Origin of the sequence: Flavivirga aquimarina, assembly GCF_030540835.1 — a bacterium.
Lineage (GTDB): Bacteria > Bacteroidota > Bacteroidia > Flavobacteriales > Flavobacteriaceae > Flavivirga > Flavivirga aquimarina.
In genome coordinates this window covers 1-88989 of record NZ_JAUOEK010000139.1, presented here as the reverse complement: position 1 = coordinate 88989, position 88989 = coordinate 1, and the positions used below count along the sequence as shown (strand labels likewise).

Annotated in this window: 80 protein-coding genes, 5 tRNA genes and 1 other RNA gene; 27 read left to right on the top strand and 59 right to left on the bottom strand. The window is 31.1% G+C overall.

Annotation, left to right across the window (positions count from 1 at the left end):
• Window positions 1–2214 (bottom strand): Ig-like domain-containing protein (locus tag Q4Q35_RS14255; RefSeq protein ID WP_303278659.1); only part of this gene is annotated, 2214 nt, incomplete at its 3' end.
• A 1241-nt stretch (window positions 2215–3455) separates the two neighbouring features.
• Between Q4Q35_RS14255 and Q4Q35_RS14250 the strand changes: the two genes are divergently transcribed.
• The gene (locus Q4Q35_RS14250) at window positions 3456–5045 is read left to right on the top strand and encodes a peptide chain release factor 3 (RefSeq protein WP_303278658.1); all 1590 of its coding nucleotides are present in this window, start codon (window positions 3456–3458) and stop codon (window positions 5043–5045) included.
• 142 nt (window positions 5046–5187) lie between these two features.
• Window positions 5188–5421 (top strand): (4Fe-4S)-binding protein, encoded by a 234-nt coding sequence (locus Q4Q35_RS14245; protein ID WP_303278657.1) that lies wholly within the window; start codon window positions 5188–5190, stop codon window positions 5419–5421.
• Window positions 5422–5576: 155 nt separating this feature from the next.
• On the opposite strand, the gene Q4Q35_RS14240 is transcribed toward Q4Q35_RS14245, so the two are convergent.
• The 28 genes from Q4Q35_RS14240 to Q4Q35_RS14105 all read right to left on the bottom strand — a co-directional run bounded on the left by Q4Q35_RS14240 (window position 5577) and on the right by Q4Q35_RS14105 (window position 34290).
• The gene (locus tag Q4Q35_RS14240) at window positions 5577–5894 is read right to left on the bottom strand and encodes a DUF3467 domain-containing protein (protein ID WP_303278656.1); all 318 of its coding nucleotides are present in this window, start codon (window positions 5892–5894) and stop codon (window positions 5577–5579) included.
• A 178-nt stretch (window positions 5895–6072) separates the two neighbouring features.
• On the bottom strand, window positions 6073–10374 hold the full coding sequence (gene rpoC, locus Q4Q35_RS14235; RefSeq protein ID WP_303278655.1) for a DNA-directed RNA polymerase subunit beta': 4302 nt from the start codon (window positions 10372–10374) through the stop codon (window positions 6073–6075).
• Between the two features lie 74 nt (window positions 10375–10448).
• The gene (rpoB, locus tag Q4Q35_RS14230; RefSeq protein ID WP_303278654.1) at window positions 10449–14261 is read right to left on the bottom strand and encodes a DNA-directed RNA polymerase subunit beta; all 3813 of its coding nucleotides are present in this window, start codon (window positions 14259–14261) and stop codon (window positions 10449–10451) included.
• Between the two features lie 124 nt (window positions 14262–14385).
• Window positions 14386–14763, bottom strand: coding sequence for a 50S ribosomal protein L7/L12 (rplL, locus tag Q4Q35_RS14225; protein ID WP_303278653.1), 378 nt, complete (start codon window positions 14761–14763; stop codon window positions 14386–14388).
• A gap of 61 nt (window positions 14764–14824) precedes the next feature.
• Window positions 14825–15346 (bottom strand): 50S ribosomal protein L10, encoded by a 522-nt coding sequence (gene rplJ / locus Q4Q35_RS14220; RefSeq protein ID WP_303278652.1) that lies wholly within the window; start codon window positions 15344–15346, stop codon window positions 14825–14827.
• A 19-nt stretch (window positions 15347–15365) separates the two neighbouring features.
• Window positions 15366–16055: a 50S ribosomal protein L1 gene (rplA, locus tag Q4Q35_RS14215; RefSeq protein WP_303278651.1), complete on the bottom strand. Its 690-nt coding sequence runs from the start codon at window positions 16053–16055 to the stop codon at window positions 15366–15368.
• Window positions 16056–16074: 19 nt separating this feature from the next.
• Window positions 16075–16512: a 50S ribosomal protein L11 gene (rplK, locus tag Q4Q35_RS14210; protein ID WP_135877075.1), complete on the bottom strand. Its 438-nt coding sequence runs from the start codon at window positions 16510–16512 to the stop codon at window positions 16075–16077.
• Window positions 16513–16586: 74 nt separating this feature from the next.
• Window positions 16587–17141 carry a transcription termination/antitermination protein NusG gene (nusG, locus tag Q4Q35_RS14205; RefSeq protein WP_102754918.1) on the bottom strand — a complete coding sequence of 185 codons (555 nt, stop codon included), beginning with the start codon at window positions 17139–17141 and terminating at the stop codon, window positions 16587–16589.
• 17 nt (window positions 17142–17158) lie between these two features.
• Window positions 17159–17353: a preprotein translocase subunit SecE gene (gene secE / locus Q4Q35_RS14200; protein ID WP_303278650.1), complete on the bottom strand. Its 195-nt coding sequence runs from the start codon at window positions 17351–17353 to the stop codon at window positions 17159–17161.
• A 215-nt stretch (window positions 17354–17568) separates the two neighbouring features.
• Window positions 17569–17641 (bottom strand) — tRNA-Trp (locus Q4Q35_RS14195).
• Between the two features lie 111 nt (window positions 17642–17752).
• Complete coding sequence (gene tuf, locus Q4Q35_RS14190) at window positions 17753–18940, bottom strand: elongation factor Tu (protein WP_303278649.1); 1188 nt, start codon at window positions 18938–18940, stop codon at window positions 17753–17755.
• Between the two features lie 74 nt (window positions 18941–19014).
• Window positions 19015–19086, bottom strand: a tRNA-Thr gene (locus Q4Q35_RS14185).
• 89 nt (window positions 19087–19175) lie between these two features.
• Window positions 19176–19248 (bottom strand) — tRNA-Gly (locus Q4Q35_RS14180).
• Between the two features lie 172 nt (window positions 19249–19420).
• Window positions 19421–19502: transfer RNA gene (locus Q4Q35_RS14175), tRNA-Tyr, on the bottom strand.
• A gap of 207 nt (window positions 19503–19709) precedes the next feature.
• Window positions 19710–19783, bottom strand: a tRNA-Thr gene (locus Q4Q35_RS14170).
• 100 nt (window positions 19784–19883) lie between these two features.
• Complete coding sequence (gene hpf / locus Q4Q35_RS14165) at window positions 19884–20186, bottom strand: ribosome hibernation-promoting factor, HPF/YfiA family (protein WP_303278648.1); 303 nt, start codon at window positions 20184–20186, stop codon at window positions 19884–19886.
• A 35-nt stretch (window positions 20187–20221) separates the two neighbouring features.
• On the bottom strand, window positions 20222–21112 hold the full coding sequence (locus Q4Q35_RS14160) for a tyrosine-type recombinase/integrase (RefSeq protein WP_303278647.1): 891 nt from the start codon (window positions 21110–21112) through the stop codon (window positions 20222–20224).
• Between the two features lie 116 nt (window positions 21113–21228).
• Entirely contained in the window at window positions 21229–21423 is a 195-nt protein-coding gene (gene rpsU, locus Q4Q35_RS14155) for a 30S ribosomal protein S21 (RefSeq protein ID WP_303278646.1), read from the bottom strand.
• A gap of 216 nt (window positions 21424–21639) precedes the next feature.
• Window positions 21640–22809, bottom strand: coding sequence for an acyl-CoA dehydrogenase family protein (locus tag Q4Q35_RS14150; protein ID WP_303278645.1), 1170 nt, complete (start codon window positions 22807–22809; stop codon window positions 21640–21642).
• A 121-nt stretch (window positions 22810–22930) separates the two neighbouring features.
• Window positions 22931–23815 (bottom strand): ComEA family DNA-binding protein, encoded by an 885-nt coding sequence (locus Q4Q35_RS14145; RefSeq protein ID WP_303278644.1) that lies wholly within the window; start codon window positions 23813–23815, stop codon window positions 22931–22933.
• Between the two features lie 19 nt (window positions 23816–23834).
• Window positions 23835–25427: an alanine/glycine:cation symporter family protein gene (locus Q4Q35_RS14140; RefSeq protein WP_303278643.1), complete on the bottom strand. Its 1593-nt coding sequence runs from the start codon at window positions 25425–25427 to the stop codon at window positions 23835–23837.
• Between the two features lie 108 nt (window positions 25428–25535).
• Window positions 25536–26555 (bottom strand): potassium channel family protein, encoded by a 1020-nt coding sequence (locus tag Q4Q35_RS14135; RefSeq protein ID WP_303278642.1) that lies wholly within the window; start codon window positions 26553–26555, stop codon window positions 25536–25538.
• Between the two features lie 95 nt (window positions 26556–26650).
• Window positions 26651–26878 (bottom strand): PspC domain-containing protein, encoded by a 228-nt coding sequence (locus Q4Q35_RS14130; RefSeq protein ID WP_303278641.1) that lies wholly within the window; start codon window positions 26876–26878, stop codon window positions 26651–26653.
• A gap of 137 nt (window positions 26879–27015) precedes the next feature.
• A complete protein-coding gene (locus tag Q4Q35_RS14125) occupies window positions 27016–28287 on the bottom strand; it encodes a DUF2851 family protein (RefSeq protein ID WP_303278640.1) in 1272 nt (423 codons plus the stop codon).
• A gap of 105 nt (window positions 28288–28392) precedes the next feature.
• Entirely contained in the window at window positions 28393–30072 is a 1680-nt protein-coding gene (locus Q4Q35_RS14120; RefSeq protein ID WP_303278639.1) for a PAS domain-containing sensor histidine kinase, read from the bottom strand.
• Window positions 30073–30125: 53 nt separating this feature from the next.
• Window positions 30126–31253 carry an FIST signal transduction protein gene (locus Q4Q35_RS14115; RefSeq protein ID WP_303278638.1) on the bottom strand — a complete coding sequence of 376 codons (1128 nt, stop codon included), beginning with the start codon at window positions 31251–31253 and terminating at the stop codon, window positions 30126–30128.
• 244 nt (window positions 31254–31497) lie between these two features.
• Window positions 31498–32856: a pyridoxal-phosphate dependent enzyme gene (locus tag Q4Q35_RS14110; RefSeq protein ID WP_303278637.1), complete on the bottom strand. Its 1359-nt coding sequence runs from the start codon at window positions 32854–32856 to the stop codon at window positions 31498–31500.
• A gap of 198 nt (window positions 32857–33054) precedes the next feature.
• Complete coding sequence (locus Q4Q35_RS14105) at window positions 33055–34290, bottom strand: ABC transporter permease (RefSeq protein ID WP_303278636.1); 1236 nt, start codon at window positions 34288–34290, stop codon at window positions 33055–33057.
• An 8-nt stretch (window positions 34291–34298) separates the two neighbouring features.
• Between Q4Q35_RS14105 and Q4Q35_RS14100 the strand changes: the two genes are divergently transcribed.
• A complete protein-coding gene (locus Q4Q35_RS14100; RefSeq protein ID WP_303278635.1) occupies window positions 34299–35588 on the top strand; it encodes an exo-beta-N-acetylmuramidase NamZ family protein in 1290 nt (429 codons plus the stop codon).
• A 97-nt stretch (window positions 35589–35685) separates the two neighbouring features.
• Here Q4Q35_RS14100 and Q4Q35_RS14095 read toward each other — a convergent pair whose 3' ends face one another.
• Together Q4Q35_RS14095 and Q4Q35_RS14090 are read right to left on the bottom strand one after the other, a co-directional pair.
• Window positions 35686–36522 carry a sterol desaturase family protein gene (locus tag Q4Q35_RS14095; protein WP_303278634.1) on the bottom strand — a complete coding sequence of 279 codons (837 nt, stop codon included), beginning with the start codon at window positions 36520–36522 and terminating at the stop codon, window positions 35686–35688.
• A 24-nt stretch (window positions 36523–36546) separates the two neighbouring features.
• Window positions 36547–37038: a YkgJ family cysteine cluster protein gene (locus Q4Q35_RS14090; RefSeq protein WP_303278633.1), complete on the bottom strand. Its 492-nt coding sequence runs from the start codon at window positions 37036–37038 to the stop codon at window positions 36547–36549.
• 113 nt (window positions 37039–37151) lie between these two features.
• Here Q4Q35_RS14090 and Q4Q35_RS14085 point away from each other — a divergent pair, with 113 nt between their 5' ends.
• Window positions 37152–37847 carry a class I SAM-dependent methyltransferase gene (locus tag Q4Q35_RS14085; RefSeq protein ID WP_303278632.1) on the top strand — a complete coding sequence of 232 codons (696 nt, stop codon included), beginning with the start codon at window positions 37152–37154 and terminating at the stop codon, window positions 37845–37847.
• 147 nt (window positions 37848–37994) lie between these two features.
• Here Q4Q35_RS14085 and Q4Q35_RS14080 read toward each other — a convergent pair whose 3' ends face one another.
• From Q4Q35_RS14080 to Q4Q35_RS14065, 4 genes are all read right to left on the bottom strand, one after another.
• Entirely contained in the window at window positions 37995–38576 is a 582-nt protein-coding gene (locus Q4Q35_RS14080) for a DUF1287 domain-containing protein (RefSeq protein ID WP_303278631.1), read from the bottom strand.
• Window positions 38577–38680: 104 nt separating this feature from the next.
• Window positions 38681–39304 (bottom strand): hypothetical protein, encoded by a 624-nt coding sequence (locus Q4Q35_RS14075; RefSeq protein ID WP_303278630.1) that lies wholly within the window; start codon window positions 39302–39304, stop codon window positions 38681–38683.
• A gap of 99 nt (window positions 39305–39403) precedes the next feature.
• A complete protein-coding gene (locus tag Q4Q35_RS14070) occupies window positions 39404–41140 on the bottom strand; it encodes a porin family protein (RefSeq protein WP_303278629.1) in 1737 nt (578 codons plus the stop codon).
• A gap of 39 nt (window positions 41141–41179) precedes the next feature.
• Window positions 41180–44221, bottom strand: a complete 3042-nt coding sequence (locus Q4Q35_RS14065; protein WP_303278628.1) for a tetratricopeptide repeat protein — start codon at window positions 44219–44221, stop codon at window positions 41180–41182.
• A gap of 259 nt (window positions 44222–44480) precedes the next feature.
• Here Q4Q35_RS14065 and Q4Q35_RS14060 point away from each other — a divergent pair, with 259 nt between their 5' ends.
• The 4 genes from Q4Q35_RS14060 to Q4Q35_RS14045 are packed head-to-tail and all read left to right on the top strand — an operon-like array spanning window position 44481 to window position 47689.
• The gene (locus tag Q4Q35_RS14060; RefSeq protein ID WP_303278627.1) at window positions 44481–45164 is read left to right on the top strand and encodes a cell division ATP-binding protein FtsE; all 684 of its coding nucleotides are present in this window, start codon (window positions 44481–44483) and stop codon (window positions 45162–45164) included.
• Window positions 45139–45903, top strand: a complete 765-nt coding sequence (locus tag Q4Q35_RS14055; protein WP_303278626.1) for a class I SAM-dependent methyltransferase — start codon at window positions 45139–45141, stop codon at window positions 45901–45903. Before Q4Q35_RS14060 ends, Q4Q35_RS14055 begins: the two co-directional genes overlap by 26 nt.
• On the top strand, window positions 45903–46760 hold the full coding sequence (locus tag Q4Q35_RS14050) for a glycosyltransferase family protein (RefSeq protein WP_303278625.1): 858 nt from the start codon (window positions 45903–45905) through the stop codon (window positions 46758–46760). Before Q4Q35_RS14055 ends, Q4Q35_RS14050 begins: the two co-directional genes overlap by 1 nt.
• Window positions 46757–47689, top strand: coding sequence for a glycosyltransferase family 2 protein (locus Q4Q35_RS14045; RefSeq protein WP_303278624.1), 933 nt, complete (start codon window positions 46757–46759; stop codon window positions 47687–47689). The genes Q4Q35_RS14050 and Q4Q35_RS14045 overlap by 4 nt, the downstream gene beginning before the upstream one ends.
• Window positions 47690–47713: 24 nt before the next feature.
• On the opposite strand, the gene Q4Q35_RS14040 is transcribed toward Q4Q35_RS14045, so the two are convergent.
• The 8 genes from Q4Q35_RS14040 to typA all read right to left on the bottom strand — a co-directional run bounded on the left by Q4Q35_RS14040 (window position 47714) and on the right by typA (window position 57560).
• A complete protein-coding gene (locus tag Q4Q35_RS14040; RefSeq protein ID WP_303278623.1) occupies window positions 47714–48829 on the bottom strand; it encodes a glycosyltransferase family 2 protein in 1116 nt (371 codons plus the stop codon).
• Entirely contained in the window at window positions 48819–49694 is an 876-nt protein-coding gene (locus Q4Q35_RS14035; protein WP_303278622.1) for a hypothetical protein, read from the bottom strand. The genes Q4Q35_RS14040 and Q4Q35_RS14035 overlap by 11 nt, the downstream gene beginning before the upstream one ends.
• Before the next feature lie 567 nt (window positions 49695–50261).
• Window positions 50262–51863 (bottom strand): sulfatase-like hydrolase/transferase, encoded by a 1602-nt coding sequence (locus Q4Q35_RS14030; protein WP_303278621.1) that lies wholly within the window; start codon window positions 51861–51863, stop codon window positions 50262–50264.
• Window positions 51850–52689 (bottom strand): glycosyltransferase family A protein, encoded by an 840-nt coding sequence (locus tag Q4Q35_RS14025; protein ID WP_303278620.1) that lies wholly within the window; start codon window positions 52687–52689, stop codon window positions 51850–51852. Before Q4Q35_RS14025 ends, Q4Q35_RS14030 begins: the two co-directional genes overlap by 14 nt.
• A gap of 14 nt (window positions 52690–52703) precedes the next feature.
• Window positions 52704–53966 carry an O-antigen translocase gene (locus tag Q4Q35_RS14020; RefSeq protein ID WP_303278662.1) on the bottom strand — a complete coding sequence of 421 codons (1263 nt, stop codon included), beginning with the start codon at window positions 53964–53966 and terminating at the stop codon, window positions 52704–52706.
• 62 nt (window positions 53967–54028) lie between these two features.
• The gene (locus tag Q4Q35_RS14015; protein WP_303278619.1) at window positions 54029–55339 is read right to left on the bottom strand and encodes an O-antigen translocase; all 1311 of its coding nucleotides are present in this window, start codon (window positions 55337–55339) and stop codon (window positions 54029–54031) included.
• A gap of 186 nt (window positions 55340–55525) precedes the next feature.
• Window positions 55526–55759, bottom strand: a complete 234-nt coding sequence (locus Q4Q35_RS14010) for a uroporphyrinogen decarboxylase (RefSeq protein ID WP_303278618.1) — start codon at window positions 55757–55759, stop codon at window positions 55526–55528.
• 1 nt (window position 55760) lies between these two features.
• A complete protein-coding gene (gene typA, locus Q4Q35_RS14005) occupies window positions 55761–57560 on the bottom strand; it encodes a translational GTPase TypA (RefSeq protein WP_303278617.1) in 1800 nt (599 codons plus the stop codon).
• 274 nt (window positions 57561–57834) lie between these two features.
• On the opposite strand from typA, the gene kdsA reads away from it, so the two are divergent.
• Window positions 57835–58653 (top strand): 3-deoxy-8-phosphooctulonate synthase, encoded by an 819-nt coding sequence (kdsA, locus tag Q4Q35_RS14000; protein WP_303278616.1) that lies wholly within the window; start codon window positions 57835–57837, stop codon window positions 58651–58653.
• A gap of 18 nt (window positions 58654–58671) precedes the next feature.
• Here kdsA and Q4Q35_RS13995 read toward each other — a convergent pair whose 3' ends face one another.
• On the bottom strand, window positions 58672–59055 hold the full coding sequence (locus tag Q4Q35_RS13995) for a DUF1801 domain-containing protein (protein ID WP_303278615.1): 384 nt from the start codon (window positions 59053–59055) through the stop codon (window positions 58672–58674).
• 74 nt (window positions 59056–59129) lie between these two features.
• Here Q4Q35_RS13995 and Q4Q35_RS13990 point away from each other — a divergent pair, with 74 nt between their 5' ends.
• The 10 genes from Q4Q35_RS13990 to Q4Q35_RS13945 all read left to right on the top strand — a co-directional run bounded on the left by Q4Q35_RS13990 (window position 59130) and on the right by Q4Q35_RS13945 (window position 66451).
• Window positions 59130–61040 (top strand): TlpA disulfide reductase family protein, encoded by a 1911-nt coding sequence (locus tag Q4Q35_RS13990; RefSeq protein ID WP_303278614.1) that lies wholly within the window; start codon window positions 59130–59132, stop codon window positions 61038–61040.
• 132 nt (window positions 61041–61172) lie between these two features.
• The gene (locus Q4Q35_RS13985; RefSeq protein WP_303278613.1) at window positions 61173–61784 is read left to right on the top strand and encodes a hypothetical protein; all 612 of its coding nucleotides are present in this window, start codon (window positions 61173–61175) and stop codon (window positions 61782–61784) included.
• Window positions 61785–61881: 97 nt separating this feature from the next.
• A complete protein-coding gene (locus Q4Q35_RS13980; RefSeq protein WP_303278612.1) occupies window positions 61882–62175 on the top strand; it encodes a winged helix-turn-helix domain-containing protein in 294 nt (97 codons plus the stop codon).
• Window positions 62176–62219: 44 nt separating this feature from the next.
• Window positions 62220–62708: a Coq4 family protein gene (locus Q4Q35_RS13975; RefSeq protein ID WP_303278611.1), complete on the top strand. Its 489-nt coding sequence runs from the start codon at window positions 62220–62222 to the stop codon at window positions 62706–62708.
• The gene (locus tag Q4Q35_RS13970) at window positions 62709–62996 is read left to right on the top strand and encodes a hypothetical protein (protein ID WP_303278610.1); all 288 of its coding nucleotides are present in this window, start codon (window positions 62709–62711) and stop codon (window positions 62994–62996) included.
• 1 nt (window position 62997) lies between these two features.
• Window positions 62998–64383: a DUF4153 domain-containing protein gene (locus Q4Q35_RS13965; RefSeq protein WP_303278609.1), complete on the top strand. Its 1386-nt coding sequence runs from the start codon at window positions 62998–63000 to the stop codon at window positions 64381–64383.
• A complete protein-coding gene (locus Q4Q35_RS13960) occupies window positions 64383–64772 on the top strand; it encodes a hypothetical protein (RefSeq protein WP_303278608.1) in 390 nt (129 codons plus the stop codon). The genes Q4Q35_RS13965 and Q4Q35_RS13960 overlap by 1 nt, the downstream gene beginning before the upstream one ends.
• A gap of 1 nt (window position 64773) precedes the next feature.
• The gene (locus Q4Q35_RS13955; protein WP_303278607.1) at window positions 64774–65403 is read left to right on the top strand and encodes a SanA/YdcF family protein; all 630 of its coding nucleotides are present in this window, start codon (window positions 64774–64776) and stop codon (window positions 65401–65403) included.
• A gap of 26 nt (window positions 65404–65429) precedes the next feature.
• A complete protein-coding gene (locus Q4Q35_RS13950) occupies window positions 65430–65798 on the top strand; it encodes a ribosomal maturation YjgA family protein (RefSeq protein WP_303278606.1) in 369 nt (122 codons plus the stop codon).
• Window positions 65795–66451 carry a DUF1361 domain-containing protein gene (locus Q4Q35_RS13945; protein ID WP_303278605.1) on the top strand — a complete coding sequence of 219 codons (657 nt, stop codon included), beginning with the start codon at window positions 65795–65797 and terminating at the stop codon, window positions 66449–66451. Before Q4Q35_RS13950 ends, Q4Q35_RS13945 begins: the two co-directional genes overlap by 4 nt.
• Before the next feature lie 16 nt (window positions 66452–66467).
• On the opposite strand, the gene Q4Q35_RS13940 is transcribed toward Q4Q35_RS13945, so the two are convergent.
• Both Q4Q35_RS13940 and Q4Q35_RS13935 read right to left on the bottom strand, forming a co-directional pair.
• On the bottom strand, window positions 66468–67247 hold the full coding sequence (locus Q4Q35_RS13940) for an SDR family NAD(P)-dependent oxidoreductase (RefSeq protein ID WP_303278604.1): 780 nt from the start codon (window positions 67245–67247) through the stop codon (window positions 66468–66470).
• 18 nt (window positions 67248–67265) lie between these two features.
• Entirely contained in the window at window positions 67266–68471 is a 1206-nt protein-coding gene (locus tag Q4Q35_RS13935; RefSeq protein WP_303278661.1) for an NAD(P)-dependent oxidoreductase, read from the bottom strand.
• 339 nt (window positions 68472–68810) lie between these two features.
• On the opposite strand from Q4Q35_RS13935, the gene ssrA reads away from it, so the two are divergent.
• Together ssrA and Q4Q35_RS13925 are read left to right on the top strand one after the other, a co-directional pair.
• Window positions 68811–69220, top strand: a transfer-messenger RNA (tmRNA) gene (ssrA, locus tag Q4Q35_RS13930).
• A gap of 362 nt (window positions 69221–69582) precedes the next feature.
• Complete coding sequence (locus tag Q4Q35_RS13925) at window positions 69583–70728, top strand: site-specific integrase (RefSeq protein ID WP_367892748.1); 1146 nt, start codon at window positions 69583–69585, stop codon at window positions 70726–70728.
• A gap of 653 nt (window positions 70729–71381) precedes the next feature.
• On the opposite strand, the gene Q4Q35_RS13920 is transcribed toward Q4Q35_RS13925, so the two are convergent.
• The 4 genes from Q4Q35_RS13920 to Q4Q35_RS13905 form a co-directional block, all read right to left on the bottom strand.
• Window positions 71382–71711: a BfmA/BtgA family mobilization protein gene (locus Q4Q35_RS13920; RefSeq protein ID WP_303278603.1), complete on the bottom strand. Its 330-nt coding sequence runs from the start codon at window positions 71709–71711 to the stop codon at window positions 71382–71384.
• Window positions 71712–72017: 306 nt separating this feature from the next.
• Complete coding sequence (locus Q4Q35_RS13915; RefSeq protein WP_303278602.1) at window positions 72018–72704, bottom strand: hypothetical protein; 687 nt, start codon at window positions 72702–72704, stop codon at window positions 72018–72020.
• A gap of 16 nt (window positions 72705–72720) precedes the next feature.
• Entirely contained in the window at window positions 72721–73272 is a 552-nt protein-coding gene (locus tag Q4Q35_RS13910; protein ID WP_303278601.1) for a hypothetical protein, read from the bottom strand.
• A gap of 553 nt (window positions 73273–73825) precedes the next feature.
• Window positions 73826–74110: a helix-turn-helix domain-containing protein gene (locus Q4Q35_RS13905; protein WP_303278600.1), complete on the bottom strand. Its 285-nt coding sequence runs from the start codon at window positions 74108–74110 to the stop codon at window positions 73826–73828.
• 395 nt (window positions 74111–74505) lie between these two features.
• Between Q4Q35_RS13905 and Q4Q35_RS13900 the strand changes: the two genes are divergently transcribed.
• From Q4Q35_RS13900 to Q4Q35_RS13890, 3 genes are all read left to right on the top strand, one after another.
• Window positions 74506–74838, top strand: a complete 333-nt coding sequence (locus Q4Q35_RS13900; RefSeq protein WP_303278598.1) for a hypothetical protein — start codon at window positions 74506–74508, stop codon at window positions 74836–74838.
• Window positions 74839–74859: 21 nt separating this feature from the next.
• The gene (locus Q4Q35_RS13895) at window positions 74860–75093 is read left to right on the top strand and encodes a sigma factor (RefSeq protein ID WP_303278597.1); all 234 of its coding nucleotides are present in this window, start codon (window positions 74860–74862) and stop codon (window positions 75091–75093) included.
• 289 nt (window positions 75094–75382) lie between these two features.
• Entirely contained in the window at window positions 75383–75751 is a 369-nt protein-coding gene (locus Q4Q35_RS13890) for a hypothetical protein (protein ID WP_303278596.1), read from the top strand.
• A gap of 15 nt (window positions 75752–75766) precedes the next feature.
• Here the strand turns inward: Q4Q35_RS13890 and Q4Q35_RS13885 are convergent, their stop codons facing one another.
• Both Q4Q35_RS13885 and Q4Q35_RS13880 read right to left on the bottom strand, forming a co-directional pair.
• The gene (locus Q4Q35_RS13885) at window positions 75767–76891 is read right to left on the bottom strand and encodes a hypothetical protein (protein ID WP_303278595.1); all 1125 of its coding nucleotides are present in this window, start codon (window positions 76889–76891) and stop codon (window positions 75767–75769) included.
• A gap of 980 nt (window positions 76892–77871) precedes the next feature.
• Window positions 77872–78318: a JAB domain-containing protein gene (locus Q4Q35_RS13880; RefSeq protein ID WP_303278594.1), complete on the bottom strand. Its 447-nt coding sequence runs from the start codon at window positions 78316–78318 to the stop codon at window positions 77872–77874.
• A 195-nt stretch (window positions 78319–78513) separates the two neighbouring features.
• Here Q4Q35_RS13880 and Q4Q35_RS13875 point away from each other — a divergent pair, with 195 nt between their 5' ends.
• Window positions 78514–78786 (top strand): helix-turn-helix domain-containing protein, encoded by a 273-nt coding sequence (locus Q4Q35_RS13875; RefSeq protein WP_303278592.1) that lies wholly within the window; start codon window positions 78514–78516, stop codon window positions 78784–78786.
• 2 nt (window positions 78787–78788) lie between these two features.
• A complete protein-coding gene (locus tag Q4Q35_RS13870; protein WP_303278590.1) occupies window positions 78789–79853 on the top strand; it encodes a Fic family protein in 1065 nt (354 codons plus the stop codon).
• A 104-nt stretch (window positions 79854–79957) separates the two neighbouring features.
• Here Q4Q35_RS13870 and Q4Q35_RS13865 read toward each other — a convergent pair whose 3' ends face one another.
• From Q4Q35_RS13865 to Q4Q35_RS13845, 5 genes are all read right to left on the bottom strand, one after another.
• Complete coding sequence (locus Q4Q35_RS13865; RefSeq protein WP_303278589.1) at window positions 79958–80188, bottom strand: hypothetical protein; 231 nt, start codon at window positions 80186–80188, stop codon at window positions 79958–79960.
• Between the two features lie 322 nt (window positions 80189–80510).
• The gene (locus Q4Q35_RS13860) at window positions 80511–82073 is read right to left on the bottom strand and encodes a PepSY-associated TM helix domain-containing protein (RefSeq protein WP_303278588.1); all 1563 of its coding nucleotides are present in this window, start codon (window positions 82071–82073) and stop codon (window positions 80511–80513) included.
• 2 nt (window positions 82074–82075) lie between these two features.
• A complete protein-coding gene (locus Q4Q35_RS13855; protein ID WP_303278586.1) occupies window positions 82076–82375 on the bottom strand; it encodes a hypothetical protein in 300 nt (99 codons plus the stop codon).
• A gap of 342 nt (window positions 82376–82717) precedes the next feature.
• On the bottom strand, window positions 82718–83446 hold the full coding sequence (locus Q4Q35_RS13850; protein WP_303278585.1) for a DUF4198 domain-containing protein: 729 nt from the start codon (window positions 83444–83446) through the stop codon (window positions 82718–82720).
• Window positions 83447–83536: 90 nt separating this feature from the next.
• Complete coding sequence (locus Q4Q35_RS13845; protein ID WP_303278584.1) at window positions 83537–85930, bottom strand: TonB-dependent receptor; 2394 nt, start codon at window positions 85928–85930, stop codon at window positions 83537–83539.
• 78 nt (window positions 85931–86008) lie between these two features.
• Between Q4Q35_RS13845 and Q4Q35_RS13840 the strand changes: the two genes are divergently transcribed.
• On the top strand, window positions 86009–86998 hold the full coding sequence (locus Q4Q35_RS13840) for a helix-turn-helix domain-containing protein (protein ID WP_303278583.1): 990 nt from the start codon (window positions 86009–86011) through the stop codon (window positions 86996–86998).
• Between the two features lie 73 nt (window positions 86999–87071).
• Here Q4Q35_RS13840 and Q4Q35_RS13835 read toward each other — a convergent pair whose 3' ends face one another.
• Window positions 87072–88076, bottom strand: coding sequence for a sugar kinase (locus Q4Q35_RS13835; protein WP_303278582.1), 1005 nt, complete (start codon window positions 88074–88076; stop codon window positions 87072–87074).
• Window positions 88077–88259: 183 nt separating this feature from the next.
• The coding region (locus Q4Q35_RS13830; RefSeq protein ID WP_303275926.1) for a TRAP transporter large permease at window positions 88260–88989 on the bottom strand (730 nt) is incomplete at its 5' end.

Here is an 88989-nt window from a genome sequence, read left to right as displayed (position 1 = left end):
CCCTGCAGTACCTTCGGTCAAATCTATTGTCGATCCCATGCATACGGCATTAGGACCTGTAATCGCTGCCGCTATAGGCAAAGCATTTACGGTAACTTCAAAGGTTGCCGAGGATAATGAGGTACAGCCACTACTATCGGTTACGGTATAAGTAATATCCGTGGTTCCAGCACTTACCGGGGTCACGACACCACTACCATCGATAGTCGCTACGCCTGTATCGGATGAACTCCATACTATGGTCCCCGCAGTACCTTCGGTCAAATCTATTGTCGATCCCATGCATACGGCATTAGGACCTGTAATCGCTGCCGCTATAGGTAAAGCATTTACGGTAACTTCAAAGGTTGCCGAGGACAATGAGGTACAGCCACTACTATCGGTTACGGTATAAGTAATATCCGTGGTTCCAGCACTTACCGGGGTCACGACACCACTACCATCGATAGTCGCTACGCCTGTATTGGATGAACTCCATACTATGGTCCCCGCAGTACCTTCGGTCAAATCTATTGTCGATCCCATGCATACGGCATTAGGACCTGTAATCGCTGCCGCTATAGGCAAAGCATTTACGGTAACAACTATCTCAGAACGTGCACTCTCACAACTATTACCATCGGTCTGGCTTACATAGTATGATGTACTACCTGCAGTGGCTGTACTTGGAGTCGGTGCTGTGGCACTACCTGTTCCGCCTGTAGAAACAGTATACCATAATAGATTCGTTCCGGTAGCGGTTAATGTAGATGCTGTATCCCCAACACAATACTCTACTGGAGTACTTACGGTTGGAACGGATGGTAAGGGATTTACAGTAAAAGTCACATCACTGGTTGATACTGAACAAGGAGCCGAAGCTGGAATTGTATATCTCACTGTTACCGATGTGCTTACTGTTATATCTGCAGGTGTATAAGTAGTTCCTAAAATACTTCCGCCACCACTAAAAACACTCCAAGTACCTCCTGAAGAAGTTGTTGTTAAAGTTTTTGTATCACTTTCACAAATAGTACTTGAATCGGTTGTATTATTAGCAACAGGACAAACAGTAATTCCTAAAGTAGCTGTATTAGAACTTTCCGCTGATGTATCTAAAACTCTAAAATTTACATCTGCATTACCTGAATAATTTGTTGCAGGTGTAAAAGTTACATTACCTGTATTATCAACTGAATAAGTTCCTACACCAGAAATCACTAAATCTGTTCCAACATAACCTAGATTTGAAGCATTACTAGGATCTATTAAAGTTACAGTAGTTGAATCTAAATTCCCATCTGGATCTGAAGAACCAGTTAATACATTATAAGGTCCATTTGCTCCTGAGTTTTCTAACACTGTATGTCCTAAATTATCAATAACAACAGGCGGATCGTTTGTAGGATCAGGATCGGTAGTTCCAGTAACAAAAGTAACTTCTCCTAAAAAACTAATTGAATTAAGCCTACTACTTCCAGTTGTTGAACGACCATTTCTAAATCTAACAGTACTTACATTAGAATAAGTAATAGATACTATATATTCTGTTCTTCCTACATGAACACCAGATGCAAAATCAGAACCACTTTGAAAACGAGTAAAAGGCCCATTTGCAGAAACTACTAATTCTGTTGGACATCCTATTAAATTAGTAGTTACTCCTGAACCCTGTGGACACGTACCAGTAGGTGGACTGGTGCCTGCTTCAAGAAAAAAACTGTCTCCAACTAATGCTTCAAAAAATTCATTCCCATCAACATCAATTGCCTGTAATGTATATGAATCTACCTCTATTGGGGTTCCATTAGTAACAGCATTAGCTGTTCCATCTTCAACAAACACAATTTCCCATTCAGCATATCCACCATCAGCGGTAGTAGTAGTGGTTGGTTCAAATCTATTATCAACACCAAGAACAGTATCTACACTATTTACTGTTATATTATTTAACTCTATAATAGTAATAACAGCATCTGCATTTGAAGTAGTGCCATTTACATTTACTACTACATCTGTATAAAGGTACCTAGACCCTTGCTGATTTAAAGTTCCCGATAAAAGAGTTGGCCCTTGAGCTCCACCAAACGTTGGTTGTGCTATAGCAGAAAATGAAAATAAAACACTCGCAAATACTAACAAATACGAATATTTCAATTGTTCTTTTTTTAGTACAAAACTTTTAAAAAATAAAATGGGTTTACTTTTTAATAAAAAATTGTTAGAAGTTTTCATTTTTGAGAGTTATGATTAATATAATAGAGTTAATAGCAATTCACAGATAGAGCCAAGAAAATCCAGTCAGTTTTTTATTGTTCGATAAAAAATAAACACTGATGAAATAAAAGTGTTAATGAGAAAATTGATTTATAAAAAATTTGATAATCTAAAAAATCGTTTTTTCTGTCATCTAAAGGTTTAATAAAAAAAGTCATGGCGTTGAGAGTTTGAGAGTTTGAAAATTTGAGAGCTTGGCTTGTTATAAAAATTTAATTAGTCATGTATTGATTTATCATCATCGATGAAATGCATTTTTAATCGATGAAGTGCAAATAATAAATTTTTTATACACTTTTGCAAACAAAATCAAAACTTTTTTTAACATTTGTTAACTATGTAATATATACCCTTCACTAAAAAGAAATTAAAACTGTCAGAATAGCCATTTTAGGTGTAAAATTGTCTGAATTGCTTCCGAATGCAAAAGTTGACTCATGAGGTTAATTACATGCTGAATCTTATTAGATATTGAATACTAAACAAACACATAACTAACTAATTTACAAACATTGATGTGACAAATAAATGAAGTGAAAATTTTTATTTTGCTTAAATAAAATTTAATTTATTGGTTGATTTAATTTATAAAAAAGGAGACTCAAGAACATTAAAATAGAATTCTATTACCTAAGCCTTATTTGCATAAAAATCAATTCAAACAAGTAATTAACATAATTAATAAATGAATTATTTTATGGTCGTAAAATAACTGATTACTGAAATCAACTTATTTTCTGATTAAATCAGATCAAAATTTCTCATAAAAGCAGACATACAAAACCTACATTCAGCTAATCTGTTAATATTTTTTATCGAATTTTAATAACACTTTGTCTATGTTTCTATATTTCAAGAACAAATTAAATAAACTATACTACTATAGAACAGATAATTAAAAATAAAAATATCACGCATGTCTTTTTATCGATTTTTAAACTAAATATCTAAATCCCAATTATATTTATCTGAAGGTTTTACATCATTTATTTTCTGATAAAACCTAACATTATCTAGTATGTATTTTATGAACCTATATTTCCTACCCTTTTTATTTAAAATAATATAAGGGGAATGATCCTAGCCATTTCATAGTTACTTTTAAAAACCATTATATATAGGCTTTCTACAACCAATTTCTACAAAAACCAACTTTATAAATATTATATTTGCAACCATTTCATTTGTATAGAATATTTATGAGTTTTTTAGAAGAAATACAACGTAGACGTACCTTTGGTATTATTTCACACCCTGATGCTGGTAAAACTACTTTAACAGAGAAGCTATTACTTTTTGGTGGTGCCATTCAAGAGGCAGGTGCAGTAAAAAGTAACAAAATAAAAAAAGGTGCAACAAGCGATTTTATGGAAATTGAACGCCAACGTGGTATTTCTGTCGCTACTTCTGTTTTAGCTTTTGAATATAATGGTATAAAGATTAATATTCTTGATACTCCAGGTCATAAAGATTTTGCTGAAGATACTTTTAGAACGCTTACTGCTGTAGATAGTGTTATTGTCGTAATTGATGTAGCAAAAGGTGTAGAAGAACAAACCGAAAAGTTAGTTGAAGTATGCCGAATGCGAAACATTCCTATGATCGTTTTCATTAATAAGATGGATAGAGAAGGGAAAGATGCTTTTGATCTTTTAGACGAAATTGAGCAAAAACTGGGATTGAAAGTGGTTCCTTTAAGTTTCCCTATTGGTATGGGGTATGATTTTAAAGGTATTTACAATATTTGGGAGAAGAATATTAATTTGTTTAGTGGTGATAGCAGAAAGGATATAGAAGAAACTATCGAAATTAAAGATTTGGCCTCTCCGGAATTAGATACACTTATTGGCGACAGTGCTGCACAAACATTAAGAGATGAAATTGAGCTTGTTGAAGGTATATATCCAGAATTTAAAAAAGATAATTACCTTAATGGAGACCTACAACCTGTATTTTTTGGATCGGCTTTAAATAATTTTGGTGTTAGAGAGCTATTAGATTGTTTTGTTGATATTGCTCCAAAACCTAGACCTAAACAAAGTGAAGAACGGTTAGTAGAACCAGATGAAGATAAATTCTCTGGGTTTGTTTTTAAAATACATGCTAATATGGATCCTAATCATAGAGATCGTTTAGCTTTTATTAAAATTGTATCTGGCACTTTTAAAAGAAATACACCTTATTTACATGTAAGAAACAAAAAGAAGTTAAAATTTTCTAGTCCCAATGCTTTTTTTGCTGAGAAAAAAGAAATTGTAGACACCTCGTACCCTGGTGATATTGTCGGTTTACATGATACAGGTAATTTTAAAATTGGTGACACACTTACTGAAGGTGAAACCATAAATTATAAAGGAGTTCCTAGTTTTTCTCCCGAGCATTTTAGATATATTAATAATGCAGACCCTTTAAAATCTAAACAGCTTTATAAAGGTATAGACCAATTAATGGATGAAGGTGTGGCCCAGTTATTTACACTAGAGCTTAATGGTAGAAAAGTTATTGGAACTGTTGGAGCTTTACAATACGAAGTTATTCAATATAGATTGGAGCACGAATATGGAGCAAAATGTTCTTATGAAAACTTAAATGTGCATAAAGCTTGTTGGGTAGATCCAAAAGATTCTAAAAGTGATGAATACAAAGAGTTTGTTAGAGTAAAACAACGCTTTCTGGCAAAAGACAAGCAAAATCAATTAGTTTTTTTAGCAGATTCTCCTTTTTCATTACAAATGACACAGCAAAAATATCCTAGTATAAAATTTCATTTCACATCAGAATTTGATTAAACTTACTATGTATTTCATCGATTAGTGATTTAAAATATTGTTTTTTATCGATGTTTTTGTACATTTGAACGATTTTATTAAATAATCCTATTTGTAGTTATCTACATTTAGATAAGAAAACTAACCCCAAAATAACCTACTTATGGAAATTAATGCCAAAGAATTCCGTAATAGAGATATTACTGTTACTTACGATCCTTGTAAGTGTGTTTTATCTGGAACTTGTGCCAAAGAACTATCTGATGTATTTAGTAATTCTGTCATCCCTTGGGTAAATCTTGATAATACGGAAACAAAACGAGTTATTGAACAAATAAAAAGATGCCCTTCTGGTGCTTTGGAATATTATAGAAATAATAACAAACAAGCGTCTTAAAAAGAGAAGTTGTCAAAACTAAATGTTGGTCTCAGCGCAGTCGAGATGTTTTAAGTCAACATATTAAAAAGTTCTCTAGCTTGTCTTGGGACTCTTGAGCGGAGTCCTCGTACGGATATTCTATATTCTACTAAGTCCTTTCCAGACCTCTTTCTTTATGCTTGACCTGTTGGTCCAAAATTTAAAGGTATTGGTGGTTGCTCATAATCTTTAATTTCCCCATGAGCATTTTCAAACCTGGAAATATTTTCTCCTAAAGCTTTTAGTAAGCGTTTAGCGTGCTGTGGTGTTAATATTATTCTAGATTTCACTTTGCTCTTTGGAATCCCTGGCATAATATTGACAAAATCCACAACAAATTCTGAAACTGAATGGTTAATAATAGCAAGATTAGAATATGTTCCTTCTGCTACTTTTTCATCTAATTCGATGTTAATCTGGCCTTGTTTTGGGTTCTCTTTTTCGTTCGCCATTGGAAATTTTATTTATATAAATTTACTTTATAAAAAAACCTTCAAGCATAAATTACAAGAAGGTTTTAGTTTTATTATTCTCAGTAGCTATAAGCTAATTGAGATGCCAAATCAAGTTTGGCATAAATTCGACTTAAGGGCTTTATTTCGTGTTTAACTTATAAAGCCCGAGTCTCATTTAATTATAATTTAATTCTTGTTTTACTTGCATCATTTCATCAAACTCTTCTTTAGAGCCCACAATGATATCTGTATAACTTCTCATACCTGTACCTGCCGGAATTCTATGTCCAACAATTACATTTTCTTTCAATCCTTCTAAACTATCTACTTTACCAGCTACTGCTGCTTCATTAAGTACTTTAGTTGTTTCCTGGAACGATGCTGCAGAAATAAATGATTTTGTTTGAAGCGATGCTCTCGTTATACCTTGCAGTATTGGAGTCGCTGTTGCCGGTTTGGCATCTCTTGCTTCTACTAGTTTCTTATCTTCTCTGCGTAAAATTGAATTTTCATCTCTTAATTCACGAGGCGTAATAATTTGTCCCGCTTTAAGATTTGCTGAATCTCCTGCATCTTCAATCACTTTCATTCCGAAAATATCATCATTTTCTTTAATGAAATCGGCTTTATGTGCTAATTGGTCTTCTAAGAAGATCGTATCTCCAGAATCAATAATACGTACTTTACGCATCATTTGTCTCACAACAACTTCAAAGTGCTTATCGTTAATCTTCACACCTTGTAAACGGTATACTTCTTGTACTTCGTTTACCAAATATTGTTGAACTGCTGATGGGCCTTTAATATTTAAGATATCGTTTGGTGTTATAGAACCATCTGAAAGTGGCATACCTGCTTTTACATAATCATTTTCTTGAACAAGAATTTGATTAGACAATTTAACTAGGTACTTTTTAATTTCTCCTAATTTAGATTCTACTATAATCTCACGATTACCTCTTTTTATTTTACCAAAAGATACAACACCATCAATTTCACTTACTACAGCTGGGTTTGAAGGATTACGTGCTTCAAATAATTCTGTTACACGTGGTAAACCTCCTGTAATATCCCCTGCCTTAGCAGACTTACGTGGTATCTTAACCAACACTTTTCCAACTTCAATTTTATCTCCATCATCAATCATTAAGTGTGCTCCAACTGGTAAGTTATAAGAACGTATTGTTTCTCCTTTAGCATCTTCAATATGAAGCGTTGGAATAAGTTTCTTATTTCTAGATTCTGAAATCACTTTTTCCTGGAAACCTGTTTGTTCATCAATCTCTACTTGGTACGTAATACCTTGTTCTATATTTTCATATTTTACTTTACCAGCAAACTCTGAAATAATAACACCATTATATGGATCCCAAGAACAAACTGTATCTCCTTTACTCAGTTGATCGCCATTTTTAACATATATGTTCGAACCGTAAGGAATATTATTTGTACTTAAAACAATTCCTGTTTTCTTATCGATAAGTTTAAGTTCTGATGTTCTAGAAATAACAATATCTACAACATTTCCTTCTCCATCTTGACCTTTAACAGTTTTTAAATCTTCTATTTCTGCGACTCCATCAAACTTAACAGCTAATTTATTATCTTCAGAAATGTTACCTGCAATACCACCTACGTGGAACGTACGTAATGTTAACTGTGTTCCTGGTTCTCCAATAGATTGTGCTGCAACTACTCCAACAGCTTCACCTCGTTGTACCATTTTTCCGGTAGCTAAGTTACGTCCGTAACATTTAGCACAAATACCTTGTAATGCTTCACAAGTAAGTGCTGAACGTACTTCTAAACTTTCTATTGGTGATGCTTGAATTGCTTTTGCTATATCGTCTTCGATTAGTTGACCCGCTGATACTAATAGTTCATCAGTTAATGGGTTATGTACATCGTTTAGAGATACACGCCCAACGATTCTTTCTTCTAAAGTTTCTACAACTTCGTCGTTTTTCTTTAACGGTTCTACTTCTACACCTCTTAGCGTACCACAATCTACTGTATTAATAATAACATCTTGTGATACATCTACTAGACGACGTGTTAGGTAACCTGCATCTGCTGTTTTAAGAGCGGTATCTGCAAGACCTTTACGAGCACCGTGCGTAGAGATAAAGTATTCTAAAATTGAAAGTCCTTCTTTAAAGTTAGAAAGAATTGGATTTTCAATAATCTCTCCACCTCCTGCATTAGATTTTTTAGGTTTTGCCATTAATCCACGCATCCCTGTAAGCTGACGAATCTGTTCTTTAGATCCACGAGCTCCAGAATCAAGCATCATAAACACCGAGTTAAACCCTTGCTGGTCTTCTCGAATACGTTTCATTGATAACTCCGTTAATTCTGCATTTGTAGATGTCCAAATATCAATAACCTGGTTATAACGCTCATTGTTAGTAATAAGCCCCATGTTATAGTTACCCATAATACCGTCTACTAAACCATTGGCTTTATCAATCATTCCTTGTTTTTCCGGTGGAATAATTATATCCCCTAAACTAAATGATAAACCTCCCTGGAATGCAAATTTGAAACCTAAAGTTCTAATACCATCAAGGAAATCTGCCGTTTCTGGAACTGAAGTTTTCTTTAAAATTATTCCAATAATATCTCTTAATGACTTTTTAGTAAGTACTTCATTAATGTAACCGGCTGCTTGTGGTACATGCTGGTTAAATAAAACACGACCAACAGTAGTTTCAACAATCATTGGCGCTAATTTACCATCTTCATTAATATCAATGGTTCTTACTTTAATACCAGCATTTAAATCTACTCGTTTTTCATTAAAAGCAATTTCTACTTCTTCTGGTCCGTAAAACGTTAAACCTTCTCCTTTAATTGGAACTTCTGGAGTTGACTTACGCTCTTTAGTCATATAATAAAGACCTAAAACCATATCCTGAGATGGTACCGTTACCGGTGACCCATTTGCAGGGTTTAATATATTGTGAGATGCCAACATTAGTAATTGACATTCTAAAATAGCTTCTGGCCCTAAAGGTAAATGAACCGCCATCTGGTCACCATCGAAATCGGCGTTAAATGCCGTACAAACTAATGGGTGTAATTGAATAGCTTTTCCTTCAATTAATTTAGGTTGAAACGCTTGAATACCTAGTCTGTGAAGTGTAGGAGCACGATTTAAAAGTACTGGATGTCCTTTTAAAACATTTTCTAATATATCCCAAACTACAGGTTCTCTTTTGTCTATAATTTTCTTTGCAGATTTTACCGTTTTTACAATACCTCTTTCAATTAATTTTCTAATTACAAAAGGTTTGTATAACTCGGCAGCCATGTCTTTTGGTATACCACACTCAAATAACTTTAATTCTGGCCCAACAACAATTACAGAACGTGCAGAATAATCAACACGCTTTCCAAGTAAGTTTTGACGGAAACGTCCTTGCTTACCTTTTAATGAATCTGATAACGATTTTAACGGTCTGTTAGAATCTGTTTTTACGGCTGATGATTTACGTGTATTATCAAATAATGAATCTACCGACTCTTGAAGCATACGTTTTTCATTACGTAAAATTACTTCTGGTGCTTTAATTTCAACCAATCTTTTAAGACGATTGTTTCTGATAATTACACGACGGTATAAATCATTTAAATCTGACGTTGCAAAACGACCTCCATCTAATGGTACTAATGGACGTAATTCTGGTGGAATAATAGGAATTACTTTCATAATCATCCATTCTGGACGATTCTCTCTATTATTATTAGATTCACGTAACGACTCAACAACTTGTAAACGCTTTAAAGCCTCTGTTTTACGTTGTTTAGATGTTTCTGTATTTGCTTTATGTCGTAATTCGTACGATAAAGTCTCTAGGTCTATTCTAGATAATAACTCAATTAAACATTCAGCTCCCATTTTCGCTAAAAACTTATTAGGGTCTGTATCGTCTAAATATTGGTTATCTTGTGGTAACTCTTCAAGAATATTTAAGTATTCTTCTTCTGTTAAGAAGTCCATTTTCTGTAATGGTTCTCCTTCTTCATTTTTGGCATTACCAGGTTGAATTACTACATAACGTTCGTAGTAAATAATCATATCTAATTTCTTAGATGGTAAACCTAATAAGTAACCTATTTTATTTGGTAACGAACGGAAATACCAGATATGAGCTACAGGAACAACTAAATTAATATGTCCTACTCTATCTCTACGTACTTTCTTTTCTGTTACTTCTACACCACAACGGTCACAAACAATTCCTTTGTAGCGAATTCTTTTATATTTTCCACAGGCACATTCGTAATCCTTTACAGGACCAAAAATACGCTCGCAAAACAAACCATCTCTTTCTGGTTTGTGAGTTCGATAATTGATAGTTTCTGGTTTTAAAACCTCGCCTCTTGACTCTGCCAAAATAGATTCCGGGGATGCTAAACCAATTGAGATTTTATTAAATCTCTTTACTGTATTCTTATCTTGTTTTCTTGCCATTTCTTTTATAGTATTCAGTGTTCAGTGTTCAGTGCGCAGTGCCTACTGCTGACTAATTACTGTAAACTATTTTATTATTCCTCTAATCTAATATCTAATCCTAACCCTTTCAATTCGTGCATAAGTACGTTGAAAGATTCAGGTAGTCCGGGATCTGGCATTGGTTCTCCTTTAACTATACTTTCGTATGTTTTTGCTCTACCAATTACATCATCAGATTTTACTGTTAAGATTTCACGTAATGTACTTGATGCTCCATAAGCCTCAAGTGCCCAAACTTCCATCTCTCCAAAACGCTGACCACCAAACTGTGCTTTACCACCTAATGGTTGTTGTGTAATTAATGAGTATGGTCCTATTGAACGTGCGTGCATCTTATCATCAACCATGTGTCCTAGTTTCAACATGTAAATCACACCAACTGTTGCTGGTTGATCGAAACGTTGCCCTGTTCCACCATCATATAAATAAGTATGTCCATATCTTGGAATTCCAGCTTCATCAGTAAATCCGTTAATTTGATCTATTGTTGCTCCATCAAAAATTGGTGTTGCGTATTTACGATCTAATTTTTGACCTGCCCAACCTAATACTGTTTCATAAATCTGACCAATATTCATACGAGAAGGTACACCAAGCGGATTTAATACAATATCTACTGGCGTTCCATCTTCTAAGAATGGCATATCTTCTTGACGAACAATTCTTGCAACAATACCTTTGTTACCATGACGTCCTGCCATTTTATCACCTACTTTTAGTTTACGCTTTTTAGCAATATAAACCTTAGCTAGTTTGATGATTCCTGCTGGTAATTCATCACCTACAGAAATGGTAAACTTCTCACGTCTTAAAGAACCTTGTAAATCGTTTTCTTTAATTTTATAGTTGTGAATTAAATCTGCTACAAGTTGATTTGTATGGTCATCTGTTGTCCATTTACCTGACACTAAATGCGCATAATCATCTACTGCATTTAACATTTTAAGTGTGAATTTTTTACCTTTTGGCAATACTTCTTCACCTAAATCGTTAAAGATACCTTGAGCTGTTTTACCATTTACAATTGCGAAAAGTTTTTCGATTAAAACATCTTTTAAATCATCAAACTTTCTATCATATTGAGCTTCTAAAGCTAAGATATCATCTTTGTCCTGTGCTCTCTTACGCTTATCTTTTACGGCTCTTGCAAATAATTTCTTTTCAATTACTACACCGTTTAACGATGGTGAAGCTTTTAGTGATGCATCTTTTACATCGCCTGCTTTATCACCAAAAATAGCACGTAATAGTTTCTCTTCTGGAGTTGGATCGGATTCTCCTTTTGGTGTAATCTTACCTATAAGAATATCACCAGGTTTTACTTCTGCTCCAACGCGAATCATTCCATTTTCATCTAAGTCTTTGGTAGCTTCTTCTGAAACATTAGGAATATCATTAGTTAATTCTTCGTTACCTAATTTTGTATCTCTAACTTCTAAAGAGTACTCATCGATATGAATAGATGTAAATATATCTTCTCGAACTACTTTTTCAGAAATTACAATCGCATCCTCAAAGTTATACCCTTTCCAAGGCATAAAGGCTACTTTCATATTTCTACCAAGCGCTAATTCTCCTTTTTGTGTAGCATAACCTTCACATAAAACCTGACCTTTTGCAACTTTATCACCTTTTACCACAATTGGTTTTAGGTTGATAGAGGTTCCTTGGTTGGTTTTTCTGAATTTTACTAATTGGTATGTTTTAATATCACTATCAAAACTTACTGCTGCTTCATCTTCGGTACGCTCGTATTTAATTCTTATTTCGTTTGCATCTACATAAAGTACTTCTCCATCACCTTCTGCATTAACTAAAACACGAGAATCTGAAGCCACCTGACGTTCTAAACCTGTTCCTACAATAGGAGCTTGTGGTAATAATAATGGTACTGCTTGACGCATCATGTTAGATCCCATCAAGGCTCTATTCGCATCATCATGCTCTAAGAAAGGAATTAAAGAAGCTGATATTGATGATATTTGATTAGGTGCAACATCTGTATAGTGAAGCGAACTTGGTTCTATTACAGGGAAATCACCTTCCATACGGGCAATTACTTTATCGTGTAATATTTTACCGTTTTCATCTACATCAACAGTAGCTTGCGCTATTAGTTTTTCTTCTTCTTCTTCTGCACTTAAATATGTTGGCGTATTTTTAATATCTACAACACCATCTGTCACTTTTCTATAAGGTGTTTCGATGAATCCCATAGAATTCACTTTCGCATAAACAGATAATGAAGATATTAAACCAATATTCGGTCCTTCTGGTGTTTCAATAGGACATAAACGACCGTAATGTGTATAGTGAACATCACGAACTTCGAAACCTGCTCTTTCTCTTGATAAACCTCCAGGTCCAAGAGCCGATAAACGACGTTTATGCGTAATTTCAGCTAATGGATTTGTTTGGTCCATAAACTGAGATAACTGGTTTGTACCAAAGAATGAATTAATTACAGACGACAGCGTCTTAGCATTAATCAAATCTATTGGTGTAAATACTTCGTTATCACGAACATTCATTCGCTCACGAATGGTACGCGCCATACGTGCTAAACCAACTCCAAATTGTTGAGATAATTGCTCACCAACTGTACGTACACGACGGTTAGATAAGTGGTCAATATCATCAATTTCTGCTTTTGAGTTGATAAGCTCGATTAAATATTTTATAATGGTAATGATATCTTCTTTGGTAAGCACTTGCTTATCCATTCCAATATCAAGACCTAATTTTTTGTTCATTCTGTAACGACCTACTTCTCCTAAAGAATAACGTTGGTCTGAGAAGAATAATTTATCTATAATACCACGTGCTGTTTCTTCATCTGGCGGTTCAGCATTACGTAATTGTCTATAGATATGTTCAACAGCCTCTTTTTCTGAGTTTGTTGGATCTTTTTGAAGTGTATTGTGAATAATGGCGTAATCACCTTGTTCTGCACTTTCTTTATGTAAAAGAATCGTTTTAACTTCTGCTTCAATAATTTCTTCTACATTTTCTTTATCTAAAATAGTATCACGATCAAGTACTATTTCGTTACGTTCTATTGATACTACCTCTCCTGTATCCTCATCAACAAAATCTTCGTGCCATGTGTTTAACACACGTGCTGCTAACTTTCTTCCTAAATACTTCTTTAATCCAGATTTAGATACTTTTACTTCTTCTGCAAGATCAAAAATCTCTAAGATGTCTTTATCACGTTCAAAACCAATAGCTCTAAACAATGTTGTAACAGGTAACTTTTTCTTTCTGTCGATGTATGCATACATGACCTGATTGATATCTGTTGCAAACTCAATCCAAGAACCTTTAAAAGGAATAACCCTTGCTGAATATAATTTTGTTCCATTTGCATGGAAAGATTGACCAAAGAATACGCCTGGTGAACGGTGTAATTGAGATACTACTACACGCTCTGCACCGTTGATACAAAATGTACCACTTGGCGTCATGTAAGGTATTGTTCCTAAATACACATCTTGAACAATGGTCTCGAAATCCTCATGTTCAGGGTCTGTACAGTATAACTTTAACCTCGCTTTTAGCGGAACGCTGTAAGTAAGTCCTCTTTCAATACACTCATCAATAGCATATCTTGGCGGATCTACGAAGTAATCTAAAAATTCTAAAACAAATTGATTACGAGAATCTGTAATTGGAAAGTTTTCCATGAAGGTATTATAAAGACCTTCATCTCCTCTTTCTTCAGATTTTGTTTCTAATTGGAAAAAATCCTGAAAGGATTTAATCTGAATATCCAAGAAATCAGGGTATCCTGTTCTATTTACAATAGACGAGAAATTTAATCTTTCAGTTTGTGTTGATAACATCAATGGACGAATTATGATTAAAAAATATAGTGTTAGCGTATCTAATTATTATATACGCAAAATGGTTTAGGTCTTGAAGAATAACCCTTCAGACCTAAACCTTTGTGTTTTTGAGTTGGTAAGCTTACTTAAGCTCAACCTCAGCTCCTGCTTCTTCTAAAGATGCTTTTAATGCTTCAGCTTCGTCTTTAGTAACTGCTTCTTTGATAGCACTTGGTGCTTCATCAACTAAACCTTTAGCTTCTTTTAATCCTAAACCAGTTAATTCTTTAACTAATTTTACAACTGCTAATTTAGAACCACCAGCCGCTTTTAAGATAACATCAAATTCAGTTTGAGCTTCACCAGCATCATCTCCTCCACCAGCAGGACCAGCAGCAACTGCAACTGCAGCAGCAGCAGGTTCGATACCATACTCATCTTTTAATATAGTAGCTAACTCATTTACCTCTTTTACAGTTAAGTTAACTAATTGTTCTGCGAAATCTTTTAAATCTGCCATTTTTCTATCGTTTTAATAATTTTTTAATAATATAATTGTAATAAGTGCGTACTGCTTAATACTATCCTTCTTTTTCGGATAGTGTTTTAATAATTCCAGCAATGGTTCCTCCACTTGATTTAAGTGCAGAAATAACATTTTTAGCTGGAGATTGTAATAATGTAACTATTTCTCCAATCAATTCTTCTTTAGACTTGATATCTACTAACATGTCTAATTGATCGTCACCAATGTAAACAGCCTCTTCGATAAAAGCTCCTTTTAATAAAGGCTTTTCCGATTTTTTTCTAAAGGCTTTAATTACTTTAGCTGGAGCATTACCTGCTTCAGAATACATTACTGAAGTATTACCTTTTAAAACTGTAGGAAGTTCTCCAAATTCTTTTTCTGAAGCTTCCATTGCTTTTTCAAGTAATGTATTTTTTACTACTGCTAACTTAACGCCTGCTTTAAAACAAGCACGACGCAAATCTGAAGTACTACCTGCATTTAATCCTGAAATATCTGCTAAATATATGTTAGCATTATCGGCTAATTGTCCAGTTAATTCTTCGATTACTTGTGATTTTTCTTGTCTTGTCATAATAAAAGTATTTAACTAATTAACCAATTTTAGGATCAACAGCAACACTTGGACTCATGGTAGAAGACATGAAAATGCTCTTTACATAAGTACCTTTTGCAGTTGTTGGTTTTAATTTCATTAATGTCTGTAATAATTCATTTGCATTACCTGCAATTTTATCAGCACTAAATGATGCTTTACCTATAGCAGCGTGTACAATACCAGTTTTATCAACTTTAAAATCGATTTTACCAGCTTTTACTTCTGTTACAGCTTTAGCAACATCCATAGTTACTGTACCTGTTTTTGGGTTAGGCATTAAACCACGAGGACCTAATACACGTCCTAAAGGACCTAATTTCCCCATAACACTTGGCATAGTAATAATTACGTCTACATCTGTCCAACCACTCTTGATTTTATCAAGGTATTCATCTAAACCAACGTAATCTGCACCTGCTTCTTTAGCTTCTGCTTCTTTATCTGGTGTTACCAATGCTAATACTTTCACATCTTTACCAGTACCATGTGGAAGTGATACAACACCTCTCACCATTTGGTTTGCTTTTCTAGGATCTACTCCTAAACGCACTGCTAAATCTATTGATGCATCAAACTTTGTATTGGTAATTTCCTTTATTAATGCTGACGCTTCTTCAACAGAATAAATTCTTCCTTTTTCTATTTTAGCTGCAGCTTCTTTTTGCTTTTTTGTTAATCTTGCCATTTTTAATGTCTTTTAAAGATTAATTAGGAAATTTTCCTGTTACGGTTATTCCCATAGATCTTGCTGTACCAGCAACCATTTTCATAGCAGATTCTGTAGTAAATGCATTTAAATCTACCATTTTGTCTTCTGCAATAGTTTTAATCTGGTCCCAAGAAACTTTAGCTACTTTTTTTCGGTTTGGTTCTCCTGAACCTTTTTTCACCTTGGCCGCTTCTAATAATTGTACTGCAGCTGGAGGAGTTTTAATTACAAAGTCAAATGACTTGTCTTTGTAAACAGATATAACAACTGGTAATACTTTACCAGGCTTATCCTGTGTTCTAGCATTAAATTGCTTACAGAACTCCATAATGTTAACTCCAGCAGCACCTAAAGCGGGTCCAACCGGTGGCGACGGATTCGCAGCACCTCCCCGAACTTGTAACTTAACTACTTTACCTAATTCTTTTGCCATTTTTAATAATTTAGTTTGATACGCTTCTTATAGTTGGAAGCAAAAGAACGTATCTCTATATAGTGTAACAATTATTATACTTTTTCTACTTGCATATAACTTAGTTCTAATGGTGTTTTTCTTCCAAAAATCTTTACCATTACTTCCAGTTTACGCTTTTCTTCATTTATCTTTTCAATAGTACCATCAAATCCATTAAATGGTCCATCGATAACTTTAACAGTTTCTCCTTTAGTAAAAGGTATAGCTACATTAGCCGTTTCCTCTACAGATAATTCGTCAACTTTACCTAACATTCTGTTTACTTCAGATTGTCTAAGTGGTACTGGATCTCCTCCTTTTGTTTCTCCTAGAAATCCTATTACGTTGGTAACCGACCTTATAATATGAGGTACTTCTCCTGTCAGATTAGCTTGAACCATGATATATCCTGGAAAAAACACTTTCTCCTTATGGATTTTCTTTCCATTTCTAATTTGAATCACTCGTTCTGTAGGAACCAATACTTGATCGACATAATCTTGAAGACCTAATCGAGCTATTTCATTCTCGATATAAGTTTTAATCTTATTTTCCTGACCACTTACAGCTCTAACAACGTACCATTTTTTTTCGCTTACTTCTGACATAAAATCAACATTAATCATTAATTAATTAACTCAAAGTAATAACTAACAACTTTACTGAATACTGTATCTACTCCCCAAATTGCTAAGGAAAATAAAATTGAAAATACAGCAACTAAAACCGTTAAACTTTGTGCTTCAGACCATGTTGGCCAACTCACATTATTTTTAAGTTCTTCAAATGATTCTTTTACGTAATTTACAATTCCAGCCATCTATTGTTTTTTTTTAACACTTCACATCGTTCAGTGTAAATCTATTTAGAAATCTCCCCCTTTTACATTATCTTAACTACAGATTCGAACTCACTTTCCTTCATCTGCACGCTCGACATAAACTTCTCGCTCGCAATCCTTTGCTTCGCACGGGTTGAGAGACTTACTTCGACTACGCTCAGCATAAACTTTCTCGCTCACAATCCTTCGCTTCGCACGGGTTGAGAGACTCGAACTCCCGACACCTGGTTTTGGAGACCAGTGCTCTACCAACTGAGCTAAACCCGTATGATTTGCTCTACCTCCCGATAACTATCGGGATGAGCTAAACCCGTAAATATAAGTCAAGGTATTCCGTTTTTTCGGAATACCTTTAACTCAATATTTATTTAACTGTTATTAGTCTAAAATTTCAGTTACCTGACCAGCTCCTACAGTTCTACCACCTTCACGAATTGCAAAACGTAAACCTACATTCATCGCAATTGGTTGAATTAATTCAACAGTAATAGTTAAGTTATCTCCAGGCATAACCATTTCAACTCCATCAGGAAGTGCAATGTTTCCAGTTACATCAGTTGTACGTACATAAAACTGAGGACGGTAGTTATTATGGAATGGAGTATGACGTCCACCTTCTTCTTTCTTAAGGATATAAACCTCAGCTTTGAAGTTTTTATGTGGTGTTACTGAACCTGGTTTAGTAATTACCATACCTCTTGAGATTTGAGCTTTCTCAATACCTCTTAATAAGATACCTGCGTTATCTCCAGCTTCTCCTCTATCAAGGATTTGACGGAACATTTCAATACCAGTAATTGTAGATGTTAATTTCTCAGCACCCATACCGATAATTTCTACAGGATCTCCTGTATTAGCAACACCTGTTTCAATACGTCCAGTTGCTACAGTACCACGACCAGTAATTGAGAATACATCTTCAATTGGCATTAAGAAAGGCTTGTCCATATCACGTACAGGCTCTTCAATCCAGCTATCACATGCTTCCATTAATTCCATTACAGTATCAACCCATTTTTGCTCTCCATTTAAAGCACCTAAGGCAGAACCTGAAACTACAGGACCATTATCTCCATCATATTCGTAGAAGTTTAATAAATCTCTAACTTCCATATCTACTAACTCTAAAAGCTCTTCATCATCAACCATATCTACTTTGTTTAAGAAAACAACGATACGTGGAATACCTACTTGACGACCTAATAAGATATGCTCACGAGTTTGTGGCATAGGACCATCTGTAGCAGCTACAACTAAAATTGCGCCATCCATTTGAGCAGCACCAGTTACCATGTTCTTTACATAATCCGCGTGACCTGGACAGTCAACGTGAGCATAGTGACGGTTCTTTGTTTGATACTCTACGTGAGATGTATTAATTGTAATACCTCTTTCTTTTTCTTCAGGAGCATTATCAATTTGATCGAAGTCTCTTGCTTCTGATAAACCTGCATCAGCTAATACTTTAGTAATAGCAGCAGTTAACGTTGTTTTACCGTGATCTACGTGTCCAATTGTACCAATATTTAAGTGTGGTTTTGAACGATCGAAAGTTGCCTTTGCCATGTTTTTTAAATAATTTAATCTTAGTTATATAATAATATTAGTGTATTCTATTTTTACTTACTCTAATATCTTAGAGCCAATGACGAGATTTGAACTCGTGACCTCTTCCTTACCAAGGAAACGCTCTACCCCTGAGCTACACCGGCGTAAAGTTTTTATTCCCTATTCTTTATAATACATCTAAAAACAAGATGTCTTTAAAAAGAAGAGATTCCTGCCTCCGCAGGAATTTTAGAGCGAGAGACCGGGTTCGAACCGGCGACATTCAGCTTGGAAGGCTGACGCTCTACCAACTGAGCTACTCTCGCAATTCTTCAAAAAGTTTCAAATATTAAATTTCAAATTCCAATTATTAAGGAACCTGCAATTTAAAGACTTGAAAATCTTCAAAAGGTATTTTCAATATTTCAATTCAAACTAAAACCCTTTTATTATTTGGAATTTCAAGTTTGAGATTCCTGTTTTCACAGAAATTCTTTGTGGGGAGAGCAGGATTCGAACCTGCGAAGACGTAGTCAGCAGATTTACAGTCTGCCCTCGTTGGCCGCTTGAGTATCTCCCCAATTAAACTTATTTCACTTTTTTAAAAGAACTTCCTTCAAACAGATATTAATTTTCTATCTGAAGATCCCTGCCTTCACAGGAATTTCAAGAGCCGATGGAGGGACTCCCTTCGACTACGCTCAGGATAAACTTCTCGCCCCGATTAACCGTTGTTTTAAAAACAAAACTCAAGTTAATTACCTGATACTCTTTTCAAAATTTCAAGAGCCGATGGAGGGACTCGAACCCACGACCTGCTGATTACAAATCAGCTGCTCTAGCCAGCTGAGCTACATCGGCTTTTTTATACTTTTTGCGCATAAAAAAAGCCCGCTATTTCTAACGGACTGCAAATGTATAGATTTATTTTTTTAATCAAAACATTTTTTAAGAATTTTTGTTATAAATGTGATCTTAATTTTTCTTTTCTCTTTTTAAGTTGTCTTTCTAACGATGATACAGCTACATCTGCTCCTTCTTCAAAGCTTTTACATTGTTTTTTTACCACAAAACTATCTCCAGGAACACTTACTCTCGCTTCAAATATTTTATTTTCCTTTTCACTTGTATTTTCTAGTTTTAAATAAACATCTGATTTAATAACTTTATCATAAAATACATCTAATTTATCCATCCGTTTTTGAATAAAATCAATTAACTTTTGGTCAGCATTAAAGTTTACTGATTGCGTGTTTACTTTCATTCTTTTGGTTTTTGGTTAATAATCTTTATACTATACTATTTTTTACTTCTAGGGTGTGCTTCTACATGCACTTTTTTTAATTCAGCTATACTATTATGTGTATAAACTTGAGTAGCAGCTAAACTTGAGTGTCCTAAAAGTTCTTTAACAGCATTCAAATCGGCACCTTGGTTTAGTAAATGTGTTGCAAAAGAGTGTCGTAAAATATGCGGACTCTTTTTTACTTTTGTTGATGCTTTACTAAAATACTCTTTTATTATTCTGTAAACAAGTGTTTCATAAATTTTAAGTCCTTTTTTCGTTAAAAAAAGACTATTAACATCTGTAATACTGTCTAATTTATTTCTTGAAACCAAATACTTACTTATTGTTTTTACTACTGAATCTAATAACGGAATAATACGTTCTTTATTTCTCTTCCCTAAAACCTTTAACGTTTTATTATGGATATCTATACTTCCTAAATTTAACTCTACTAATTCTATCCTTCTAATTCCTGTTGAATAGAAAAGTTCTATAATTAATTTATTACGAATGCTTTCGAAATCATCATCAAAATTTAAATCGTCTAAAACTGCTGTTATTTCTATTTCTGAAAATGGTACTTGAATTTTTTTACTCGTTTTTAAGGCTTTATGTTTGGATAGTGGGTTCTGACTTATATCTTCTATTTTTAAAAGAAATCTATAATAGGTATTTAACGCAGATATTTTTCTATTGATACTTCTATTTGATAATCCCTTTTCCACCATAGAAACTATCCAACTTCTAATTTGCGAATAATTCACATGCTTTATAATCTCTGTGTCATATTCTTTTTTTATAAACTCTGAAAATGCTTCTAAATCTTTTTGGTATGCATTGACTGTTAGTGCTGAGTAGTTTTTTTCAAGCAGTAAATAGTCTATAAATGGTTTTAACGGCATCTTTAATGTTTACTTGTATCAAGTTACAAAGTACGAAGTTTTATTGTTATTTGAATTGAGCACAAAAAAAATCCCACTTTTAAGTGGGATTTTAATTTATTTTGATTTTGAAGCTATTAAATATCTTCTGCATCTCTTAGTCCTTGTATGTACTGAGCTTTTTGAATCTGTGCTCTACGTACTACTGAAGGTTTATTAAACTGCTTACGTGTTTGTAACTGACGTTTAGTTCCAGTTTTATCAAACTTTCTCTTAAAACGCTTTAACGCTCTATCTATATTTTCTCCTTCTTTTATTGGTATTATTAACATAGTGTCTTAACCTCCTCTCTTTTAAATTTTCTGTCCCGATATTTAACGGGATGCAAATATAAATACTATTTTGGAATTACGAATTACGAATTATGATTTTTTTTAAATTTTAAAAAACTTAAACTAATTAGCCACATACAGGCTTATATTCCTTTTTATCTATTATTATTTTTGCGATAATCTTTTGTGATTTTCGAAAAAATATTAATAGACTAATTAGCCACACACAGGCTTATATTCCTTTTTATCTATTATTATTTTTGCGATAATCTCACGAAGGATTTCTGAAGTGCCACCTCCAATTGGCCCTAATCTACTATCTCTTAAAAGTCTTGCCATTGGGTACTCTTCCATATAGCCATAGCCCCCTAAAAACTGAAGACACTGATAAATAACATCATCTGCCATTTTTGTTGACTTTAATTTAGACATGGACGCTTCTTTAACTACATACTCGCCTTTGTTTAATTTATAGGCAACCGAATAATTGTATTCTTTACATATTTCCATTTCGGTGTACAGATCGGCAATGTTATGTCTTAATGCTTGAAATGTATCTATTGATTTACCAAAAGCTTGGCGCTCTGACATGTATTGCAATGCATACTCTAATGCATATTCCGCACGTGCATGGGCATTAACTCCCATAACTAAACGCTCTAAAGAGAAATGCTGCAATATATATGCAAATCCTTTATTTTCCTCTCCCATTAAATTAGTTGCAGGTATTTTTACATTATCGAATGCTATTTCCCCTGTATCTGATGCTCTCCAACCTAACTTATCTAATTTAGTTGCAGAAACTCCTTTTGTCTCTCTGTCTATTACAAATATGCTAATACCTTTATTACCTAATTCTGGGTTTGTTTTTGCAGCGATAACTAAATAATCACTGTAAACCCCATTTGTAATAAATGTTTTGGATCCGTTAATAATATAATGATCGCCATCTTTCACTGCTGTTGTTCGCATGCCTGCCACATCACTGCCCCCAAAAGGTTCTGTAATACATAGACATCCTATTTTATCTCCAGAAATACTTGGCACTAAATATTTTTGCTTAATGGCTTCATCTCCTTCTGCTGTTAAATGCGTCATTGCTAAATAAGCATGTGCCCAAATTGCTGCTGCAAATCCACCTGAATTTATTTTTTGAAGTTCTTCTAAAAGTATTACTGTATAGAATAAATCTAGATTCATTCCTCCATAAGCCTCCGGGTAATTAATACCAAAAAAGCCCATCTCACCAAACTTTTTCCAAATAAATCTATCTATAGTTCCTGTTTTTTCCCATTTTTCTATGTTAGGAACTACTTCTTTTTTTAAAAAATCTTGAAGGCTTTTTCTAAAAAGATTATGTTCTTCGGTGAAGTACATATTATTCATCTATTTAAGTTTATTAATATTTGTTGGTTAGACATGCCAGCTGGTGTTTTCTGTAATTAACTTTTTCTTTTCTAAAGTCAGTTTCTAAGCTAATACTCATTTTATAAACACTGCTGTTTTTTTAATCGAGGGACAAATATAATTTAATTATATCGATTTTATTTACTGGAAAGTCTTTAACTTTAATTAATTCATCCAGAGATTTATATCCATCTCTCAAATTACGTTGTTCTATTATATTATATGCTAAATCATAATCAATATGTTGAACGGTTACTAAGTTATCTACAGTCGCATTATTGATATTTATCTTCTGAATTTGTCTTGGTGTCTTTACTATGAAATGGTTTGTAATTTTTTCTATTATTTCTGGTGTTAAACCATATACATCTTGAAGTTGTATATCATCAATAAAACCTCCTATAAATTTATTTCTAAATTTCACAATACGTTCAGAAAACACTGTTCCTACACCATTTACACTTTGTAATTGTTTTGGTGTTGCTTTATTTAGGTCTTGTTTTTCTACATAGGTTTTCGACGTTTTGCCATAACTAAAAGCCGATACTTGTTTTACTTTTGGCTTATTTACCCATTCCGGAAATTTAAAATATGGAGATATTTGATTTAAAAATGAATCCGATACTTTAGTTACTTCTTGAAATTGCTTTGTTGAATTAATCCAATTGTTTTCTTTTCTAAAAGCAAGTAATCTATCAATTTCCTTATTAGACATTCCTAAAGATGCTCCTTTAAAATCTGTTATATAATTGGGGTTAAAAGGATGTATTTTAGGTTTTCTTTGTTCTAATTGCACCAACCTAAGTGAATCTATCTCTTTATTAAACTTAGCAAGTTCTTCTTTATTGACTGCAATATCTTCAGAAGAAACCCCGATAGTTATTGGGACAACAAAAAAGTAAAGGCATTGCAAGCCTATAATGAGTATTAATAATAAAAGAATCCCATTTCGCTGTTCTTTAGAAAACGTGAAATGGGATTTCATTTTTATGATAAAAAAATTATTATTTCTTAGATTTTATAGCACTCAAATATTTATTTAGTTCATCTCTAACTTTTGGAGCTAGAATAACTAAACCGACCATATTTGGAACCATCATGGCAAATATCATAGCATCAGAAAATCCTATTACCGAACCTAAACTTGCAGCTGATCCAACTACTACAAACACACAAAATAATAATTTATATGTGTACTCTGTTTTTTTAGTTCTTCCAAATAAATATGCCCATCCTTGAAAACCGTAATACGACCAAGAAATCATAGTACTAAATGCAAATAAAACAACTGCTATAGTTAGTACATATGGGAACCATGAAATTGCTGATTCGAAAGCTCCTGAGGTTAACAAAATAGCTTGCGCATCATTTAAAGAGGCATTTTCTGCGGTTACGTTTCCTGTAATAATTAATACTAACGCTGTCATGGTACAAACTACCACTGTATCAATAAATGGTTCTAACAAAGCAACCATCCCTTCACTTGCTGGATATTTAGTTTTTACGGCTGAATGTGCAATTGACGCTGATCCAACTCCCGCTTCATTTGAAAATGCTGCTCTTCTAAACCCTTGAACTAATACTCCCATAGCTCCACCTGCAACACCCTCTGGACTAAATGCTCCATTAAATATTTGAACAAATGCATCACCAATCATATTAAAATTAGCAAATATTACAAATAGCGAAGCTGCCACATAAATTACCACCATAAAAGGAACTATTTTATCTGTAACTTTTGCTATTTTTTTAATACCGCCTATTATCACTATACCTACTAGAACGGCCATTACAAGTCCAAACAACCAACCTCTTCCATGTAAAAATGATTCATTTCCACCTGTTATATTTTCTACTAATTGAAACGCTTGATTAGCTTGGAACATATTTCCTCCTCCAAATGAACCGCCAATTACAAATATGGCAAACAATACTGCTAACACTTTACCTAGTACTGTAAATCCTTTAGATTTTAACCCTTTAGTCAAGTAATACATTGGACCTCCATAAACAACCCCTTCTTCAGAGATGTCTCTGTACTTAACCCCTAGTGTACATTCTACGAATTTTGACGCCATTCCTAATAGACCTGCAACAATCATCCAAAACGTAGCTCCTGCCCCTCCAATAGAAACAGCAATGGCCACACCTGCAATATTACCTAGGCCTACCGTGGCAGATAGCGCTGCTGTTAATGCTTGAAAGTGCGATACCTCTCCTTCGTGCCCTTCAATCGCTATAGTTTCAATAGCATCTCCACCTGGTGTAGAATCGCCAGCTGCTATTAGAGACTCATGGTGGTCAATATCATCGTATTTTCCTCTTACAATATTAACCGAGGTAAAAAAACCTCTAAAGTTTATTAGCTTAAAATAAAATGTGAAATATGTTGCTCCTATAATTAAAGGAAATAACACCCAAAACACCTTAATATCGTTACCAAAATCTATTTGATAAAAAATAAAACTCACAAACCACCCTGTTGCATCTCCAAACTTTTCATCGATTATTTGATCAACACCTTTTTCGGTGGCCTCTTGTGCAAATGTTAAAAATGGTAATATTAAAGTAACTATTGAAAGAAGAAATTTCTTCATAAGGAAATCGTATTAAATTAATTTTATTGAAAAATTCGTATTAAAAGCTAGCAAGATGCTAAAAAAAAATGATTTTTTAAAACAATGCTTGTTAAAATCAAAAATTCCCTAATTTATATTGTATGTCGAATTGAGTGCTTCAATCTGTTCTGGCCTACCTAAAACAATAATCTTAGAATTTGATGCTAATTCCAGTTCTGCCTCAGGATTTACCAAATATTCGCCTTTCTCATCTTTATAACCAATAACGGTACATCCTGTTTTTTTACGAAGGTCTAAATCTTTAATAGTTTTTACTTCTTTTGTAGTATATAATTTTTCTATAGCGATTTCTTCTATATTAATATTTGATTTTCCAACTATAGAAAGGTTATCCACAAACTCCATTAAGCCAGGAATAACGACTAAAGATGCCATGTGATCTCCTCCAATTTTATCAGGTAGAATAACATTATTGGCTCCAGCCAACTTTAATTTATTATATGATGTTTCTAAAGATGCTCGGCTTATAATATTTATAGATTTATTTAACTGTCTGGTTGAAAGTACAACGAATAAATTATCGGCATCATTAGGCAATGCCGATATTAAACAGGAAGCCCTATCTATTCCTGCTTGAAGAAGTGTTTCATCTTCGTTGGCATTACCAATAATATAAGGAGTCCCATCAATTTGCATACGTTCTTCTACCTCTTTATCCTTTTCAATAACTACAAAATGCTTGTTGTAAGCTAAAAGTTTTCTGGCTGCTTGCCTCCCATTTCTGCCATAACCACAAATTACAATATGACCTTTGTAACTTTCTATCTTTTTTTGCATCTTTTTATGTTTTAATTCTTCAATGTCATTTTTACTCAAAATATACTCTGTAATTATTGAGAGGGCGTAACCTACAATAACCACACTTGCCAAGATTAAAAATATAGTGAAAATTTTCGATTGGTTATCAAGCGGGACCACTTCTCCAAAACCAACAGTTGTCATGGTAATAACGGTCATATAAAGCGCATCTACCCAAGAATACCCTGATAACATCTTATATCCTGTAACACCTATTAGCAAAATAACTACTAATAAAAATATAGCCGTATATATTTTGGTTCTAAAAAATTTTATAAGTGGGTTCACTGGTAGTTTTTATTTTTTTGGTGGGCAGATGTAATTCATTCAATAATATTAGAAAATTGGTTTAGTTGCTCTAATTTTTATATTTATTTTATAAATTATAAATCGAAAACAGATGAGCGTTTAGTATAGACTAAATCTTTTATTCGCATCCAAAAAGCTAAGAACAGATACAGCGCAAAACCAAACCCAACGGTTACAAACGTTACATACATAAATGATGTTCTTACCACCTTGGCCCTAATACCTAACCTATCTGCTATACGCTGACAAACATAATAACCATGCTTTTGAAAAAACAGTAATGGTTTATAAATATTATTCATGCTGCAATTTAAATATAAAATTTAATAAAATTATATATTTTAGATTCTCACTGAAGTTTATCTCTAGCAAAGCCGAAAGGTGGAATAATAAATTCGTTGAAAACTAAAAGAAATACTCAAATTGGTACGAGTTATTATTATTTAATTATTAAAGCATTACCAACGGCACATTGTAAACATTTGTTTTTATCGCAATAAGCTGTTTTAAGCTGGATGAGAGCTTGTGAGTCTAATGATGATTTTGTAGTCTTTTTTAAGTTATTAAATGCATCGATGATGCTATTCTTTTCTGAGGTAATTGAAGTAGCTATTTTTATAATATCTGAATCTGCCTCTATTGCTCTTTGTTTTGCATAACAGAATTTGAGAGGTAGTATTGTATTAATTATCAATAGGTCTATAAACGATTTTGTAAGTGTTTTTTTAATTGATTTTGATTCTTTTTGAAACGTATAATGTGTCTCCCAAAACTTTGATGTTGATACTTTAAATAGCTTATACAAATCATCTAAATGATTTACTTCTATAATCTTTGAAAATAGGTTTTGATGTTTAAAGTATAAACTTGCCAATTGCGACAATCTAATGGTTGGAAAGTTTATAGGACGTAATCTAAAAAAGTGACATGGTAATACTTGGCTATTTTGTAATTTAAACTTTTGTTTTAAAAATTGGTACTCTTTAGTCAAATTTAAATAATATGCACCTTCTATATCCTGTTTCAACAATCCAGACTGACCAAATAGTAATGCTTCTAAAGCTTGTTGATTTGACTGCAATTTTCTAACTACCGAAAAATCTATAGATTGAGCCAAACTAAAAAATGAATCTCCGTTTACTTTAAGCCCGAAACTTTTAGATAACATTCTAAATAACACAGCTTCCCAATCATTTTTAGATTCTTTTAAAAGCGATTCTATTGTTTTAGTTTTTCGTTCTAGACGTTCTAAGTACAAATGTTCTAACCAATTACTCAAAACAAAATCATTAACACTTGCAAAATCATGCTCACAATTAATCCATTTGTTTTGCTCGGCAAACAACTTTTCGTAATTAACTAAAACACTTTTATCAATTAAGTCTTTTAACTCTAAAGTAGGTATTACTTTATTATTTTTTCTAAAAATATCTGTGTCATGTTCCCAAACCACATGCAAAATAACATTATCGTATGCGCTGTCTTGTTCGTGATTATGTAAAAACCAATCGGACGATTTCACATGAATCTCTACGTTACCTGCCCAAAGTAACTCATCAATTATAAGTTGTGAATTGAGAAAATCTGGACCTGAATTAAAGTTATGTTCCCCTACAGTATTAATTTTTACGGTTTCACCTGTTACTGATTTGAGGTGATTTATTTGAAATTTTTTATATTTCCAGATATAGTGTAAAAAATTTTCTTGCATATAACTAAAATCAATATTTGTAAGCAAGATACAAATATAAGAGTAAGATTAAACTTACTTTTTATGTTTTTTTAGTTACTTGGAAATATATTTATGTGGAAATAATCACATAGCTTTTTTATTATAAGCTTTGCTATAAGATTTTAGTAATTTATACAACTTTTCAGGATTAAAAGGTTTCCCCATAAATCCATTCATTTTATATTGTTCTGTTTTCTTTTTAATATCGGTTTGGGCAAAAGCTGTTAAAGCAATTATTGGCACATTAGCTTTGTTTTTATCTTTTGATTTTCTAATAATTTTTGCCGCTTCATATCCATTTATCTTAGGCATTTGCAAATCCATAAGTATTAAATCATAATCCTTTTTATCAAAGAGGTTTAATACTTCTTCTCCATTTTCTGCAATAGTATATGTGATTCCCCATTTAGCAAAAAAGCGTTTGAGTATTAGCACATTCATTTTATTATCTTCTGCAACTAGTACATCTATATTAATAGGCTCATAATCTGGTTGCATCTTGATCATATCAGGTTCATAAACACTTAGCCTGTTACTTATCTTATAAGTAATTTCAAATGAAAATGTAGACCCTTTACCTAATTTACTTTCAACTATTAAATCACTATCTTGAAGGTGTAATAGTTTTTTACTTATAGATAAACCAAGACCTGTACCTCCATATTTTATGGAAGTCTCAGAACTTGCTTGCATAAAGCTTTCAAAAATAGATTTCTGTCTATCTTTTGATATTCCTATCCCTGTATCTATGACTTTAAAAACGAGGGTTACTTTATTTTCTTTTACTCCTAAATTTTTAACATTAAGATTGATACATCCTTTTTCGGTAAACTTCAAAGAATTGCTTAATAAATTTTTAATTATTTGAGTTAGCTTTAATTTATCTCCAATTATATTATCTGGTACATCATTTTCTTTAATTACGTTAAAGATCAACCCTTTCTTCTCTGTTCTTAAACTAAAATGAGACCTTATATTTTCTAAAAAATAATTTAGACTAAAATCCTTTTCTACTAGTTTTAATTTTCCAGATTTTATTTTATCAAAATCTAATAAATCATTTATTAATCCTAATAGGTGTTCTCCCGAATATTTTAATGCTTTTAGATTTTCTAACTGATCGGGCAAGTGATCTTCCATTAATAAAATATTTGTTAATCCAGTAACAGCATTTAATGGTGTCCTAATTTCATGAGACATGGTAGACAAAAATTCATCTTTAGATTTACTTGCTTTCTGTAATTGTATTTCTGTTTCTTTGAGGTTTGTTACATCTGTTATGGTTCCTATATATCCAATTAGTTCTCCATTACGATCTTTAATGAGTTTTGATTTTACTTCAAACCACATTAATTCGTCATTTTTCTTATTCTTAAATATAAACTTAATATGTTCTTTCTTTCTAGAAAACAATTTATCAAATCGTTCAGACCCATCAATATTCTCTCCGTGTAAAAAGTGTCTAAAACTTTTTCCTATGGCACTACTTATAGGAATTCCCGAATATTCCGCCCATGCATTATTTAAAAAAGTAAAATTACCCTCTAAATCTGTTTCAAAAAGAACACCTCCTATATTGTCTACAATATTTTCTAATTTTTTGTTAGTATGGTCTCTTTCTTTTATTAATTCTTGATTAGCTACAAATAGTTCTTTAGAACTTTCTTCAAGAATATTTTCGATATGTTTTACATCATTATCAAAACTTTTATAAGCATCGTTAACCATATTAAAAAACCGGACATACTCTAGGTTCTCAGACATGTCTAATCCTGTTTTTTTAAGCTGACGCTTTAAGAGTCTATGATAATCTTTGTTTAACATTCTGAAAGTGTCGTAATAGTCATCGTTTGATTATGTAATTCGCAAGGCGAAAATTCTCCAAAAGGAGCAATTTCTCCGTATGAATAAAACCCAGTAATACTAGGTTTTTCTCCTATTACTTCTCTAACAGCTTCTACTTCTTCTTCAACCAATTGTTTAAGTACTAGGCGACGCCCTACACAACTAATAAGAATAGCTAATTCTGTATTTTTTTCCTGTTCTTTATTGGCTCCTATTGCAGAATCTGCTGCACCATCTATTAATCTATCAATATTAGCCTTCATTAAACGAACATAGGCCCCTTTTGGAATATTACCTGCAAATGTTAAACTTTGGTTTTCTTCATCTACGGCTAAAATGGTTCTAACAACCGGGGTTGAATCTTTGTCTAATCGCATGCTTAAAGGAAATAATAATCCTGAACTTGGAAGATTATCTGCTTGCTTTCCTAAAAAGGATTTATATAACTCTAACGCTGGTAATCCATCTAATTCATAAAGCACATTTTTCTCCGATTTTGTTACCAATCGTTCTATACCAAAACTATCCCATCCTCCTTTTGAACTAAATCCTACTTTTAAATGCTCTCCATAAAAACCTAAAGCTATAATAGTTTTATCTACTATTTTATCACCATTAATAACAAATGTTTTATTAAAGTCTGAACCATCGGCAGCCAATCCTCCTGTTATACTTACATTAGGGACTATCGATTTTAAGCCAGAAACTAAATCTGCTCCATTAACATTAAGCCCATCACTTAAAACTAATACATGTCGCAAATCTTCATTATACAGGGTTTTGGCTAAATATTGCCCAGATTTATAGCTACATTCCATATCAATAATTTCGATTGACGCTTTTTTACAAACAACTTTGTCTAGTTGTATTGCTGTTAAAGATATCGTCCCATCTTTTACAGTAATATCTGATATTTCACCTGCTGTTGAACACCCCATTATGATAGCTTCCGGATACTTATTATTTATAAAATCCAGCACTTCTTTTTTTTGACTAAAACTTGGGGAAACAAAAAGTAGAAATATATTGGCTTCAATATTTAAAATCGAAATATTTTCTAGCCATTTATCTTGTTGTAGAGATATTTGTTGAACATTCATAACGGATATTTTACAGTTAGCACTTAATGTATTTTGTCGTTAAATTTATACATTTCATCGAAAATATAATAAAATCCTGTATAAACAAAATTTTTTTTAAAGTTTTTACTTACAGAGGTTTAAAGAAAAAACACGAACTCAAAGTTCTATTATAAAATAGAATCACACACAACATTAAAAAGTCGCATAAAAAAACCCTGAATAAGTTTATTCAAGGTTTTATAAATTATGTTTCTATTATTGGTTACAATACACTAATAATATCATACTTGGTAATAATTTGATATTCATCATTGCTTAGTTTTACCAATACAGCATTATTATCTCTATCAAATAATTTAGAAATAGCTTCAATAGGTGTATTTTTACTAACTATTGGAAACGGCTTATGCATAACTTCTTTAATTGGTAAATTAGAAATGTCTTTATTTTCAATATATTTTCGTAACAAATCCGCCTCATCGACTGCACCAACAAATCCTGACGAATCTTCAACGGGTATTTGGGAAATTTTATATGCCTTCATACGCTCAATAGCATGAGAGACTAATTCTTCTGTCTTTACTGTTATTAAAGGTTTGTCTAAATGATTATTAATAACGTCTTGCGCACTGGTTAGTTTATCTTCAATAAATCCACGATCGCGCATCCATTCATCATTAAACATTTTTCCAACATAGCGGCTTCCATGATCATGAAATAAAACCACCACGACATCGTCTTTCTTAAATTGATCTTTTAATTGCAGAAGTCCTTTTATGGCTGCACCTGCTGAGTTACCAAGAAACATACCTTCTAATTTTGCTAATTTTTGGGTATAAATTGCAGCATCTTTATCGGTCACTTTGGTAAACCCATCTATAACGTCAAAATTGACATTTTTCGGTATGATATCTTCTCCTATACCTTCTGTAATATAAGGGTAAATCTCATTTTCGTCAAATATTCCGGTTTCATGATATTTTTTAAAAACTGAACCATAGGTATCTATGCCCCAAACTTTAATATTCGGGTTTTGCTCTTTTAAATATTTACCAACTCCAGATATGGTGCCTCCTGTTCCAACTCCCACCAAGAAATGAGTTACTTTACCGTCGGTTTGTTTCCATATTTCAGGCCCTGTGCTTTCGTAATGTGCTGCTGTATTACTTAAGTTATCGTACTGATTTACATACCAGGAGTTCGGCGTTTCTTCTGCTAACCTTTTTGAGGTTGAATAATATGATTTTGGATCTTCGGGGTCAACATTGGTTGGACATACTACAACTTTACTACCTACTGCTCGTAAGATGTCCATTTTTTCCTTACTCTGTTTATCGCTTATAACACAAATCGTTTTGTAACCTTTTACTACAGCCGCTAAAGCCAATCCCATTCCTGTATTACCAGATGTACCTTCTATAATAGTTCCTCCCGGTTTTAACCGCCCATCTGCCTCTGCATCTTCAATCATTTTAACAGCCATTCTATCTTTTACAGAATTGCCGGGATTAAATGTTTCGTATTTTGCTAAAACTAAGCATGGTAATTCCTCTACCAGTTTATTTAATTTCACCAATGGTGTATTACCTATAGTGCCCAATATATTCTCAGCATATTCCATAATATGAGTTTTATATTACAAATTTAAATTAAAAAGTTAATTATTAGCGCATTAGTAATACGACTCTTTGAACTTACTCAAGACAGGTTTATCCTTTTGGTGATGCTTAAACATGTTCTGTATAAGAAAGATATGTTCTTAAACTGTGCTTAATGTCCTTTAGGCACGTACAAAAAGGGATCTCAAAATATTAAATAATTATTCAAACCTAATGGCTTTTACAGGAGATATTTTTGTAATGATATACGATGGTATTAAAAGCATAAGTAAACAAAGTAAAAGTGTACCAATGTTTAGTGAAATAATATAGCCTAAATTAACGTAAATAGGAACTTCAGTAACATAGTACACACTTGGATCTAATGGGAATAATTTAAAATATTTTTGGGCGAAGATGAGTCCTAACCCAATAATATTCCCCCATAATAACCCGAGTAAAATCAAATAAGATGCATTATATAAAAACAATTTACGGATGCTCCAATTATTACTTCCTATTGCTTTTAATATCCCTATCATTTGAGTACGCTCTAATATTAAAACAAGTAATGCAGTTATCATGTTAATACCTGCTACAAGTATCATGATACCTATAATACCATAAATATTTTTATCAAAAATTTGAATCCAATCAAAAATAGAAGCATACTTATTTGTAATTGTTTCTGCATTAAGTACAGAGGGTATATTTTGATATATTTCGATGCCTTTTCTTTCTATTTCATTGTAATTATCAATAAACACTTCAAAATTCCCAATTTGATTGTCCTTCCACCTATTTATTCTTTGTAAATGGCGAATGTCACCGACGATGTAATTCGCATCAAAATCCTGAAACCCTGAATTATAAATCCCAACAATATGATACGTAATAATATTTGGTAATTTTTCCGGATCATCTTTTGGAAACACCATTTGAAATGTTTCGTTAAGTTTTAACTTTAGCCTATTAGCCAAAAATTGAGATATTAAAACCTCTTCATTTCTTTTACCTGTATAGTCTGGAAGTTTTCCTTCTAATAAAAATTCTTTAAAATAGTTCCAATTGTAATCGGCTCCTACACCTTTTAAATAAACGCCTTCAAAATCAGTTTTAGTTCTAATAACTCCAAACTTTGCTGCTACCGCTTGAACATGACTAATACCTTCAACATTTTTAAACTCCGGATAAAATTCTTGGTCTTTAGATATCGGAACAATATTTTCCTGAGAACTATTACTATCATAATTGGTGATAGTAATATGCCCATTGAAGGCCACTACTTTATCACGAATTTTATGTTGTAGGCCTATACCTGTGGCTATAGCTATCATCATCACTACAATGCCAATAGCAATTGCTGCAATACCTATTTTTATTATTGGTGCCGATATACTACTTTTATACGCTTTACTACCAATAATTCGTTTAGCTATAAAAAACTCGTAATTCAAATTATTCTATGAGATTTAATGTTTTCAAAAATACAGTTTTATTATTTGTTTTTGTAATGATTTCTTGTGCTTCTAAAGCAAAAAGTAAATTAATTACTAAAAATAAAACACATTTTTCCATAAAAAATGATAGTATAATTACGGTTGGAGCTAACCAAATTGATGCTTATTTACCTTTATTAAAAGGCAAACACGTTGGTATTGTTGCGAATCAAACATCTGTAATTTTTACAAAAAAAGATTCTATTTTTTTAGTAGATCCGGAAACTAATGAAACTCAATTTGAAAAGGAATTTTATCGTAATACACATTTAGTAGATTCATTATTGTCTCTAAAAGTTGATATAAAGAAAGTATTTTCTCCCGAACATGGTTTTAGAGGTCGTATTGATGCTGGTGAATTTGTTAAAGATGGTATCGATACTAAAACCAACTTACCGCTTATATCGCTTTACGGGAAAAACAAAAAGCCTACCAAAGAACAACTTGAAGGTTTAGACATCGTTATTTTTGATATTCAGGATGTAGGTGTTCGTTTTTACACTTATATTTCTACCTTACATTATATTATGGAAGCTTGTGCTGAACAAAATATTCCTGTTTTAATATTAGATAGACCAAATCCTAACGGGCATTATATCGATGGCCCTACTCTAGAAATTGAGAATAAAAGTTTCTTAGGTATGCACCCCATACCTTTGGTTCATGGAATGACAATTGGTGAGTATGCACAAATGATTAATGGTGAAAAATGGTTAGATAAAGGTTCTAAATGCGAGATTATTATTATTCCTTTAAAAAACTACACGCACAACTCTTTTTATAGCTTGCCTATTAGACCTTCACCAAACTTACCTAACGATCAATCCATAAAATTATACCCTAGCCTCGGTCTTTTTGAAGGTACTAATATTAATGCCGGCCGTGGTACTGAATTTCAATTTCAAAGATATGGGGCTCCTTTTTTAGATAAAACAATCTTTAAATTTACTTATACACCTATAGCTAATTTTGGTGCTAAATACCCTAAGCATAAAAATGTTACGTGCTATGGTAAAGATTTAAAGGATGAAGAACTTAATGGTATTATGACACTAAAATGGGTGATTGAAGCCTATCAAAATTCGACGGATAAATCTCTATTTTTCAATACAGATAATTTCACAAAACATGCTGGAACAAATAAGCTACAACAACAGATTGTCGCTGGTATGTCTGAAACCGAAATTAAAGACACTTGGCAAAAGGATTTGGAACTATATAAAAAAACACGGAGTAAATACCTTATTTATAATTAATACCAACTAAATTTTAATTTGATCGGATAACTACTGTTTAAAATGTTCAGACCAGCTAGGCTTTAAAACATGACAAGTCTTGTTTTATATTTCTCCTTTATTCTCTAATAGAAGTCGTCGGTTTTCTATATTTCTGAAACGGTTGTTTTAATAAGTCTTTAATGTTGCTATTTTCTTTTTCATCCGGAAACACATCAACGCCGTATACAATTTTATCTGTATCTAATTCCATGTACGTTCCAAAAAGTCTATCCCATACAGAAAAAATATTTCCGTAATTAGAGTCTGTATATGGCATTTTATAATGGTGATGTACTTTGTGCATATCTGGTGACACAATAATATAACTTAACAGATTATCTACTTTTTTAGGCAATTTTATATTAGCGTGATTAAATTGTGTTGCTATAACCGATAGTGATTGGTACAATAAAACTAGTGCAATAGGAGTCCCAATAATAAATATACCTATTAAGGTAAATATATAACGGATAACACTCTCTAAAGGATGATGCCTATTGGCTGTAGTTGTATCTACATGATGATCTGAATGGTGTACTAAATGCACCATCCATAGAGGTTTTACTTTGTGCTCAATTAAATGAGGCAAATAGGCTCCAATACAATCTATTAAAAAAACACCTAAAATACTATACAACCATAATGGCATTTCCGGAAGCCAATTAAGAATTCCAAAATTATTAGCAGCAACCCAATCGGATGATTTTAAAAATAAAAATGCTAATGGCAGGTTTACTAGTATGGTTGTTATTGTAAAAAATATGTTTGGTATTGCATGCCTCCATTTTTTGTAGTTAACTCCAAATAATGGTACTATACCTTCAATAATCCAAAAAAAAGTTAAACCTCCCACAATAATGATACCTCTATGTAGTGGTGGAATGGTTTCAAAATAATTTAAAATGGTTTCCAAATAAAATATTTTTACTAAATATACTTATTTTATTCTTTTTTTCATATTCTCAACAATGTCAAAAGCTGCGGGACACATAGCCACATTTTTTAATGTTAGATTTGATATTTGCTGAAACTTCTTCCTGTCTGTATGTGGAAATTCTCTACAGGCTTTTGGTCTTACCTCATAAATGGCACAATAATTATCGGCTCCCAAAAAAACACAGGGCACACTTTGCAATACGTAATCATTATCTTCATCTATGCGTAAATACTTATTTATAAATTGTTGTGGTTTTTGCTTAAAATGCTTCGAAATTCGCTCAATATCTTTATCTGTAAATAACGGGCCTGTTGTTTTACAACAGTTAGCACATTCTAAGCAATCTGTACGTTCAAATGTCTCATCATGCAATTCCTGCATAATATAATCCAAGTTTTTTGGTGGCTTCTTTTTTAATTTCGCGAAGAACTTTTTGTTTTCGTTATGCTTATCTTTGGCGAGCTTAGGAAGGTTTTTAATGATGTCTTGCATGGTATAAAAATAGTACTTTTCATCCTTACGAAGGAAACAGGAATAAAACAACCTCAATAGTAATAATAAATTAAAAAGATTGCCATGACTAAAAAGTCTCGCAAAGACAGCTTATGAAAGACCTTTTCGGAAATGCTTTATTAGATTATCAAAATGGTAATTACACAGAAGACCTTGTTACTTCTACAAGTATTTCTAGTGAAGATATTCTACCTCTTCCTTATTTATTTCGTGATTTTAAAGACATGCCCAACTTAGAGCAAAAAGCCTTAAAACTAGCCAAAGGTTCTGTTTTAGATGTGGGATGTGGTTCTGGAAGCCATAGTTTATATTTACAGGAAAAAGGGTTAAAGGTAAAAGCTATTGATATCTCTAAAGGAGCTATTGATGTTGCTAGACAACGTGGCATTATAGATGCCGAAGAAAAGAATCTTTTAGATGAAACCGAATCCTTCGATACTATTTTATTACTCATGAATGGCACAGGGATATTTCAAGAATTGTCACAAGTTTCAGAATACTTATCACATTTAAAAAGCCTTTTAAAACCTAAGGGGCACATTTTAATTGATTCTTCTGACATAAAATATATGTATGAAGATGAAGATGGTGGCCTCTGGATAGATACTAATTCCAACTATTATGGTGAACTTGATTACTTTATATCTTATAAAGGCGAAAAAGAAATACCTATGAAATGGCTTTATTTAGATTTTAAAACCTTAAAACTAGCTTGCGAAACTGTTGGTTTAAATTGTGAACTTGTTTTAGAGGGGGAACATTTTGATTATTTGGCGCGGTTGAGTTGAAAAGTCATTCCTGCGTACTCATTGAGCAGTTTGTAATGAGTTCCTTGTACTGAGCATAGCTTAGTAAACCGTAGTAAGTCAAATAAAGACTGGAACCTACTTAAAATTATTCCGTTTAATTCATGAAATTCCTGCATTCACAGGAATTTAGCTTTCAAGCCTATAATGCCCAATAATTTTAAAATCGAAAAGGCAATCTTCTAAAACTTGCCCAGAACCTATATTATGAACAATTAAATACCGTTTTCCATCATTCGATTTTTTATTTACCACAATTCCAATATGAGTAATAGCACCTCTTAAATTCCAACAAACAATATCACCTGGTTTATAATCATCAGGATTTTGAGTCACTTCCTTTTCTGCTCCTTGTCGTTTAAAATATGTCATTAAATTTGGTACACGTCTGTGGTCGATATTTTTATCGGTATTTTTCAGTCCCCATATTTTCGGATATAAATCAAAATGTGCTTTCATATCTTCGTGAACTTCTTTTTGCAAATCAATTCCTATCTTCCTGTAAGCTCTAATAACAACATCTGTGCAGACACCTTTATCACTAGGCACATCTCCATTAGGGTAAGCTATTGAAAAATAACTTGGATCGTAAGTCACTTTTTGTTTTGTTAATTCTAAAGCACAATCTGAAAGTGTTGCTTCTTGAACTGCACTTTGAGCAATCCCTAAATTGAAACACAAAATTAAGATTACAAAAAGTACTTTTTTCATAAATTTGTTATTTACTTTGCCAGATTAAGAAAACATCATGAGTTTCCCAGCTTCTTGGAAATGCGGTAAAAAGAGTCAATTATTTTAGAAATATAGCATTTTGATTATTTGGCACAATTATCATTATAATACTTAACTAAACTTTCCAAATCTTTACGTCTATACTTTTTATCTTCTATTCTTGACACTAAAACAGCACAATCGTTAAAATATTCTGATGCCCGTTTCTTAAATGACTTTAATTCAACATAATTAAAAAGAATTGCTTCCTCATTATTTCTTACCAATAATGATTCTTTATAAATACTTCCTCTATTATTAGAACTATTAGAAACAGTTCTTTTAACTAATTTAACTGATCCATCTATAATGAGTTCGGCAAAACCCAATTTATCCTTCTTTCTATTCTTACTTTTAATTATAGGTATATATACTACTGTTTTTTTTTCTCTTCTACCTTTGGTTTTATAATTCAAATCAAAAATAATTTTTTCAATTTCTTCAGGAACAAATTTTGTACTTTTCATTTGTTTCCCTTTAATGTACCTTAAATATTCTTTTGAACCGAAAGGAAATGTAAGTCCAACATCGATCATAGTCAATCTAGCTTTACCACTTAAGACTGTTCCATCTTTAAAAAAAATTTCAGCTGCACACCAGTCTTTATATTGTGAATGCGCTAAAATTGATATAAACACCAAAATAGTTGTAAAAATATTTTTCTTCATTACATGAGTTTAAATATATAAGACTGTTATCATTATAGAAACACACAGGCTCTGAACCAAGTTCGAGTTACCATCATGAGATTCCCACCTTCGCGGGAATTAGAAGTCAAACTTATAAGTCGCTCCGGCTAAAAACTGAATACCTTGTACTGGAAAACTTTGCCAACGTTGATATGCCTTATTATTAATATTATTAGCTTTTGCAAATACCGATAGTTGATCATTAATATGATATCCTAAATGCGCATTGGCATCAAAATAACTATCTAAAACAATAGTCGTGGCTAAAGGGTCTGGCAATAACGAACCCTCTAATTCTAATTGATCTTTACGCTCTCCTATATAAAATAGATTAGCTCCAGCAAACCAATATTCGTTTATTTGATAATCTAAAAATAAAGAACCTTTAATATCTGGTAAATTCCAGGCTTCTTCCTCGATATCTGCTGAATAACTAAAATACTCTGCTTTTAAACCTAATTTAAAGTTCCTATTTACATCTACATTTATTTCTCCTGCGACTCCAAAAGTATCAACGTCATCATACACAATTCCAAACGAGTTTCCATAGTCATAATTATTCTCTGGTGCCAAGTTTCTTATAATATTTGTTTTATATAATGCTTTATCTCTATCGGCTATATAGAATCCGCTAATATTATAACTCATATTACTGGATAATTTTCCTTTTAACCCAATATAGGCATTGTATAATTGGTCTGTTGGTATGATGAATAGGGTTGGAGAGACAAAAGGGTTTTCGGTCGCAAAATCATGATATGAATTTTGAATTAAGTCTCCTTCAATACCTCCATAAGCAATTAATATGTCGTTCACCAATCTGTAGGTTGCGGTTATATTAGGGTATATATAGAATTTATTTTTCTTTGCTTCAGAATCTCTTAAATAATAGGAAGAAATACCTAAGTTAACAGTTAAGTCGTCCTGTTTCATTTCGTAAGTTGGTGAAATTCCAACTTGAATATTCTTATAATTAAATTCTGTATTTGTTGTATAACTTCTATCAAACGTTCCGCCTAAATAATCAAACTTAATATCTGTAGAAATCTCTATATCGTTAATTGGCACATCTATTTTAGCTTTCACGATAAACCTGTTTTCTCCTGAGCCTTGGTTGTCTCCAAAACGTCTAAAAAAGAAACTTCCGGAATTAATATATGTATCTTCGAAAGTAATATCGCCTCCAAAATGGGCATTAAAAAATGAGTGTTTCACATCAATACCATCAGTAACTGCTGCTGTGACTTGAGACTCTGGCACACCATACCAATTATAGGTTTGATGTTTAAACCCTCCTTCTACATTCCATGCTAAGTACCTCAATCGACTTGAATAATTTATATTGACCTTAGAATTAGAAAAATCATCATCAAAAGACAAGTTTTCAATACCGCCTTGCGATGAGTGATGGCTTATATAACCTCCTACACTTTCTGTTCTGCTAATAGCGTGATTTAAATAAACTTCTCCTAAAATGGTGGTATAAGTTCCAACACCTAAAGTTGCATAATTGTCGAATAATTTTGTTGGCTTTCTTTTTTCTACAACCGCTGCTTTTCCTTTTGCTGGTGTAAATGTTGATGCTACTGGAAATGAAAAAATGTTATATTTAATTTCCTTTTTAGTTTCGGTAGTTTCATCTTCTAAAGTAGGAATCTCTTTTACCTTAAAAGCATCGGATATTGTTGGGGTATATGGTTTTACTACATCTATAACCCCTGTATTAATCGTATCATTTTTTCTGTCCTGTGAAAAAGAAACTGTAGTACTTATTGTGACTACTGTAACTAATATATTCTTTATGTGCTTTCGCATATATTTTGATTTACGTTTTTTGATTTACGATTGACGATTTTAATTTTCGTCCGGTTGAATGGATGAATTCGTTTTTGCCTCTTCGGTTTTAATTTTCCTTAACTCGTCTTTTGCCTCTGAAACTACATCGTTAAATTCGGCAAAGTTTTCAATAACACTTTCTAAAATATAAGTGGCTTGAAACGCATCGTTTAAAGCATAAAAATTCTTTGCCATAAGCACTAGTCCCTTAGCACTATAATATTTATAGCCTGAAAAGTCTTTGGCTAATTTTTGAACCGATTTATTAGATGCTTCATGCTTACCTTCTTTATTCTTGAAATAAGCATTGTAATATAATGCTTCGGCTGCGGTTTCTCCCGTGGCTACTTTTTCTACTTTTCCATAGGCGGTTTTAGCTTTTTCTTCATCGCCTGTTTTTATAGCTGAACGTGCTATAATTATATGTGCATCACTTTTTATTTTATTATCGATTTTTGAGCTACCTAATACCTTTTCGGCATAAGTAACTGCTTCATTATAATGTTCTAATTGATAATTTGCCTTCATCAAATTAGATTGTGCAAATATGACATTCTGAGGAAAATTGGCTTCTTCTTCCAGTCTTAATAATAAAGGCATTGCTTTATTCCAACTTTTGGCTTCTAAATGGTGTTGAGACAAACGCGAAAGCGCTTCTTCTGTATATTCGTTTCTCGATGCTTCGACTATATATTTATAATGAGGTGCCGCATTGGTCGTTAGATCTTTTTTGTAATATAACTGTGCTATATAAAAATGGGCTTGTAGGGCATGCAATCCGTTAGAGAATTCATTTAAGTACTTATTAAATTGCTTTATAGCCTTATCTGTATTACCATCTAAATACTGTTTTTCTGCGGCTTCGTATGTTGCGTTATCTAAATCTGTATCTGTAACCTCAACATAATCCAAAGTTCGAACCCAATTTGCATAATCATCAACACGTCCTAAATCTATATAAATCAACTTGGCTGTTGCTACAGACTGAACCGCTTCTGGAGTACCAGGATAATCGGCTGCTACTTTTTTAAATTTTGTTAAGGCGCGTTCATTTTCGCTGCCATTATAATAAACCAACCCTTGACGTAACAATGCTTTTGGCACAAAAGAACTCATTTTATATTCTGAACTTAAGCGGTTGTAAATCGTCATGGCTTTATCAGTTTCATTGGCTTTAACATATGAATTACCTAGCTCGTACATGGCATCATCCCTCAATTTTGATTTCGGGTATTCTGAAATAAACTGTTCCAGTTCTTTTATTTTTTTTGAAGTTTGCCCACTATAACCTGCACTGATTGCTTTTTGAAAAAACGGATAATCAGACTCTATTTCATTTAACTTAATGGCATTATTATAAGCATTGATGGCGCTTTTGTATTGACTGGAAACAAAGTATCCATCGCCTAATCGTAAATACGCGTCGTTCAATCTTACTTTATCTTCTTTCTTATTGGAAATGAATTGATTGAAATACTTAGTCGATTGATCGTGATTTTTTAGCTTGAAATATGTATAAGCTAAGTTATAATCTATGTTTTCACTTTCTGGTGTTGATAATGATGTTGTTTCTTGCTGAAATTGTTTGAAACCAACTAAAGCATCGTCATAATTTGTTAAATTATAATCTGCTTCTGCTTTCCAAAATGTGGCACGAGCTGTATATTTAGGATCTCTTGGTTCTTTTAAAGATTCATCAAAAAGTGATTCTGCTTCTAAATAATTATTCTCATTATAAAGCTCTAAACCTCTATAGAATGCTACTTTTTGATATGCCACTTTATTTTCGAAACTCTTTTTTCCTTCTAATAATTTAAGGGCTTCTTTATAGTTTTTTGAGGTAATATAAGAATCTATTAATAGAGTCTCTATTTCTTCTTTATAACTTGTATCTGGGTATTTCTCTAAATAACCTGCTAAAACTTGTGGAGCCGATTGGTAGGGGTTTCCAATTTCATAACTGATTTTTGCATAGTTTAACCAGGCATCTTCCTGAATTTTTAAATCAAAATTCATTTGAGACGCATATCTAAATGCGTTTAATGCTTCTTGCTTTTTATTCAGATTAATATAACTTTCTCCTAAATGATAATAGGCATTTTGTGCAATTGAGTTATTTCCATCAACTATTTTATTAAATTCCGAAATGGCACTTTCATAATCACCTTGTTTATAATGGGCATATCCTAATTGGTAATAATCGGTATTATTCCATTTCCCACTTCTATCTCTTTTCCCTTTTTTTCCTTTATAGGCTTTTAAATACGGAATCGCTTCGGCATATTTTTCTAGGTTAAAATAACTCTCTCCTATTATTTTTGATAATTCTGACACTTCATCTTCATCGCTTCCATCTAACCTCTCTTCTGCTAACTTTATAGCTTTCTCAAAATTTCCTAATTTGAAGTTTAAATCTGCTTGATAATAGGACAACTTTTCTTTGTATCGTTCTTGATCGCTTACTTGGTCGAAATATTCATTTGCTTGATCGTAATCATCTCCTTCATAAGCCATAAAACCTATGTAATATTTAGCTTGTGAACCAAACTCCTGAGAGTTTTCTACTCGTCCTAAATATTTTTTAGCTTCTTTATATTGTTTGGTAGAAAATGCTGAATAGCCATTATTGAAATTATACTTTTCTTTCTCTTTTCTATCTAATGCATTTTCATCAACTTTATCATACCACTTTCTTGCATGGGGATATTTAGAATTCTCAAAGTAATAATCTGCTACGTCCACAAAAGCAGTATTTCGTTTTGTACTAGTTGGATAATCTTTTACAAAATCCTCCACCAACTGGTCAGCATTTTGTTGATTTAAACGCACTGCACAATTAGCTATATAGTATGTACAATCCGACTGTAAAATATCTTCTTTTGCTGTTTTCTTTACATTGCCAAACAAAGACTGAGCTGCAAGGTACTGTTGATTATTATAAAGGGATAAGGCTTTTTGATAATCAACTAAATTACTGGTATAAGTGGCAGATTGTTGTGCCACAATGTGCAAACTAAAACTAATAGCCATCAAGAGGGATACAATATTCTTTCTAGTCATTAACGATTCGTTTTTAATTTAAGATCAAAGATAATTGAATATGAAACTTATAACGTAATAATCGTGCCATAATTATAAACCGAGTTATTAAATGTTAAAAATCCCTCTCTGTCCTTCGGACATCTCTCCCAAAGGGAGAGGAATAAAAACAATTTCGCTATAAAGTATTTAGATTTAATTTTTGAGATTTGGATTTTGGGATTTGGGATTTGAGATTTTTAACAATACATTTACAACACTTAAAAAATGCTTTAATTATATGTCAAAACCTATTTTACAGTTAAAAAACGCTTCTATTTTTCAAGGTGACAGTCTTGTACTTTCGAATGTTAATGTTGAAATTAATAAAGGAGATTTTGTTTACTTAATTGGAAAAACGGGTACTGGTAAAAGTAGTTTTATGAAAACCCTTTACGGTGATTTACCCTTAACTGAAGGTGAAGGTAATATTGTAGATTATGATTTAAAACACCTTAAAGAAAAAGACATTCCTTTTTTAAGACGTAAATTGGGTGTTGTTTTTCAAGATTTCAAATTGCTTACAGATAGAACTATTAATGACAACTTATTGTTTGTCTTAAAAGCTACTGGTTGGAAAGACAAAACAGAAATGGATACGCGTGTTGAAGAGGTTTTAGCTAAAGTTGATATGAAAACGAAAGGCTTTAAGTTTCCACACGAGCTATCGGGTGGTGAACAACAACGTGTTGCCATAGCCAGAGCTTTACTTAATAATCCAGAGCTTATTCTTGCTGATGAACCTACGGGAAATTTAGACCCGCAAACCAGTGTGGAAGTTATGGAAGTACTTCAGGACATTAATAAAAATGGTAATACTATTTTAATGGCTACTCATGATTATGCTTTGTTACTTAAGTACCCTAGTAAGACACTTAAGTGTGATGAGAATGCGGTTTATGAAGTGGTGCAAAGAAAAGGTTAACATGTATTATTTCATAAAAAAGAACATCAAAGCTGTAATCCCTGAAAAATTTCTATTTAAAAACGAATTGTTTTTTCGACGATTCCATGGTTTTTTCTATATAGGAAACAAACATCAATGTTCTATTTGCAATAAAAAATTAAGAGCGTTTATTACATTAGAAAACAAAGACTTAATGTGCCCTATTTGTGGTAGTTTGTCCAGAACCAGAAGACTTTGGAGTTTACTCAATTCAAATAAATCTATCAAAAATAATATTTTACACTTTTCGCCTCCAAGAAGTATTTATAGACAATTAAAAAAAATACAAGAGATTAATTATTATAGCACAGATTTCACAGATGCTTTTTTAGCCGATTATAAATTTGATATAACCAATATAAACCAAAGTGACGAAAAATTTGACCTTATTATATGCTATCATATTCTAGAACACATTATAGAGGACATAAAAGCCATGAGTGAACTCTATAGGGTTTTAAAACCCAATGGTGTTATATATATACAAACCCCTTTCAAAGAAGGAGGTATTTATGAAGATTATAGCATTACATCTCCTGAAGAAAGAGAACAGCACTTTGGTCAAGATGACCATGTTAGAATATACTCTCTCGATGGATTAAAAAACAGATTAGATAATTGTGATTTTAATGTTTCAACAATCACTTTTGGCAACCAAGATGATGATTTTTATTTAGGTTATTTATCTCCCGAAACCATTTTAATTGCTACTAAGTAATGCTTTCGATATTAATTCCAGCATATAACATAAATACTACTCTTTTAGTTAAAGAACTATACAACCAAATAATAGAGTGTAATATAGAATTTGAAATATTGGTGTATGACGATGGCTCTAAATCTTCTATTAACATTACTAACAGAGAAATAAATCTTTTAAAAAATTGTACTTTTAAAGAGTTACCAAACAATATAGGAAGAAGTGCTATCAGGAATTTATTGGCAAATGATTCAAAATTTGAAAATTTATTATTCATTGATGCTGGTACATTCCCTAAAAAAAAGAGCTTTATAAGAGATTATATTTCATTAAAAAATAAAAATGTAGTCCATGGAGGCATGACAGCTATGGATGAGACACCAAAACCTCCTTTTAAACTAAGATGGGTTTACACAAAAAAACGAGAAAGTAAAAAAGGGTTACACTCTTGTAATTTTTTTGTTAAAAAAAATATATTAAAAAAAAATCCATTCGATGAGACTCTAAAAAAATATGGTTATGAAGATGTTTTGTTTTTTAATTCATTAAAAAAAAAGAATATTCCTGTTTATAGTATAGAAAACCCTGTAATTCATAATACAGACGATGATGCTAATACATTTATTAGGAAAAATGAAGATGCTATTGAAAATTTGGTTCGTTTAATCAATGACAATAAATTAGAAAAAGATAAAGTTGGAATATCAAAATATTACTATCAGTTGAAGAAAATTAAGTTAGATCGGTTGCTTATAAATGTTTTTAAAATTTTAAAGCCGTTTTTAACACGAAACTTTAATTCATCATATCCTTCTTTATTGCTATACGATTTTTATCGTTTGGGGTATTTTTGTTTATTAAAAACTAAAAAATGACACCATTTTTCTCTGTAGTCATACCATTATATAATAAAGAAGGCTTTATTGAAGAAACTTTAAAAAGTGTATTAACTCAATCTTTTAAATATTTTGAAATCATTATAGTAAATGATGGTTCTACAGATAGAAGCGAAGATATAGTAAACAGTTTTAAAGATTTTAGAATAAAAATATTTACTATTAAAAATCATGGTGCATCTCATGCTAGAAATTACGGTATTAAAAAAGCCAGTGGGAACTATATAGCTCTCTTAGATGCCGATGATTTTTGGTATGAAAATCATTTACTAACCATATTCCATTTAATAAATGAGTTTCCTGATATGGGAATGTATTGTAGTGGTTACAATATATTATTAGGTGGTAAACATTATAAAAAATCAAAACTAAAATATATACCATATGGTTATAAAGGATTAGTAAAGAATTATTTTGAATCAAATTTATACGATTCAATAGTAAATTCTTCTGCTGTAGTTATCCCTAAATATATATTTGATAATATTAGTTTTTTTGATGTAGATCTGAGATCTGGACAAGACACTTATTTATGGACCCAAATAGCATTAAAAAATAGTGTAGCTATCAATAATATAGTTACTTCTATCTATGTAAAAAATGATAACAGCCTTTCAACAAGTAAAGCAACTGAAGATCGATTATTATTATTAGACAAATTTATAGAGCAAGAAAAAACAAATAAGTCTTTAAAAAAATTTATGGATATGAACAGATATGCTGTTGCTCTAAATTTTAAAATGACAAATAATATTCTTAGCAAATCAATATATAAAAATATTGATCCGAACAACTTAAGCCTAAAACAAAAAACCATCTTCTTAATGCCCAAGAATTTGTTGAGATATTTATATAGTCTAAAAACGAAATTAGACAGGAAAGGGATCTTCTTTTATTTATATCGATAGTTTTTATATCAAAATTGAAAGAAATCAATCATTTTCTTTTAATCCCAAAATACTAAAAAAGAAACTAAATAAGATTAATTGAGTTCCTAGAGCTACTACCATAGTTGCTGGTACTATTGTCTTTATGGTTAAAACTATATGAGTCTCTTCCTTAAACCCTAAATAATATAAAACAAATCCTAATAGGATAAATAGCAATCCTGTAATCAATCCCCTTTCTAAGGTGAAATACAAGAATAAATTATTATAACTTTTCTTTCTGGGTATTAATCCATGATTGGTAGCATAAATTTTGGTAAGCGCATAAAAAACCACAAACTGAAAACTTATTAAAAACAAGCCTGCAAAAAGGGGCACCCACTTTAAAGTTTTTGTTTCATTGCCAACCATAGTTGCAAGTGTTCCGCAAATGCCTATTAGCATAAAAAATATCCCCGGAATTAAAAATAACCACTTTGGACTGTACAACAGAAGAAACCTTAAATGTCTCCACCCATCTGGAAATGTTCTTAAATGAGCTTTTCTACTTCTTCCAGCTGGGAATACAGTTGTTGGCACCTCAATTATTCTTAAATTTAACATGGAAGCTTTTACAACTATCTCTGAGGCAAATTCCATACCCGTAGTCGATAAATCCATATTATCATAAGCTTCTCTTCTAAACCCTCTCAAACCACAATGAAAATCACCTATATTAGTTTTAAAAAACAAATTTCCAATAAATGTTAATACAGGGTTTCCAACATATCGATGCAAAAGAGGCATTGCCTTTTTATTAGTCTCTCCTTTAAAACGGTTTCCCATAACTAAATCATAGCCTTCTCTTAATTTTTCAATAAAAGGATTAAGATTGAGAATGTCGTGGCTATCATCTGTATCTGCTGTAATTATATATATTCCACAAGCCCCCTCAATGGCTCCTCTTGTAGCATTTCCATAGCCTTTTTTTTTAATATTAATTACTTTAGCACCTAAACTTTTAGCTATTTCCTGAGATCCATCAGTACTTCCATTATCTCCTATAACTACTTCGCCATTTATATTATTGTTCTTCATAAAAGTCATTGCTTTCTGAATACACTTGGCAATCGTTTCTGCTTCGTTTAAGCAAGGCATAACAATAGATAGTTCAAAACTCATGAGTTGTATTTTTCTTTAAAACTTCATTAAATAGCAATATTATCACAGCGAAAATAACCCAATCAAAATAGAATATATAGCGTTTAATTGAATGCACAACCAAGGCAATAAGCATATTATTGGCAAGCATAAACAAAATTGCCAAAACTATAAATTTATAAGTATTGTTATTTCTTTTTCTTAGATAGAACAAACCATATGCAAATAGCATTAAGAACATAAGTAATTGTTTGAATGAGCTAAAAGAGTTTTTTAGGTTTTTAAAAACCAAAATACTCCAGATTTTAAAATTTTGTTTTATTAATGGAAAAACCATTTTTGAGCACAACTTATTCAAACTAATATTTTGCTCGTAATAATTGAGTTCTTTTAGTTCAAAAAACTCTAATCCGAGTTTATAAATTCTTTTATTACAAATTTTAGTGAAATTTTGCTGATAAAATTGATAATCGTCAGTTTCAAAACTCAAATTTTGGTCACGCGTTAATTCTGCTTCATATAAACTATCATAAATCAATTTAAAATATGTTTTCTCATCTTCTTCATCAAAAAGATTTATATCATCTTCATTGGCTATATAAAACGGAGAACTTATTAAATGTACATAGTTCATAGCATTGTTTACATAATACCCAAACACGACCTTATTGTATACTTTTTCGGTTAAACTAGTTATAAATGGTAACGCTATTAGTATAATTAAAAATTTATAATTTTTTGCAATGGTTTTATTTTTAAAAATTAAATAGGCTACGGTTAAAATCAATACCGGAATAATAGCTGTAAACTGACCTCTTGTTAAAATAAGCAGAAAAAGAATGGCACAAATTTTATAAATATAGCTTAATTCCTCTTCTACAAACATTTTTAAGGCATAGCTAAAAATGATTAAAAAAAGCGAATATGATATAGCTTCTGTTAAAATTGAATTGCATAAAAAATGCAAATAAACGCAAGGCGCCAATAATATTAGCTGAACAAACAATAGCCCGACCGCATGAATTTTAAAAACCTTGTTTAGGCTTTTAAGAAAAAACCTCGTGGCCAAAACGATTATTCCAAATTGACTTAAAATTAATGGCAATTCAAAATTATCGCCAAAAATAGTTGTTAGTACATAGAGAAATGTGCAATAAACCGGCGAATGATTGAAAGCCATATCTAAAAAAGTATAGCTATCCGGGTAATAAATGATATCTTTATTGATAACAAAGATACCAACGATCACATATATAAGTATGTAACTGGTTTTATAAAAGTTGGAGGTGATTCTGTTAAATAGCGTCAATTATTCGAATTAAGTTGGACAGATATATTACTCTATAATGTTTTCAATATAAACCAAATTTATAAAATGTATTAGTATAATCTATTATATATTTAAACTAAAAATTTAGTACGAGCCTACTTTCAAAAAATTGCAATCAAATTATTAAAAAAAAGTGTCATAATCAATCGTATCTTTTACAACTCTTTTTCTTTCTTTAAAATCTTTATTAAAAATACTACGGGTAAAATCAACTTCGTTGGCACTAATGTTTAATAAATCTGCCATCCCATGAAATAAATCATCAATCATATATTTCCTATCTTCAACAAATGGCAGTTCGTTTTCTTGCTTATATTTTTGAGATTGCCAAAGTACAAACGGAATGTCGAACATCTTTTTTGAATAAATATCTTCATTGTGCCCTGCCATATTTAAATCATCGAATACCTCTTCGCCATGATCGGAAAAATACAAGACAAAACTTTTAGTATTCAAATCATCAACCTGTCTAATAAGCTCTGATACGATAAAGTCGTTATATAAAATGGCATTATGGTAATGATTGATTTTTACAAAATTTTCTTCGGATTTAAACTTTGTTATCGGCTCGTCTTTAAATTTATTAAAAGCCTCTGGGTATCTATTTTCGTAATGATGATGTGTTCCCATTAAGTGAACAAAAACGACTTTTTTCTTAATATTATTACTTGCAACTTTTTTAAATTCTTTTAAGAGTTCCCCATCTAAAACTTTACTCTTACCAGCTATGGTAGTCGTTAAAAATCTATGGTTTTTAGCCGATAAACTAATTTTGGTTATCATACTTTCGTAAGGCCCTATTGGTCTTTGATTAGACAGCCAATACGTTTCAAAACCAGCCCTATTGACCAATTGTATTATTGAACCTTTTGAAACGCTTTCTGGGTTTTCGTAATTACCAATAGTTAATATTTTTGTTAAGGCTCCAACAGAGTATGCATGTGGACTAATAACATCTTTATATACTAATAAATCTTTGTTTATCTTTTTAAGTTCGGGTGTGGTTTCCCTATAGTAATCGTATAATCCTAAATGCGATCTGGAAGTAGATTCTCCAATTATAATGACATAAAGCTCTTCATCATCGTTTAATGGTCTGTAAATATTTTTAAAATTACCATTTTTATTCTCCTTATAATTACCGAATTTCTTTGATTCTTTATTATACTCTATACCCGATTTGACCATTAGATAAGGGGCATTGAATATAATTAAAGTGGAAAATTTCAAAAAGAGCAGAATTGCAATTACCAAAGCCGAAACTTTAAGTTTATTTTTTTTTGTTCTTAATAATTTGGTCGCTTCTAAGTTCCTTTTTTTGATTAAAGCAACAAATAATGCCGATATAATTAATATGGTGAAGACTATTATTGGTATATCAACATAAAAGTCTAAAAATTCCTTTGTTTCTTCCATATTGGAATCAAAAATTACAAATATGGAAGACGAACTAAAATACGTTTTAAACAAGTAATAATATGATGTTTCAAAATAGATGCAAACCATAAAAAACAAGTATGATACAATAAAATAAATCTTGCTTATTATATGGTTCGATAAAAAATATAAAGGAGCAATTAATAGTATGCCAAACAAAAGGTTCTCTAATAAATTATAAACAACGCTTATAGTAACTTCATTAAAGATACATTCAAAAGAAAAAGACAGTCCCATTGGGATTAAAAACAAATACCCCAACTTTTTTATTTCGCTAACATGCTTCATTTAATTTTTTATATTCTTTAATAGCATTTAATCCAACCATGATTTTTCTACCGACATGTTTAAACTTAATATAGTCTTTTCTTAAAAGAAAGAAAACCAGCTTAAACAAAAGTAGATAACCCAAATTTTTATATTTATGGAAATATAGAGCTGTTTGTGCTTTTATAAAATTATCACTACCAAGATTACTGGTAGATCTTTGAAATGAATGCTTAACTATAAATTTATTTTTAAAATATATGATTAAATTTTTATTTATAGCATCACTTAAAAACAGGTATTCTTCACCTGATAGAAAATTACTTCCTAAACCGAAAAAAGTATTAAAATAAATATTGTTTTTCAATATATCTTTCCTTTTAAAAGCCATTTCTATTGATGAAATTTCTTTCATATCTTTCTCTTTGTGAATTATTTTTGAAGTATTTGGGTATGATTTATATTCTTTTCCACAAAAAGTTTCAATTTTAAACTTTATAATTGATACTTTGGGTAACGTCGCAAATGTTTTCTTTATAATTTCCTGAAAACCTTCTTTATACACAACATCATCATCTGCAATTAAACATATATCTCCAACAGCATTCTTTACAGCCAAGTTTCTACTTTTAGAGAGCCCAATTTCATAAGAGTTTATGACTCTGATGTTATCAAAATCTGAAGTAAGTTCTTTACCTTTTTCTGTTTGATTTACTATTAAAACATTTACGTCCTTTAACATATTATTATAGGGAAACATCTCTTTAACAAAAGCTAATGAAACTTTATTCATTGTGGAAATTAAAACTTCAAGTTTTAAGTCATTTTCTTTTGTTAGCGCTTCCATTCAATCTATATTTTCTATAACAATTTATTTTGCCCAATAAAACTATGTCTTAAAATATAAAGCACAACTAAAAAGTATAAAACATATCTGACAAAATGAGCAATTACAATACCCTCAGTCCCATAGTAGTCTACAAAATAAACTGAAAAGCCATAAAATAATAACACTGATAGTATTTCTGTGAAAACAAAATTAATTATCTGTTTTTTTGCTAAAAACTGATAAGATATTACAATAGCACTAAACTTTATTAAATCGCCCATTAATTGCCATTTAAACAATCCTGACATGCTTAAAAATTCTTCGGTATAAAGCACGTTGATTATTAAATCCCTAAATAGAAAAACAAGGAACATTCCTATTACTATTAAAGGCAATAACATTTTGTAAATTTTTTTCACTTCTCTTCTAAAACCAAAAGTATCATTAATCTTTGCATATTTTGGTAATATATATAAAGGGAAAATTGCTGCTGAAAATTGCATATATGTTTTAGAAACAGAAGTCATAGCTGTCCAATATCCTGCATCTAAAACACTTACTTTATCTTCTATAAGGCGCCTTATAGCTACTTCACTTATATTTATAAATAGTATAACTATAACTGTCATAAAACTATAGGACATCAGTTTATTTTTAAAATACAAGTTATAAGACAACTTTGTTAAATTAATATGCTTTTTATACTTTTTAGAAAGCATTAATAAATATCCAAAAAACTGTATTAGAGGAACCAGACTAATGGCTAATAAACTACCGTTAGTTCCCTTTTTAAAAGTAAAACTTACAATAATTATAGTGCTTACAACTATAGTAAACAAATTCACCTTAGAAAATAACTTATATGCTGAAACTCCATTAAGTAGAGAATTCAAAATAGCATTTATCCCCATAAAAGGAATTATAAATGATAAAATTTTAAAAATGTATACATAATCATTATCAATTCCAAAAACGAGACCATTAAGAACATCTGATAGAAAAAACAATATAATAAAAGAAAATATTGAAGCAAAAGCTGCAAAAACGAATGCCGTAGAAAATAAATGACTTAACTGTTTTTTATCATCTTTATACTCAGATATATACTTAATCAACCCATTTGAAGTTCCTAAAACAGAAAATTGTTCAAAAAAACTAACAATATTCTTCAAATTTCCAACTTGTGCAATCCCATCTGCTCCTATTAGTATAGCTAAAGCTTTTTGAGATATCAGAGAAAACCCCATTCTCACTAAAACTAGCATAGTATTAGCTGAAGTAACTTTTAATAACAAATTGTTTTTTATAAAGCTAGGTATATTCAATAATTAGATAAAGTAAATTAATTAAAAGTAACTTATTTATCAATCTTTTCCGTATTCTCAACCCCAAAAAGCGAACTTCCAAATATCAACAAAATAATACCATAATACATTAGATAACTCACAAAATGAGCAACAACCGCTCCTTTAACACCATCAAATAAGTCAATAAAATAAATACTGGTCGTATACAATATTACGATTAAAAAAGCCTCTGTTAAAATATAGTGCCAAAACATTTTTTTTGCTAAAAACTGGTAGGCAATAACAATAGATAAAATCTTGATAAAATCACCTAACAGTTGCCATAAAAACAAATCTTCAACAGGTTCAAACTCACTGGAAAAAACTACAGATACTATAAGTGGTTTCAGTAAATATATAATAAACAAGCCAGTAGCTAAAATAGGTATAATAGTTTTATAAAAACTAACGACCTCTTTTTTAAATTCCTTAGCATCGTCAATCTCGGAAAATCGTGGTAATATATATAATGCTATTAACGAACTAACCAACATTAAATAATATTTGGATATTCTTGTCATCGCTTCCCAAAAACCAGCGTCTTTATAACCAATATTATCTATAATATACGATCTAATAGCTATAGCTATAAACGGCAAAAAGACAGCAGAAAAAAGCGCCATTAATGAGTATGAACTCATTTTTTTTAGAAAACTATAATCCACTCTATCGACTCTTATAAGCGATGATAAATTACGTCTATTAATAATACCTACCAATGTGATTAAAAATATGAGTGCTTCTGCTATTACTACTGACACTAAAGCGCCATCGAGCTTTTTTTGATAAATTAAAAGCAAGGCTATGGAAACACTTAATATTTGACCAATTATATTAATAATAATTAATATCTTATACTTAGAAAAACCATTCATTATAGAAAATGAAAACATGTTTAAAGCATAAAAAGGGAGTACAATAGCAAATACTTGAATGACATAAGTATAGTCATTATAAACAGGAAAAATGAGATCGTTTATTAATCCTGCATTAAAATAACACAAAAACGACATTAAAATAGTAGACACAAAAGCAACATAAAATATAGTTGATATCGTTTTACTTAGTTCTACAACATTGTCTTTAAAATCTGAAATATATTTTACTGCGCCATTATAAAAACCAAGTATAGCAATAGTTTGAAAAGAACTCACAAAATTCTGTAAATTCCCAATTAACGCTAAACCTACTGGTCCAATAAAAATAGCTATAGCTTTTGAAGTTAATATCCCTGCTATTATTCTTGTTAATACAGAAGCCGTTTGTAACGAGGTAACTTTAACTAAAACTTTACTGTTTATATAATGAATTAATTTTTTCAATTAAGTATGTGTTTTTACTAAAAATAAAATTACTTTAAATTGAATGTATGAACTGTAAACGCTAAAAAAAACATATTATTTTTTATACATTTATAAAGGGATCAAATATACAAAATCATTTAACTTTTCTGTCTTTTTAACATAAAATTGTAAGAAATCATCTGTTCTTATAATACAAAATTAGGTCTATGATTTTTTTTGTGATAAATAATACAAATTAATGCAAAATATAGCAGTATTTGTTATTATAATAGGCATTGAAATTGGATTTAACATAATGCCATAAAACACAAATAGTAAACATCCTAAGGAGTTTACTATTCGTAGTTTATTAACCGATTTCATTAAGAATGACATTAAAACAGTTGCCATAGCGGCATATCCAACCCATTCTACTGCCGAAATCCCAAAGAATTCCATATTATATTGTTTTATTTCGCTTACGCTCTACTTCTGTTAAATAAATTTTACGTAATCTTAAATAATTTGGTGTTACCTCAACATATTCATCTTTTTGAATATACTCTAAAGCTTCTTCCAAAGAAAATTTAATAGCAGGTACAATTTTAGCTTTATCATCAGCACCTGAAGAACGTACATTACTAAGTTTTTTCGTTTTAGTTACATTTACCGTCATATCATCACCACGAGAATTTTCGCCTATAACCTGTCCTTCATAGATATCCTCTCCTGGATCAATAAAAAACTTACCTCTATCTTGTAATTTATCAATAGAATAAGGAATGGCTTGTCCATTTTCCATAGACACCAAAGAACCATTTTGTCTTTCTGGAATACCTCCTTTTAACGGCTGATACTCTTTAAAACGGTGGGCCATAATAGCTTCTCCAGCTGTGGCTGTTAATAATTGATTACGTAAACCTATAATACCTCTGGATGGCACAATAAATTCACAAACCATACGATCGCCTTTTGCTTCCATAGAAAGCATTTCTCCTTTTCTTAATGTAACCATCTCGATAGCTTTACCAGAAACTTCTTCTGGTAAGTCAATAGTCATTTCTTCAACAGGTTCACATTTCACACCATCAACCTCTTTAATAATAACCTGTGGTTGTCCAATTTGTAACTCATAACCTTCACGACGCATGGTTTCTATTAAAACCGATAAGTGTAATACCCCACGACCAAATACCATGAACTTATCTGCACTATCTGTTTCTTCAACACGCAATGCTAAATTCTTTTCAAGTTCTTTATTTAAACGTTCTTTTATATGACGAGATGTAACATACTTTCCGTCTTTACCAAAGAAAGGCGAATCGTTAATAGTAAATAACATACTCATCGTTGGTTCGTCAATAGCAATGGTTTTTAAACCTTCAGGAGTTTCCCAATCCGCTACCGTATCACCAATTTCGAAACCTTCTAAACCAACAATAGCACAAATATCTCCTGTTTGTACGCCTTCTACTTTTTTACGTCCTAGTCCTTCAAAAACGTGAAGCTCCTTTATCTTAGACTTAACAAGACTTCCATCACGCTTAACTAAAGATATATTTTGACCAGCTTTTAATTCACCACGTGTTAAACGACCAATAGCTATTCTTCCTGTAAAAGAAGAAAAATCTAAAGATGTAATTAACATTTGAGTCGTACCTTCTTCAATTTTAGGCTCTGGAATATGATTTATAACCATATCTAATAATGGTTCTATATTTTCAGTTTCATTTTGCCAATCATCACTCATCCAATTATTCTTTGCAGAACCATAAACTGTTGGGAAATCTAATTGCCACTCTTCTGCTCCCAATTCAAACATTAAATCGAAAACTTTTTCATGTACCTCATCTGGTGTACAATTTTCTTTATCTACTTTATTTATAACTACACAAGGTTTTAAACCTAAGTCGATTGCTTTTTGTAACACAAAACGGGTCTGTGGCATAGGGCCCTCAAAAGCATCAACCAATAGCAAAACGCCATCAGCCATATTTAATACACGTTCTACCTCACCTCCAAAATCTGCGTGACCGGGTGTATCTATAATATTAATCTTAGTGTCTTTATAAATTACAGAAACATTTTTAGACGTAATTGTAATACCTCTTTCACGCTCCAAATCATTGTTATCAAGGATTAAATCACCCGTGTTTTCGTTTTCTCGAAATAACTGACAGTGATACATAATCTTATCAACCAAAGTCGTTTTACCATGATCTACGTGTGCAATAATTGCAATGTTTTTAATATTAGCCATAATAGTGCCTTATTTTAAGCGTGCAAAGGTAACTATAAATAACGTATAAACTATGTAATTATATTTTTTTGGATATTACCTTTTCGTAAAATATAAATAAAGCATGTATTATCTACTACATCTTTCTTGCTTTTTCAATTTAAATAATAAAAAGTACTTTATCTATAACCAATACAAACATTCAAAAATATTTTTGTTTCAATTTAAAAGACCTTCTTATTAATTCAGCATTAATAGTATCTTTGCGTCATAATTTTTTTTGAGACTAAAGTTTATGATGCTTCAAGATATTCCAAAAATAAAACATACAAATTCAAATAATTTTTTCCTGCTTTGTGGCCCATGTGCTATCGAAGGTGAAGATATGGCGCTTCGTATTGCCGAAAAAGTGGTCTCAATTACTAATAAACTGGAAATCCCCTATATTTTTAAAGGTAGCTTTAAAAAAGCGAACCGTAGTAGAATTGACAGTTTTACTGGTATTGGTAATGAAAAAGCTTTGAAGATCTTAAAAAAAGTTTCAGATACTTTTGATGTTCCTACGGTTACCGATATTCACGAAACTTCCGATGCTACGTTAGCTTCGCAATATGTTGATGTTCTACAAATCCCTGCGTTCTTGGTTCGTCAAACCGATTTAGTGGTTGCTGCAGCAAAAACTGGTAAGGTTGTCAACTTAAAAAAAGGACAATTTATGAGTCCGGAAGCCATGAAACATGCTGTACAAAAAGTTAAAGATGCTGGTAGTGATAAAGCCTGGATAACAGATAGAGGCACCATGTTTGGATATCAAGATATGATTGTTGATTTTAGAGGTATTCCAACCATGCGTCAATATGCTCCAACTGTTTTAGATGTTACACATTCTTTACAGCAGCCTAATCAAAGTGTTGGTGTGACAGGGGGCAGACCAGATATGATTGAAACCATAGCCAGAGCCGGTATTGTTAATAATGTAGATGGTTTGTTTATTGAAACGCATTTCGATCCAGCAAATGCTAAAAGTGATGGAGCCAATATGTTACACTTAGATAATTTAGAAAAATTACTTGCCAACTTAGTCGCTATTAGAAAAACGGTTAACGGATTATAAAATTCTGGATTCAAAAAATTATTTATCAATAAACCAAGCTTTTTTACTTTTACTTAATAAGTTTGCGGCTTCATATAAGAGTGCCACAAAATTTTCGTGATCTAAATCTTCAATCCTTTTTAACTTAATAGAGCGCACTTGCTTTCGTTTATTATCGTTCTTTAAAACTGGAAATTGCTTTTCTAATAAAATACCTTGAACAAAAGCTACATCTACATAGTCTTTACCTTTTAAAATATTTAAATAAACCATAGGCTTTTTACCAATATTATAAAATGGAATTCTATAACTATACTTCTCTTCTACTTCCGGAAGTGTATTGAGTATAACACTTCTAATATAAAGCATAATAGATTGATAGGGTTCTTTTTGATTTATAAAATATTCGTCTACGGGTTTCATACATTTTTTTATAAATTTAACATAAGGAACAATTTTTGATGTATATATTTGAAAATCAATCAAAAAACTTTATTATGAAATCAACACATTTACATTTTTTTATTATTTCAATTTTACTTTTATCTTTTTCTTGTATGGAAAATAATGCTGATAAAGGAATACATCTAGGCGCATTACATCTATCAAAAGAAACCCCAAAACAAGGTGATAGTCTTGTCATCAAGTACTCAAAAAATGACAGTATTCTGCTTATCGACGAACCTTTAGAAGGTGTTTTTTACTATGCTGTCCAGAACAAGTTTTATCCAACAGATATTAATTTTGTTAATACCAAAAACATCTATGAAAGCAGTATCATAGTTCCTGACTCTGCAACTGCTATAGCCTTCACATTTAGCACCAAAGATAAAACAGATAACAACAATAAAAAAGGATATATTTTTCCTATATATAACAATAAGGACGAAATTATTTTAGGCAGTCATTTAAGCCAAGGATTTTACTATTTAAACAAAGGCAAGCAACATGGTTTAGAAAAAGACATAAGTGAGGCATTAGCTTTAATCGAAAAAGATATGGCTCATTTTCCCAAATTAAACACATCTTATTTATTAGCAGTTAATAGGAATGATAAAGAAAAAGCTAAAGAAATTATAAAAAAACAAACTATTGATTATGAAAAGAAAGAGGGTTTAAACCAAGAGGATTATACAACTCTATCCTTGCTTTACGATCTTGCAGAAAAAAGAAATAAAGCAGATTCAATTAACAACATCGCTGTAAAAAAATTCCCTGATGGAAACGCTGCAAAAAGCAAAATGTTACGGGATTTCTTTAAAGAAAAAGATCCGTTGAAGAAAAAAGAAATCTACAAAAATTATGTAGCTACATATAAAAAGCCTGATGATTATATGTTACGAACATTAGCTAATGTTGAAAAAGGAAATAATAACACCGATGGCTTTTTTAAATATACCAATCAAATATCCAATAAAAGATCAAAAGCTAGTCTATACAATAATGTTGCCTGGAATTTAGCTCTTAAGGGAAAAGATCTAGACTTTGCAGAAAAGCTTTCAAAAAATGCATTGGATATTGTACAAAATTCAAAAAACAATCTAACATCTAAATCCGACTACTTAACTGTAAAGCAATATTTAAAAAATCTTAAAAGTAATTATACCATGTATGCAGATACTTATGCCCTAATCCTCTTTAAACAAGGGCATATTAAAGATGCAATAAAATATCAAGAAGAAATAACACGAGAACTTGTTGATGGTAATGGAGATCCACAAAATATGAACTCTAGACTTCTTGAATTTCTAATAGCAGATAAACAATATAATAAAGCAGAAAAAGAAGCGCTTAGATTTTTGAATAAGGGATGTGGAGATAATAAAGTTAAAGAATATTATAGACAAGCTTATATTGAAAACAAAGGGTCTGAAGAAGGATTAAATGCTATTGTTTCTAAATTAGAAAAAAAACATGAAAAATTAATCTTTGAAAAATTTAAAAAGAAAATATTAAATGAAGAAGCATCTCAATTTACATTAAATGATTTAGACGGCAATACAGTAAGTTTAAGTAGTTTAAAAGGACAAGTAATAATTTTAGACTTTTGGGCAACATGGTGCGGACCATGTAAAGCTTCATTTCCGTCAATGCAAACCGCAGTGAACAAATACAAAAATACTAATGTAAAGTTTTTGTTTGTTGACACATGGGAAAAAGGCGATGAAGGTGTTAGAAGAAAAAATGCTCAAGATTTTATTAAAAAGAACAATTATAATTTTCAAGTATTACTTGACAACCCGATCAAAGAAGGCAGTAATAAATTTTTTCTAGCAGATGCGTATAAAGTAAGTGGCATTCCTACAAAAATAATCATAGGTAGCGACGGCAAAATTAAATTTAAATCCGTAGGGGGAAAAGGTTCGATTACGGAGTTAGATATAATGATTAAACTTGCCCAATCATAAATTGTTAATCTTATAAAATTAAAACAAAGGCTAAATTCTAAAACAGAAATCTGATGAATTTAGCCTTTTACCTTTCCGATTAATTGGAATTTATAAAAATTATATTAACTTTGTATTTCAAAGTACTTTTATATGGAATCAAAAGATTATTTAAAAGACATAAGCGAGATTAAAGATTTAATGAATAAATCCTCACGTTTTATATCGCTTAGTGGTTTATCAGGTATTTTAGCAGGGGTTTATTCACTCATTGGAGCGGCTGTTGCTTATTGGTTGGTAATAGAATATAGTTACGGTACTTTATTACTTGATGGAAAAATATTTAGATTAGTGATGCTAGATTTGTTCTTAGTTGCTTTTTTAAGTGCTATTACAGGAATCATTTTAACAACAAGAAAAGCAAAAAAAAGTGGTGCTAATATTTGGGACACCTCTTCACGCCGTTTAGTCATAAATTTTTTAATTCCATTAGTTGTTGGAGGTATTTATATATTAATTATACTAAATCAACAAAAATATGGTCAGACTGGAGCGCTCATGCTTTTGTTTTATGGGTTAGCCTTGGTAAATGCTTCTAAGTATAGTATAGGAGATATTCGTTATTTAGGTTTTATACAAATTATTTTAGGCTTAATTTGCGCATGGTTTCCAGGATATGGATTTTGGCTTTGGGTTTTAGGCTTTGGAATCATGCATATTATTTATGGAACTTGGATGCATTTTAAGTATGATGTTAAAAAGTAAACAGTGTGCAGTCGCAGTTTTTAGCGACTTACTAAAGTAAAAAAAGATTCCCGCCTTACTGAAAACAAGTTCAGCACAGGTCGCGGGAATGATAATTATGAGTATAATAACCAACATAAATAAAGTATTTGATCATAGAATTAGATTAGGCATTATGTCTATTTTAATGGTAAACGAATATGCCGATTTTAATATGTTAAAAGAGTTATTGGGTGCTACAGATGGTAACTTAGCAAGCCATACAAAAGCGCTTGAAAAAGCTGAATATATTAAGGTTGAAAAACAATTTATTGGCAGAAAGCCTAATACGCGCTATAGCACAACCAAATTAGGAGCAGCCGAATTTAAAAAACACATTGACGCACTCGAAAAATTAATTAGTAAAAAATAAATATTTTTTTAATTATTTACTTTGAAATACAAAGTACTTTTACAATGAATACAAGAAAAAAACTTATAGAATGGTTATTTGAAAAGTCTAAAAAGATTTACACAAATCTTTTCAAGAACCACAAAGCTTGGGGGATTAATAGAAAGCAATTACTATCCTACCCCGAAAACTCTTTCGGTAAACACCTTGGGCTTTTTCTAGATAAAAACAATTTTGAATTAATTTCAAAAGTTGAAAGACATGACGCCTATCATACTTTAACAGGTTACGGAACCAAAGTTGAAGACGAAATCGCCTTACAATATTTATGTTTCGGGAATGGAAAAAGGAGCCCTTATCTCTATGGAGCTATCATACTAGGTACCATTATTTTACCAGACTATTACAAATATTACTATAAATCATACTGTATTGGTAGAAATGCCAACTCATTTCATCATTTCGATTATAAAGAATTACTAATGATTTCCATACATGATTTTAGACAGGTTATATTCTCAAAATCACAAATTAACGCATTAATAAAAACTTAAATGAACACATTTAAAACATCAAGAACAATAGCATTGATATCATTTAGCATAGGAACTATTTTATTCCTATTACAAGCAATAAATAAAGGTTTAAGCACCGTAACCGTAATCGGTTTTAATTATGTTAAGGTAGCCATTATAGTTAATTCCTTAGTCTTTATTATTCTATTATTTACACTGTTCTTAAGTAAACAAAAATTAGAAACTATAAAATCTATAGGTATTATACTTCTAAATATTCCTATTGCATTTCTATACTACCAAATAGTCATCCATAATTTAATATAAAATGAAAAACATACCCTTATTAATCGGAGCCTTTTTATTCAGCATATTTTTTTACCAACAAGACATTGGTTTAAACCTGAGTTTATTTAGTTTACTTACAATTATTATACTCGCAATTTATAATAAAGATTTATTTAAGAAAAAAAGTACGATCATATTTAGTATTGTATTTATTATAACTGCTATCACCATATTTTTTTTCAGATCCATCTTAACAATAGTCGCTTACGTCGTAGCCTTTTTAACATTAATTGGGAATGTATCTAAACAAGGTTCATCTGTTTATGTAAATTGGTTAAATGGGCTTTATACATCAATAGCAGCGTTCTTTCATCGAAACTTTAATACTACTGAAAAAGATGAGAAAGTAACTCCAAAACAAAAAACCGATTATCTGCATTTAATAAAAATAATAGGTATTCCATTAATTACCGTTATAATTTTTATCGCGCTGTATAAAAACGGAAACCCTATGTTTAGTGAATTAATTTCTAAAATTGATTTTGGATTTATTAATATTCAATGGTTATTATTTTCTGTTCTTGGTTATTATTTATTGAGTAATATTTCCAAACCTGTAATAGTTGATCCAGCAACCACTTACGATTTAAATAATGGAAACTCTTTAAGTAGAGAAAGAGATTTTATTGTTGAAAAAATAAAAAAAGAAAATCAATTAGGTTTCATTTTAATTGCACTTCTAAATGTACTCATTGTTATTTTTCTAATTACTGATATTACATACTTAATTTCTACCAACGATTTAAGAGCTTCTGCCATTTCAAATCAAGTTCACAATGGCATAAATACCTTAATAGCTTCTATTCTTATTGCTATAATAATTATACTATATTTTTTTAGAGGAGATTTAAATTTTTATAAAGGCAATAAAAACCTTAAAACAGTGACGTATGTTTGGATAGTACTTAACCTACTATTAATAATTAATATTGTAATAAAAGATTGCCAATATATCTATTATTTTGGCTTTACATATAAACGAATAGGCGTTTTAATTTACTTATTACTTACTATAATAGGTTTGCTCACTACTTTAATTAAAGTAAAACAGATAAAAAACTTTTGGTATTTATTTAGAGTAAATACATTAACGGCCTTTACGATTTTAATTATATCAAGCACTATTAATTGGGACAATTACATTACTCACTATAACCTGAATTATGCCCAATCTATGGATTTTAATTATCTATTAGATCTATCTGACAATAATACATTTCTTCTTAAAAATTATGCTGATAAAAATAACCTAACAGCCGAAAGAAAATCTTTAATTGAAAAAAAATATAAAGCTTATTTAATTGAATTAGAAAGCAAGAAATGGCAAGAAATTCAATATGATAATTTTAAATTAAATAAAGACTGATGAATATTTCTTCTGTTATTTTCAAATCAACTGTTCTGGCAACTTGTATATTTTGGATTGTTATTATGTCTCAAGGTTTTCAAAACTATATGATACCCTTGGTTTTTCTATCTATGATACCAATTTCTATTTGTTGTGCCATTACTATATTTTTAACCATTGTTCCTTTCTTTTGGGTTAGAAGAGGTGAGTTGGTTGATGAATTTGACGGTAGAAATAGAATCATTTTCAAAAAATACTTTCCGTTTTATGCTATAGTCAGTTTTAGCTTGTGTTTATACGGAATAGTTGAATCAATATTTGCTATTAGCTTTTTTGTTTCAGCATTCTTTACAACCATGCAATCGTGGGTTTGGTTGGCAAAAGACAATGAAAAACAAAATAATTAATATGAAACATTTAAAAAGAATTGCTCGATTAGTGCTCTTACTAATAATTTATATAATAATCATAAATGTCTGGGTCGTACACCAAGCTAAAAGCTTCACATATAAAGACATATCAACGATTCCCAAAAACAAAGTCGGACTAGTTTTGGGAGCCAGTAAGTTTGTGTCAAATGGAAATATAAACCTTTATTATAAATATAGATTAGAAGCCGCCTATCAACTTTACAAATCAGGTAAAATAGAATTCATTTTAATTAGTGGAGATAATGGAAGAAAAGACTATGATGAACCTACAGATTTCAAAAAAGACTTGGTAAAAAAAGGAATTCCAGAAAATAAAATATTCCTTGATTATGCAGGGTTTAGAACATTAGATTCGATAATAAGAGCAAAAGAAATATTCGGGCAAAACTCTATAACTATTGTTTCTCAAAAATTTCATAATGAACGTGCCATATATCTGGCTAAAAACCTTAAAATCAATGCCATTGGATATAATGCTAAGGATGTAAAAGGACGGTATGGTATAAAAACTAAATTAAGAGAGTATATAGCAAGAACTAAAGCATCAATCGATATCCTTTTTAACGTACAACCTAAATTTTTAGGCAAAAAAATAGATATAAAATGACATTGCAATTCAACAAAAAATATTTAATGATTTCATTAGTCATATTTGTAATTGAAATCTTAATAGCCATCTACTTAAAAGATGGTTTTATACGCTACACTTTTGGTGATTATCTAGTTGTGATATTACTTTATTGTTTTATTAAAAGTTTCATCAAAGCGATTCCAATTATAATCGCAATTCCAGTTTTAATATTCTCTTATATAATAGAATTATTACAGTTAATAAACATATTAGAAATACTAAGCCTAAATAATAACCATTTATTAAAACTTATTCTTGGTAGTACATTTCATGTTTCAGACTTGATAGCTTATACTCTAGGAATTATTACGGTTTTAATTATTGAATATAGTACAGTCAAATTCAATCTTAAAAAAACAAATAACCTATGAACACTATAAAAACACTCCTATTTACTCGATTTAAAATTTTTTCTCTAATAAGTATCACAATCTCTTTAAGTATTGTATTACTCATGATTAGAATGAAATTAACACATTCCTTTTTCTACTTGTTTTTAGTTTGGAATTTGTTTTTGGCAGCCATTCCTTATGCCATTACAACCTATTTAGTAAGCTCCCCAAAACTTAATAAAATATGGTTTGTAGTATGGTTTAGCGTATGGCTGCTTTTTTTACCTAATGCGCCTTATATTATTACAGACTTACTTCATTTAAAAATTAGTCCAGACCACTTATTATGGCTAGATGTACTTGTGGTTAGCTCTTTTGCATTTAACGGATTGCTAATGTTCTCATTATCTCTATTAGATATAGAGACACTATTAAGTCAATATATGAATAGAAAAAAAACAAATTTTGTTATAATCTTTGTTCTTTTTCTTAGTGGATTTGGAGTTTATTTAGGGAGATTTTTACGCTATAATTCTTGGGAAATTCTTCAAAAGCCTTCGGGTTTATTTAACGATATATTTAATATCATTTTGCACCCAAATCAACATTTAGAAGCTTGGTTGTTCACTTTTTTATTCGGGATTTTTTTAAGTAGTGGGTATTGGGTGTTTAAAGTATTATATAAATCTTGAAACCCGTTAAAACGGATTATTCTCCACGGTTCTTTTCCTGAATATTCCTTACTATTCTTGTTGCCATATTTCTTGGAACAAAACGCGGTATTGTGGATAAAAACTTATTAAAAGCACCTGGAATTGCAACTGTTTTTCCTTTTTTCATAGCATTATAGCCATACAATGCAACAGCCACTGGGCAAGCCATATTAAAACTAATTTTATTTTCAGAACAATCACTAGAAACTGTTTCCTGAAATAGCGTTTTGGTAGGACCCGGACAAAGAGCCGTAACGGTTACCCCTGTTCCTTTTAGCTCGTTAGCTATAGCTTCAGAAAAAGATAAAATATAAGATTTCGATGCATAATACATCGACATTAATGGGCCTGGTTGAAATGCTGCTAAAGACGAAATATTTAAAATTCTACCAGATTTTCTGGAAATCATTTCTGGCAAAACCAATTTTGTTAAATGTGTTGTAGTTAAAACATGAAGATGAAGCATATCAGACTCACGCTTCCAATCTGTATTTGCAAAGGTGCCAAATAATCCAAAACCTGCATTATTTACTAATACATCTATAGGTAATTTAACTTCATCATAAATCTCTTGGGCAATATTAGGCTTACTTAAATCTTTGGTTAATAATTTAACCTCATTTTTAAACTCTTTAAAAAGCTGTTTTACCTCTTTTAACTTTGGGGCGTCTTTATCAACTAAAATAAGGTCAAATCCATCTTTGATAAGCAAAAAAGCTAATTCATATCCTAGTCCCGAAGCAGCACCTGTAACTAACGCGGTTTTAGTCATCATATCATTTTGTAATTAAAATCACTCCTTACCGTTCACATAATTTTGCAAATAAGAAAACCGTTCTGTTAATTTTCCGTTTTGCGTTATTCTGGCACGTTCTAAAACACCATCAGCGTCATTATTAAAAAACGCTGGAATAACGTGTTGGAGAAATTGTTCTCCAAAACCTTCGCTAGCATCCTTAGGAAGCTCACAAGGTAAATTATCTACTGCCATAACTGTAATAGCATCTTTTGCATTATAAGCAACCTCACTTTCAGATTCTGGGTCATAACCATAAAATGGCTCTGCAATGGTAGATGCTCTTAATGTAGAAGCCACAGGGCCATCTACATCACAACTAATATCTGCTACTAAATTTATATTAAAGTTTGGTGATTTAGTATCTTCTCTTGTAAATAAATAAGGAGCTCCGGTACCATAAAAATGGCCTGCTATAAAAAAATCGGTTTCTTTAGCATAAGGCATGAAATTACTTTCGTACCCTGTTGCATCTTTATAAAACTCTTCTGCATTACCTACTTTGCCATCTTTACGCTTGTTATATTCCATAACATCTACTAAACAATAAACCGGTTCGGTGAATTTAGTTGTTAAATACAAAGCGTCGCTAACTTGCTTTATTTTTAAATGATCGAGAATTTCTTTTGCTCCTCGTGCTACTTTCCCTGTACCAGAAAGTAATATTTTAATATTAGGTAACTGTATTTTATCTAACGCCGCTTTTACGGCTTTTAAATCTGCAAGACTTTCTACTTTTGGTAAATTAAATAAGGCTTCTCTTAATCCTAAAGCTCTAATACCGTTATAAGCTCCTACCAACCCTGCATAATAACCAAACCCTATGAGGCGAAACCCGTTACTACCTATTATGGTTTCGTGATCATATAATTCTATGTTTTTTTCTAAAACGGCTTTTAAAAGTTTTCTATTATAAGATTGCTTTTTTATAGTATGTGAAAAGAAAAAGTATTTTTTATTTGGTATTAAATTTTCAATCGGCACTTCTTTTACACCAATCATTACATCGCAATCACTTACATCATTTACAACTTCAATCCCTGATGCTTTATATTCCTTATCAGAAAACACCCGAATATCGCTAGATTCTACTTTAAATTTTGCTCCTAAAAATTTATTTTGTGCTTCAACTAGTTTTAGTGGAGAAAATACCACTCGTCTGTCCGGCGGATTTTTTCGTTCTTTTATAATAGAAAATTTAATATCCATTCGTTTAATCACTTATATCTTTTACTACTACTTTTTCAAACTGAGGGCAGAATACTGGAATAATTTTTGCGCTAAAATAAGAGGATTTGTATGGTTATACAAACTTTTTGGTACCTTTGCTTCCCGCTTAAGGTTTTAAACATTAATTGAGTTCCTTTAAAGGGATTTTTATCAAAATGTTTAGATTCGTTAATTTGATATTGAAACATATTAAATGATGCATAAAACTTAACTCTTCATCTTGAATGTAACAAAGAGATGAAGGTTAATGCACACTTCTCTACACAATTCCGATAAAAAATTGGGATTACTAGAAGTGATTAAATTAATTATGGGGTCGACTGGTTTTGACAGCGAGATTAATTGAACGGTAAGCACGTCGTGTAATGACATTGAAACACGTTAAAGGCTAGGTCAAACTTTAAACGGCGAAAATAATTACGCTTTAGCTGCTTAATCCGAATTATAGTAGGATTAGCCTAGGTACACAAGGTGTACAAGCTTTATGTCTCCGGAAAGCCTTTGTTAACGGCGTTCTTCCGATATTTATCGGAATTAGAGGCATCGTAAATGTTAACATAGATTGGGTAGTGCTTTGATGCCCTTTCGAAACTAAAAAAGATAAGTTATAAGTAGGTTGTCTTTAACCAGCTTATAATCGAAAATCCAAGAAAAGAATAAACGTGTAGAAAGCTCTTTGGTTACTTGTTTGGACGAGAGTTCGATTCTCTCCGACTCCACTTATTGAGTATCAAAACTCATCAAAAAACCCTGTAAATTTATGATTTACAGGGTTTTAAATTTTATTCAATTTCAAATAATATCATATAAAATCATCCTAATCGAGACCAATTCGGTGACCCCTTTTAGATTTTTAGAATAGGTCTCGCCAAGTGTTATATTTTACTGTTTTTCAATCATTTACAAAATTAAAACATTAGGTTTTTAGGTATTAATTCGCTACTTTTAAGTGCTTTAGCGAGACCTAAAATTTATACTTTTATGGAAACAGACTTTTCTATTCATTTTCATCTTGTCAATTCTAAGATTAACAATAAAGGATTAGCACCTATTTATTTACGGCTAACGAGTTAACAATAAACGTATTGAATATAGTATTAGCAGAAGAGTTGAGCCAAAATTTTGGAGTAAAAAGTCACAAAAAGTTATGGGTACAAATCGTGAAGCTGCTGAAACAAACAATCACATAAATAACCTGAAACATAAGCTTCATAAAATTCACCAAAGGTTAGTTGATGAAGATCAAATCGTATCTTCAAAATCAATAATGAACCTATTAAAAGGAGGTGGTAAAAAGGTTAGATTTATTCTTCAAATTTTTAAAGAACATAATGAAAAAACCGATTTATTAGCAGGAAAAGATATTTCTGTTAGTACTGCTAAACGTTATTGGACATGTTATGACCATGTGAAACAATTTATTGAAGAAGAATATAACCTCGAAGATTATAAACTTAAAGACATTGATTACCGATTTATAACCAAATTTGAGTTCTTTTTAAAAACGACTAGAAAGTGCAATCATAATTCGGCATTAAAATATATTAATAACTTCAAAAAGATAATTCGCATTGCTTTAGCAAATCAATGGATGGATAGAGATCCGTTTTACAATTACAAAGTGCAATTTGAAGCTGTAGAACGCGAATATCTAACTTCTGACGAAATAGACACACTATACACGAAAGAATTGCATTTTGATAGGCTGAAAGTGGTTAGAGATATGTTTGTGTTTTATTGCTACACAGGTCTCGCCTATTCTGATGTTGAGAAACTATCAAAATCAGATATTACCATTGGCATTGACGGTAAACAATGGATAAATATCAAACGAACCAAAACGAATACACGAAGTAGTATTCCATTGTTACCCATAGCGAAGGAGATTTTAAATCGTTATGCCTATCATCCGCATGTTATAAAAAGTGAAAGATTGATTCCTGTGTTCAGTAATCAGAAATCGAATGCTTATTTAAAGGAAATAGCAATGCTTTGTGGCATAACAAAACCATTGACCACGCATTTGGCGCGTCATACTTTTGCAACTACCATTACTTTAACTAATGGTGTCCCTATCGAAACCGTCAGTAAAATGCTTGGTCATAAATCGTTGAGAACAACGCAACATTACGCAAAAATAGTAGATCGTAAAGTGAGTGACGATATGAAAACACTTGAGGAAAAATTAAAAAACCAAGTTCCAAACAAAGAGATAAATACTAAAAATTGATGATCTTTGATTCATTTTAGAATCAAGTGTCCCAAATTTGAGACAAGTAATAGACAAGTTGTGGTACAAGCAGTGGACAAGCTCTGGACAAGTAGTGAACCCTTTTTAAAAACTACTTTAAACAAAATAAAATGTTATAAAACTAAACGTTTAAATTTTTTTTTTATTGTTCTCTTTTTTTGTTTTTATCAACATTAACATCTTCATTTTACAATCATTTTACGCCAAACTTTTATAGTGTTTTCAAGGCTTTAGGCTCGGTTTGCGCCAAACTTTTAATTTGTCCATATTTTAACAATACCTGAAAACCCCTTTGTTTTCAGTCCTTTGCGAAGCAAATGAAAAACGTAGAGCCGCTTCAGCGCGCTACCCTCTTGCTCTACAAATTCCGTCAAGCTTTGGCTTGACAAAATTCTCCAACAACTGACAAAAATCAGATACACTTTTACTAGATAACAAGCTATTGCTTTTATACCTTTTTAGGTATAATTTATTGTTTTAATTCAATATTATACCCTTGTAGGTATAAAACATTTCAATCAGATGTAGGATTTAGCAAGCGTAGCGCTGCAAGCCCCAACATCTACCAAACAAACCTATGAAGTGTCTTTGGGGTAATTTTAACCATAAATGTTAATCTTACCTTTTCAACCTCACTTACCTAGATGTATCGCAACGTATCTAGGCTTTTTGGGTTCTTGCTTAACAAAAAGACTTTCGAGCATTTGTCTTGTTGGTATTAGATCACGATTCTCAATCTCTCGTAGAATGCTTTCAACAGCATCCATTCTTTTATTGATTAATATGGTTAAACTATTCACACTATTGTCAAAAGGAACGAATGGATTGATTTGGTTCTTTTCAAAAAAGTCTAACATGACTTCCATCGTCTCGGTATAATTTTCATTATTACTCAAGGCAAAATTCTTAAATCTTTCGACGGTTTCATTGTGAAAATTGATTCTTGAAAAATTTTTACTCATGGCTCTGATTTTTAATAATTAGGATAATACATTCTACTGTTTACAAGGGATAAGGAAGCTTTTATCATTTTTTAGTGCAATTTTGATTTTTCGAGCAATACCAAAATTCGATATAATTAACTGAATATCAGTATTTTAAATAAATTAATGGATGATTATAACATCGCGCAGCGTGTTATCCTCTTGCTATTCCCCCTTAGTTCTGTTTACACACTTTTTATATTAGAATTTACAAGCCGTTTTTTTAACAGATTTAATTACAATTTTTATATGGGAATACTTTCTATTTTGATATAGAGCTCTTTTTTAGTCGCTAACTATATTCACAATTTTTTCGGTTATAATTGGTAGTCTATCCTCTAAAATAAGTGGATGAATATGACAAGAAATTATCTCAGTAAATGTGGCACTCGTATAAACTTTATTTAATTCTTCTTTTAAAAACTGCTGAATACCTTCTGTTTCTTTTTGTATCTCTTCAACTATCGTTGTTCTGTTATCCAAGACATAAACGATATCTTCAAAATCATGACTAGTCCTATAATCAGTTCCTCTATTTTTAAAAGCCTCAAATTTTGTTGCCAAAAAACAAGGAGCAGAAAGAATACTAATAGTCGTTCCTTCAATTTCCTTAGTCCACAAGTTTTTAAACCACTCTTGATACCATCTGTTAGCGGAACCAATAGGGCCATCTTCCGAGGGCATAATATCTACCGAAATACCTTTATAAAGATAACTACAAATAGCATGTCCTTCAGGATCTGGACAAAACCCAAGATTTGCTAGTCTTTCTTGCATCTGCGCCCAAGCCGAATAATTAATAAGATTAATAGCTAAATCCACATCTCCTGTAGGTCGTATTTCATCTGCGGATGGATCATCTGTATATAGACTTACAACAGCACCTCCTACAAAAATCATTTTTTCTTTTAACTCCTTTAATCCTTTAGCAACTTCTACAACCGTAGCTATATTTATAATTTTATTTTTCATTTAGTAATTTTTATAACTACCATAGCCAACTTCCATCAAATTTTGTGTCTTCATTTAAAATCCTACCTTTTAGTTCTTTAATGGCAATTTCTTTTTCTCTTGCTCTCCCAACTCTTATTGCATCTACTAGCGCTAGTAATTCATATAGTTGTTCATCATTTTTTACTGCATCTATAACCGACGGATATAAAGGAGTAATAGCTTGGCCTCTTGTTTTGCCTTTCCCAGAAGGCCATACGTAATGCATTTCACTTGAAATGATATTGCTTAATGGCTTTGCCGAATGCGCTGTTGCTACGCCTCTAACAATAGCTCCTGGTTGTTCTGGAAACACATATTTAATACCATATTGTAAAAATTCTAATAAGCCTATTTTAAATACTTTTTTACCAGTAGAATCTAATAAGGCAGCGAATTTGCATCTCACTAAAGATTTACTAATTTCTGATTGACTAATATGTAAGTCTTCAGCCATTTGTTGCTGTAACCAAGGTGTATTATTATAGCTTATTATTTTTAACAATACTACAATATCATGAGGGCTCATTATTTGTTGTTTCACTTTCATTTTAAAAATATTCCATATTCGAATATGCAATAATAACAATTTTAAACAGTAATGTCAACTACTTAAACAAATATATTCCATATTCGAATACTGAATATGAATAATTCATTTATAAAAATAAATAAATTCACACCTTTATAATTACCGAAAAACAAAAACATTTACTTATTATATCTTGAGCGTTTTCCTTTTCTATTTTCTTATTAGTAGAATTTATCTAAATAAAAAATGACAACTAAGAAATAACATATAGTTTTTCCATATCATTTACTTCCCATAGAACTATCACTGTTACCTTTTTTTCTTGCTGTCTGGGTTCAATATTTAGAATTAGTAAGACTTATAAAAAGAGCGAGTGAGTTTACCCTGAGCGTAGACGAAGGGAGCCTGATTATGCAGTCGTATAACTTCTAAATGTTGTTATTTTGCTGTCAAAAAAGGATACTATTGAAGGCTTAAACAAGTATAGTCAAAGGTATTTGTAATAAAGCGTTTTTTTTGATGTCTTTTAAGTTTTAGGAAATAGTAGTGTGTAAAAAACACAAATTATTTTTTATAAATACTTATCTTCAACTTTTTTAAAAAATTCTGAAAGTTTAATATTTTGAGCTTCGCAGATTTTATTTAATGTTTCAATCTGCATAGCATATTTCTTATCACTTATAATTCGTCTAACCGTCTTTTCGTCAATGTTATGATCTAAAGCAAATGCGTTTTTAGACTTAGATTTACTAATCCATTCTTCTGATATATACTTACATATTAACCTATTCACTCTTTCCATTAAAGCAAAATAAGGTGTTAAAACTTGAATTAATTCGGATAACTGTCCGAACAAAGGAATATTTTGTTATATTTGTTACTGATATCATATATTTGCAATACTTCTGATAAAAAACTGGAAGCAATTGCTTTGAGTCTCGCATTATAAAACTAGTAATTTTAAAAACCACGAGATAATAAGTAGATTCGCTCACGACCTAGGCGTGAGCTCTCTTATCGTGGTTGGGTATACTAGTGCCTATAATGTGATAAGTTGAGTTCCACGCCTTTTTTGTTTCCACACATAAAAGGTTTAATGGGGTATTTATCTCATTTTAAAGAAACTTCAACTTTGTAGAACTTATATAAAATAGGCATCCTTTAACCTAACATAAGAATGCTCTATTTTATTTCCTGCTGCCTTTTGGTGCGCAGTTACAAGCATACACGTAAAATCTTAAAATTTAATTCATGGAAAACGCAAAAACTCCAACTGTTCCATATACCTTGACTCGTCTATATTTTGCCACTGAACCTATCTTAAGCGAGTTGCTTGACAGATCTAACCTAACTAATGAAGTTAAAGTACATTGCAAATTAGGCTTAAGGGTTATTGGTATTATATACACTGGTCTATCTTGTAATTCGGATACGTGTCTTTTATTTAATAAAAAATTTGACGGGTTCTTTTCCTTTTTTCCTAAGGACTATTTTAACAATAGGGAATTGATTCCTATTGATATGATTTTTAACAATCTAGCGTTGTCCGCTAAAGTAAATGAGATTGTAAATGCAGGTTGGTAGCCCCAAAAATTATTCATAATTATGAGCGAGAATAAAAATGACTTCACCCTTAAAAGTTATAAGAGCTTTTTTGAATACTTATATCCGCAACTATGTGTGTTTGCAAACAAGTATCTCAATGATTGGGAAATCTCTAAAGATGTGGTTCAGGAGGTTTTTGTTAAGGTTTGGGAAGATCGGATTGTTTTTTTAAATGAAAAGTATATAACGAACTATTTTTATAAAGCTGTAAAAATGAATGTCTCGATAACCTAAAAACCAAACATCTATATAAAACCTGAGGTCTGTAAAATTGAATTTTTATCTGAAACTATAATCAATACCCTACACCTCCAGAGCTATAAAAAACGCCATCAAAACAATACTGAATTAAGTTACTCAGACTTTTGGCTAACTTAAACTCTTAACGTATATTTAACCGTTTACCTAAAAAGCATTTAATTATTTAAGTATAAGTCCCTTACTTAATGTTATAATTTCTAATACAAGAGAAGACTAATGAAAACTAAATATTTAGATAAGACATAACTAAAAACACATACTTATGGATAGCAAAAAAAATGATTATAAAATCAATGATCTAATAAATAAAAGTGAAGATGAACTTTATGAATTAATAGGTAAAGAATTAGACGATTCGTTTATTTCTGAAGGAGCAGAACAACTAATCCTAAGAGGTAAGGTCTGGTTAAAAAAAAATGAAAAGAATCTAGCTAAGATTATTTGTACAAAATCCATCTATCTTTTTACTAAGAACGAAAATATGGAAATCCCTATTTTAGCACTTTATTTAAAAGAAATTATAGAAGCATCGACAGACATTAAAATTGCCGTCCCCACCTCCATTGTCTCTCTTATAGTTGTAAAGCAAGGGTTGAATAAATTATGCAAAACAACTTGGAGTGATTTATAAATTACCATTTAATAACTAACTTTTAATGATACCTATGGAATCTTCTTTTATTGAAAATTCATAGAGAGGGTAAGTATCTGAACTCATTAAATTAATATCTCGTAAAAATTTACGGCGTGTATTATAACTAGGATGTGATGAATTAAATTCATCTTCTTCAAGGTAGATACTTTTATTGATTCGTATCTCTTGTAAACCAATCATAAATGCTTGTGCAGCTAAATATGGAGCAGAATGGATAAGGTTCTTTGGTAAATTTAACCTCTCTATACAATTAAAAAAGGATTTTTTAAAATTATAATTTTCCTCTATCAATAACGAAGCAGAAGCTAAACCAAATGAATCACAAATTAACTCTTCTTTCCATTTTTCTTTGTTATCAAAATTAATTGATGGATAAAGAAAAAGATCTACTAATTTGTAAATTTTATTTAACTTATCCACTTGAAGGCTTTCCATGGTTAAAGAATGACATACTTCATGACCAATGAGAAATCCCCATATTAACTCCCTAAATAGAAATGCAAAATATTCCTGTTCAAGATTACATATCTCCGGGACGATAAGGGTAGGAAGACGAGGAGGTAAAGTTATTTTTTTTAACTCTTTTTCATAAAGTTCCAATTCTGATTGTAGTTCCCCAATACTAATCCTATGTAAATATTGATACCAGTTTTGTAATTTATATAAAATATCAGAAAAACGTGAAACAGAAATACAATTCATGATGACAGCAGAAAAAACATAGGCAATAACATTGACTATATATATAGTTCCATAATTGATAGATATATCAAACTTAGCATCTAAGTTTTCTTTTTTGACATTTGGCTTAAACAAAAAATGCTTACTACTTAGATAGGGATATGTTGGACGAAAAATATGTATTTCACCAAAAAAACGATAATCTTTAACTAATGACATCTCTTCCATAAAATTCCATATAATATCAAAACTATTAGTTAAGGAATCTTTCGATTTATCTACAAAAATTTCATGAGACTTTCTAATATCGTTTAAAACTTTATGAGGGACATTATCATATTTATGATCGTAAGCAATTTTTGAATAATAATAAATCTGATGTAAATGTTTTACTATTGATGAAGGGTACTTTGAAATGTCTTTGGAGTATTGCAATATATCATGGAATTATAAGTTAATTTATTTATTAAGAATCGTTTCTGTTCTAAATATAAATAAAATAGTATTATTAAGTACTATATCAATAACTTTGTTACAAATGATCTTATGAAAATGTTGTATCTATATCCTACCAAAACAAAAAAAGGCATCTTAAAGCTAAGAGATTTTTTACTAATTATTAAGAGAAAGTATAGGTTCTAGAAATTCAAATTGAAAATCATTTCTTTAATTCGCCTATTACTGTATTGTCCTGAAAGTTTACTCCGTTAATGCTGTTATAAATCAGTTTCAGCGTGGAGTTTATTATAACATTTAAAGTCCATACTTAAAGCTTCGTATGGTCTAAACTCAAAATCTATCTACTTTATTAACTATAAAATCAAACTTTTATATTTCACCTCCAGACGAATGAAACCAATTTTAATTTCTTACAAATTTTCGCCCCCCTAAACACTTACAAAGTTGAAATTATGGATAGTTTATTGTAATCTATACCTCCAATTAAACAAACTTTTGAATATTGGATTAAACTTACAACTGAACTCTATCTTTATTTTAGTTCCAGTGCCAAATTGAGAATCAGAATCGTTACTATAAAATCATTTTCGTTCTGTACCTCTTCACCGAAGTAAAAGAACAAAAAAACGTACACATAGAAACCTCAAGCACGTCAAAATCAAACACTTCATATTGGTATTCATTGACCTATTATAAGTCAATTTGATATTCAAATACAAACCCAAATGTTAAAGTTTGTTAAATCGAGACCAATTCGGTGACCCCTAAAAACAGCCTCTTTCAGAAGGCTTATAAACACTATAAAGTTGAAATTCTCGTCGTTGTCTCCGACTCCACAAAAAAACCCAGTAAGTATTGTAATTACTGGGTTTGTTTTTTTCAGGTGTAAATACAGGTGTAAGTAAAGACTGTTTTAAGCTCTTTTTATTAATTCCTTTATGTTATGAATTTATGGTTTAAAAAATATTGTTATCAGCAAATGAATAATAATCCGTTTCTGTTAGGATTATGTGATCTAATACTTTGCAGTCAAAAATATTCAATGTTTTCTTTATTTTATCAGTAATATTCCTATCAGCTCGACTTGGTTTGAGCGTACCCGAAGGGTGGTTGTGTACTAATATAACTGCTGTTGCAAGTGAGTTTATAGCATACTTGGCAATTATTCTAGTATCTGCCAATGTTCCTGTTATACCACCCTGGCTTATTTTTACATAACCAATAGTATTATTTGCATTATTTAATAGTATCATGAAAAACGATTCGTAAATAGTTAAATCATCATGGTAGAATTGTCTTGCATATTCTGATGCCGAACTACTTGAAGATACTTTTGCCTTGTTGAAATTTGTTTTAATCTTTTTCAGCTTAATTTCAGGTATGGTAGTTTTATAAGTTTTCATAAGCTCTTTTAAATACTTTGGTCTTGAAGTTGATTTTATTTTTTACAGCACAATTATTTATCAATACTATAATTATTAAAACACAAATATAAGCAACACTATAATTAAACACAAATAAAACTATAATAATTTTAAAATATATTTAGTATTACTATAATTCCTTTATATTTGTAGGAACTGAAATGATTAGGAATTATGAATATTTTAAAATTAAAACAGCTTTTAAAAGAAAAAGGGATATCAGGAAAAGAACTTGCAGAAAAAGTTGAGGTAACTCCTGCCAGTATATCAAATATTGTCCAAGGCAATAGTTTTCCTAAACCTGAACTATTAAAACAAATTGCTGAAGTTTTAGATGTAGATATTAGAGAGTTGTTTATTCCAACTAAAGAAACAGAAACAGAAACCATTTATGTTAATCGAGACGGTAGTTTTGTTCCTATAGGCGAATTAAAAAAGAGTAATTAAGTATGGAATTTAAACTACCATTACTCCCCCCTAATACAGAATTAGAAACACCAAAAATTTTAAAACAATTAGCAAAGGCGCATCGTTATCTAGCTGAGTTAAAAGGAACTGCAAAAACAATTCCCAATGAGAGTATTTTAATTGATACACTTACACTACAAGAAGCGAAAGACAGTAGCGAAATTGAAAATATAGTTACTACTCACGATGATTTGTATAAGGAAAACATCTTTATCGAAAGTAAAAGTACTGCTGCTAAAGAGGTTTATAATTATGCTCGTGGTTTAAAGTTAGGGTTTCAAATAGTGCGTAAAGAACGACTGCTTTTGAATAAACACATCCTAACGATTCAAAAAGAATTATTAGAAAGTAATGCAGGTTTTAGAACTCAAGCTGGAACTAAATTAGTTAACTCTCAAGGTAAAGTAGTTTATACACCACCTCAACACCCTGACGAAATACTTGATTTAATGTCGAACCTTGAAAAGTTTATTAATGATAATGATTTTTCCAATTTAGATAGTTTAATCAAAATGGCTGTGATACATTATCAATTTGAAAGCATACACCCTTTTTATGACGGTAATGGTAGAACAGGTAGAATAATTAATATTCTTTATTTAGTGCAACAAGGTTTGTTAGATATTCCTATTCTCTATTTAAGTAGATTCATTACTCAAAACAAATCCGATTATTATAAAGTATTACAAGAAGTAAGAACTAATAATGATTGGGAAAGTTTAGTTTTGTATTTATTAAAAGGTGTTGAGGTTACTGCGGAACAAACCATTACTTTAATTACTGAGATAAAAGCCTTAATGCAAAAACATAAAGTTGCAATCCGTACAGAATTACCCAAGATTTACAGTCAAGATTTAATTAATAATCTGTTTAAAAACCCTTATACTAAAATTGAGTATTTGGAAAATGATTTAAAGGTTACAAGACAAACAGCTTCAAATTATTTAAACAAAATATCAAATTTAGGTTTGTTAGAAAAAGTTAAGGTTGGTAAGGTAAATTACTATATCAATTCTGAATTGATTAATGTGCTAATAAATGTATAAGTTAAGATTTGTAGAAAATCTTAACATGAAAATTGAAACGTGTTAACATTTTTCTGTTTTTTTAACATGTTATAATGCTCATGTTAAAAAAATAGCTACTTACATTAATATTCATCAATAGAAATATTCCAAAATAGACAAAATGCAATTAATGATTCTGTAAATCTTTGAACTTTCATTTTAGATAAGTTTGAATATTCAATTGTGACTTCATAGTAATAGTCGTACTTATTCTCTCCAAAGACAATTTTTTCTATTTCATAATCCTTACAATAAAATGAATCTAATATTTTGATAAGAGATTCTTTTTTCATTTCTGTTTCAGCAATAGCCATATTGCCAAGCCCTAACGAACATCTATAACTGTATTTTCCAATTAAATATAATTATACACAAATACATCAAATTATACGGAATTACATATAATATTGTTTAAAACGTCATTTTTATATGCAATTACATATAAAAAACAAACAAACTCATCAAATGGCTTTTAGAAAAGGATTAATTTACAAAGTTGAATTGCAATTAGCTGGACTAAGTATTAAACAAAAAATTGACTTAACTAAATGAAACTTTATTAAAGGTTAAACTATAAAAAAATTTCGAATTATTACATGTTGGTTAAAACAACTCAAAAAAGTAATAAGGCTTAGCTTATTTTGCAAGTTGTATTTGTTCCTTTTTATTTAATTTAAAGAATATCCATAAGGTTATTGAGGCTAAAATCAACCAAAAAACATCAATAAATAATATTTGAAATTGGTTATTACTAAACGATTTCCAAATCCAGTTTTTAGAAACTAAACCATTTATTACAGGTATTAATAAACCTAAAATACTGCCCGAAAGCAACGTGTATTTGTTTATAAAATTGAGGTCTTTTTTTATGATAAAAAATATAGAAAGTAAAAGCCAACCGATAAAGTAAAAACTATAAATGAATGTCTTACTCATAATAGGTTGCATGACTTTAACAGCAATAAAAGATAGCGCAGTAATAGGATACATACTTAAGCAAATAGCTAGATAAATTCGAACGACACCTTCGTTAAAACGTCTTTTCTTTTCGGGCATATTTTTTTTATCGCGAGCAGTTAGCCAAATCATAACCCCTGAGATAATTACAAAACAAGATATAAGCCCTAAAATAAAACTAATAATCTTTAAAGCATAGCCGCCATAATCACCATAATGTAACCTATAAAGTACATTTTTTACGCCATCTAAATATGATGTATTTTTAATAGGATCTTTTTTAGATATTAACGTTCCAGAATCAACATTATAAATAACTTTACCAATACCTGTAAACTTATCTTTATAATTTAAATGTCCGCTTAACAAAACATGCATGTTAGCATTTCCGTAATTAAAAACTTGCATTTCGGTTACATTAAAATCATGCCATAAAGCTTTCGTTTTCTTAACATAAGTATTAGCATCAAAGTTAGAATTTAGAGTATTTTGGGATAATTCATAATGTGGATGACTATATTCTAAATCTTCATAAAATTTAGCTTGATCACCATCATATAAAACCATAACGCTTGGTGCTACGATAAGCAATTTAATCATGAAAAAGGCACCTGTAACTGCGTACACAAACTGAAATGGCAAGCCTATCATTCCTAAAGCAGTATGAGCATCTGTCCATAATGTTTTTAGTTTTTTTAAAGGCCTGAATAAGAAAAAATTGGATACAATTTTTTTCCAATGTACCAAGACTCCTGTTATAATGGCAAAAAGAAAAAACAACGCTATAAACCCAGATAGATAATAACCAACAGGGTAAGGTATTTGTGTTAAAAAATGCAATCGATATAAAAACTCACCTAAAGAATAAGATGCTGTGTAAGAAGCCTGTGTATAATTCTTTGTATTTAAATAAAAGAATTTAGAAGCTTTTTCAGCATCGGTGGCTAGGGTATCTTTTGAAGCTTCAATAGAAATACTAACACGTTGTTCAATATAACTTTTTCTAATTTTAAAATCTCTTCCATATAAGTTATATTGTGCGTCTAGCGAATCAATTGTTTTATCGAAATCTAATTGAATATCATCGGTAATTTCAATAGATTCATTACGCTCCCAATTAACAATTTCATCTCTAAAAAAAGAAAATGAACCTGCGAAAAATATAACATAAAGCACCACACTAATTACGATGCCGCTTACAGTATGTGTATGAAAAAGAATATTGTACGTTCTATTTTTCATTATTAAAATGGTATGGGGTGATGGATTTTACTAAAATAAATGATGATTAAAAAAAGTAAACTTAGAATAAGATAAATACCCCAAATTTTCCAACCATTCTTTGCTAAAAAAGCAATAATCATTAAGATCACCCAAAGTATAAAACTTGTAAAGCTTGAAGTTATTATTAAATTAACATGGTTTACCCAATAGGATAAAGCCATATGGCTTGTTATGGTTATAAAATACCCTCCCAAAAAACCCGCAGATATTTTGGCAAATCGCTGCCAATTAGACGATAAATATTTGGGATTTGCAGGCATAAAAGGTTAATTATTTAAAGATAAAAAATTCTGTACAAAGCAATATGACAAACAGGATAAAAATAGATTTTAGACTTAAAAACTTTATAGGTGTTAGTAAAACAATTAAACTTCCAAAGGTCATTAAAACAATAAAAAACACCAAAACACCTGAACCCAAACCAAAAGAAAATGACAATAAGACACAAGCTATTACTAGCAATATAAAAGCTAATAATTTGGCGATTTTTTTATTCTCTTTTACCCAATTTTCAAAACCGAAAATTATATTTTTAATAGCTTTTTCAGAGGTATTATAAAATACATTGAAAGCTATAAAAAGCAATAATAACGCTACCGAAATCATCTGTTGGATTTCAAAATAGAATACGTAGCGCAATGCCAAATAAACTGATAGTCCTTACCTTTATATTGACCTGGAACTTCCTCTTTGGTTGTGGTTTCTATAATGTATTTTGTATTCCAAGGTCGCTTGAATGATACTAATCCGTTTTCGTCTGTCTCTAATGTTTTAGACCATAAATCTTCAACGTAAACTTTTAGCTCATTTTTTACAAGTGGTTTATTTTTGTATAATACTTGAAGGCGTACCTCTTTTTTGTTTTCCGAAACATCTTTAATTGTTATTCCTTCAGGGTTTAAAGCTTTTGTGTCTTCATTAACACCACCAACAATTACTTTTGCAACAGAATTATAATGGGTTTTAAAAATACCAAAGTCGTATTTGGTATAATCAATAACATCTATTTTATTGTTGTCCAAAATTACCGTATAGGTTCCATTTGCCATTGGCTTAAAGGTTCCGCGATAATAATTTTCTTTAGAAGTAACTTCAATCTGTGTTTTATTTCCCTTATTATCAACAACCCAAAGAATAAAATCTTTTACTTTCGGAAATGCCTCACCGTTTACTTTTTCAAAGACACCATAGGTGTATTCTCCAAAAAAAACTTTAACTTCTTGTTCTTCTCCTATTTTTCCTGAAAGGTTTGTTTCAATCCATAAATAATGAGCAAAAGATTGTGTTATTGCAAACAAAACTAACGCTATTGTAATAATTGATTTTTTCATGTCTTTTGTATTTAAAAATTAAGAAAACAGCCCCCCGTATTTATTTAGAAGGCTGAACTAACTAAACTCAAAATAATTAATTAAGGTTTTTTAAAAATTATAACTTAAGGTTATTCTACCATTAATTCCAGGTTCCGATTGCCAGTATAAATAGCTTCCGTAATTAGCACCAGAATACAGGTACTCGTCTAAAATATTATTAATATTTGCTTGTATTTTAAATTTATTATTATGCCATGATAAAGCACCGTCTAGTCTAAAATAATCTGGTAAATCGGTTTGATTATCTGCTCCCCAAGCCCAACTAGAACGTTCTATTTGATATTGATATCCTAATGAAGCCCCAAAGCCCTTTAATACAGATTCTTGAGCAAAATTATAATTAAACCAACCATTTGTAACATGTTTAGCATGACCTGCAAGTCTGTTACCTGTTTCTTCGTCTATTACTTTTGTGTTAGCATAGTTTAAAACCACATTAAGCTCTGGTGTTACTTGTCCTTGTATATCAAACTCAATACCTTCAGAAACTACAGGGTCTTCTAATTGGATTGATGCATCAGGGAATAGCGGTTCACTATCTGGGTCATCTGGGTCTGAAAGAGTTGGATCTGCTGCCAAAAGGCCTTTTTTTACAATTCTATAAGCACTCAGAGTTACTTTAACTTTATCTTCAAGAAAAGTTGCTTTTGCACCTCCTTCAATATCAGTAGCTTCTTCAGGATCGAACGATTCATCATCAAAGCTAAACCCAAATGTAGGAGAGAATGATTGGTCATATAAAGCATAAGCTGTTATAGTAGGTGTTATATCTACACTTAAACCCGCTCTTGGTGTAAATTTAGTATCATTTTCTGTTTTACCTATAGCGGATAGATTAGTATATCTACCTGCAAGTGTTAATCTCACCTTATTATCTACAAAACCAATTTCATCTTGTAGATACACAGATCTGTTTGTGAAACCATCATAAGGTTCAAACCCACTTCTAGCTTTTAAACTTTGTGAACGATCAAATACAGGGTCACTAGTTTCTCCATATACAGGATTATATATATTGAATGGAGAACCGATAAAATCAATAGGGGAAAAACCAGTAAAAAAGTCTGGATAGTATTCACGATCTGTAAAATCAAACCCACCTAAAATATTATGTGATATGCTTCCAGTATTAAATTTACCATAAAGATAGGTCTGGAAAAATTTACCAAGAGATAAAGCATCCCATATATTTACATATCTGTAAATGTCACCATTATCATTAACCGAAGATAAAGCCCCATTTCCATCAGGATCATATACCCATGTCGAATTTCCTACTTGATCATATCTGTAATAAGCAAACTGAGTTTCAAATCCCCAGTTATCAGAAAAGTCATGTTTAAAGTTAGTAAACCAAGAGAACTCATCTATATCTGTTGCTGGATAATTGGTATCTGTATTTTTAAAATCTCTATCTAAATGTCCAAAACCACCTTCAACAGGAGCAAATACGTAAGCTGAACCAATGTAAGATTCTGCTCTATGTATATTTAACTCTGTGGTTAAAGATGTTTTTTCTGAAAAATTATAAGTTAATGCAGGAGCAAAACCAAAACGCTCAGCATCTTCACCACCTCTATGTGTATCTGAGGTTTGGTACATGGCATTAAAACGGTATAGTAATTTACCATCTTTAGTTACTTTTCCGCCCAAATCTAAAGCAGCACGATAAAAATCGAAACTACCAGCTGTAAGGGATATACTAGCAACACTATTTGCTGTAGGCTTTTTAGTTACAACATTATAGAACCCTCCTGGTTCTCCAGCAGATAGCATGAAACCAGCTGGTCCTTTTACAAACTCAATTCTGTCTACAAAGGCCATATCGTCTGATAATGGTCCCCAAATATCGGACATGTTAAACCCATTTCTAAATGTAGGTAACCTAAACCCTCTCATATTAATACGAGCAAAATTCCCCCAGTGTTCTAACATGGTAACACCACTTACATTACGTATTACACCATCCATAATACTAGTAGCTTGCTGATCTAGTAATAAATCCTTACTAATTACCTGAATATTTTGAGGTTGTTTTAAAAGTTCTGTTTTTAAGCGTAAAGATTGAGATGGCTCTCTAGCAACATATTTGTTTTTATGACCTTCTAACATTACTTCATCTAATTCTTCTTGGTCTTCACTAAGTACTACATCTGGAATATTTGTAGTTTTATCACTTTCAATATTTATTGAAATAGCCTGACTTCCATAACCTATAAAGGTGATTTTTAAAGTATAAACCCCTGGTTTTATGTTTTCAATAGTATAATCTCCAGAACTATTTGTCATAGTCCCCTTATTTGTTTTTTCAATGGTAATGTTAGCATTAACAATTCCTTTGCCCTTTTTATTTATAACCTTCCCTTTTATGTTTCCATTCTGTCCATTTATAAATGTTACTGAGAAAATTATAGTAAATAATAATATTAAATTTTTAATCATTATTTTTGTTATTTATATTTAGTCTAAATAAATTTAATGCAAAAATAAAATGCTTTTTTTGAAATCGAATGACGTGATTTGAAAAAAAAAAGACGTGAAGCTACAAGTATGGAAGAAGTGGATTTATCAGTACTAAAAACAGACTTAAAGAGTATTATAGCAAAAGAAGTTTATAACTCTCATGACAAAGCACTTAGGTGTTTAGAGTATAGCCTCCTACCCAAATATGGGAAAGGTAATATTACAGAATTTCATTTTAATAATATTGTAATATCTATAAGTAATTACATATTAAATGAAGATTTGATGGTTTTTTTTAAGGATGAAAAAAACAAATTGCAGTTATCTTTTTTGTTAGGCGGAGAAAAAGTGATGAGCATTAAAGGTAATCTTGATAAAATACCTTACGAAACCCAAGAATCTTATATGGCGTTCATTGAAACTTATAATGGAAACAGTAAAATTTTTGGTAAAAAACCTTATAAAGAAATTAAGATTACGGTTTCAAAATTATTTTTATCACAGCATGGTATTATTGATAGTGTTGATTTCAAAAATTTAACAGATAGAAATTTGATTATACCTATAACTGACGATTTATTTTCAGTTTTACTTGAATTAGAAAGAAAACATCTAAAAGGTATTTCGTATAAAATATTTTTAGAAGCTAAGGTTTTAGAAATTCTAGCTATTCAAATTGAAAATTATAAGCATTTAAATGCTCAGAAATTTTATTTCACAAATAAAAATACCATTAAAAAATTATATGATTTAAAGCAATTCATATCGTGTAATTTAGATAAGAACTATTCCAACAATCAACTATCAGTTGAAGTAGGGTTGAATGAAAATGAACTGAAAAATGAATTTAAAAGAGTATTTGATTGTACTGTGAATCAATATTTTAAATCAGAAAAAATGAAAAAAGCTAAACATTTATTGCAAAACACAGAATCGCCTATATATTTAATAGCTGAAGCAGTTGGTTATAAAAACGCCACACATTTTAGTGCTGCGTTTAAGAGGTTTTATGGTGAAGCTCCTAAGGATTGTAGAGCTAAAGTGTAATATGGTTTAAATTACTGAGCCTTATTACATTTTAGTTGTTTCTTCTCTTATTTTATCTTGACTAATAAAATGACTACCTATTAAGTCGCCCTGATGTATTGCCTTCTAGAACTTCTGTAACCTCTCCTACTGTAGCTAAATTAACATCACCTTCATAGGTGTGCTTTATCGCACAAGCTGCACTTGCAAAACGCATCGCTTTATAATCGTCATAGCGTTGTAAACCATAAATTAACCCTGCAGCAAAAGCATCACCTGTTCCTATACGATCTACAATATGGGTAATATCTAAATCTTCTGTTTCTTTAAATTCTTCCCCATTCCACATTCTAGCTCGTATTTTATGCCATGAAGAATTTAACGAGGTTCTTATTTTATCAAATACTTTTTCTATTGATGGAAATTTTTCCATTAACAGTTTGGAAGCTTCAATAAAATCTTCGTTAGAATATGAGTAATTTGTATCAAGCACTTCATTCATCTCGTTGATGCCTCCAATAAAAATCGAAGAAAGATGTAGTAATTCTATTAAAGCTTCCTTAGGGTTTTTACCGTATTTCCAAAGACCTTTTCTATAGGTAGGGTCGGCAGAAACCGATATCCCTTTTTGTCTGGCTAAGGTTAAACCTTCCTTTAAAATATCGAAAGCTCCTTGAGATAATGCTGGCGTAATGCCTGTCCAGTGCAACCAATCACCATCGATTAAGGCTTCTTCCCAATTAACCATTTCTGGTTTAATTTCAGAAAATGAAGAATGCGATCGATTGTAAGAAATCGTACTGGACCTCATAACTGCACCAACTTCTAAAAAATAAACGCCCAAAGGTCTATTTGATCGTACGATAGAAGAAGTATCTACACCAAATTTATTTATATAAGAAATGGCTGTCTCTCCAATAACATCATTAGAAACGGCACTAATATGCTTAACCTTTCCTCCAAAATTTGCAATAGAAATACCAACGTTCAATTCGGTACCTCCAAAAAAGAACTCTATAACATTAGATTGAATGAATTTTTTATTTCCTCGTGGTGAAATGCGCATTAAAACTTCACCAAATGTTACTACCTGCCCCATTAGAACTTGTATTAATTTGTTAATTTAATGCAATATACTAATGTCTAAAAAGATATGAGCTATAAAATCGATAAATTGGTTAACCAATTTATCGATTAATTTATAAGTACCACAAAACAAACCACTTAATATTTATATGCATGTCACAAATTTACCCTAGATAAAACAGTTTTTTCAGACTTTTTACAATCCAAACAGTTTAGGTAAAAACATAGATATTTGTGGGATGTAAAGTACTAGTAACAGTACTATGATCATTATTGCCAAAAACGGCAATAAAGGTTTTATTACTTGTGATACGGATATCTTTGCCACTCCACTTCCTACAAAGAGGATCGTTCCCACTGGTGGGGTACACAATCCTATACAGAGGTTTAGTACCATGACTATCCCAAAGTGTACTGGCTCCATACCCAAGGCCACCACTACGGGTAGGAAGATCGGGGTGAATATCAGTACGGCTGGGGTAATATCCATAAAGGTGCCTATAACCAGTAACACGATATTGATCACTAAAAAGATCACAAATTTATTGCTGAACTGTTCTAACAGAAAACTGCTCATCAGTTCTGGGATGCTCTCAAAGGAGAACAGCCACGACATGGCCATTGAGGTACATATTAAAAACATCACCACGGCTGTCGTCTTGGCACTGGTCAACAGTACATCTGGAAAGTCCTTCGTGCTGATGTCTCCGTATATCAGGGCCAGTATCGCTGCGTACAGTACGGCTATCACTGAGGCTTCGGTCGCTGTAAAGATGCCGGCTACGATACCGCCTACTACGATCACTAATAACAGTAAACTGAAAAAGGCTTTTCTAAAGTGTGTCCAGATCTCTTTTAGGGTCGATCGTTTTTCTTTTGAGAACTTTCTCTTTATGGCCACATAGGCGATGTACCCCATAAGGGCC

Coding starts and splice junctions, on each gene's coding strand:
- Q4Q35_RS14250 (WP_303278658.1), top strand. CDS start 3,456: ATGAGTTTTTTAGAAGAAATACAACGTAGACGTACCTTTGGTATTATT.
- Q4Q35_RS14245 (WP_303278657.1), top strand. CDS start 5,188: ATGGAAATTAATGCCAAAGAATTCCGTAATAGAGATATTACTGTTACT.
- Q4Q35_RS14240 (WP_303278656.1), bottom strand. CDS start 5,894: ATGGCGAACGAAAAAGAGAACCCAAAACAAGGCCAGATTAACATCGAA.
- rpoC (WP_303278655.1), bottom strand. CDS start 10,374: ATGGCAAGAAAACAAGATAAGAATACAGTAAAGAGATTTAATAAAATC.
- rpoB (WP_303278654.1), bottom strand. CDS start 14,261: ATGTTATCAACACAAACTGAAAGATTAAATTTCTCGTCTATTGTAAAT.
- rplL (WP_303278653.1), bottom strand. CDS start 14,763: ATGGCAGATTTAAAAGATTTCGCAGAACAATTAGTTAACTTAACTGTA.
- rplJ (WP_303278652.1), bottom strand. CDS start 15,346: ATGACAAGACAAGAAAAATCACAAGTAATCGAAGAATTAACTGGACAA.
- rplA (WP_303278651.1), bottom strand. CDS start 16,055: ATGGCAAGATTAACAAAAAAGCAAAAAGAAGCTGCAGCTAAAATAGAA.
- rplK (WP_135877075.1), bottom strand. CDS start 16,512: ATGGCAAAAGAATTAGGTAAAGTAGTTAAGTTACAAGTTCGGGGAGGT.
- nusG (WP_102754918.1), bottom strand. CDS start 17,141: ATGTCAGAAGTAAGCGAAAAAAAATGGTACGTTGTTAGAGCTGTAAGT.
- secE (WP_303278650.1), bottom strand. CDS start 17,353: ATGGCTGGAATTGTAAATTACGTAAAAGAATCATTTGAAGAACTTAAA.
- tuf (WP_303278649.1), bottom strand. CDS start 18,940: ATGGCAAAGGCAACTTTCGATCGTTCAAAACCACACTTAAATATTGGT.
- hpf (WP_303278648.1), bottom strand. CDS start 20,186: ATGAAAGTAAACACGCAATCAGTAAACTTTAATGCTGACCAAAAGTTA.
- Q4Q35_RS14160 (WP_303278647.1), bottom strand. CDS start 21,112: ATGCCGTTAAAACCATTTATAGACTATTTACTGCTTGAAAAAAACTAC.
- rpsU (WP_303278646.1), bottom strand. CDS start 21,423: ATGTTAATAATACCAATAAAAGAAGGAGAAAATATAGATAGAGCGTTA.
- Q4Q35_RS14150 (WP_303278645.1), bottom strand. CDS start 22,809: ATGAATAATATGTACTTCACCGAAGAACATAATCTTTTTAGAAAAAGC.
- Q4Q35_RS14145 (WP_303278644.1), bottom strand. CDS start 23,815: ATGAAATCCCATTTCACGTTTTCTAAAGAACAGCGAAATGGGATTCTT.
- Q4Q35_RS14140 (WP_303278643.1), bottom strand. CDS start 25,427: ATGAAGAAATTTCTTCTTTCAATAGTTACTTTAATATTACCATTTTTA.
- Q4Q35_RS14130 (WP_303278641.1), bottom strand. CDS start 26,878: ATGAATAATATTTATAAACCATTACTGTTTTTTCAAAAGCATGGTTAT.
- Q4Q35_RS14125 (WP_303278640.1), bottom strand. CDS start 28,287: ATGCAAGAAAATTTTTTACACTATATCTGGAAATATAAAAAATTTCAA.
- Q4Q35_RS14120 (WP_303278639.1), bottom strand. CDS start 30,072: ATGTCTGAGAACCTAGAGTATGTCCGGTTTTTTAATATGGTTAACGAT.
- Q4Q35_RS14115 (WP_303278638.1), bottom strand. CDS start 31,253: ATGAATGTTCAACAAATATCTCTACAACAAGATAAATGGCTAGAAAAT.
- Q4Q35_RS14110 (WP_303278637.1), bottom strand. CDS start 32,856: ATGGAATATGCTGAGAATATATTGGGCACTATAGGTAATACACCATTG.
- Q4Q35_RS14100 (WP_303278635.1), top strand. CDS start 34,299: ATGAGATTTAATGTTTTCAAAAATACAGTTTTATTATTTGTTTTTGTA.
- Q4Q35_RS14090 (WP_303278633.1), bottom strand. CDS start 37,038: ATGCAAGACATCATTAAAAACCTTCCTAAGCTCGCCAAAGATAAGCAT.
- Q4Q35_RS14085 (WP_303278632.1), top strand. CDS start 37,152: ATGAAAGACCTTTTCGGAAATGCTTTATTAGATTATCAAAATGGTAAT.
- Q4Q35_RS14080 (WP_303278631.1), bottom strand. CDS start 38,576: ATGAAAAAAGTACTTTTTGTAATCTTAATTTTGTGTTTCAATTTAGGG.
- Q4Q35_RS14075 (WP_303278630.1), bottom strand. CDS start 39,304: ATGAAGAAAAATATTTTTACAACTATTTTGGTGTTTATATCAATTTTA.
- Q4Q35_RS14070 (WP_303278629.1), bottom strand. CDS start 41,140: ATGCGAAAGCACATAAAGAATATATTAGTTACAGTAGTCACAATAAGT.
- Q4Q35_RS14065 (WP_303278628.1), bottom strand. CDS start 44,221: ATGACTAGAAAGAATATTGTATCCCTCTTGATGGCTATTAGTTTTAGT.
- Q4Q35_RS14060 (WP_303278627.1), top strand. CDS start 44,481: ATGTCAAAACCTATTTTACAGTTAAAAAACGCTTCTATTTTTCAAGGT.
- Q4Q35_RS14055 (WP_303278626.1), top strand. CDS start 45,139: ATGAAGTGGTGCAAAGAAAAGGTTAACATGTATTATTTCATAAAAAAG.
- Q4Q35_RS14050 (WP_303278625.1), top strand. CDS start 45,903: ATGCTTTCGATATTAATTCCAGCATATAACATAAATACTACTCTTTTA.
- Q4Q35_RS14045 (WP_303278624.1), top strand. CDS start 46,757: ATGACACCATTTTTCTCTGTAGTCATACCATTATATAATAAAGAAGGC.
- Q4Q35_RS14040 (WP_303278623.1), bottom strand. CDS start 48,829: ATGAGTTTTGAACTATCTATTGTTATGCCTTGCTTAAACGAAGCAGAA.
- Q4Q35_RS14035 (WP_303278622.1), bottom strand. CDS start 49,694: ATGTTTGTAGAAGAGGAATTAAGCTATATTTATAAAATTTGTGCCATT.
- Q4Q35_RS14030 (WP_303278621.1), bottom strand. CDS start 51,863: ATGAAGCATGTTAGCGAAATAAAAAAGTTGGGGTATTTGTTTTTAATC.
- Q4Q35_RS14025 (WP_303278620.1), bottom strand. CDS start 52,689: ATGGAAGCGCTAACAAAAGAAAATGACTTAAAACTTGAAGTTTTAATT.
- Q4Q35_RS14010 (WP_303278618.1), bottom strand. CDS start 55,759: ATGGAATTCTTTGGGATTTCGGCAGTAGAATGGGTTGGATATGCCGCT.
- typA (WP_303278617.1), bottom strand. CDS start 57,560: ATGGCTAATATTAAAAACATTGCAATTATTGCACACGTAGATCATGGT.
- kdsA (WP_303278616.1), top strand. CDS start 57,835: ATGATGCTTCAAGATATTCCAAAAATAAAACATACAAATTCAAATAAT.
- Q4Q35_RS13995 (WP_303278615.1), bottom strand. CDS start 59,055: ATGAAACCCGTAGACGAATATTTTATAAATCAAAAAGAACCCTATCAA.
- Q4Q35_RS13990 (WP_303278614.1), top strand. CDS start 59,130: ATGAAATCAACACATTTACATTTTTTTATTATTTCAATTTTACTTTTA.
- Q4Q35_RS13985 (WP_303278613.1), top strand. CDS start 61,173: ATGGAATCAAAAGATTATTTAAAAGACATAAGCGAGATTAAAGATTTA.
- Q4Q35_RS13980 (WP_303278612.1), top strand. CDS start 61,882: ATGAGTATAATAACCAACATAAATAAAGTATTTGATCATAGAATTAGA.
- Q4Q35_RS13975 (WP_303278611.1), top strand. CDS start 62,220: ATGAATACAAGAAAAAAACTTATAGAATGGTTATTTGAAAAGTCTAAA.
- Q4Q35_RS13970 (WP_303278610.1), top strand. CDS start 62,709: ATGAACACATTTAAAACATCAAGAACAATAGCATTGATATCATTTAGC.
- Q4Q35_RS13965 (WP_303278609.1), top strand. CDS start 62,998: ATGAAAAACATACCCTTATTAATCGGAGCCTTTTTATTCAGCATATTT.
- Q4Q35_RS13960 (WP_303278608.1), top strand. CDS start 64,383: ATGAATATTTCTTCTGTTATTTTCAAATCAACTGTTCTGGCAACTTGT.
- Q4Q35_RS13955 (WP_303278607.1), top strand. CDS start 64,774: ATGAAACATTTAAAAAGAATTGCTCGATTAGTGCTCTTACTAATAATT.
- Q4Q35_RS13950 (WP_303278606.1), top strand. CDS start 65,430: ATGATTTCATTAGTCATATTTGTAATTGAAATCTTAATAGCCATCTAC.
- Q4Q35_RS13945 (WP_303278605.1), top strand. CDS start 65,795: ATGAACACTATAAAAACACTCCTATTTACTCGATTTAAAATTTTTTCT.
- Q4Q35_RS13940 (WP_303278604.1), bottom strand. CDS start 67,247: ATGATGACTAAAACCGCGTTAGTTACAGGTGCTGCTTCGGGACTAGGA.
- Q4Q35_RS13920 (WP_303278603.1), bottom strand. CDS start 71,711: ATGAGTAAAAATTTTTCAAGAATCAATTTTCACAATGAAACCGTCGAA.
- Q4Q35_RS13915 (WP_303278602.1), bottom strand. CDS start 72,704: ATGAAAAATAAAATTATAAATATAGCTACGGTTGTAGAAGTTGCTAAA.
- Q4Q35_RS13910 (WP_303278601.1), bottom strand. CDS start 73,272: ATGAAAGTGAAACAACAAATAATGAGCCCTCATGATATTGTAGTATTG.
- Q4Q35_RS13900 (WP_303278598.1), top strand. CDS start 74,506: ATGGAAAACGCAAAAACTCCAACTGTTCCATATACCTTGACTCGTCTA.
- Q4Q35_RS13895 (WP_303278597.1), top strand. CDS start 74,860: ATGAGCGAGAATAAAAATGACTTCACCCTTAAAAGTTATAAGAGCTTT.
- Q4Q35_RS13890 (WP_303278596.1), top strand. CDS start 75,383: ATGGATAGCAAAAAAAATGATTATAAAATCAATGATCTAATAAATAAA.
- Q4Q35_RS13880 (WP_303278594.1), bottom strand. CDS start 78,318: ATGAAAACTTATAAAACTACCATACCTGAAATTAAGCTGAAAAAGATT.
- Q4Q35_RS13875 (WP_303278592.1), top strand. CDS start 78,514: ATGAATATTTTAAAATTAAAACAGCTTTTAAAAGAAAAAGGGATATCA.
- Q4Q35_RS13870 (WP_303278590.1), top strand. CDS start 78,789: ATGGAATTTAAACTACCATTACTCCCCCCTAATACAGAATTAGAAACA.
- Q4Q35_RS13865 (WP_303278589.1), bottom strand. CDS start 80,188: ATGGCTATTGCTGAAACAGAAATGAAAAAAGAATCTCTTATCAAAATA.
- Q4Q35_RS13860 (WP_303278588.1), bottom strand. CDS start 82,073: ATGAAAAATAGAACGTACAATATTCTTTTTCATACACATACTGTAAGC.
- Q4Q35_RS13855 (WP_303278586.1), bottom strand. CDS start 82,375: ATGCCTGCAAATCCCAAATATTTATCGTCTAATTGGCAGCGATTTGCC.
- Q4Q35_RS13850 (WP_303278585.1), bottom strand. CDS start 83,446: ATGAAAAAATCAATTATTACAATAGCGTTAGTTTTGTTTGCAATAACA.
- Q4Q35_RS13845 (WP_303278584.1), bottom strand. CDS start 85,930: ATGATTAAAAATTTAATATTATTATTTACTATAATTTTCTCAGTAACA.
- Q4Q35_RS13835 (WP_303278582.1), bottom strand. CDS start 88,076: ATGGGGCAGGTAGTAACATTTGGTGAAGTTTTAATGCGCATTTCACCA.